Source organism: Pseudomonas sp. MAG002Y (assembly GCF_019400845.1).
GTDB classification, from domain to species: Bacteria; Pseudomonadota; Gammaproteobacteria; order Pseudomonadales; family Pseudomonadaceae; genus Chryseomonas; species Chryseomonas luteola.
Genome location: NZ_WOEJ01000006.1, coordinates 172,132 through 287,474 on the forward strand (window position 1 = coordinate 172,132; position 115,343 = coordinate 287,474).

Consider the following 115,343-nt stretch of genomic DNA (forward strand, 5'->3'; position numbering starts at 1 on the left):
AGCTTAACAAGCCAGCGCCAATCCTGGGCAACCATTATGTCCAATTGCTTCTCAGCCATTCCTGGCCGGGCAATATTCGTGAGCTTAAATCAGCGGCCAAGCGTTTCGTCCTGGGGTTTCCGCTGTTGGGGGCGGAGGGCTGTGATGCTGTGCTTTCTGAAGAGCCAGCTGGGCTCAAATCACAGCTGAAAGTTGTCGAGCGGCTGCTGATTCAAGATGCGCTCAAGCGACATAAGCATCAGCTCGATGCGGTTATTCAAGAGTTGGATATACCTAAACGTACGTTGTATCACCGAATAAAGGAGTTAGGCCTTTAGTTTTCTTCCCAAAGGCGAAAGGAATCTCGCATCGGGATGTCCCCGCGCTCTTGAAGTATTCGAGGTCAAGAATGAGCGAGTATGATTTGCTTGATGAAGCATTGGCGGTCTCACCTGACCTGCCTGATCTAGATGTCATTGCACAGAGCCTTTCCGAATTCGCCGTCGATCTGTTGCTGGCGGGCGAGACTGGCTCTGGTAAAGATACATTGGCTCAACACATACATTTGCTCTCAGGGCGTAAGGGACCCTTTGTCGCAATGAATTGTGCTGCGATTCCGGAATCGCTTTGTGAAAGCGAATTGTTTGGCGTGGTGAGTGGTGCCTATACCGGTGCTGATCGTTCTCGTGTCGGATACATCGAAGCCGCACAAGGAGGAACTCTTTACCTGGACGAACTGGACAGCATGCCGCTGGCCTTGCAGCCCAAACTGTTGCGCGTATTGGAAACGCGTGTGCTGGAGCGGTTGGGATCGACTACACCGATTCCGCTTGATATCTGTGTGATCGCGTCTGCCCAGCGCCCGCTGGACGAATTGGTCGAGCGGGGTGAGTTTCGGCGTGACCTGTATTTTCGACTTAATGTGCTAACGGTGAAGTTGTTACCACTGCGGCTCCAGCGTGAGCGCATTCTTCCACTGTTTTACCGTTTCTTAAAAAGTGCGGCGAGAGAGCTTGGCCTCGAAGCCGGTAAAGTTGATCCGGTTGTGTCCCAGATCCTGTTGAACCACGACTGGCCTGGGAATATTCGCGAGCTAAAGTCTACTGCCAAGCGTTTCGTGCTCGGTTTGCCGCTGTTCGACAGCGAGTTGGTAAGCGAGGGGGAGTCACCTACAGCACTCAAGTTCCAGTTACGGCTTATCGAAAGGGTATTGATTCAGGAATCGCTCAAGCGAAACCAGCACTCTATCGATGCAGTTAGCCGCGAGCTGGACATTCCTCGGCGGACGCTTTACCACCGTATGAAAGAGTTGGATGTCTGAATCACGTCTGGACCGTTCAGCCTGACTTATGCAGGCTGAACGGCTCAAGGAAGGCGAAGCTTTTCGCATTAATGCGCCTTGGGTATCCCGAACTGCTCCAGCGTAGGGTCAACGTTGTGGTCGAATGTTTCCTGTTTCTTATGTTTGTTTACCGCATCGATAATGGCTTTGATACCAAAGCCGATGGCTAGAACGGCATCAATTGCCCAGCCAATCGGTCCGGCCGCGGCGCCAATGGCACTGGCGGCTGCCAATCCCGCTGCTTCGCCCGCAACCATTCCGACTACACGTCCTGCGACGGCACCCGCCATACGTCCAAGTCCGGCAGAGGCATCCTTGCCCAGGCTTTGTGCCACGGCGTTATAACCCAGCTTACCTAACTCAGCTGAGCCTTTGGCTCCATCATAAATAGCCTTGGCTGCGCCAGCGGTGTCTCCGTTATTCAAGCGCTCTGAGACAGATAAAAGGCTAGCTACGCTAACAGCGCCGCTGCCGGCTAACAGGGTCTTACCGCCCTTACCGAGGTCTGACGCAGATGTCTGTTTCTCCACATTGTCTCTTAGTTGAGAATACAGCTGCTGACCTGTCATTTTCTTCTCGTCAGCATCTTTTGGAAGCGTACCCGCATCCTTCAAGTCCTTGATTACGCTTGCCCCCTTGGCTGTGGTAGTTAAGGCTTTCATGGTCGCTTCGGCGTAGCCGCTCTGCGCTGCAGTCGTAGCACTTTGCGGAATAGCGTCTTCATACGCTAACTTCTTCGCATCTACCTGGGACAGAACATCTTTAGGGTCTGATTTCTGGTCCTGTTTAAGTGCACTCTCGGCTGCTTTACCTTGAACAAAGTTCTCCTGATAGGAGCGATCAATTTCCTGTTTAAGGTCCGGACGGCGGTCCAAGACCTGACTGGTAGTGGGTACGTTATCTTTACCCTTCAGGTCTCCTTGTAACTGGAGTTCTGCCGTCATATGCCCAATAGCCTGGCTATAATCCACAGGCTTGCAGTCTTCAGGCTTCTTGCCTTTGTTATCCTTGGCGGCCTGGTCCCGGGCGGCTTGCATGTCTTGCTCAAGTGCCTTACCAGATATCAGATCCTCGTGGCGTTCGTTGACTGCCTCTTTCAGGGCGGGGTCGCTGGCAATCAAGGTCTCTTCCTGCGCAGGAACTGCCTTGTCCAGATAGGTTTTAACGCTTTCATCGGTCTGCAACTGAGCAATTTTTTGCTGTAGCGCCTCGGAGGTCTTGTCTACTTTTCTTAGCTTGCTTCCTCCCTGGACTTGCTCGAGCGTTTCCTGCAACTTGATCATGACGGCGGCTTTTTGCTCACCCGTGTAATTGTCGGGGTGGTTGAAGACATCTTCATTGAGTTTACTGATGTCCACATTAGCCACTGCATTACGGGTAGCGGCGTCGCTCATCATGGATGCGAACTCGCCACCATTCTTGGGAGCTTGTTTTTTGATCCAATCATCTATGTTTTTGGTGCTGATCTTTTTGTCTGCATTGTGTAGTGCAAGACCTTCCCCCTCGAAGCCGCCTTGATCAAGCATGTGCAGAAAACCAGGCTGTGAAAAGGTCTGGGCTGTTTGAGCAAGCTTTGGAGAAAGCCCTGGGTTCCCTGTTTGAAGCCCCTTCAAGGCATCATCGGTAATGTATTTACCAACACTTTTTTCTTTGTCTGGATTGCCTGCTTTGGCTAGCGGTTCGTTAGCACGCAGCATCGCGGCGGAGCGGACCATGGCTAATGATTGTGGATCCGCGCCCGGGTTTTCCTTTTGATACGCCTCGACATCCTTGGATGCCGCCTTTGCAGCGTTCTCCATGTTCTTGATAAAGGACTTGTAATCGTTTTTAGAAATGTTGCCGTCGCACTTTCCGCCGTGCTTGCTGGTATCCAGCGCTTTCTCGAGCGCCGGATTGGCCTTGATGAAATCTTTAGCCTGGGCTGAGCCCTCTTTACCTTCAGCCGCCATCTTGGCGGCGGCAATCGGGCGATTGAGTTCTTTTGCCGCCTGTTCTCGTTCCGCCGGTGGCAGATGAGCCACCAGTGCATCGTATTTCTTTAGCTCCTCCGGAGCGGAGTACTTTGAGTTATCCAGAAAATCCGCATCGGCGGCTTTAGGCGTAGTGGGTGCATCATTGGTTTCAGTACCTCTGATTGTCCCTACAGTACCGGTTTCTCTTACTTGCGTTGGCTGCTCAACAGAAGGTCGTGTACGGCTCATATCTGGCCGTTCCGGCCGGGCCTGCCCTGATGGGGCCTGGGTAGACGGGGTGGTGGGTTGCTCCAGATTCTTCAGCAACTGTACAAGGCGGGAAATTAATCCGTCACGCGTAAGCGACGCGTTACCGGGCAGCGTCTGCCGCGTGGATGGAGCGTTGGTGCCGAACTGAATAATGTTACCGGTATTGCCTCTGCGCTCAGCTGGCGCAGCACTGGGTTCCGTGCCCGTTGGAGAGAGTTCAAAACTGACGTCTGGATTGGCAATAGTTCCCATTCCTGGCGTGGGATTGGATACGCGCATGGATACTTACCTGTGTAGGAAGCCGGAGTGTGGGGGCTGAGTGGCAGGTATCGCTGCGCAGTTCCATTCAGGTAGCGCTGTGTTCCTATACATGAGCGCCAGAGTGAATACGGGGCCGGTAGTAAGAGCAGCCAGAAGAATTTCTTGAAGTGACATGGAACCGATCCCCAAGGCGGTGCCACGCATGTGCACCAAGCAACGATGCTGGTATTCCTCGAATCACTACAAAGGTGCATATGCCATGGTTAATCCTGTCAATAATCCTAATACCGGTTTTACGGGTTTCGTTGGTGACGTGACCAATGCCGGTGGCCAGTTTGTACAAGGCGCTAATCAGGCCGAGGCTAATTTCAGTACTCAACAAGCCATGAATGAAATGACGGGTACTAGCAGCTCGGTTGAGGCCCAACGTGCTGAGATGAAGAAAAACGATGAAAACAACGCAGCATTAATTGGCTTGCAAGGCCAGGAAAACCGCCAGATCGCTATCCAGAACACGCTCAACTCCATCCAGTCGGCGCGAGATGATGCCTCTAACAAGAAGATCAGTTCCGCAGCGCAAAACGCCAAGGGCATCAGCTACTAACACGTGCTGCCCCTCGGTTTGAGGGGCGCAGGCCTTAAGGAGCAGGAACTATGCCAACCGTCATGAACAGTATGATCCCCAATCAACTGCCAAGGATGGATATTGAGTCGCTAATGCTGACCGGATCCAAGGAAACCCAGAGTAAGCCGTCACTGGAAGATGTGATCAAGCAGCTCTTGCAGGAATTGACCAAAAGCGGCTCGCTGGATGAGTCATCCCCATTGGGAAAAATGCTCGCCCAGCACATGCAAGAAAAAGGAATACAGGGATCTGGGCCGGAGGATCTTAAAAAAGGTCTAGAGAGTCTGATCAGCGACAAGCTGGGCCCGAACTTCGGCGCTGCAGATTCCGCAGGCCTTAACGGTGGCAGCCAGCAAGACCTCATGTCCAAAGTGCTCAACGGATTGGGCAAGTCTTACCTGGATGATCTGCTTTCCAAGCAAGGAGAGGGCACTACCTTTTCCCAAAGCGATATGCCCATGCTGGAAAAGATTGCCGAGTTCATGGACAAGTTTCCCAAAGACTTTCCACCCCCAGATTCAGGCTCATGGAAAAATGAGCTCAAGGAAGATAATTACCTGAGCGAGAAAGAAACAGGCGATTTTCGTGCAGCGCTCGATAAGCTTGGCTCGCAGTTGCAGGCTAATGCTTCGGAAGGTAGCCAGGGGCTAGGGCAAGGGGGCGGGGGGGGTGGCCTGGGTGATCCGGCAGGTTTGGGCAACCAGAGCTCACCTGGTGGCGTACAAGGCGGCAGCGTCGATGAGCTTGCCAAACTCTTAAGTGCATTGATCGAGAAAGGGCTAGAGGCGACCCTCGCCGAAGGTGGAAACGGTGGTGTGGGCAATGGTCAGCCACAGGGCGCTGGTCAACACACCTTGAACAACAGTGCAGCGGAAACTGCGAATGCGTTGGTGCAGGCCTTGTTACAGGGCGGCGGCTTACAAACACAGGCATCGAGCTGACCCACCTTTTATCGACACCGTCTGTTGGAGTCTTCAAATGACGATTACATCCGTTAGCAAAGCAAAGCAGCCAAGCGCTGATATAGACCAAGGGCTGATTCAGGAGCCTTCACAGGCGGACGTCGATCTGTTTTCCGCAGCGATGAGTGCTGGGGCCGCCGCCGCGGTGCCAGGGCAACTACCTGCCCTGGTAGCTGGAGCACTGGTGGATCGCGTCCAGAGCACGGACAAGCTCTCACAGCAGGCCATGCGCAATATGAAAGCGGCTGCAAGCGCTGATGACCCTATGGACATGACCATGATGAGCCGCGCGCTGTCAGCGTACTCATTGCAGATGGCAGTCACTACCAAGGTGGTCAACAAGACTGCACAAACGCTCGATAAACTGACCAACCTGCAGTAGGTAAGCCATTGTGAAAGGGTCTGTCGCGACGCTATTGCTCACTATTCTGCTGCTTGCAGGATGCAGTCAGGAAACCGATCTGTTCAGCGGACTTTCCGAGCAGGACTCCAATGATGTCATTGCGTCGCTGGCTGACCAGCACATCGAGGCGCATAAACGCACGGAGAAGACAGGTATCGTCGTCTCCGTGGACAGCGCCCACATTAACCGCGCGGTAAGGATACTTGATGCGGCAGGGTTACCGCGGCGTACTCATACCAGTCTGGGTGAGATCTTCAAGAAAGAAGGTGTCATATCCACCCCTCTGGAGGAGCGCGCCCGCTATATCTACGCATTGTCACAAGAGCTGGAAGCTACGCTGTCCCAGATTGACGGCGTGATCGTGGCCCGCGTCCATGTGGTACTGCCAGAGCGTGTTGCCCCGGGCGAGCCTGTGCAACCCGCCTCGGCGGCGGTGTTTATCAAGCACGCTGTAACCCTTGATCCAGACAGTGTACGGGGCCGTATACAGCAAATGGTTGCAAGCAGTATTCCGGGAATGTCAGGTACTACGACGATGGATTCAAAAAAGTTTTCCATTGTGTTCGTCCCGGCCGCCGAGTTTCGCGATACTCAGCAACTGGTCAGCCTAGGCCCGTTCCTCGTGGATAGCGAAAAGGCGGCTTTCTGGAGTCGCATGGTGTGGGTAGCCCCGGCAGGAATGGTTCTACTTGTGCTCGTACTGATGTTGCTGGTTCGATCCGACTGGCGATCGGCCTTGTTGCAACGTGTCACCTCGCGGCGCGGAGGCGGCTCTAATTTGCCGAGCCGGATCTGATGTCTACAAACGTCAGCGAACGCTGGGTCCAATGGTGGTGTTGCGCCTGGCGCGACGCGCACCCTGAGTGGAGGGCCCGTTTCATTGACCAGTCAGGGCTTCCGCCAGCTATTTGCGAGACACTGGCCATACAGCGTGTTGATGTCTTCCTAAAATTTGCAGGTGTTGTTTTCCTGCAGCCTCCTGAGCCTGAGTCCCACACGCTGAAGTGGCTGTCGCTGGATGACTCACAGAGTCAACTCGCCTTATCGTTGGTAGGCCGCATCTGCTCACCTGAACATCCTGATTCATCGGTAAACGACGAGTACACGCCGTGGTGTCGTAGCGTAGCAAAGGCGCTGCGCCCGGGTCTTTGGCTAGATAGCAAGTCACTGGATCCGCGCCTATTGCTAGGTGTCTGGTTGGGCGTCAGTTACTGGTCGAGGGTTCGCCTCTACTGGTCGCCAAACGCCGTGGAAGAGAGCCCTCTAAAGGTGATAGCCGCCAACACCATGGCCTGCTCCAGACTACAGACACTCTGGCCCGCTGTCTTTTGGCAGGTAACAGAAGGTATGGAGATTCAACATGCTGGCTAGGCGCTCTCTGTCCCTCGGTGCGGCTGTCATTAACGAACCCGTGCTACGCAGGGAAGACCTTGTTGATGCACTACGTGCAAAGGATATTCTCGAGCATGCCCAACAGCAGGCTGAAGCGATTCGAGCGCAGGCTCTGGTAGAAGGACAACAGTTGATCGATCAGGCCGTTGGCGAGTTCTGGTCGGTTGCCAATGACTTTCTTCAGGAGCTCTACGAAGAGCGGGAGGCCTTTCGGCGAGAGGCACTGATTTCGGTAGAGGAGCTGCTTAATCTGAGTCTATCCAGATTGCTGGATGAGACCCAGCTTCCGGAGCGAATCCGGGCACTATTACGCAACCTGGCTGACAGCCAACCCGTTGCGGTCGCTGCAACCCTGAGCTGTCATCCTGATCTTACCGAAATAGTAGGCGAGTGGCTGTCACACAGCCGCTTTGCCAAGCTGTGGCGGCTGGAGAGCAACAGTGCTTTGCCTGTGGGGTCGTTGAGACTTACTCATACAAATGGCTCGTTTGACGTCGACTGGGAAAGCCTGCGCAACGGCCTACTGCTGTAGCCATCTCCAAACGAGATGGAACCACCTACCATACAGGATCCACTCAGGGCCGAACCCCTAAGATGGAGTCCCATCATGCTCAATTTGAAAACCCTGCAGAACCGTCTCGATCACGCTTACAAGAGCGCACAGTCCGAGATGGATGAGGCCAGCATGATCGCCACCGATACATGCGACGTTGAAGACATGCGCCTGTTTAACGAAGCCAGCCGGAAAAGCGCGGTTGCCAGCACGGTCCTGGGTGAGTCGCTACGGGCCAAGCACAGCATGACCAAAGCCATCATCGACGGAATCCAGTGACCGTTCGACGGCGCGGCTCCTGCACCGCGCCGCCTTCTTTTTTGACCAGGGAGCGTGAAATGCGAAAGGCCTTGATGTGGTTGCCTTGGTTGTTGTGTGTCATCAGCCCTCTTGGATGGGCTGCAGTACCTGAAAGCTGGAAACATACGGCCTATGCCTATGACGCCCGGCAAACGGATCTGAACAGGGCGCTTGGTGATTTTGCCAAAGAGTTCGGCATGAGTCTGGACATGCCTTCAATGGATGCTGTCCTAGATGGGCGTATTCGAGCCGCCAGCCCTCAGGCTTTTCTAGACCGTCTGGGGCAAGAAAACCATTTTCAATGGTTCGTTTACAACGAAACGCTGTATGTCAGTCCGACACGGGAGCAGACCTCTACACGTATCGAGGTGTCACCGGATGCAGTTGATGATCTGCAGCAAGCGCTTACTGATGTAGGCCTTTTGGATCCACGCTTTGGGTGGGGCATCCTGCCGGATGAAGGGGTGGTATTGGTTCGTGGCCCGGCTAAGTACGTGCAGTTCATTCGTGACTACAGCCAGAAAGTCGAGGCACCGGAAAAGGCAGAGAAACAGGATATCGTGGTATTGCCGCTGAAGTATGCCAATGCCGCTGACCGAACCATTCGCTACCGTGATCAGCAGCTGAACGTGGCGGGGGTGGCCAGCATTCTTCAGGAGCTGTTGGAGAGCCGCTCTCGGGGCGAATCAATTAATGGTATTAGCCTTGCGCAACGCCCAAGCGGTACCTCGAGTGGATTAGGGGCCGGGAACCCTCTTGGGCTGAGCTATGGCGGCATGGGAAACGACATGGATTTTGGTGCGATAGAGCAGGGGCTGGATCAAGTCCTGGGTCGCTCAGGGCGCAAATCAAAGGGCGAAGAAAGCTCGTCTCGTAGTCGAATCCGTGTAAGTGCGGATGTTCGTAACAACGCCGTCCTTATCTATGACTTGCCCAAGCGCAAGGCAATGTATGAACAGGTCGTCAAGCAGCTAGATGTTCCACGGAATGTTATCGAAATTGATGCAGTAATTCTTGATATTGACCGTAACGAGCTAGCGCAGCTGTCCAGCCGCTGGAACTTTAACGCCGGTAGTGTAAGCGGAGGTGCAAACCTGTTTGAGCCTGGAACGACATCCACGTTGTTTATTCAGGACGCCGGCAAATTTTCTGCTGATCTGCGCGCGCTGGAAGGTAACGGGGCGGCCTCTATTATCGGCAACCCGTCGATTCTGACATTGGAAAACCAGCCTGCCGTTATCGACTTCAGCCGAACGGAATACCTCACCGCGTTGGCCGAGCGGGTCGCCAACATCCAGCCTATTACCGCCGGAACCAGTCTGCAGGTGATTCCACGTTCGCTCGATCATGGAGATAAATCCCAAGTGCAGCTTATTGTTGATATAGAGGACGGGCAGATCGATGTTTCTCAGATTAATGATGAGCAACCGGCTGTTCGCAAGGGAAACGTCAGTACTCAAGCAGTGATTGCGGAGCATGGGTCGCTGGTCATCGGAGGATTTCACGGGCTGGAAGCCAATGATCGTGTCAGAAAGGTACCGCTTCTGGGAGATATACCGGTCCTTGGTAAGCTGCTTTTCCAATCACGCAGCCGCGAACTAAGCCAACGTGAGCGACTGTTCATTCTCACGCCTCGGCTTATAGGCGATCAGGTAGACCCGGCGCGCTATGTGCAAAATGGTAACCCTCATGATGTGGATGATCAGATGAAACGAATTGATACCCGGCGGGATGGCTTTGTCCAGCCTACGCGTGGGGACATCGAGCGGGTCTTTACGCAATTGGTAGACGGTGTTTCGCCCACCGGCCTTTCCTTGTCCTCCGCCTTGCCTTTTGAGCCTGACAGCCTGTGCGATCCGGCCAATGGTCTGGTTCTGGATCGGCAGCGCTCCCAATGGTTTACCCGAAAGGAGTGGGGCGTAGCAGTCGTGGTAGCCCGTAATCAGACCGAAAAGCCCTTGCGTATTGATGAAAGCCGCTGTGGTGGCCGGTGGGTCATGGCGGTAGCGGCCTGGCCTCATGCGTGGCTGGAGCCCGGTGAGGAAAGCGAAATATTCATTGCCTTGCGCCAGCCCCAGCAGTCCTTGAAAAATGCTGCCCAAAGTCGTCCCTCACTGCTACGGAGAGCTATCCCATGATGCGTGGCCGCTATGCAATCACTCTTATCGCACTCGCCTTATTAGGCGGTTGCGCAAGCCGCTCCGGCTGTGTGGGCTATGCGTGTGAGCGTCCCGATTCGACAGATCGCCAACTGGTCATCTGGTGGCCTCAGGATATGCGGCAGGGTTTGAATGACCGGGACCCTGACGTGGACTTCACGGTGGTGCCGCTAAGAGATTGAAGATGGATGATTCGGGTAATGGAAAAGCACGCCTTTTACACCCAGCTGTTGGCAGGGCAGGCGGCAACCTGGTCGATAGCAGAGGGAGTCTGCTTCGCCAGTTGCCGCGAACATCTGGAGTGGGGAATGGCGCTGCGTATCCAGCGTGGTGTACTTACCCGCGAGCAAACCCGCCAGATATTGGCGCGCCGATTTACTGATGCTGAGCGTTACCAGAATTACCTTTTATCCCTGGATCCAAGATGTGGGTTCGCTATTTGGCATGCGCTGCCCACGCTCTCCGAGTCGGTTAAATCCCTGGATGGTATTCAACAGCAGCAGCTAGTTCTTGCTGGGCTTGAATACCTGACTGAATAAATCGCCTCGTTCTAAGCGTGCATGTCACTGGCTGTGACTACCCATTTGATAGAAAAACAGCCGGCCGTAAGGCTCGTTTCTTTTGAAATAAGACGATTGCTCGGTGATGAAAACTCGGGGTGGTGATCCTACTGCACCTTCAATGTAGAAAAGAACGAACAAACGATTGGAACCGATAGAAGCCATCTTCCACATAGAGGGCATTGCTTCTCAGGAGCAATGCCCTGGTGGCGTAGCACTTCTACTGCTACATCAATGGAGAACAATAGTATGGCTTCGCAACACTATCACCGACTGCTGGAAGAAATCAGCCAGCTGACGCTCATTCCTGAAACTGTCTTGTCTCAAGAGTTGACACATCTGTCCATTCGCGGCGTGGACTTTTCGATGTACCCAGTTGGAAACCAGGCACAAGCCCACCTCGTGATTCATTGTGATCTCGGTTCGTTGCCGGACAAACGCCGAGAAGAAGTGCTGTCACGCTTGCTTGATACCAACTTTCACATGGTGAACTCAGCAAAACCCGTAACGTTCTGCCGTAACGAACAGTCCGGGCACATGATGCTCAGTGCGGCGCAACCATTGTCAGGCCTGACTGGTCAGGCGGTTCTGGATCAAATGGGATCACTGGCGGACTACGCTCTCGCATGGCGTCAGAACTTCTTCCTAAGCGATACAACGTCCAAACCTCGAACTCCTGTAGTCGCCAAAGAAACGCAGCTGCCACGTACCTCGTTTTCCAGGAGGGCTTTGTAATGCTCCCAATCCATACCGGGCGCGCCGCTGGCGCCCAGGGCGTGCATACGTCAGAAACTGATGAGATTCAACGGGCCTCGGTGGAGGGTGTAACTACCTCACACCAAGGAGCGATAGAGCAGAGCCAGATGCCCGGCGCGTACCCCCCTTCGCCTACCGCGACTCCTTTTGAAATGTCGCCAGAGCTCAGATCCGAGGCGGCAAAATTCGCAAAGAAGCCTCAAGTCGCTAGCAAAGAGTATTTAAGCGAGCGCATGCAACTTGAAGGTTCCTATCTTGCAGAATTGCAGAAACATGCGGAAAAAACGGATTCGCCTGACAGCGCCTTTGTCAGTTTCCCCCAGATTGCAAGGGATCTTGGCCTTGAGAATCCAGTTGCCGACAATATAGAAAGGCTACAGCAGCAGACGACTCAGGAGTTAAAAGAAATTCTGAAGGGCGCCAAACCCGATCAGGATAGAATGCAAGCGCTAACGATGCAGCTTAAAAAGCTTCTCTCGGAACAAACAGAGTTGTTTGCCCACCAGGCAGCTAAGTACGAAGAAGTGAAGAGGATGGATGGGCTGCCTGAAGAGGCCAAGATAAATATTCAGCGTAGCGAGCTAAGTTTTTCGGCCTATGCGACTAAAACAGCCTGCGATGTCCCAAACATGGTTGCTCAGGCTCATGAGAAAGCTTCATTGATCGAACACTCTCTGAAAGCAATTGGACATGAGGATGAAGCAAAGCCATGGACTGCTACTACAAAAGAACTGGAAGGACTTCAGAAAGATATCTCTTCTGACTTCAAAAAGGCTGTTGATCAGGCAAAACTAACTTTATTGGTAGATGAATACCAAAAAGTCAGTGGTGACTGGAAAAATAAGGGGATGGCATTCATCGGCCAGGGCGCGCGTCAGGGATGGTTGTCCGGATTTGCACTCGGCACGGTAAGGGCCTTCACCTTGGCCGGTTTGGAAGGCAATAAAGCCGCTCAGGTATTTGGTGCTGGAGCTACCACGGGTATTGCACATGAAATCGGAACCCAACTATTGGCACCGGTCGTTCTGGAAATAATGGGGGGGGCGACGCGCCCGATCAATACTGCGGAAGTTTTACCTGCGCCTAATAAGTTTGTCAGTGAAAACGGTGTTGTGCGCGAGCGTAACGAAGATGAAATGAAGGCAGCGCAGAAGGAGGTCGCAGATCTTCGTAAAGAGCATGAACAGAGCAAGAATGCCAATAAAACAGGATCTCTGCCGGGTGAGGCAAAGGCCTGGTCTTTCTTTTCTGGCATTCAAGGAGCAAGTGCAGCCATTACAAGCAATATGGACCTGACAAGTACCCAGCAAGCAGGTGCTATTACGTTAGGCTCCATCATTGCTGGTTTTTTCATGGGTGCCACACATGGCGCCGACGGGCTCAACGCCAAAATGAAAGATCAGTATGGACGTGCGCTTCCTGCCCACACGATGAAAAAACCATCCGATGCTCCGCTTAAAGCCAGGCTGAAGGATACCATCGATGCAGGGTGGGCAAAACTGAACCCAGCGGACACCAGCGCTCGCAAGGTGTATGAGAACAAAATTGCTGCCCTGACGGTGGGGCTGGGCTATCAGAGAGTATTAGACCCAGCCATCAAAGCCGTAGAAAACAGCTCTCCTGCTGTCAAAGCTGGGGTAACAGGATTCGTTACAGGCGTTCAATCCATTATGCTGCTATCTCAGGCGTGGGGTGGTTTTGGGATTGGTGCGCAGACCGCTGCCGATAAGAAGGCCGCGGCGGCAGAGCGTAAGGAGAAGAACCTTCCTGAGCCGGAACAAGGTCGGTTTGATCGTCTCAATACGGCGAGGCTTAATGTGTTCAACCCGGGACGGGACGCCTATACCCATGCTACTAAGGATGGTGTAGCTAGATTGGCGGAAAATGCTTACACGGTACTCCAAGGTATTGGCGAAATACCCGAGACGGCAGTCACCGATATGCTAGAGGCTACACCAAGTCTGCTAGAAGACGCCGGAAGGATGATCGGAAGCGGCGCACAGACGCTATTCAGGCCGAGCCGTGAAGCCCAAGCCAATAGTGCAGACGGTGGATCGGCTGCAGCAGAAGAGCATGAGATGGCGACCCTTAGCTCTAAGGGTAAGACAGTCTCGAGTGCCGAGCGTGGTGAGTCAAGCGGACAGCAAGGACGTGGCGAATCAAGTAAACAGCCACAACGTTAATACCACCTCGCATGGACGCGAACGCGCGAAGTGACCGCTCCAGTTGACTGTTGCTCTTCTTAACAACAAGCAAGAGGCCGGGCATTGACTTCAATGCCCGGTACTCAGTGATTGTCTAACCTACATCCGATACTCAGCACTACCTCGACATATGACGGTTGCCTAGCTTTGCGCCAGCTCAGTCATGAATGGGCCTACGCTTGGGCTGTGAGCCAATCATTACTGTGTACTATCCTGCCAGGCCGTCAAAAAATCACGTTCTACAGACCTATAAATAAGTTTCCTTATCTGTAAGCGTTACGCCATCTCTAGCACGAGTAAATAGTGAATAGTCAGAAATCGCTAATTACTCGACCCGAGCGATACTACCGCACATGCACCCTTGTAGCGCAGTGATGGCGAATCAGCTTAACCGGGACAATAGCACTATAACTATCTTCCCTACGGTGCACTTGTATCAGAAGGAGATGCCGGCAAACCGCTAAAAAGAAGCCATTACAACTGCAGTACAAACGCTGTGGTTCGCCCAATCCGCCAAAACTCCTACTACCTCCCAGTCTAGCTATGTCCACGATAAAGGCATGAGGCATCGCAAAGAGCTATGGGGGCCTGACAAGTCGCCATTACCGAAGTATTAGGCCCAAGTCGAAAACGGTCGGCTTTATTTGGATGACTGGGACAATGAGTGCGCTCTTAGTGGTATTGGATTTGTTCTGCGTATCAGCATGTTAATCCAAGCGCTGAGCTCAGAGGCTCAGGGGCTAGTAGAGGAGTCTATGGGGAACAGGCCGGTATGTATGCCACAAGCTTTTTCTTGCGAGATCAAACGCCTGGTTTGGAACCAACGATGTCCAGCTGCCACTTAGTTCGGCAATCATTTAAAAAGCACTCCCTGTCGATTTGATCGAGGCACCTATTATGCGTATAGATTCATTAGGACCATCTGATGGCGTATTACCAGAGTCTTCCGGTTCTTCTAGGACAGAAATAAGCAAGGAAGATGTCATCGCCTTTAACAGCACGCAGACACAGGAGCCTGTTACGTTTGGTAAGGAGCCCAAGGGTAATCGCACGGTTAAAGACGCTATAGAGAATGCTGGAGAACACCTAAAGTATGTTCCGGGGCTTGGTAAGGTTTTAAAGGGCATTGGGAATAGTGACGAAGGGGCTCTCAACACATTATTCGGTGGGCTTGGAGGAGTTACGAAAACTGCAGCGACTAGTGTAGAGGGTATCGTTACGGGCGGCTCACGGAATCCTGCACAGGCGTTGACTAACGCCTATGTTGCGAATGTGCAGAACTTTGATAAATGAAGAACATCGCTAAAGCGTTAATTTAGACAAGTAGTACTCCTGATCGAATGCTTGCGACCAGGAGTACCTTTAGCAGTGGGATCTCATTAAGCAGAATGCGTATCAGCTAACTATACCAGGCTGGGCGACTGGAAATTTCTAGTCACTATGTACGGTGGTTCGTTGCCAATGCCCACCCTAGGTAGGCTAGGCACTGGCTACCCAGCGCCTAGCGAGCATTTGGTGAGCATAGTCAGTTAGGCTATAGACTAAAGCCGTTTATGGAATCCCGATAACATCACTCTCTGAAAGCAGTATCCTTTTAATCAAAGGAGTGTCAGCGTTTCAGTCGTTCAGGCATATCATTCTGCGGTGCAAGCCTTTATACGTATGTGAGTCTAATTCAGTGACTGTAGCCGCCACCTCATGATTCTAGACACTAAGCCGTCATGATTATGATGCCAATCCGTATTAAGATTTTAGTAGCCGTAAAAGGGTACTTAAGGTTCTGCGGTTTCTATAGCAACAAATAGATGCGGATGAGCATGGTGCTCCCCTACAGTTCATCCTCCACACGAATGACTTCGTCCGTTACCTCATCCAGCTGTTTTATGACCTGATAAAGATGAGCCACCGCCGTTAAGGTAGGTCGTGGGATGTAGTGCCCTGCGTTCACCTTGTAAAGCGTTCGGGCAAGCCAGATGCTTTGTACGACTGGAACCCGTGCGTGCTTGGCACGGGCAATAAGATCCAGTGCGCCATCATCCTCTCCCTTGCAAAGGATGCGTGGCAGCGGCGTTTCACCGGGGCGGTAGAACAGCGCAACCGCATAGTGGGTTGGATTGACGACCAGCATGTCAGCATCCTCAACCGGTTTGGGTGGCGCAGAAGGCGCTTTGTTCAAGAGCTCATGAGCCAACTGCTTACGATGTCCCTTGACGTGTGGGTCGCCCTCGGACTGCTTGTACTCATTCTTGATGTCTTCATGGCTCATGCGCAGTTTCTTGGCATGGAAGTATTTTTGTAGAGCGAAATCCAAAGCGCCAATGACCAACAATAAACCCAGCGTGGTCCGAAGGATGTGGCGAAACAGGTCCAGCAATGCATGCCAATAGGTCGTCAGGTCTGAATTCGCAAGCAATATCAAAGCGCCTAATTCAGGCGTTACGACCATATACAGCGTTATCGCAATAGCGGCTGCCTTGAGTATGCTCAAGAGCAGATTAGTCAGATTCTGGCCTGAAAACATCTGCTTGGCATGGGAGAAGGGATCAATTTTCTTTATATCGAATTCGAGCGCCTTTGGTGCAAATAGAAAACCAATCTGCATCCAGCTGCTTGCCAGCCGCATCAGCATTGCCGCCCCGACACTACAGAGGATAAAGCCAATCAGTACTGTGGCACCTTCGCTGGCCACCTGACCTACTGTGGTAAGAAAGGGGCGACCTGTGGCCACAAGCGCAAGGTCCAACAGGTGCTGCAAACGGCCCATGCTGTCATCGGCCAGCCCCAAGGTGATTTCGCTCACTACCATCAGGACCAGTAATTTACCGAGATCCTGGCTTTGGGCAACCTGACCTTTTTCGCGTGCGTCACGTAACTGTTTAGGCGTGGCTTTTTCTGTTTTCTCGCCCATGACTCAGGGGACCTGTATGAGGTGATTGAACAGGAATTTAAGGTCTTTGAAGTGTTGAATCTGCCCGTTACCCAACTCCAGCAAGGTAGGCAGGTAAATGATCAGAAAGGCGATACCCGCCATGCTTTTAGCGGGCATGGAAAGAATGGAGACGTTCAGCTGCTGTGCATATAGACCAATAATGGCGAGCGCCGCCTCGATAAGCAGCAGAAGGCCGATAAACGGGGCGGCATACAACATCATGTGCTGTAAGGTTTGATTGAGCTGTTCGAGAAAGATGCCTAGCCCATCGGCCGTCATGCCAGGCAGCCAGGCGGTTGGAGGCCATACCAGATAGCTGTCCCAAATCACTTGTGTGATCAGTGACAAACCTCCCGAAAGGATCACCAGCAAGATCAGCGCTTCCTGAAACAGCTCTCCAAGCGGGGTCGCATCCGGGCCTAGCGCTGGGTTGATCTGGCCGCCACTGAGCGCGCCGCGCTGACTGTCGAGCAGGGCACCTACCGACGCGAATAACCAGAACGGCATATAGAGCAAAATGCCAAGCAGCGTACCAAGGACTGCTTCCTTGATCAGTAGCCCTGACATTGCAATAAGGTCCTCTTGCCCACTTAGTGCCTCGCTGATGGAGGGCGCCGGAATCATGGCTACCACAATGACTACGGCATAGCGCAGGGGGCCCTTGAGGTATTTGAAGCAAAAGGCGGGCACCAGGATCATGCAGGGCAAGAGCCGCGCCATACCCAAGCCGAGGCCGAGCATAAGGTCGAAGGCGTGCTGCGCATCGAACGGCATCAGTGTGCGCCGCCGGAGCGGGAGATCAGGTCGAATGCCATGTTAATGAACTGAATCAGCTCCACACCGATCCAGCGGCCGGTCATCGCCAGTGTCAGACCCACTGAGGCCAGCTTGATACCGAAGGGCAGCGTCTGGTCCTGGATCTGCATAAGGGCCTGGAGTAGTGAGATGATGATCCCTACAAGTACCGCTACCGCAAGGGGCGGAGCCGTGAGGATAACGACCAGGATCATGCCCTGTTTGAACAATGCCAACGCTTCCATGGCTGCCTCACATGTAGGAATAAAAGAGACTGTCGAGCAAGCGGGTCCAGCCGTTGACCAGTACAAACAGCAAGAGCTTGAGCGGCAGAGAAATGGTCATGGGAGAAACCATCTGCATGCCCAACGCCAGGAGCAGGTTGGAGACGATTAGATCGATGACGATGAAGGGGAGATAGATAAGAAACCCGATCTGAAATCCTGCCTGAAGCTCGGACAGAACAAACGCCGGGATAGCAAGTAAGAGATCATTCTTTGTAGCCTGATCAGCCATCTCCTTGGGCCACATCCGCTGGGTATTTTCAAGCAGGTGAGCGGAGACGTCCGGGTCAGTATTGCGTGTCATGAAGCGTTGGAGCGGATCAATCACACCGCTAGCGCTGGCTTGTAGCTTCTCAATGGACGACATGTCCAGTGGCTGGGCCTTGACCCTTTGTTGAATTTCATGCGCCACCGGTGCCATGACAAACATCGTTGCCGCGAGTGCGATTCCATACATGGCCATATTGGGTGGAACCTGCTGTACCCCAATAGCATTGCGGGTAATCAGCAGGGTCATGGCAATCTTGAGAAAAGCCGTACAGACAATCAGCAAAAAGGGAATCAGCGACAGCCCACCAAGGAATAGGGCCAGCAGAACGGGGTTCATCCCCTCCATGATCATGAGCGCGACGCCATACGGATAAGTTGCAGACCCAGGCGTCCATCAACATCGACCAACTCACCTTCAGCTACTATATGGTCGCCATGACAAAGGGTAGCGTAGCCGGGAGCGATGCCCTGAACTTCCAGCACGGTACCGTGGCCCAGCCGATGCAATTCATCCAGGCTCAACGTGAGGTGCCCGCAGCGTACGGTAAGCGCCAGCGGCAAATGTGCGGTAGGTTGAAGCGCGTTGGTGTCAGCCAGGGGCTCATCCCGGTCTTCATAATGCTCCTGGCCGTATTCTTCTTGAATAGCAGGGTCTGCTTGCGTGTCCAGTTCTGCTTCTGGGTAATGGTCAATGCTACTCATGAGCGCCGTTGTCCTCATCAATCAAAGTCAGGAAAAGCTGCTGTTCGCGATGCTCGGCATGCCCGATCCAGCGACGATCCGCCAGCTCCAGGCGACCATAACCTTCACTGTTGAACAGGCAGAGGGAGGGCAGCAGTACGTCGCCGATACGCAGCGACTCGAGCTGACTGGCAGAAAGCATCACTTGCCCAAGTATCAGCGGAAACGGAATTTGCAAGGTCTCGGGAAGCGCTGCCCGGTGAGAGGTCCAGCCGGGGATATCGAGCCAACGTAAAAAAGTCTTGGGCGTACCACTCAGGAAGGTATAAAGCGCTTTGTCTCCATGTCTTATGCTCAGACGGCAATGTACAAGCAGCCCTTCAGGTACGTATTCACCCAGAGGACTGATAGGCGCCAGGCCTTGGGCGACCGCTGAGCTCAGGTGCTGGCTGATCAGCTGCCAGTACCAGGGTTGAAGCTCACCACTAGTAGATACAGGCATCTCGCCAACCAGATTTAACACTGCGCAGGCATCATCCAAGTAGAGGGGCCCCGCAGCGGTATTGAACCAACTTCCCGAGTCGAAGGGCTCATACTGAGAGATGAGCTCTAACGAGAGTTCGCCCGTTACGCCGCGGGCACTAAAGTGCAGAGAAACACCGGCACCCAAGGCTCTTGTGGCAGCGGCGAACTCACTCTGGACGGAACGCAGCGCAAGCATTTTCATGTATACGCCTCTTCTAGCATTGACAGCTCTACTGGGTCACCAAGTGCGTTGGTCAGAGCCGATTCGCAGGCGCGTTGATGAGGTCTTAGCCGACTTAAAATCTCGCGACGACTAAAACCCAGCTCGATCCCCCAATGGTCGTTATGTCTGGTGACCTTGACTTGAACCTTCCCAAGGTTGGGCATCAATACGGTGACGGCTAGCGGAGCGACTGAATTTCGGGTCAGTTGCTGTACCAATTCATCAATCAGCTCTGCCGGAGCCTCTTCGGTCTGGATAGGCAGCGCCACGCCTGCGCTGCCACTGAGATCCTGCTGTCCGGCATCGCTGCTGACGGGCTGAATGAGCTGAGAGAAAAACAACCCATCTGCATTTAGAACATGTTCTGTCTCATGTTCAGGACTCAAGCTTCGCAGCCGCTCATTTTCACCTCGGCGGCCGATCAGTAACGGCGCAGAACTCTCCTTGCTAGGCGCACTCACCGGGGAGGAAAGCGGCCGGGGAGGGGCTGATGGTCGAGCTTCAGTTTTCATCGTGCATGGCCTCCGTCAGGCAGGACAGCTTTTCAACGGCACGCTGAGCATTGCGCGCCTCGTCTTGCGCGTGTTCCAGTGTCTCTTGCTGTTGTTCGACGGCCTGAATCTGAAGCTGAATGCCCTGGCGGAGCCGTGAGAGGTGATCAAGCATGCTGCGCTCCTGTTCATGCCAGCGATCCACTTCGTTTAACGTATGCCGCTGATTAAGATGCTCCACCGATAATGCCTGACGTTGCTCACGCTGCTGGACCTGTTCGGCTGTAAAGCTGCTACGCAATTCGCTCAGGTGATCACGGCTGTTCTGCAGGTCTTTTTCAGCCTGCAGGCGCAAGCGTTCGGCTTTGGCTTGTCGATGTTGGCGCAAAGGGGCCAAAATACGAATCACCTCCTCTAGCGCAGCGCGTTGCGGATCGATTTCCAGCTCGTCGTCCATGATTACTCCGGCAGCTGCTCAGTGATTTGTAGGAGACCTGCAAGGGTCTCGTTCAAAGGCACAGGCTCGCGCAAGTCCTGCTGTAGAAAGCTATTGATCGTTCCGTGCAACCTCACCGCGCAATCGGTAACCGGATCACTCCCGGGTTGGTACTCGCCCAGACGCAGCAACATTTCAACCTGACGGTATGCGGCCAGGAGCTGGCGCAACCGGTTGTTGGCCTGCTGATGCTCACGGTCGGTGACGTTGGTCAGGATTCGGCTGATGCTGGCCTGAACGTCGATGGCTGGATAATGCCCTCGCTCGGCCAGCTTGCGAGACAGCACGATATGGCCATCCAGTAGTGACCTGACCTCATCCGCAACAGGATCATTCATGGAGTCCTGCTCGATGAGTACCGTGTACAGCGCAGTGATAGAGCCGACTTCGCTCATCCCGGCACGTTCTACGAGCTTGGGAAGTAGGGTGTACACCGAGGGTGGTAAGCCACCACGGCCTAATGGCTCGCCAGAGGCAATACCGATTTCGCGCTGAGCACGGGCGAATCGGGTCAAGGAATCGATGAGCAACAATACTTTCAGCCCTCTGGCGCGATAAGCCTCGGCAATAGCCGTGGCAGTAAAGGCGGCGCGGGCGCGTTCCATGCTCGAGCGATCCGAGGTGGCACAGACCAGTACCGAGCGCTGCCGTAGGTCATCGTCCAATTCGTGGTCGAGAAACTCGCGCAGTTCCCGACCTCGTTCTCCAATCAGGCCGAAAACGATGACATCGCAGGCCATATTGCGCGCCAGCTCTGCGAGCAATGTCGTCTTGCCACAGCCGGCGCCAGCAAATAAGCCCACGCGCTGGCCTTCCCCCAGCAGGATGGCGCTGTCGATCGCGCGCACGCCTGTAGGCAAGGCACTGGTAATACGTGGTCGCTGGGTCGGCGGCAGGGCGTCAGCAATGACTGGTAGCGTCTGACGAGTATCATGAGGCCCTGCAAAGGCTCCTCTGTGGCCCTCTAACAAAGGGCGACCGAAGCCATCGAGGACGCTGCCCAGCAACTGCTCGTCGACACCTATTCGATGGGCCATACCCAACGGCCAGATGGGAGCGCCAACCTGAATACCCTCCGGTGAGCCCAACGCACTGAGTAGGGTTCGGTCATCGGTAAAGCCGACAATTTCAGCCAGAATCGCGCTGCCGTCTGCTTTGCTTACCTCGCACAGATCACCTACTTTGGCTGCAGGAATCTGACATTCCAATAGAATTCCGCTCACGGCACTCACCCAGCCGCTCACGCGCACGGCAGAGTAACAGGCAAGCCGTAACGTTTGGCTGGATACCCAGTCCTGTAAGGTACTATTCACCAGACCACCTCGTAGCGACGCTCCCCTTGGAACTCCAGACGGCCATCGTCGATCCGGGTCAGCCGAATGCCATCGAGCTCATCTCCCACGTACAAACGCTTTCCTTCTGCCGTCACGATATGGGCGTGGGGGCCTGACATGATCTGGACAATAGCGAAGGGAAGGGAAGCGCCGCCCACCGATACCTCGTCGACCAGCGCTGCCTTGGTTTCATAACGGTCTTTGAAACGTTGCAACATCCGCGCGTAGACTAGATGGGCTTCCTGCTCAAGGCTGCCACGCAGCACTAATCCATCAGGTGTCGACTCGATCGCGATATCAGTTAGCAACCGATCACTTAGCATTGTCTTGAGCTTTGACATGGCTTCCTCATTACTCAATTGAAGGCGCTGAGGCGCGGCATGTGACGACGTAGCTTGAGCAGAGCTGTTCTGTTTAATCGCTTGGTTATCAGCCACGGCAGATGCCGGGCCACTGGAGGAAATACTCCAGGCGCTTCCTACCACTCCCAGCAGAACACCCAGGACTATGGTGGTCATACGGCTGAACAGAAACGTTTTGGGTTTTGAACTGGATCCGTTTGACGTTGGCTCGGTGGTCTGACTACTGATTTGTGCGCGACCAGGATCTGGAATAGGCTGTGCCACAACGGGCCAGGCATCCTGTGCGGCGGATATGGTCAGCCAAACCGAGCCTATGATAAAGAGTCGATTAGGATAAAGAGCGTCCGGTGATAAGGGATGGCCCTCCTCATCAAGTACCACACCATCTTCAGCGTTCAGAACCCATCGCTCGCCTTCTCGTTTCAGGCAGCCATGTCTCTGTTCGACCCCAGCGTCATGCAGCGCGAGATCAAGCTCATCGTTCGCACCGATCAGCCATTGCTCACCTATCAGGGGTAGGGCGGCTCCCTGGTGAAGGCCATTCAGCACACGCAACTCGAACATATCTGCTCTCCTTGGTTCAGGCAGCGTAATCGTTGTCCATGGCCGCGGTGTCGTCTTCGAGTTCGAAGCGACCCATGACCTTTACCTGAGCGGTGGTTCCGATTTCCGCAAATGACATGACAGGCACGTGGTAGAACTCCTCCTGTAACAACGTCCGTAACGGGCTTCGCAGGTCCTGAGCCACCAGCAGAACAGCCTGTTCGCGCACCCGAAGGGGAAACGCGAGGTGAAGTTGCTGCACCAATAACTGACTGGTCTCATTGCTCAAGGCAAAAAAGGTTTCGGTTTGGGTCTGGCGCAGGCCATCTCTCAAAATGCCTTCGCTTTCAGGCGTCAATAGCCAGACCAGCAAGCCTTCTGCACCGGCATATTGGTGATAGAGCTGAGATTTCAGGGCGATCCTGACGTAGTCCGTCAGGGCTGTAGGCTCACGCTCGTACTGCCCATATTCGATCAGCGTTTCGGCAATCACTCGAATAGAGCGCAATGGCACGCATTCGGATGCCAGACGCTGAAGAACCGCTGCGAAACGTGCCAGCGGCACTGCCCGCTGCATCTCCTGAGCCAGCTCCGGCTGTTCCGACTCCAACCAGCCCAGGATAGCCTTGGCCTCTTGTAAGCCAATAAACTGAGGCCCGCATGCCTGCAATGCACGCTCCATGCGTTCTACAATAAGCGTGCTGGCCGTGACCCTCTCAACCTCTTCATGTTGCAGGTCAGGCGTATCAGCCGGCAGCCAGACCCATTCGGCCTCCTGTCGATCCGTACTGCCTTGAACTGCCTGTTGAGGCGCCTGCTCAAAGAGACGCGCCTCTACTGCCACATGGCTATGTGTAAAAGTGGCCCTCAGAACGGGCACTTCATAAACGGTAAACCTGAACTCATCAGGTGCTAGCAGAGGCGATAGCTCAATGATGAACGAGGGCAGCGTCAGGCCATAATGCACTACGAGCCGGTTACGTCGCTGGCGAATTTCACTCACCAGGGACTCGATCAGGGCAACATCCTGCGCGGGATGGAACTGCAGGACAAACTGGCGACTCGGCAAGAACGTACGCAGGTCTTCGTTACCGTTCAGCTCCGGTGCTAGCGCTTCAGACTGATCCTGGGCAACCGGACGGGCCCGCCTCAGTTGCAGGAAGCCGCCACAGCCGCAAACGATGGCGATAACAATGAATACGGTCGTAGGCATGCCGGGAAGCGCGGCGAACCCAAGCATTGCTACAGAGGCAATGATCCATGCTTTAGGTTGGCTGGTAATCTGCTCTGCAATTTCACGACCGATATTGCTCTGGGCTCCCGGATCACCGTTGGGTACACGCGTAATGACGATCCCGCAAGTGACCGAAATCAGTAGTGCCGGTATTTGCGCAATCAGTCCGTCACCGATGGTCAGTACCGTGTACAGCTGCAGGGCGTCACCGGCTGTCATGCCATGTTGTACCACCCCGATCGCGATCCCCCCGATCATGTTGATGGCGACGATGATCAGGCTTGCAATAGCATCGCCGTTCACGAACTTCATCGCACCGTCCATGGCACCGAACAGCTGGCTTTCCTTACCTAGCTCGGCCCGGCGGTTACGGGCTTCCTGAACAGTGATCAGGTTGGCTCGTAGGTCACTGTCAATGGACATCTGCTTGCCTGGCATCGCGTCCAGAGTAAAGCGAGCACCCACTTCAGCCACCCGCTCCGATCCTTTGGTGATCACCAGAAAGTTCACGACGGTAAGAATGAGGAAAATCACCATGCCCACCGCAAGGTTACCGCCTACCACAAATTGGCCGAACGCCTCCACGATATGACCGGCATCCTGATTCAGCAGGATCAGGCGGGTGGTCGAGATCGAGAGGGCCAGGCGAAACATCGTTGTAAGCAGTAATACGGCAGGAAAAGTGGAGAACGCCAAGGGGCGCGGCAAGTGCATGGCCAGCATGATCAGCAGGCAGGAAATACAGATATTGATTGCGATCAGGACGTCTACCAATACCGTAGGCATTGGGGTAATCATCATGAATACGATGGCTATGACCACAAAAGCACCTACTACCTCTGAGCGGCGCATTGCGGCCAGAGCGATAGCATTCAGAACATTAATCAAAGGTTCCATACGATATCGGTCTCCTGGGCGCGTTGTTGCTCTTTATCGGTCAGTTCCGTGCTAAGGGTGAGGAGGTTCTCCTTGGCTTTCTGGAAATCGCTCTTGTTACGCCAAAACCAAAATAGTAATGACATTCGCTGAGTCAGAATGCGCATCAATTCGTTGAGAAACGCCAGTTGGTGTTTGAGCTGCTCACCGCCAATGAGCTGTACCAGGGTTCGTGTTTGTACAGGTTCCATGAGCTTGCTCATTAGCGTGAGGAGATGCCTGAGCAGGGCAATCGCCTCAACCTGAATCTGCGGGTTTTTACCGCGCATACGACCCAGTATGTGCTCACACTCATGTAGCAGGGCGGCTACATGCTTTGTGATGATGAGATTGCTCATCAAGGGAGATGCTTGGTGAAGAACATTAGCTGAGGCTGCGTTTGCAATGTCCTCAGCCATCTCGGAGCGTATTTCACTGAGCGATAATTCATATTGACCTTGCTCTCGCAGCTCATTCAGCAGCGCGTCTACCAGAGCAATGACATTAAGAGGGCCATTAGCCGTTACGCTATGGAGTGTCCGGGATCGGGTACGCCGCTGCGTCTCGGTACTAAAGCGCCCGCGTACTTTTGTCAGAGAGCCGGTCGAGGGCCGAGCAGGTTTGCCGTATTCCTTATACAAGAGCTTGAACTGACGTCTGAACAGGAGCTGTTCGCTATCTTCGCCTTCGTTCCTGGCCTGTCTTGCGGCCACTCGCAACATCTGGTGAGCCAGGACGGCATTGCCACCACAGCTTTCAAGAATATGTTTGAGCGTTTCCTTCGAGTTCTGCAATTGGCGATCTTTGAGCTGCCTTCGCAATGACTGCGCCGCCTCGCCTAGTGCTTTATCCAGTCCCTTGAGGTAAGTGGCGTGCAGCTGTTGAGCTGACAGTTGCAGTCTATATGCCTGTGACTGCAGGCCCGCAGACAGCGCGCTTTGATCGCGTCGGCTCGCTGTCTGACCCTCCTGGGCCAGCGCAGCGTCCTCTTTGGCCAGTGCATGCGTACCTTTCTCGTCGGATGAAGCAACACCCGGGCGTGTCTGAGTAGGTCCGGGATGAGGAGCATGCGGCGGTGTCTGCACCTCGGGGTGTACATGAGAAGGGGTGGGCAGAATCGGCTGGGCAATTTTCATGGCGTACTTCTGGGTAGAGTCATGGACCATGAGTGGTATGCCGAAAGGAACAGTTCCAACGTTACAGAAGAGGTTCTGCTGCATGCTGGCGTTGTGCAATATTTCGTAATGCCCAGCGGTGAGTTATGCAAGAAGTTGCGTTAGGTGATAATTTTAAAATTTAAAAAATATAAATAAATCAGTAACTTAAAGAGAATTCTTCGCGTGGCACGGGTATCGCAATAGAGAACTTGCCAAATCCAATGGAAGGTAAGTCCAATGCATACAAGAATCTCCACCGTCCCTTGCGCATCTACCGGTATTCGCCAGCTTTCAAGTGATCAGATTCAGATGCTGAGAGCCTTTATTCAGAAGCGGGTTATGAATCAGGACGATGTCGACGATATTCTTCAATGCACTTTTCTCGAGGCCCTGCGTAGTGAACACAAGTTCCAGGGAACCAGTAAGCCGCAAACCTGGCTTTGCGGTATTGCATTGAATCTTATCCGGAACCATTTCCGCCGGCTTTACAAGCAGCCTTATCAAGAGAGCTGGGAGGACCATTTGCATTCTGAAGTTGGGCAGGGGAGCGATATTGGTCATCAGGTAGACGGACATCGCCAACTGGTCAAAGTCGTCCATGCGATCGACCGATTGCCTGTCAATATGCAACGTGTAATCAAAGTTAGTCTGGAAATGGATGGTAATTATCAAGACACCGCCTTGTCGCTGGGGGTGCCAATCGGTACGGTTCGGTCGCGGTTATCCAGAGCGCGAGAACAACTAAAACGGCACGTTGAGTCAGCCACCTGATCAAGATGTGGTAACGCTATAAGGCGCTTCTGTATTGATATGCCAGATTAGAAAAGGCTGAAACTGTTGTACCGTTTCGCTCATTCAGAAGTGTTACCCTTTAAGGCTCCAACACGACCCTGAAAATGAGCGCAGGCAGATACCGTTGTACGAAAGTATCCAGCCTGCGCTCAAACTCCATGCGCTACTCATGACCGCTAGCGGCGCTCAGCGAACCACCGGGTGGCGAACCACCGGGTTGTGTCACACCATGTCCTCTGTCCTCGGAGGAGCAGGTGGTGCCAACGTTGAGGTAGCTACTGGTGCTGGGATGGATGTTGGGGCAGTTGGTAAGGGGGAATTCATCAGATTTGCATATCTCTGACTTAAGCCACGTTGACCACGATGATAGAGATCTTGAGACCTTTGAACTCCACTAGAGAATGTACTGACTGTAGAGTTGCCTATTCCGACAGCCTTGTCCTTCGTATATGCCGCTCCGTCGACTATACCTCTCGCTACGGAATTAATAGCGCCTTCCACGCCTTTGGCCACATGTGCGTCCGTTGCCTCAACCGCTTTTTTAGACTCTGACTCCCCCAGGCTTGCGCCTGCTGCCCATAAGCCAAACGCAACCGCACCCAGGATGTTTTTTACCGCCTCGGCGGCAGCGGCTACTTTGCCATCGCTAAGACCATGCTCTGTAGCTAGCGTCCTTGTTGCCGTCGTAGCGCCTCCCATGGCAGCAAATCCGCCGGCCAGGCTCATGTTGCCTACGATACTTGTGGGGGAGAACACGGTTTTGACGGCATTACCGGATACAATCGATTTGATTGCCGAGGCGGTACCTGCGCCGAGCCGTGCAGGAACCATTTTCAACAGCGCAGTAGAATCCAGATTCCTCAGTACAATAAATTCATCCAACCATTCGTGCTCCTCGGCAATCGGCGTTGGTGCTTGGCCTTCCGGGACGGTATCGCGGCGGCCATAGAGCATGGCGGGACCTAGCAGGCTGCGGCTTTTATCACGGCTAAGGTTATAATGCTCGATAGCCATGCCTACGATAACGGCAGTGATTGGCCGCATATAAGCTTCAAGGGCTGCAGCCAGCTCTTGTTTCCCTTGGCTCTCTAGACCTACGCGAATCGGATACAGAGCGGCATTGCGAATGGCAAACCCGACTAGCCATTTGTTGCATTCATCCATAGCATTGCCGAATGAGTTCTTGTCGTGTGTCTCGCGCTTCTCTGACAGCGATGCTTGAAACGATCCGTGCAATTTCTCATCTGGTGGTTTTTGATAATACTCAGGTTTTAATCCAGACAGCATATCGTTAACACTTGCATCCGCAGCCCCGGCGTACCAGGAGGCCAAGGCATTTTGGAGGGCAGCCTCGCCTTCGGGCGTATCTCGACAGTTAAAAACCTCAAGCATGGATGGCCAGGTATTGGTCGCCATCGTGACGGCGGCAAATGGAGATCCCCCAATACCAGACTTGAAAGTGGCAAAGATCCTATCGGCGATATTTGCGTTTCTTTCAACTATGTCCATATCGCTTACGGTATAGCCTGCGTTAAATAATCGTTGAGCCCGATCATTTCGAATAGTATCCAATTCATCGTTATGCTCCCGTGCTGTGGCAGCGGCGGTCTGCTGAATGTCAGGGACGTTGCGGCGATATGGAAGGAAATGGGCATCAAGCCTGTCATATATTTCCTGATGGAAGCGATCCCTATTCCGAGCGCTTCGTGCAGGACCAACAGGTGTAGTGAGTTCGATCTCATCGGCATGGTGACTAATTTGGTGCGTCGTGGCGATACGCTGAGTATCCATAGGGGAAGTATCCTCATCGTGATCGGCAGGTTTTAATAAGGGTGAATCGGGTGGTCTTATAGAAACTCCCGCCAATCGCTGCCACCGCTATTGCGTCTCGATCCGGATACTTTAAGCGGTAGCACCCTGCGACCTTAGTGAACGCTGCGCCTTAAGTGTTCCATAATTTTGAAGATACTTTTAGATGAGATAAGTGGTGGGAAGAGGTGATTTCCAAACCTGGGAAGAGACCTGTAAAGGGGTAAAGCTACTGATCTCGGCGACTCCCTAAGTCGTATGCCAAACACAGCTGACCAATACAAGTTAAGTGCAAGGAGGAGCTTGCATTCCAGCGGTCACAAAAAAGCTCATCTGTTTTACGCCTCTAAGGAGTTCTCTGGATGGCAGAGATCTCTAGCAAGCTGCCCAAGTTGGTAGGTATTAGAAAAGGCATACATGTAGGCACCCACTATCAGCGTGACACGCCATTAGGCTTCGCACTCATAATGTAAGAAGGTGCCAAGCGAAAGGCCTCTACAAACTATTGCCAGAGCGGCAGCTGCACACATCCAAGACGGCAACACCGTATTGACGGCACCACAAGTGCTGCGCTGGCGTTGCATCTCTGCTCACGGCAGGTGACCAATAGCCTACTGGCGGTGATGACGATCGCGAACGCCCGAGACTCCTCTGGCAATGACTGACAGCGATGTATGCGGATTGATCTGGGTACATAGGGGCCATTGGCAGAGCTGACAGTGAGTCGCCTGTAAGCGTTTATCACCTCACAACTAACGCCTTTCGAGCCTCCCCGTTTATCACAGTTGAGAATGCTGCCATTAGCTAACGGGACGCCAAAGAGCTAACCTCTTCTATGCCCTCTTTTCCTCAAAAAATTTGCGCACCCTAAGCGTGCCAGAAGGGGGAGTCCAGGTCGTTAGCTTGGGAGTTGAGTAGCTGATACCACTGCTCAGTAGTTGGTACATCAATATGGTCATTTCTGTCTTTTTCTTCCTCGATATCAGTTACATAGGAATCAAGAAAGTACTGTTTTATATGAGGTGGTATTTGTGGAAGAATCTGTTTCACGGCCTGGTGAAGTAAATTGCTCTCATTAGGAGGTATTAAAATAATATCATGGTCTTGTTGAGCGGTAGTCGGGTTCATGCCGTAACTTGCTGTCCGCAAATCAGGTAACGCATGCAGAAATATCTCATGGAAGACAGTAAATGCAATCATTGCATGCATCTCAAAGTCTTGATTCCAGTCTTCGCTGGCAATTAATCCGATTGAAATCCTTGATCTATTGCCATTCGAGTTAGTAACGCCACGGTCCATATCGCCTTCACGATCATAAAAATCAAAGTCTATTTTATTGAAGTCTTGAGGAAATGATTTGCCGATTACGTTTATAATCAGCATGCACATGTCTGCTACTTCTTTAGGCGGCTGGCGCAGAAAACGTACTTCTGCCTCGGTGCCGTTGGTATGCAAAGCATAAAGGGATGAGGCGCTTATGGCGGGCCGCTCTGTTTCGGTCGAAAGCGCTAACTCCTCATTAGCGCCCGCTACAGAATAAGTGCTGGACGCTGCAGCTGGAGAAATAGGACCGTCGCGAAAGTGGTGAGGATTGCGTAAGCGTATTAATGCTTGCGTCAACTGGCCTCGTGAGCCCTGTGCAGATAGATTGTCTGATATTGGGTGCGGATCTATTCTCCTTATGGGCGGAGCAGGCGCACATAACGTTATAGACTCAGTGCCACCCGTCGACAGCACATCCAATGTAATTCTAACAATATCATATTGCGAATGTTCGTTCAGTTTCGCTTGAATCGTCAAATTAGCAGGGCCTGCGTTAGGAACAGCCACCTGCTGCCTATATTCTGCTTCAGTTAGCTTGCTGGAATGTATATGCAGCGCTCCATCCGCTATGCCGTTATATGCCAACAGCGCAAAAAGTTGATGGTGAGGGTCCGGCTGCGCCTCAACTTGGGTTAATGCTAGTAAAGCATTACGGCTCAACCTGGCTAAGGGCAGAGCAGAAGGGTGAGTTTGCTCAGTCTGCAAAGAGGAGGGCGATAGTGGCTGACTCGCGTCTAATGAGGTGGCTTGATACCTCATCTGAATGCCTGAACCAATAGAGTCCACAGTATTATCTCTTAGCCGTCTGACTTGAATCTAGACGTCTACGTGGTCAACCAGCCTTTTCAGTTCCTGATTTTTTAGCCATGGGAAGAAAAGATTTATACGCAACAATCTACGGATCAAGCCTTACCTTCAAAGGCAGATAGATAACTGAAAACTCAGGATAATATGCAAAGCAATTTCGGGCCGGACCCGGATTATATTAAATTAAGACGAAGCATTGTCCCCCTATAGCCTAGCACTAAAAGTATCTTTCACTTGCTCGAGTGTAATCCTATGTGGAGTAAAGAGATGACTATAGATTTGCATGGGTGCTAGATTTATTTTTGGCCAATTTAGAATAATCTGATTTTTGGAACTCATCCCCAATAAAGACCACTCAAGTAGTCATCTATTTGAGTGAGACCTTTATATACAAAATCATGAGGGGGGAATCAACAATGTTTACAGTACTTCATGCTAGGGCATCAGCGCTATATGACAACAATACTCAGAGCGTTAAGCTGTGGGAGGCGATACCAGGCAATCACAGAGGAGAGACGGTTACCGTTTCAGCTCGTTTAATGACTGAATTGCATACAGCACAAAGCGTGATAGACACCGTAAAAGAAAACCTCAGCTACGGTGCTGGTAATTTAAAGAATGACTTTATGCTGACCTCAGGGGAAAGTTACCAACGATCGATTTCGGCTAGACACATCCGTGATACAGATTTTCGCGGAGATGATAATGGACTCGCGAAATCCGCTTTGGCAGCTCAGGCTGGGACATGCTCCGAATATTCAGCATTAATTATTGCCTATCTTTCAAATATGGATCTACATCGTCCTATCTTTACTTATGCTGCTGCTAATGAGCCGGATCATCAATTTAATGTGATAGGCGATATACGTGAGTCAGCTGACGCTGTAGTGGTTGACGCATGGCCTTCATTCGCGAAAGCCCACTTGCTAAATAATGCGACTTTTCAGCCGTCATCAACAAGCGTTTTAGACGTTCACTATCCGGGGATGAAAATCAAACTAGAGCTTGAGGACATGGCGGAGGTTGCCAAGTTGAGCAAGGAACGTGTAGCGCAGATTAATAGGATCAAAGACACGCCTTCCTATGAGGAAGTATTGAGGCATCGACCGGATATCGGACTCAGAAATAAACTGCATGGGATCAATAATTTAGGTGTTAGATATCAAAATAGAGATGATTCATCTGACATCTTCGAAAATAAGGTAAGCTCTCATAATTACGAACGCCAAGCGCATGGAATATTTCTAGTGCAGCATCATCTTTCTGATGGCGCGTATGATATTAATCCAGAAAGCCTGCACAATGCTGAAGAGGATAGCTGATCGTGAGTAACCAGCAATTTAATAATGTTATCGCACCGTTGTTAAGCTATCTTAGCATACAAACCCCTATGACTAATGATGAGCAGGCTATCCTTATTGACTTTAAAAATTTACAGCTGCAAATCACACCTTTAAACAATCAGGAACTGCTGTTAGTTGCTAGTCTTGGTGTTTTACCTTCGGATAGCCTGGGTACATTGGCTAAAATACTATTAGGAGCAAACAATATTGATCCTATTGCTCCGCCTATATCTGTATCAGTAATAGGCTCTCAGAGCACCTTAATACTGTGGAGTCGTGAAAGGTTTGTTCAGTTAAACTCTGCTGAAATTATTGTTTTGTTTGATCGCCTAGTTTCTAAGGCTAATAGATTGATTGAGGATATTCGAGCCGAGCCTCTGTTAAGCAGAGCTCCGGTTAAAGGTGGGGAAATAAAACCACCTAAGACAGTACTGACAAGCAGCTGCAAATGGTAGAGCTATTATTTAAGGGCTTTTACTTGGATAAGCTTTAGACACTTAAAATTTAAGCATCCTAGCTGCCATACAAACTGAATAATTCAATACGGCTTATATGGGCAGCATGATAGTGAGTTTACTTAGAGGCGAAGCACTTAAAATCTCACTTAGATAATCTATCTGCAATGTCAGGGGCGTAACGCCCATCAAGCTGGACGAACAATAAACGGCAGTTGCTATTGGAGCGGTTTGACCATGCGTGGTTGGTACCGCGTTGCACCACCACACTTCCAGGCTTAAGCAGGACTTCTGCATCGTCGAGTACGATATAGATCTCTCCTTCGATCACGACACAGTAATCAACTGCCTCACTTCGGTGCATCATTGGATGCGGTGAGTCATGTTTAACAGTCAGCCCGTCGACGTAGTTGACTTGCTCAAACAGCTCTGCAATGCGCGCTTCATGCTGATCTAGATAGGTCTCATCTGGGGGAAGATCAACGAAGCGAATACGAGTCCCATTTGGCGGTGGGTTATGCATCACAGGGCCGGTTGTTGGATCAGCGGCATTGTTTATCTCTACAGGCGAACCTGTAGTTTCCCAAACTTCGTGAAAGACAAGGCCCGGGATAGCTTCCATTTCAACGACCGAAGGTAATGCCCCTTCGCTGCAAACCGTGGACTTGCCGTTGGCATCGTGGCCCGTGACGATACGATGAATAGGCGGAAAGGTCATAACAGTATTCCTCCAAAAACTCTCTTTGATTCTGTAATGTGATTGTTACGATAATAGTATTTCTTAAAGATCCAGGAATATTATTTTGGTAGTTATATTTGAATCCTAGGCTAGCCAGGAAATGATCATTTGAAAATTTCTTTGTCTAACTAATAGGATAATGAACTAAGATTCATATGAATATTTTTTGTATAGTGTTCATTTTCAAAAATATCCATGTTTGAAAAGACAGTCTTACGCAAAGCATCCCCACGTCACTGCCTTTTCCTATAAATTTCATTCTTACTCGTTGAGTCAGATTGAAATAGTGCTCTGGTCGAAAGAACGGCTAACCAGCCTACCATCGAGAATGAGCCACACCTTGTGATCCACTCACTTGTTAGGGTTTGTCTGAAAAGTTATGTGTACAATTTCTTACGTATATCCCGTTGATATATCCCGTTATGGTTCTATTATGGGATATACATTAAATATATCCCGCGAGGTGTGCTGTGGAACAAGGCGCAGTTTTTCAGAGCAATCGCAGTCAGGCCGTAAGGCTACCTAAGGCTGTTGCCCTACCAGATGACGTAAAGCGCGTCGATATTGTTGCCCTTGGTCGGGCTCGACTCATCACTCCCGCAGGGGAGTCCTGGGATAGCTGGTTCGATTGTGAGGGGGTTACTGCAGACTTCATGGCGGAGCGTGAGCAGCCGGCAGATCAGGAGCGCGAAACGTTCTGATGCTCAAGTTCATGCTCGACACCAATATTTGCATATTCACTATCAAGAACAGGCCACAGGTGGTTCGAGAAGCCTTCAAACGGCACCACGGTCAAATGTGCATCAGCACTGTGACGCTGATGGAGTTGATCTATGGAGCGGAGAAGTCTTCTAACCCTGAGCGCAATCTGGCGGACGTAGAAGGCTTTGCGGCTCGCCTGGAGGTGCTCAAGTATGATCAGGAGGCTGCTGCCCACACTGGACAACTTCGTGCTGAGCTTGCCCGCCTGGGTAAGCAGATTGGTCCCTATGACCAAATGATTGCCGGGCATGCACGCTCCCAGGGGATGATTGTCGTTACCAATAACCGTCGAAAGCTCGACTGCGTACCTGGCTTGAGAATTGAGGATTGGGTTGTCTCACCCGAATAAACGAGGGTCAAAGTGAGTACTTTAGTTGTGCGCTTGGAGCGCTTAAATTTCAGGATCGTTCATACTGCCGAAACAAATCTGTAGTTTGTCCAGACATCTTCATGCTCAGGCCTTTTACTTGCCTGGATGTCATAACAACAACGTAAAACGAGGCAACCATGGTGAAAAAAAGAGCGTTCAGCGAAGCCATGCAGGGACGAAACCTTCGTTATATGGGTAGCACAAGCCAATCCTCCTCAACCTCTCGCGTCGGCTTTGTACTCCTTGAGCACTTTTCCCTTCCTGCCTTTACCCAAGCGCTCGATACACTTGTGACGGGAAACCTGATCCTGGCAGATACCTTTTCCACCGTAACCCTTAGTTTTGATGGCGAGCCGGTCATGAGTGACCTTGGGCTTGCGATCTGTCCTGACGCGGCGCTTTCTTCAGGGCAATGCAATAGTCTGGATCTGCTCGTCGTGTGTGGAGGGCTGCGTACCGTCCTGTACCCGATCCCCGCGCTCAGCCGCGCGCTCAAGGTTGCTGCAGAGAAGGGGGACGCTGTAGCAGGCCTGTGGAATGGTGCGTGGTTCCTCGCTCAGGCAGGTCTACTTGATGGATACAAGTGTGCTGTCCATCCCGAGCACCGAGTGACCGTTGCTGAACTGGCGAAAGACAGCCAGGTGACCAGCGAGAGCTTTATTGTTGATCGTGATCGGCTAACCGCGGCAAGTCCTGCTGGTGCGCTTAATATGGTGCTTGGCTGGATTGGTAGGCGTCATGGACATCAGCTGTCGGATGCCATCGTAGATATACTGGCCTTTGAGGAGTCGCGTTACCGTCGGGTACGCCCCACCATGCATGAGAAGATGAGCGAGCCTCTGCGCGAGGCTATCAATCTCATGAGCGCAAACATTGAGGAGCCACTGAGCCAGGAGCAAATATCTCAGTGTGTAGGCCGCTCCAAACGGCAGATCGAGCGACTCTTCCAACTGCAACTGGGAACCTCTCCGGTTCGCAATTACCTGGAGCTGCGGATTACGGAAAGCCGTAGGCTGATTCAGCATTCTGACCTTTCTCTGCTTGATGTCGCCATAGCCTGTGGATTTGTCTCTCCGAGCCACTTCAGTAAGTGCTACAAGTCGTTCTATGGATATGGACCATCCAGGGAAACGCGTTATGGATGCGTTAAGGGTAAGCAGCGAGTCATGTAGTAATGGGATAGGAAACTCTAAGAGCCTGTTCACGATCTTTTGAAGAACATGCATAGCCTATGAATGAGAACCAAAATCTATCCCAGCGACATAAGTCGAGAACGATCCGACCGAATAAACGCTCTTCAAATCCGCTCAGCCATATAGAGTGACTTATGGCCCGGTATGATCCTGTCCCAGGATCCAAAGCTTGCGTGGGAAGGCTTCTATGATTGATCAGGGTCCAGATCATATGCGCGCCGCTTTTCAGGGTCTAGCAAAGTTTCATAGGCTTTTTGGAGTTCTTGGAACTCGGCCGTTGCCTCAGGACTTTTGTTATGGTCCGGATGCTTTTCTAAAGCACGCTTTCGATAAGCGCTAGTAATTTCTCTTTCTGTTGCCAATGCGTCAGACAACCCTAAGCGTGCATAATACAGTTTGGGCGCGGGCTTGGCTTTGATGTCCTCGGCCACGTTGGCTGCGCCGTTGGTAGTTGTTTCATCCTCTTGCGAGTGCGTGGATGGTTTATCATTGTCGATCCCGGGTTCCCTCGTTTGACGAGGCGGTGGAGCACTACTCGCACGCGGTTTACCAGCAGATGGCCGCTCGCCATTGAATTCAGGGCCATTGGGTTCAGCGCGAGTTGAGTTCTTTTCAGGCCTGGGTGACTTGGCATTTGCGCCTTCATCCGCTGGGCGCTGACCGTTGAGCTTCGCATGTAACGCCACTTGGCTCAAATGTGACTTCAGATGGGGCTTGGGTGCCTCCTGGCTTGCCTTGTTCTCAGCCGCTTGCGCCTCACTGGGGTCCATTTCGTAGTTTTCATAATTTGCATGCGAAAAGCTGCTGGCCGATGCATGCCCGAAGAAAGGCGCTTCCCCAGATGCTTGTTCCGGGTTGATCTTGGGACCCTGACCTGGACGAGGTGGAGGCGGCGGTGGAGTTTCTTTCGGTGTTCGTCCGGTAGATGGCTTGGATTCTGTACTAAAGCCAGCCTGTGCCTCACGGGCTGTACGTGGAAAACTGTTTGCCCGTGGCCTTTGAGGAAGGGGGGGCGGTCCATAGGTACTATTAGGATTACCGTTCTGGCGGCCAGGACGCGGAGGAAGCGGCGGCGGAGCTTCCCCATTACCAGATAATTGAGCTGCTGGGTTATTGATTGCGGAGACGAACCCTCCCGTGATATTTCGGATTATGCTACCTAAACCAATATTACCTGGTAAGGCACTGCGCGCCTTTGCCATCAGGCCGCCGTTACCAGCTTGTTTGGTGCTGGGTGACAGTGCATTTGCCAGCTTTGTACCTAAAGAGAGTAATGCTTTGCCCTTACCATCACTCATACCGAGAAAGCCTAATACCTCAGACATCGGCTTTTCGAACCCAATACTAATGGTAGTAGCCCCATAGGCAGGGCGATCCAAAAGAATTTCTCGGCCCATACCATTGGCTTGAACAGCTCTGGGCTTTTCGTCCCCACTTAACACTTTCAGGGCAACATCAAACATTTTTTGTTGGAGTGGTCCAAGCGATGCTCGCTGCTGATCCAACCATGAGCCAGGGAAATGCATCTTGGCGCCCATAGCGATGTTTTCTGCGACATGAAGATCCAGATGCACCGAAGGCTTGTCAGCTTTGCCCAGCTCGACCTGCAGTGATGTTAACGATGCATTGGATATATGGATCATCGGGCGCCTCCTAGAGCGGATACCCGACTGAGTGGCTCAGGAGCAGGCTTTGTTCCAATATACGCGACGATAGTTTTTGAGGTGACTTTACCCCTGCGAATATCGCCCAGTCGTGGACATATTCTCTATTACTATCCATAAATGTTGGAGCAGGAGTTAAAGGGTTGGCTGGAAAATCCAACCGGCTGGCCTATATTTTGTGAAAGCATAAGAACACGGTTCTGCCGCATTCATGTTTCAGCCTCAATTAGTGCCCGGCAAAGCGTTCCGGATCAAGGAGGCGAACGCGTTAATCACCTCATCCTTGCTATAGCGCCCTCGTACTAATGCGCCTGAGAGTGCTTCTCCCGCGCCAACAAGGCCCGTACAGCATCGCTCCAATTCGCCAGACGAAAAAGCTGCGTGAGGTTTGAGCACGGCTATGAACATTTGCACGCAGTTATCCAACAGCTCCTGAAAGACTGCTGCTTTCTCTTCGCTGCCTGCCAGAGCTGCGCCTATTGCATAGAATTCGTCGGTTGTGTCTCCTGCGCACTGAATGTAGGCGTTTGCCAGGAGTTGGGCAGTTTCTTCGAGGCTCCGCGGGGTTAAGGACATTGCGTCACGGAAAGCGTTAACCCGCTCGATATCAATGCATCTGTAGAGCTCGATCAACAGGCTCGAGCGGGTATCGAAATGATCATAAACCACCGGTTTGGAGACGCCTGCGCGGACGGAGAGATACCCCAAGGTCAACCGGTCTGCTCCTTCCTCCCGCACGATCAGCAATGCGGTATCCAGCAGTTGTCTACGCCGCTCGGCTTTTGGAAGCCGGCGTGTAGAGGAACGTATAGCGGAGGGCACGGTTTCTTTTTGCACTTGATCATTCCCGAATTAAAAAACCTACCAATGGTAGGTTCATATAAGTGATAGTCGTGATAGTTTACCTACCAGTAGTAGGTTGAAGCCTGGAATTAGGAGATCATGTAATGTCACTTAATCCTATCCTGTTAATGGGCGGTTCTGGCGCAATTGGTCATCAAGCTGCCCGGGCGCTGCGCGCAGCCTATCCTGATGTACCACTGCTGATTGGCGGCCGCGATGCTGCCAAGGCCCAACAGGCCGCAGAACAGATTGGCGGAGCGCAAGGTGTGATCATTGACTGTGGCGCTGAAGACCTGGGTCTTGGAGACCGCACCGTCAGCGGCGTCGTAGTCTTCTACATGGACCATGCTATTGCCGGGCTACGCTACGCCCAAAAGCACGGTGTGCCTCATCTCAGTATTTCATCTGGCATTTTCGAGATCGCACCGGAAATCGCAACCTACATGCACATGCCTAATGCTGCACCCATTGTCCTCGGTTACGAATGGATGGTGGGCGCTACAACAGTATCCACACTGAGCATTGCCAGGGCGTTTAGCCGGGTGCACGACATACGCATCAATGCGCTGGTCGATGAACAGGATACCGGAGGCCCGACTGTTGCTAGCGACTTTGAGCGCCTGAACAGGATGCTGCCAGCCGCGCTGACCCGGCGTGACGGTGTATATGTTTGGCGGGAAGGAGAGGATGCCAAGGTCAGCTTTCGTGCAGTTGATGGTACTGAAATCGAAGCGTCCGGGTTTTCATCCATTGACGTCGTTGGCCTAGGGGCCGCAACAGGCGCAGCCAATATCCAGTTCAATATGGGCATCGGGGTTAGCTCAACCCGACGTCAGGGTAAACCTATGTCGACCGAGATCATCATTGAGCTTGAGGGCGAGGACCTAAATGGCGAACCACTGCACACACGTCATGCCGTCATCCATCCAGAAGGCGCGGCACCGCTAACAGGGCTTAGCGTAGCAATGGTCCTTGAAAGGCTGCTCGGGCTGGACGGTCAACCGCCCACCTCACCGGGCCTTTACTTCCCCTACCAGTTACTGAACTCCGACACGTATTTGAAGCGCCTAAAGCAGGAGGGGGGTGAGCTACGTAAACTTCAGGTGTAATGAGGCTACAACATCCAGCTGATGGCGTCCTATAACATGGCCGTAAACTACTGCAGCCCTGGCGGGCTGCAGTGCATTCTCCGCTAATATAGCCGATCAGATCACCTTTCGGCCTGCTGCACAGGCCAAACTAAAATTTTGGTTGGGCAGGGATAGAGTCTAGACGGCGAAAACACCTGGACGCACCTTGTCCGGGTCAGCAGATTTTGTATGCATCCTCAGCTCGGCCGCAATCAGCGGCAGGGCCTAACGGTCTCTTGTCTGACACTGCTTCGCTGGGTGTCATCAGTTCAGTGATCCATTGGATAAATACACGTAGTTTGGCGCTGACATGCCGGTTTGGCGGAAATGCTACGTACATTGGCATTGGGTCGAGTTGCCAGTCTTCAAACACAGGAACCAGCTCACCTCGAATCAAATAATCTTTGGACATATAGTCTGGTAACCAGAGGAGACCTAGCCCTGCCAGCCCGGCTGCCAAATAGGCATTACCATCGTCCACGGCCAGCGCATAATGACCCGTGACATTGATGCTCTCATTGCCGGAACGCATGGCATAGGGAAAGACCTTTCCAGTGCGCGCCCAGAGAAAGCCTACGATACGGTGGTCAGTACCTTCTAATTCCCGAGGGTGAAGTGGCGTTCCCCGATGCTCCAGATAGCTCGGCGCGGCGTACACCCCAAGCCGTAAATCGCCTATATGGCGAGCAACCAACGATTGATTGGTAATCTTGCCACCACGTACAACGCAATCCACATTGTCGCCAATCAGATCGACCATACGATCACTGACACCCATATCAAGTTGGATATCAGGATACTTTTCGTAAAACGCTGGAAGTGTCGGGATCAGAACTAGACGGGCAAAAGGGCTGGGCACATCCACTCGTAACCGCCCTCTGGGAGCCAAGGAGGCGCTGGATAAGCTCGTTTCGGCATCATCCATATCCGCAAGCAGTCTGACCACGCGCTCATAATAAGCGGCCCCATCGGCCGTCACATTGACACGGCGTGTGGTCCGGTTGAGCAACTTGACGCGTAACCGGGCTTCCAGCTGCTGCACCAGTTGGGTAACACTTGTCTTGCTCATATGAAGTGTTTCGGCTGCTTTAGTAAAGCTGCCTGCCTCCACGACGCGAGCAAACGCCTGCATTGCATCAAAACGATCCATCGCTGTTCCTGCTGTCTCGGAGATTATTTGGATTTTACAAATAGTGATGACTGCGCTTGCTAGTTTATTCAACAGGTAAGCGTTCCCTAAAGTCTCTCTACATCGGCATAACGGGTCGATCCGACCACAGGAGAATAACCATGAGCACGCGCAACGTCGTTTTTCCAGCTGGGCGTCAGGCATTATATGAACGTAATCGGTATTCACCCGCGATTCGCTCCAACGGTTTCTTGTTTGTTTCAGGACAGGTTGGTAGTCGTGAGGATGGCTCACCCGAGCCGGACCTAGACGCCCAGGTGCGGCTTGCTTTTGAAAATCTGAACGCGATTCTGGCTGCAGCAGGCTGCTCGTTCAAAGATGTCATTGACGTAACGGTTTTCATCGTTGATCCCGAAACACACTTCGATACGATCTGGAAAGTACTGCCCGAATACTGGGGAGAAGCACCTTATCCGACGTTAACCGGCATTGGCGTTACATGGCTCTACGGCTTTCAATTTGAAATAAAGGTCATCGCCAAACTTCCAGACGCTATCACTAGCTGAACTGTGCAGTGAAAAAGTACTTTAAGCTCGGCAGTTGAGCTGACGTTCATGAAGCCCAGCTTACTTACTGCCGAACTCTTCAAAAAGCGCCTCATATCATTGAACAAATGGAGAAGGCTACGATTTAACAGGCTGTAACATAGGGTTACAGACTTAATCCCCTTTTGCTCGTAATAAGATCATTTGAGTGATAGGCCCTGATCTTACGTTGCCTGAGAATCGGGCAACCATAATGCTCGCTTTATGGCTGTGGGGTCTTAATTGTAAGCAAAGCACGTTTTATTGTCTCGTCGCTATAGGTTCACACCCTTGCATGTAGAGAAAGTGCCCCGCCTGATTTCATTTTGGCCCTGACCTGTTTACTCACACGCTATCTACTGCGTTATAGGAAAGTCAGGAGCCCTTTATGTCTACCGTCAAACCCTGCTTCATTATTGCTCTGCTCTCATTCAGCATTTCTTGTCTTGCAGACAGCAATACCGCTGATTTAATACAGGACGGTGAAAATAATACAGCGACGATAGAACAGCTTGAGACAACGCTTATTAGTCAAGCGGCTATCAGGCAATCCGGCAGCAACAATATTGGGTATATACAGCAAGGTAGTGAAAACGCCAGCACGGCAAATCTTTACCAAGAGGGAACAGATAACGATGCCCGACTTTACCAAGCGGGTAACGGCACTCAAAGCCATATTGAGCTACAACAGCAAGGACAGGGCAATCAGGCCAATATTGCTTTTGGAGAATCGCATTATTCAAATAATTTTTCGGGTATGCAGCTAGGAAATTACAACGCCATTGAAGTGCAGGGAGGCTATGACGCGTATGGAGCGATCAACCAGAAAGGCGATAGAAATGGTGTTCTGCTCAGCTTGTCAGGCTTGGCAGGCGTTGATCAAACTGGTAATGACAACTATGCCTCAGTTAACGCCTCAAACGAAGGTGAGCTGTCTATCGTTCAGGAAGGCTCAACCAACGAGCTGCTCATATCGCAAATAGCCTACAGTGGCGGAGAGTTGATAGGCACTACCGTTGGTAACAGTAACGTGGTCAATATTGAGCAGCGTGGCGAGTACCAAGTGAGTCTTAGATACGTTCAGCAGGGTGACGGTAATCAGCTTGCTATTCAACAAGGCAGCTGGTTAGGCGGTTACGTAGATGTGACCCAAAATGGTAATAATAACCTGTTATCCGCTAGCCTGGGCGGGGGCGCTGGAGCATTGCAGGGAGAGACTGAAGGTGATTCTAACCGAGTTGAGGCCACCCAATGGGTAGATAGCTCTAGAATTTCTTACATTCAGACCGGAGATGCCAACACACTTCGAGTGTATCAGTCCGGTACGTATAGTTCGGTAGAAAGTATTGCCTTTGGAAATGACAATCGTGTAGATATCAGCCAGAGCGGTGAAGGCTCGATTGACGTTGATCAAAGCGGAGATCTGAACATCGCTCGACTTGATCAAGTTTCCTCCTATGAGAATCCAAGTAGCGCAACGCTGGCACAGGTAGGCATTGCGAATGAGGCCATTATTCAGCAATCCTCAAACTTTGAAGGCAGCAGCCGTGCTGTGCTCAGCCAGACAGGTACTGGCAACAGGGCCAGCGTTAGTCAGTAATGTTTAGGCAGCGCGGCAGCTAAACGGTCGCGCTGCTACGAATGGATGTATCTATGCACACATGGAAGTATTGGCTCGGGAAACTTTTCAATAAAAGAGCAACGGTTATCGATTCTGAGAATCGCCGTTTAAGTGAAGCGTACGCCATTCTCCGGGATTATCCGAAGGATGCAGACTAGGCGTTGTTAAACCAGCAGTATAATGGCTTCGTTCGAGAGTTTGCCGTTAGGGCGCTATCCATCCAAACATGTGTCGACTCGCTAGGGGCTTTGCTTAAGACCTTAAATGATCCGATTCCACAGGTAAGAAGCCTATCTCTTGACGCACTCGAGACTTACCTCGCTATGGATCCAGCGTGCCGGAGACTGGATCAATCAGCAGTGGCTAATGGTTGATTCGGTAAACAGCATGCACCATCGAGAGCGGTTTCTTGAAAGAGAACACGCCTACGAAGCAGCAGGGCTGTTACCCGTCGGAAGCACCAAACGGCTAGCCTAGCTGCGGGTCGCTCAGTTGCTACAATCACTAGAATGAACGTTAAGGGCATACGAAGCACTTTGAAAAAGAGTCAACTTCCAGTCAAAACTTGCCCAGTGTGTGGTTTACCATTTGCCTGGCGCAAAAAGTGGGAGCGCTGCTGGGAGGACGTACGCTACTGCTCAGAGCGTTGTAGGAGGCATAAGCGTTCGGAGCACTAAGCCGCTGAGCCGGACAGTTGAGGTTGTGGTGGTTTAAACACATCTTCAACAGGCACGACAGCCAGACAAATCGCTTTTCATAGAAGCTTAGCAAACTAACGCAGGGGAGAGCGTTTAAGAGCTTAAATCAAAAGACCAGCGCTATTTCGAGCGCTGGCGGTATGGCTTAGCGCTGAATAATGGTAGCCGCGTTATTGTTACCAGACTGGGTCACGACTGCCGATGCACCATTTAGCTCACTACCTTGGGTAATGTTTGCGTGATTGGCGACACCCAACTGGGTCGCGTTTGCAGTGAAATTGTCAACAAAACCTTGCTGCGCGATATTTAGAATATTCTCATCACCAGACTGAGCGAATATAGCGCTTCCGGTTTCAACTGACTGATCGATATCCACAGTATTATTGTTGCCAAGGGTTGAACCCGAGAGGGTAGTTGAGCGCCCACTGGAATAAATATCGGCTTGGTTACCCAAGCCATCCTGTATCAGTGTGATCTTGCCGAACTGACTGCCCATATATGTGTTGGCGTGATTGCCGTCACCGCTTTGCGTCAGCTCAGTACTGTTACTTCCCATCCTGTACGAGGAACCTGAAACACTGGCAGTGTTGTTATTACCTGCCTGATTAACTGAGGCGTACGATGACGATCCAAGGTTGATATCAATACCGTTATTATTACCCACCTGGCTCAACGTGGCGCCAGAAATACCACCGGTTACTTCACCGCGAATTGAGTTGTTGTCACCAACCGAAGACGTCGTTACACCTGCGGCATAGCCAGTCACCGTAAGATCAAGCGTGTTCGCATTACCTTCCTGGTACGCACTGACACTTGAGCCGAATGTATTCCCACCTCCGTTTTCGCCAATACGGACAGTGGCGTTATTGCTATCACCCCGCTGAGTTATATCAGCATTGTTATCGGAACCCTGTAGCTGATAAACCGATCCACTATTGCTAGTGCCGTTCTGAAAGATCTCAGCCTGGCTATTCTCTTGGCTGTCCTGTTGAAGATAGGCGTAATTTCCGCTGCCCTGCTGCTCTAGCGAACCTGTATTGTTAGTACCGACTTGCTGTACTTCGGCAGTATTCATCTCCGCGAAAGCTTGGGAGCTGATTATGATCAGGATGGCAGCAGCAAGAGGTTTGATGGTAAGCATATGTTCAGCCTTTTCCTTGACTTAGCAAGCGTGAGAGGTGCGTTTTTGTGATGATTTAAGGTTATGTTCCACCAAGTAAAAGACTGCCGGCACTCCCAAGCTCTAGACGAACATCCACTAATTTTTTAAAAAAGCAATGGCATATAGAGGTGAGGGTGGGTCTTTAGCCTGCTCTTATTTAGCGGTCTAAGCATTGTTAGACACGCTTGATCGCAGCGCTACTAGCTGAAGGATTGATTCTAGAAAAAATAAAGGATTAATTCTGAGGATATTAAGGATTTTATTAGTAATCAGATTGATCTGAGTGCAACCTAAAACTCTTTTTGCTTAGATGTTACTGCTCCATCAAATCTTAAATTGGCTAAAAAAGGGTTTTAGCCAATTTAATCATTAACCAGATGTTCTCGAACCGTCATAGATGGTCCTGGCGCCACCTTCGGCCTAGCTATCTCGCCAACGCTTCAAACATCAGCACGACATAGGACATACGAGAAAGCCTGTCAGTGTTCCTTAGTAAGGATGTCATGGATGACCGGTATACCTTGATTCATACACCATTGATTAAGGTTATTTGATGCCTCGAATTATCGTTGCAACCACGCCCCAGGTAGGTCATGTACTTCCCGTTTTGTCATTGTTGCCGCGCCTGAAAGAGCAGAGGTACGACATCACTTTTATTACGGGGTCTGCATCAAAAGAACGTGTTGAGCAGGAAGGTATCCGGCATGTTACGTTACAAGGTACAGCGGATTATGATGCGCGGGATGTCAACCAAACCTTTCCTGACCGTAAAAAGCTGCGGCCTGGTCCTCAGCTGCTTGACTTCGATTTCCGCGTCCTATTTATCCAGCCATTGGTCGACCAGACCAAGACAGTTCAAGCTGTACTAGGCGAAAGCGATGAGCCTGCTGTGCTCATAACCAATCATATGTTTGCAGGAGGATGGCCATTCCAGCTGCGATCCTCTGGCGCACGACCTGCCGGCTTGATCTCACTCGGGATAACACCTCTAATGCTTAGTGCAGACCATCTGGCACCCTTTGGTAAAGGACTTCCTCCTGCTACTACCGAACACGAAAGACAACGTTATGTACAGTTAAGTCGTGATTTTGGCAGGGAGATGCGGGGCTCAAAAGCAGCCCTTGATGCCGCCCTGGGCACATTCGGTACAAGGCCTATGCCTTATTCCTTTATGGATGCCACCACGCTACTTCCGGACATATTTCTGCAGATGACTGTTCCAGGACTGGAATATGCCGGAGCCTGTCTTCCTCCCTCTGTAAAATTGATAGGTACTGCGCCAAGCCAAGTACAAGCCTATTCTTTGCCAGCTTGGTGGGGTGAAGTCGATGCAGCGAAAGCAGAGGGTCGGCCTGTTATTTTTGTCACTCAAGGCACCGTAGCTCGTAACCTGGAGAACCTGGTATATCCAACGCTTGATGCTCTTGCAGCTAGTAACGCGCTGGTAATTGCTACAGCCGGTAAACCAGGGGAGCACACCAAGCCATTTGTTACCCAAAATGCCTACATGGCTGACTATTTGCCTTATGAGCAGATGCTTCCGTACGTCGATGTCATGGTTACCAACGGCGGGTACGGTGGCGTACAACAGGCATTGCGACATGGCGTTCCGCTTGTGATTGCAGGCACCTCGGAAGACAAGGCAGAAGTTGCAGCACGGGTAGCGTGGGCAGGTGCAGGTATCAACCTCAAAACAGATCGTCCCGCCACGCAGGATTTATCAGAGGCCGTCGCAACGGTTTTGAGGGAGGCGCGATTCAAAAGGGCCGCGATGACATTGAGTCAACAGTATAGGGAACTCGATCCTGCCTTAGCACTTAAACAGGCGGTTGATTCTTTTTTCCAGTCTGAGTTATCACTTTCAAGCCCATGACTGATCGAGATCTTTAAACCTAAAAGCTTATCGAAAGAGATAAGGTGGTCAGAGCACTAACAGGGAACGTTACCAACCTTATGTCTGCAGTTGTACGAGGCTCAACCAGCTAATCTGTAACGCAGAAATTATCAAAAAACCGTTTCGCTGATGTTTACTGTACAGAGATATCAGGTAGAGACCATGGCGAGGTTGATCAGTCGTGAACCTTGGTGGGCAAAACCACCTGAACAAGAACAAGCGGAAATTGATCGTAAGAGTAAGACGTGAGTAGTTTGTACCACAGGCCATGAATTTCCGATTAGTGCTTTAATCGGAAATGAAAAACTGGGGAAATGTGTCGATCATGCTCCTATGAGACTTATCATTATATTCGCATAATATATCTTATGTTAAATAGAGTATTAAGATTACCAGTAGTACCGGACCTGCTTATAGAGCCCATTTCCGGAACCCCTCTCACGTCTCCTCTGCTAATCACGTATGACTACTCTCAGTCGCCACCATCCGGTTTCGCCCATAACGTTTTGCTTCATATAAAGCACTGTCTGCACATTCAATCAATGTTTGGCCAGTCAGGGCGCCGTCCTCGCCGGGCATATACGTATGAATACCACCGCTGACAGTGACCACGCCGAATGGACTGTTGTGATGCTCAAGCCTTAGCTTACGTATCTGGTCCTGAATACGCTTAGCGACTATCCGGGCGCCTTGGCTGTCGCAGGCTGGCAAGATGGCCGCCATTTCCTCACCACCATACCTTGCCGCAAAATCACCCGATCGAGGGAGACTATGCTTTAGCGCCTGTGCGACCTGTTTCAGGCAATAGTCGCCTGCAGGATGTCCGTAATAGTCGTTGTAGCCCTTGAAAAAGTCGATATCCAGCATGATCAGGCTTAGCGGTTGCCCCGAGCGTTCTGCCCGCTTGAGTTCCTGATGCAATGCCATATCGAAATAGCGACGATTGGCCAATCCGGTCAGCCCATCAGACAAGGCCTGCCGCTCCAGTGCACGATGCGCCTCGATCAGTTCAGCCTTTACCGTATTGGCGTGCCCGATCTGACGCATTAACACCAAGCCGAACAGCGACATTACGATAATGAGGCTGGCGACAATGATGGCTGAGCGTTGCGTATCACCGGTCCAGTCCGACAAGAGCTCTTTCTTGCTCATTGCCACCATTACCAACAAGGAATATTTATCTATCAGCTGATAGCCATACAGGCGCTCCACCCCATCAATTACCGCTTTGATAGTCACGATGCCGGAAGGCGCCTGAGTCAATGCTGTGGTGATAACGTAGCTCTGAGCGAGGTGTTTACCTACCAGATACTCGTCTTTGAAAGGGCGTCGACTTAGAATCGTGCCGTCCGGCATGGCCAGCACAATGGCGCCTGAAGGCCCTAGCTCGATGTGTCTGTAGAAGTCGAGAAAATACTCCATCCTGACTGTAGCCAGCACTACACCCGCAAAACGCCCTTGTTTATCGGTAACACGCCGGGATATCGGAATAATCCAATTGCCTGTAGAACGGGAATGAATGGCACGGCTAATGAAGGGGTCTTCAGTCGTATTCAGGTTGTGAAACCTAAAGTAGCCTCGGTCTGAGTTCTGACCTTTCCATGGCGTTTCACCTAAAGAGGTTGCCCTCCAATTGCCATGCTCGTCAAAAACAAACAGGCCCTCGACCTGCTCTAGGGAGCCCGCATATTTCTCAAGCAGCGTATGCAGCGCGTCTGGTTTAAACGATATCTCATTACCCTGCTCTAGCAAGTGCTGAAGGCTCATGAGCGCTACATCCACTTCCTGGAACGAGTCCTCAGCATGCTGGGCCAACGCACGAGTCAAGTTGAGCGTTGTGCTCTCGGATTGCTGCAGTTGAACGTTTCGCGCATGCCAGCTTTGCCAGAAATCAAACCCAACCAAAGACACGAAGACGAGGCCCAAAAAGGCCATCGTCAACGTTTCCAGTGAGAGGCGTTTGAATTTCTTCGAAACGGTTGAATCAGGATGAAACATGAACCTACCTGAGGGCATGGACTGCAACGAGGCCTTACAAACGCCCTTTCATAAGGGGCGCATTTACTACATTCCGTTGCGTTACCTAGCCGAAACGCAGAGCAGAACGATGCCTGTTAATCAGCATCGCTCTGCCGGTCGGTCACACTCTGAAACGGCGAACCATGCCGCTTAGGTCTCCAGCCAGACGGGAAAGCTCTTGGCTGGCTGTATGAGTCTGTTCTGCGCCCGCTGACGTCTGAATAGACAGATCACGAATACGAACCAGATTACGATCCACCTCTCGGGCCACCTGTGCCTGCTCTTCAGCGGCGCTGGCAATGACTAGGTTACGCTCATCGATACCGTTGACTGCATCGTTGATTGTGCCTAGTGCATGGCTTGCCGCCTCAGCCTGCTCCTGGGTTTGCCTGGCCTGATCCGCACTGGTCAGCAAGGCGTCTACGGTATGAGTAGTCCCCTGCTGAATGCTGCCAATCATGGCCTCGATTTCGCGGGTAGAATCACTGGTCCGGTGTGCCAGTGAGCGTACCTCGTCTGCTACAACAGCAAACCCGCGACCCGCGTCCCCTGCTCTGGCCGCCTCGATTGCAGCGTTTAGCGCCAGCAGGTTGGTCTGCTCCGCTACGGACCGGATGACATCCAGCACCTGGCTAATGTTGCGTGTCTGTTCGGCCAGCTGACGTGCCTGCTCAGAAGCGCTCAGAACGTTGTCCGTCAGGACACCAATAGCACTGAGGGTATCGTTAAGCTGACGCTGCCCTTGGCGCGCGGTTTCGGCTGCTGCCTTGGAGGCGACTGAGGTCGACGTCGCGTTACCCGCTACTTCTTCAACAGCCTGGCTCATCTCGGTGACTGCAGTGGCTGCCATCTCGATTTCGCTATTCTGCTGTTGAAGCCCCTGCGTGCTTTCGCTCATGACTGCGCTCATTTCTTCAGTCGCAGCCGCCAGTTGCTCAGCCGAACGGTTGATCTGCTCAAGCGTATCGCGCAGATTACCCTGCATTTTTCCCATAGCCCTGAGTAGCTGAGCAGCCTCATCTGTACCGGTTGTTTCCAGCCGGTGGGTCAGATCGCCCGACGCGATGGTCTCCGCAGCCTGCACAGCTTCGCGAATAGGCTTGGACAGACTCAAGGTCAGACGCCAGGCGAGCAGGATCGTAAGGCCCAGGGCGCAGCCGATAACTGTCAGGGTAATGGATACGGAGTTGTTATACACTGCCTGTGCATCTTCGCCAAAGGCTTTGGCTGCTTGCTGGTTCAGGGTACGCAATTTCTCGGTCTGTTCGTTCATGCTCAAGCCAAGGCTGGCCATGCCACCCATGACTTGCTTACGGGCATCATCGATCCGGCCGCTGACCATTAACGCTACGAGCTGATCGGTATTAGTCATATAGTCGCGGTAGATAGCCTGCAACTGCTGTAGCGCCTTGCCCTCCTCCGGCGTGCTGATTAAAGGCTCATAGCGTTTGAAGCCAGCTTCAACAAGCTGTCCCAAATCTTTGATTTTCTGCTGAGTCTTTCGAAGCGTTTCAGCATCTGGCAAGGCAATCAGGCGCAACGCCTCTATACGAATGCGGGCCATTTGCAGTGCCAGATTGTCACTTTCGACAATACTGGGCAATGAATTCAGTTCTACCTTTCGGGACTGATTCTGGATATGAGACATCTGAGCCAGGCTGAACACCCCCAGCCCGGTCAGGATAACCGCGATAACGCCAAAGCAAAACAGGCTTCGGTATGCAATTTTCAGGGAGCGCAGGCTCATAGACATAACCTTGATAAGGGGACCAGAGAGGACATGCAAAGTGATACGTATTGAAGCGGCATCAATGCGGAATTCTTGAGGACTCCTGCTGAAAAGTTGCCGGATGGTCTGTTGATCCGTCTGGTTGTGCCTCATGTCGCCTGAATCGGATTATTTATTACAGCGGTCAGGAAGTAGGCCGATATAAAACAACCTGATAGCAGATTATCGAATCGCCTCCCTGACCATGCCTATTTCTCCGCCCCCGCCAGCCATGAAAAAGGACGAGCCGTTTCGTTCACAAAGCCACACAGAGCTCACCCATCGCTCCGTGCTGATGTTTACCGTTCTGATGCTGAGCCTGTTCGCCTTGGCAGGCGCCGTTACGAGCTATATCGCCTGGTCTCTGGATAGTCAGGCCGTTACCAGTGGTGAGCAGGCCTTGCGCAATGCTATCGATGCCCGCAAGAAATCCACGGTGGCGACACTCATGGACTATGCCCGTTGGGACGAGAACTTTACCCATCTCTACCCTGCCGTCGATACGAAATGGGCGCGTGAAGAAGATAAGCTGGCCGGCTCGCTGCTGTCGCAATATGGGCTTGACGCCGTCCTGGTTGTCGACGGCTCGCAAAATACCCGTTATGCCTTTTTAAAGGATACGGTCGACCCCAAGGATGCACTCCAGTGGATCGAGGGCGACTTGCCGGCAATGCTGGAGCGACTCCGAGGCGAGCCTCCGCTTATGCATGTTCAGGGCTTTTTTCAGGTGGAGGGTGCACCGGCGATTGTTTCGGCAGCTCTGGTCCAGCCCGCCCAGACGACGTATCTACCCAGGCGAGACCAGCTTCCCATCCTGCTCTTTGTTGAACGGCTGGATCAGCCGAAGCTGGCGTCGATAGGTGCGGCCTCTAGCATTGTCAATCTGAAGGCCGGGCCGGCAGAAAAGGATAGCGCCAGCCTTATCATAAGCGAGAACTATGGTGTTCCTTTTCTGCTCAGCTGGCACGCAGAGCGTCCTGGCGGTGTACTGCTAAGTGTAATGCTGCCTCTGCTGGTGCTTACGGCATTTGCTCTTTATCTGGTTTTAATCAAGCTCAAGCGCCGATCGCTGCGTGCGGCTGCATTGATCGACAGCAGCCATGAAGCCTTGGCGCATAGCGAGGCCCGTTTTCGGGATGTCGCTGAGGCTTCTTCAAACTGGATATGGGAAACGAATGCCCGACGTGAGCTGACCTATCTTTCTGACCGGTTCGCAATCAGCACCGGCTTTGGTGTTCACGAGTGGCTGGGAAAGCCGCTGCAGGAGCTTATTGATTTCAGCGAAACGGACTTCCAGGCAAGCGCCCAACAAGATCAGGAACCAGCAGGTGTCCCAAAAGCCCTGGAATGCTTTTACATGGACCGCGGAGGACATAAACGTGTGGGGCACCTTTATCTTCGGTCTGTTTGGACGGAGGGCGTCTTATCCGGATTTCGCGGAACTCTCAGCGACATTACAGACGAAATGGAAGCTCAGGCACATTACGAGCATCTGTCCAAGTATGATCCGCTGACGCAGCTTCCCAATCGGACGTACATGTACCGGTATCTCAAGGAGCAATTGGGAAACGGACCTACGCCAGAGAGTCCTTTGACCATCTTTTATCTGGACCTGGATGACTTCAAGCACGTTAACGATACTCAAGGGCACGGCTTTGGTGACAAGGTCCTGATCGAAGTGGCCAACCGGCTCAAACGGTGTATGGATAGCAGCGTATTCATTGCCCGTCAGGGTGGCGATGAGTTTGTCCTCGTGCTTACCGGGCAAAAGCAGCCAAACACTTCTGTATTGGCAGAATGTCTGCTGGCCTGCCTTTCTGCTCCGATCATGATTGACGAACTTGAGGTTCGTGTCAGCGCCAGCATTGGTATTGTGCAGGCGCCTGCCCATGGGGTTATCAAGAGCGAGCTACTTCGGTTTGCGGACATTGCACTTTATGAGGCCAAGGGGGCGGGACGTGATACGTGGCGGCTGTACGACAGCGCGATGAACGAGCGGCTGCTTCAACGCCAGCAAATCGAGGAAGACCTGCGGGCCGCCCTGCAGCGCGATGAGTTACGACTCGTCTTCCAGCCGCGCTTTAGTATCCAGAACGGGAATATCATTGGCGCAGAGGCACTGGTACGCTGGAGCCACCCTACCCGCGGTTTGCTGAGTCCTGCTGTATTCATACCGGTGGCCGAGCAGAGCGGGCTTGTAGTGCCTTTGAGCGACTGGGTTTTGCGCAAGGCATGTCGCGAGGCGCTCGAATGGAAAGACCCCATTTTCGTGTCGGTCAATCTGTCCTGTATCGAATTCCAGCGTAATGACCTAGTAGAGCGTATCCGGCAGGTATTGGAAGAAACGCAACTTGAGCCTGCGCGGCTTGAGTTGGAAATTACCGAAAGCGTGATGTTGGACAACGCTGAAAGCGCACTGGCCCTGATGCATGAACTCAAGGCGCTGGGTGTAAAGCTTTCCATGGATGACTTTGGAACGGGCTACTCCTCGCTTAGCTACTTGAGCCAGTATCCATTCGATGGCATCAAGATTGATCGCAGCTTCGTCATGAGCTTAAGCGAGGGTGACGACAGCAATCAGGCCATCATCAAGGCCATTGTTGCACTGGGCAAGGCGCTCTCGATGTCTGTGACCGCAGAAGGTGTCGAAACAGCCGAGCAGCTTAATGCACTAGGTATCCTGAGCTGTGATCAGGCGCAGGGGTTTCTGTTGGGCAGACCGGTTCCGGTGGAACGCCTGGTTGAGCAGTTGAATGAGCAACTTGCCCCGGAGGGCAAATCTCAAAGCTGATGCGATTCCAGTCGCGCCTCCAGACGGGCGATCTGCCTGATCAGGTCCTTGCCGGTGGCGCGCTCCTGATCGAGTTGACGGGCCAGGTCATCCAGATGCCGGGCCTGTGTGGTATGCAAGGCCTGGAGTCGCTCATTGTCCCGAATCAGCTGGATGTTCTGCTCCCGCAAAGAGGCATTCTCGGCCAGAACCGCTTGATGCTGGTTGCGCAAGTCACTGACGGCGGAGTCCGACTGCACCTGATCCTGCAGCCGCTGGCGCTGCATCGCTTCCTGATAACCTTCCAACGCATCCCGTGCCGTCTTGAGTTCACTGCTTAGCGTTTCGATACGCTGGGCACGGGCAGCCGACTCACGCTGGCTATGAGTCAGGTCTACCGCCTGCCTGGCCAGCTCGTTATTGGCTGCGTTGTATCGGTTTGCGTAATCTGCTGCGAGCGCTTCGGCCTTCGCTAGTCTGGCTTCCAGGTCCTTGATACGCTCTTGCTGGGCGTTCGCACGCTCATCGGCAAGTTTGAGCTTTTCATTTATCGACTTCGCCTGAACCGCGAGCGTTTGCTCGGCCTCGTCTATTTCCAGCTGGGCCCTCTCCAGCAACTTGCGTTCGAGTTGTTCGATCAGTGCCAGCATGTCCGCCCTGATCCGTCCGCTCGGTCCTGAAAGGCTTTGCTCGTCAGCTTCGATTTCTTTTTTATAGCGTTGAATAGTTGTAAACGAGCCTCCTGTCAGCGCCCGGATTTCAGGTACAGAGGCAGACCGGCCCTCTTCCTTTAGCTGCCGAATGGCAGTGGCCACCTTCTCCTTGTCTATACCGTTACGGCTCATGGCTATTCACTTTACGTAAAGAATAAAAATCGTAAGACTAATCGTAGCGCAACTCTGTGCTCATCCCAAGTAGGGGATGGCGTAGCCAGAAAAAGGCACGACTATATTTAACACCTTGATTTACAGCGCTTTTCGCCAGACGGTGCTCTCCTGCGCATTACGATGTCAGCTATGATGGAGTGAAATCAACTCAGGAGTGCCCATGGCTACCAACATTGAACGGTTCGATAATCTGGTCGGTCGGCTTTTTGGTGAGTTGTACGAGGCCTTCCCTATTCCGCGTAATCTCTTTTGTACTGATATGCAAAAGCACATCGAGGCGGCGGGCCTGAATGAAATAGATGACTTTAATCCCTGTGCGGATGAGGCTCGATTCTTTACCGCTTCGGTCAAATGGCTTGGCAATACAGGCTTGATCGAACATGGCGATGTAGTGGCTGGAACCGCTCATGATTGTGTCCTCACTGCCAAGGGGCTCGAGATTTTGAAGGCAACGCCTGCATGCTTTGAAGGTGCTCTGGGTGATCGCCTTGTTCAGGCAGCGAAACACGACGCTGACGAGGAGCTTCGCCAACTGACCGGGCAGGCCTTGAGCCATGGGATATCCCTCGCGCTTCATAAATTCTGAGCCATTACAAACCTTTGCACGCTTGCAGATAAACCGCTTTCGCTGTGGTCCAAGTAGTAGCGCGTTTGATAACTGAGAAGCTTTTTAAAGGCAGTGTTCAGCCGACGAAAGGTTAGGCAGTTCGTGGCTTTCAGCTTGGTTTTAGCCCGCTTGCCCCCATATAGGATGGACTGCCTGAAACACCTCTTTAAACCCTTCTCATCAGTCCTCGACGTTCACCCCTATCCCGTCGGTAAGGGGTATGTTGCCTTGGAGATATCTGTATGAAAATGTCAGAAAACATCGACGCCCTTGCCAAGGCCCTGGCCGCCGCACAGGCTGAGATTGAAAACGCCACGAAGGGAAGCATTAATCCGCACTTCAGAAGCAAGTATGCGGATCTGGCTGAAGTATTGAATACAACCCGACCGATTTTGAGCAAGTTCGGCCTTTCGATCGTCCAAATGCCGGGCTTTGAAGATGGTAAGGTCAGTGTCGAAACGGTACTGATGCACGAGTCGGGTCAATGGATCAGCAATACTCTGCTGGGCCCCTGCATGAAAATGGACCCTCAAGGGGTTGGTAGCGCGATTACGTACTATCGCCGTTATTCCCTGGCAGCCTTTGCAGGTATTGCCCAAGAGGATGACGATGCCAATGATGCTTCTCAGACCAATGCCAACCGCCAGCCTGCTGTTTACATTAACAAGAGTCAGCTCAAGCGTATCGAAAATGCGGTAAGCGAGTGCAGCCCGGCTGTTCAGAAGAAGTTTGAAACGGATTACCCGGACGCCAGCAAGATGACCGTTGACGTCTATGACAGCATTGTCAGCAGTCTCGAGTCAGCCGCCAAGAAGTACCAGGAACGCAAGAGTCAGGACAACGCGGCATGATTTCCCTCACCTATCCATTGGCAAGCCTGCAGGGACGCTTGGCTTAGCTCTAACACTAAAAAATAGCAGACTGATTTTTACTAGCCCGCATCAAATGCCCTTTTGGCTATCCAATGAGCCAGCACCACTTAGATGGTATATGCAGCTTCTACGGTAGCCTGTCCGTTTTCCTTGGTTATAGTGATGCTGTTACGAATCCAATCGCGTAGATCCGTATGGCTGATAACCAGGACCGTTCCCTTGTCATGGGACTTTTCCTCCAGCAAAAACATTAATCGCTCAAGACCGGCCTCATCAAGGGCCTGATCAATCTCGTCTGCCATAAACAACCTGATGGGTTTACTGGCTCGCGATGCGACCAGATCTTGCAGTGCCATGGCGGTTGCTAACCTGACTTTACGCTTTTCTCCTCCTGAGAGACTTTTAAAGGTCTCACCCCCGGTTGCGCTGACCACATCGATAGAGAACTTCTCACGTAACTCTCCCTTGGCCGTCAATGCAATGGTAGACCATACTGCGGTCACGTTTCCGTCTGTCAATGTAGACAAGTAGTGAGCCGTCCGAGCATTCAGGTAGGGGGTCACGTTATCCAGAATATGCGCACGAACGCCTGACGGGCTGAATACCCGGGCGGCTTCTTCCGCCAGTGCAAGCCGTTGCTGCGCTGCGCTCAATGTAGCCGTCAAGGTTTCTTGTCTCACCCTTGCCTGTGCCAACTGCTCACGTGCACGCTGTATGGCTGAGTCGTGCGGATTCTTTGCTAATTCGAGCTGCGCGATGCGGTCCTTCAGCACCTGTAGCTGCCTGGCCTGTTCCTGCCAGGCGTGCTGTTCAGCCTGGGTTTTTCGTCTTTGCTGCTCAAGCGCTTCCAGGGCTGCACTCTGCTCGGAGACATCAGTCATTTGCTGGCGATAATTCCGTAGGCTGTTTTCCAACTGGTCAAGCGCCTCTTTCGCTGTCTTCGCTTGATCTTGTAGCGCAAGTACCTTTTCCTGCTGCGTTTTCACGGATTGCCAGGTCATGTCCCGTGAGGCATCAAGATCCTGTGGTTCGATGACACGACCGCATTGAGAACACGTAGTACCTACTTGATCGTCAATGTGCTCCAACGTGTGAGCGAGCCGCTGGGTCTTGGCTTGTTCACGCTCCAGGGTCTGTTGGACTGCGACATAAGCAAGCTCCGCTTCTCGAAGCGTCTTGGCATGGATACGCTCCTGCCGGCGTTCCTCATCGGACGCGGTGATCCTGCTACGAACGGCCGCGGCCTGCTCGTCCAGGCTTTTCAAGTGTGCCTGAAGATACTCTCCCAAGCTTGCATCAAATGCATCCCGAACGGCATGGTAGTGCTGGGTAGCGGTCTGGACGGCGGCGCTCTGCTGATGTATCCACGCCTCGCGATCCTGCTCGGCCGCCTCGACATTGGCGGTAAAGGTAGTGATGGCTGTTTCCAAGGCCTTGGCCTGAGTGGTGAGCTCTCCTACCTCGACCTTACATTGATTAAGTCGGGCCCGAGCGATCTCATAAGCCTGTTGCAACTGATGGATACCTGCGGCCTCCTCTACCAGGAGCTTGAGGTTTCGGTCTGTCATCCCAGGTAGGTCGGGCATAGCCTCCTGACCCAGATAGATCGCGTTAACGAACACTTCGTGCGAACAGCCCATGACCTTATCGACCAGCACCTGGGTCAGCTTATCCGAGCCCTTGGTCAGGTCCTGCCATTCGCCTCCCATGAAGTGCTCAAGGCGCAACTGATTCTTGTATTGGCGATGCTTGCGATGACGACTGATGCGATAGCGTGCGCCCGTCTCGTCAAGCAGCTCAAGTCTGACTTCTGTACCCTTTCCTGCGGTACGGTTGATCACCGCATCACCAGACTCCTGACGAGCGGTTTCGCCATACAGGGCCCAGCACAGTGCGTCGGCGATTGACGACTTGCCAGCGCCGTTACTCTTTTGGCTCGTATCATCCAGGTTCTCGCCCTGGATCAGTACCAGACCCTTGTCGTTCAGGGGAAGCGACTCGACATGTCCAATCGCCATGAAGTGAGTAATCGAAAGGCTCTGTATCCTCATGGATCGATCGCCTCGGCTTCGCTGAGTATGTCGTTGCACAGTACTACCAGCGCGTCACCATGCGTGCTGTTTTCCTCCACCCACCCGCGGATCGATTCGCGTAGTGTCGGTGCGCTGGAGACCGGCGAGCGACGCTGCATAACAGCAGAGCGTGGCAAGGGGATGGCCTGTACCAGGCTTCCCAGCGCACCCCATGTCTTGAGCTGATCACGAAGGTGGGAAATCTCCTCCTCGGTCGCCTCGCCCAGCCGTGCCCGCACATAATTACCTTTGCACTGCTCCCTGGCTTCGTGCTCATCCCAGCGAATATCCAGATCCATGAAGCGGGGCGCAGAAGAGGTACGAAATACCACGTTGGTATCGCTGACCAAGAGATAGCCTGCCCGGGTCCCTATATCGTTCCAAGTCTGATGGGTGGTGGCGCCTACGCTATAGACCTCACCCTTGAAGCGCTTATGGTTATGGTAGTGCCCACTAAAAACGCGCTTGAACCCGTATCGGGCCAACTCTGCTGCGTTAAAGCCATGGTCTGGCAAGCCGGTTAGAACACCATTGACTGGCGCATGAATCATCAGGGTCCATGCGTTGGGGGCTTCCCCTTTTGCATTCAAATCTGTCAGGCAAGCGTCGATATGCCGGCGGACATCATCGAGTCGGTCATACCAAGGCACCATGACAACATGGTCATTCTCGAACAACGTTGGCGTTGAAATCACTTCAATACCAGGAATGGTACGCAAGCTCTCGCAAGCATTGCCCAGCGCGCTACTGTCACGGGACTCAAGGTCATGATTACCTGGTAACACACGAATGTTCAGGCCCAGGTCTGTCGTAAGCCGTGCGAACAGGTCGATAGTTGGATTAAGGACCGTGGGCGAAACGGAGCCACGTACATGGAACAGATCGCCTGTAATGTAGAGCGTACGTCCTCCTGCCGCACGAAGGTCATGCGCCGCCACCTGAATCTGATCCAGAATATGACCGAGACGGCTATTGAGCCCATTCTTGTCGACACGGGAAAACGCTGACCAATTATGCAAATGTGCATCCGAGCAGATGCCATAGACGAGGCTCATAGGCTGTCAGATCCTGCTGTAGGCGATAATACGTTTGACGTCGAGAAGAGACAGAGGTTGAACACCTCTGCTGTATTACAGCGCCAACGGCGCAACGGCACGCAGCGGTAATGCAATCAAGATGGGGGCAACGGCAAAAAATAAACGATAGCAGGTGATCTAATGAGCCTTTAGCGAGACACCTGCCCCACGGGCGTTCCTACCAGGTCGTCTATTTGCAACTGCGCCTTCTGCTTGTTGTGTTTGAGCAGCTCATGCTCGATATCGTCCAGCAGCGTCTGGAACAGCGCACCATTTTTCAAATACCGGGCGGAAAAACGCCAAGTATAAGGCTCGCCTCCATCAAGAGGCGCTGCGGTAATCGTCAGGCTACCCTCTTGGTCGATGATGCCTTTAAGAGCAAATGAGTCAGCAAAAATGTAGGTAAGGCGAGACAGACACTTCATGATGCAAGCAGAACCAGGCAGTAGTGTTTGTTAGAGGCAGCGTTTTGCTATTTATTCGCCACTACAGCGTGCCGTCTGTCTAAAGGGATAAACGGTTAGCAAAAAATCATCTTTTTTAAAAAGTTGCTCAAGTTATTGATTTGGCAGCCGAAGAAATATGCAGGCAGACAGGATACCCTGCCTAGCTGAGCATGCTGCCCCAGGGACGGGGCCCTTTCTTCCGGCCCAGTCCCTTCATTCCCATGAACATCTTCGGTTTTCGATGTTCAATGTCATCGTGGTGCTATCGCTGCCGTTGCAGTCGATACTGCCTTTTCGGAAAGTCTACCAAGCTAACGCAATGATCTTGGCTACACTTGCCACAAGCCGGAATCGCCCGCTGCGCTGAGGGGCGTCATGGTTGTATCACCTTGTCCCACTGCTACAAGGAAGGCTGTTATGGAATTCAAATGGCTACTCCGTGAGCTACAACGAGATCCCAACGACCAGGACTGGGTCAAAGGCTGGGGAGTTTATCGGAACACTCCATGGCATTTGGCTTGCGTTTACAACAGCGAGGCGGTAGCTGTCTCCGAGGCGGTAAGGCTTGGCCAGGGCTACGCCGTTTCCTGGGGAGCACATAAACTCGGCACCAATCAATTCATTATTACTGAAAAATCCTGATCTGCCTGCCTGGGTGCGATATGGCTCTGCCCAGTCGCACCGATTCATCTGGCAGACACACGCGTCATAAACCTGCCTATAAATTCCAGATCGTTTCGCGGTGTCATATTTCTGCTACCTGCTACCCGTACAAATATGTAACGAGTTGTTCCGGCTAACCACCTCAGCACGTACAGGGAGCGAACGAGTCATGCCTTCTCTCACCCGCAGAAATCTATTGCAGGCAGCGGCCGTCGGGTCGGTCATCGCCATGCTACCCGCCTCGATCCAACGGGCATTGGCCATCCCCGCCCACAACCGTACCGGTACTATTCAGGACGTCGAGCATGTAGTCATCCTGATGCAGGAGAACCGATCATTCGACCATTATTTCGGAACGCTGCCGGGCGTACGCGGCTTTGCTGACCGGCTGACGATTCCATTGCCGGGCGGACGCACTGTCTGGCAGCAGCAAGGTCAAGAGCGCGTTATCCTGCCTTATCACCTCGACAGCCGAAAAGGTAACGCCCAGCGTGTGCATGACACGCCACATTCATGGGCAGACACCCAGGCGGCCTGGGACAGCGGTCGTTTGAGTGCATGGCCAACCTATAAGACGCTGACTTCGATGGGATACTACGAGCGTAACGAGGTGCCCTTTCAGTTTGCCCTGGCCAATACCTTCACGCTGTGTGACGCCTACCATTGCTCGCTGTTAGGTGGAACAGCACCAAATCGCCTGTTTCTTTGGACCGGTACCAACGGCCCCACTGGCTCTAACGTCGCAGCGGTTGTCAACGAGTGGGATGCTCCGGGGCCGCCCGATGAGGGATATGACTGGACGACCTATGCAGAGAGACTTGAGGATGCGGGCGTCTCGTGGAAGGTCTATCAGTACCTGCCGGACAACTTTGGTGATAATGCCTATGCAGGCTTCCGCCAATACCGTGCCGCAAGCGTCAAGGTTGGCAACCCCGCCCAGCCCTCTGCAGACTTTAACGACTTCGTCGTCTATCGCGAAGCGTTGGAGGCCGTCGCCCCGTTGTACAAAGGCAACGGTAATACGATGCCAGCAGCGAACAGCAACGACCTTGAAACCATGTTCGAAAGTTTCAGACGCGACATCCGACAAGGCAAGCTGCCTCAGGTGAGCTGGCTGGTCGCACCAGCGGAGTATTCGGAGCACCCCGGTCCCTCCAGTCCTGTTCAGGGAGGCTGGTATACCCAGGAAGTCCTTAATGCACTGACTGAAAATCCAGAGATCTGGAGCAAGACGGTACTTCTCGTCAACTATGACGAAAACGATGGCTTCTTCGACCATGTGCCGCCACCTGCCGCTCCTTCCCTACGCGCAGATGGAACACTGGCAGGTAAATCAACCATTGCCTTCGATGCCGAAGTGTTCCAGCACAAAGCACCTCCTGGCTCGAAGGACCAGCCGGCCCCCGATGGACGTGTGTACGGACCAGGGCCCCGTGTCCCGATGTTTGTCATTTCGCCGTGGAGCCGAGGCGGCTGGGTGAATTCGCAGGTCTTCGACCATACTTCGGTACTGCAATTCTTGGAAAAGCGCTTCAACGTAAAAGAGGCCAATATCAGTCCTTGGCGGCGAGCGGTATGCGGCGATTTGACGTCTGCCTTTAATTTTGTCGATCCGAATCAGGAGTTGTTGCCGCCCTTGCAGACTACCTCTCGCCGTGCAGCGGATCAGTTGCGGGAAAAACAGGAGCAGCTACCACAGGTCCCTGTTCCGCCTGCTGACCAACAACAAGTCCCTGTGCAGCGACGTCTGGCTCGCCCTTCCCGAGCATTGCCGTATCGGATCGAGGTCGAAGCGGAAGCCAGTCCGGAGACGCGCCAGCTAACCCTGACCATGCGCAACACAGGCGTGCAAGGTCTCGTGCTGCATGTATACGATCGGCTGCATCTTGAGGATATCCCTCGCCGTTATACCATCGAGGCAGGGAAGCTGTTGAGTGATGTCTGGGTCCCCATCACTACAGATGGTGGCGCCTACGACCTGTGGTTGTTGGGGCCTAACGGCTTTCATCGAGCACTGCGTGGCAACCTCAAGGCTCCGCAGCCAGAAGTAAGGCTGCAGCGTGACGGTAAAAGCCACAATCTGGTCATGACAATCACCAATACAAGCCTGCAGGCTATGACCGTTCAGATTGATCGGTGTCCCTATACGTTTGAAAAGCCCCACGAGTTTCAGCTTGGTGCGGGTGCCACACATAAACAGCGTATATCGACGCGCGTGAGTGGTGGATGGTACGACATTACGGTTCGGGCTGATCAGGGCAGCTGGGAACGGCGTCTGGCTGGCAGACTTGAAACTGGCCGCCATTCGATTAGCGATCCCTTGATGGGCAATACCTGACCGTCAGAGGCGTCTCACAGGCATCCTTGAGCTGGATGCCTGCCTTCCAAAACCGGTTACGCCTTAAGCTCGGGAGGAACCGTCCCGTCGTGCTCGGCCAGCTTTTGCATAACGGCCTTGTGTAGCCAGTTGTTCATCTGCTCCGAATCTCCAAGCTTATCGGCAGGACACCCAAGCTCGGCGGCCATTTCCTTGCGTGATTCATAACTGCTGTCCAGGTTAAGTACCTTGAGCAGGTCGACGATAGAGGAGCGCCAGTTCAGCTGATCAGTATGATTAGCAGCCATCGCGTCGAGACGCGCCGAAATATCCATCGAATTTTGCACGCCGGTAGCTGCTGGAGCCTGTAGTTGCTCGGCACGAGCGCTGTAGGCCGCATTGGTTTCTTCAGAATCGGTAACGATACGTGTAGACGTTTTGCTGGCATCGATAACGCCGACATCAGCCTTTCGCTGCTCTTCGTTACTAACACCGTCCAAGCCAAGCTTGTCAAGAATCGAGCTAAACAGTCCCATGATTGACCCTCGTGATTAAACCTAGAGTACTTATGGACCCTCAGAGAGTGCCTGTGATTCAACGCTTTATGTAGCTGTAAGCGAGGCGATCACAAAAAACCATTCATGCAAAATAATCCGTATTAAAATCAATAGCTTGAAAACATAATCTAATGTTGATCACTAATTTTAACGAGAAATCACTTTAACTCTCTGACCTTTTAACGCATTTTCTAAGATGTAGACGGCTTGGCCTCACGATAAATTGAAGGAAGATACCTATCATCTATCAACATAAATATTTATCATGAAAATCAATGTCTTATAAGACTTTGCTAAGATTTTACTTTTAATGTAATGGTTCAGCTGAGGGTATAGCTGCTGTTCAGCAACGCACCATTACCGTACTTTGACATCGTTGAGTAACAGAGCGGCCTGAGAAGCCTTCCGCCATTATTGCCGCGCTCAATCGCCTACTGCTCCGTATCCACTCGGGTGCAGAAGCGCAGCGCGCCTTTCTCGATAATATGGCGCACCCGTTGCGCACCCCGCTTGTCGGCTTGCATACCCAACGCCAATGGTTATGCGAACGATATGTGAGCGCTCTTGATAGTAGTCGCACGTTGAGCCTGCGAGCGGATGATTCACTAGACCAATCAACTACTGACCTTGGCCCGAGCCTCAACCTCCCACTTGCATACGTTCGCCCTCACCCCGCTGCGCCTGGACTAACAGGTTGAAGAGGCGGTTCTTCACTATACTGGGCGGTAGATGCTAGACACCTCGATCTGGAGCTTGAGCTGCAGGCTGCCTCAACACAAGGCAATGCCTTTCTGCTGCGTCAATCTTGTCGACAATGCCATCCGCCATATCCCGCCTGAAGGTTGCACCACAATGCGAGTCAAGCTGTCGGACCAGGCGGTCATCCTAGAAGTAGAAAACAGTGGGCCAGGTATTCCATCAGATGAACGTGAGCGTATCTTCGAGCGATTCTATCGGCTTGAGTGGGGTATGGTACGGGCGTTGGAATTGCCATCATGCGAGACATCGCCCATGCCCGTATTCAGCTGAGGATGGAAAAGGGCTTATGGTTCATCTGATATTTTCCTTCGCTACATATTTCGGATTTCCGTCTACGCTCATAAGGCCGGATAACACCGGCCCTGTAATAGCAAAGCGCGTACAGGTCATTACTAGATCGTAGGGATATCCGTCATGTTCAGGTTGAAACCACTCGCACTGCTTATCGGACTACTCGGCACCACCCATAGTTACGCCGCGTCAAATACGGCCGACTTGACTCAGAGCGGTGCGCAGAATACGGCCGCGCTGACACAAACCGGGCAAGGCAACCACAGCGTTCAGGTCCAACTGGGCACCGACACCCGTCAAACGGTGCTGCAAACGGGCGAACTCAATGCGGCATCGATCTACCAGGGAGAAAGAACTCGCGGGACTATTGATATCGATCAGAGTGGTGAAAGCCACTTGGTGGATATTTATCAGGACACCCGCGGATGGTCTACCGTGGCGGTTACGCAGCGAGGCAGCGTGAACGAGGCGCGTATCGATCAGGGCAGCAATAACGCCGGGCGTGTCACGAGCTACCAGGAGGGTACTCACAACCTGCACGACTTCCGGTTGGAAAACATGAGTGGGACGCCCAGCCTCAGTGCCCGCACCCTGGGCAATGGCAATACCATGAGGGTTGTGCAGGGCGAGGATGCTCAATACTTCATGGATGCAGACCTTGTGCAAAACGGTGACAACAACCTGATCGACCTGCAACAGCAATGGCGTCGTCAGGAGGCCGAGGTCAATCAGCAGGGTAATGGCAATATCGTTCAGGTGCAGCAGAGCGGCTTGGGGCCTATCGAGGGCGAGCTGAGCGGGTCTCTGATGCAGGCCTCCCAGAATGGGAACGACAACGTTATGAACGTCCGTCAGGGAAGTGACGGCAATACTCTCATCTCCAGCCAGAACGGTGACCGTAATACTCTGGATGTGCAGCAATGGGGGTGGTCTGGCTACCTGACCACCAAGATGACCAACCGCCTGGAAGCTACGGTAAACGGCAACGATAACCGCATGACCGTGGTGCAAATGGGGGGTGCGGGTGCCCATGAGATTACGGCCGAGCAGACCGGTAACAACAATGAGATGAACTTAAGTCAACGAAACACGACTGACAGCTCCCTGGATATGGCGCAGCGCGGGGATGGGCTGGTCATGACAGTGACTCAAATGAATACTCAGAATGACCATTTCGCGCTGGTGCAGGAAGGCACCAACCACACCCTAAGCCTTGAGCGCTCAGGCATAGGTAATGAAGCGATCGTTTCTCAACTGGGTACAGCCAATATGGCCTCGATGATTCAGCAATGATCGCCTGAGCCAGGCGGGGTATTCTCCCCGCCTTTTGTTTTACAGACCGGATACAGTAGTACCGTCTTTCAACGGATCACGTGGCCTGTTCAACATGAGTTCCTGGTACGAGCGTCGTGTTTTGCCTTATCTGCTCGATATTGCCTGCGGGATTAAACCCGTACGCCTGCAGCGGCAGTCTCTTATCCCTTTGGCGTATGGTCAGGTGCTGGAAATTGGCATCGGGACCGGGCTCAACCTTGAGCACTATGACAGGTCTCGGGTAGAGCGTATCGTCGGGCTGGACCCTTCCCTGGATATGCACCGGCTGGCTCGGTCTCGTGCTCAACGCGCAGGCCTTGACGTCGAACTGGTTGGCCTGTCGGCCGAGCGGATTCCCTTTGAGAATCGCTCCTTCGACACGGTTGTGGTGACCTATTCGCTGTGCACGATTCCAGATCCGGCCGCTGCACTTAAAGAGATGCATCGCGTACTCAAGCCGGAAGGACAGCTCCTGTTCTGCGAGCATGGACAAGCCCCCGATGAAGCGGTGCGTGTATGGCAAGATCGGATGACGCCACTCTGGTCCCAAGTAGTGGGCGGCTGCCATCTGAACCGGGAAATAAGCAAACTTATCCATGACGCCAAATTCGAAATGATTGAATTCAAAACGTTTTATTTAACGGGCTTACGCCCATTAACGTACCATTATTGGGGCGTTGCCCGTCCCTTAGCCTGAGTCTTACAACGAGAAAACCTGCTGATCGCTACGGCGTTTGAAGAACAGGCCCAAGTAGCCCGGGCCGTTGACTACAATCTGGTCAGCATCCGTGACTTGTCGATACAGACGTCCGCAGGTGCCAACCAGACCACTATGGCCAGCGCGGAACTGTCTCGCCTAGCTGTGGATATGAACCGACTTGTGATGCGGTTTGCGACGCAAAGCCAGATAGAGAAAGCCCCGGAACACCGGGGCTTTTCTTTTTCAGTCCACCAGCACAACCTGAAAATGACGCTTCTTGCCCAGGCTTAATCGGCTGCCCTCCAGCGTGGGAGACAAGGGCTCGTCCGGATTCTGGACCTGCACGTCGTCCAGGCGTAGCCCACCGCCGTCCGCGAGTCGGCGCACGGCACTGCGCGAACCCTGTAGTCCGCTAGCCACCAGAAGATCGGTCAGGGTGAGGCCCGTTTGCAGTGCGGCGCGGCTGGCTTCCACTTTGGGTAGTGTGTCGCTCTGGCTGCCCTCACTGAACAACGCCCGTGCCGCTGTCTCCGCGTCACGCTGGGCCGCTTCGCCATGGCACAAACGGGTCGCCTCGTTGGCCAGAACGATTTTCGCCTCGTTAAGCTCTGCACCCTGCAATGCGCCTAGGCGACGTACTTCGTCCATAGGCAGTTCGGTAAACAGTGCCAGGAAACGCTGTACGTCCCGATCATCGCAGTTGCGCCAGAATTGCCAGAAATCATAGGCAGATAGCTTATCGCCGTTGAGCCATACCGCGCCTTGTGCCGACTTGCCCATCTTCTTGCCGTCACTCGTGGTCAACAGCGGCATCGTAAGCCCGTAGAGCTGCGGGCCATTCTGGCGACGTGACAGCTCAACGCCATTGATAATGTTGGCCCACTGGTCAGCGCCGCCCAACTGCAGAGTGCAGCCATACCGATGGGCCAACTCGACGAAATCATAAGCCTGAAGCAAGGTGTAGCCAAATTCCTCGAAGGACAGAGAGTGCTCACGATCCAGGCGATTACGGATGGCATCGAACGTGAGCAGGCGGTTGATCGAGAAATGCCGTCCTACGGTATTGAGGAAATTCAGGTAACCCAGCCCATCAAGCCACTCGGCATTGTCTACTACCCGGGCTTGCCCGTCCGTATCGCCCACTTCCAGGTAGGTCGTAAATGCCTTGGCAATACCGGACATATTCTGAGCGATCTGGGCGTCGTTCAGCACCGGGCGGCTGCTATCCCGAAAGCTGGGATCGCCAATGCGCGTCGTGGCGCCACCGATCAAAAGCAGGATCGGATGCCCTGCACGCTGCATCCAGCGCATGAGCATGAGACCTTGCAGATGCCCGACGTGTAGGCTATCAGCCGTTGCGTCAAAGCCTAGGTACGCGGTCACTGGTCCGTTATTGAGCGCTTGGCCAAGACCGTCACGGTCGGTGATCTGATGGACGAAACCACGTTCTTCCAACAGGTGAAGCAGGTCTTGCTGGGGCTTGTTCATTGAGTACGTCTCCTTGGCTTTCTGGCCTGCGGAGACTGGGAGAGGTTGCATTCACCGAGCCGCCACAGGCGGTTCGGAATGCAGCGCAGCACCTACCACCCGAAAGAGTTCAGGTAGTAATAATACGCAGCGATGGGTGTGATAAAGGTGTTCATGGGCGACAAAGCTAACCGGTTCAGCAGGAAAGTCAAGCGAAACGGCAAATCACTAGAATTCCTTTCTTTCAACAGCCTATGACTTTTTCTCGTTTGTAGTGAGAGAAGCGGCCGACGCATAGTCTTCGCATCGTGATTAACGGCAAATCTCCCATGCTTACCTTCAACCCTGTCTTCAAATCGCCACAAGGCTCTCCCATACGAGAGTTGTTCAAGTATCTTTCCGTACCCGGCATGATCTCGCTGGCGGGCGGCTACCCTGCCTCCGATCTGTTTGATGAAGCAGGGCTGGCAGAGGCGATGACAGTGGCCTTTCGCAATCCAGTCGCTTGCCTGCAATATTCCAGCAGTGAAGGCTTGCCGGGACTACGCGAGGCACTTGCTCAGTTGAGCCGCCAGCGTGGTATTCCCTGTGAGGCGGACGATCTGATCGTCACGTCTGGCTCGCAACAAGGGTTTGATTTGCTGGTTCGCGTCCTGCTGTCGCCGGGTGACGCCGTTCTGGTCGAACAACCTACCTACCCCGCTACGCTTCAAGCCTTACGGTTGGCTCAGGCCAGAATAGAAACCGTCGCCTCGGATCTGGACGGTATCGATCCTGCGCAACTGGATAGTCAGCTGACCCGCTGTACGCAGGAGCAACGACCGAAGTTTCTCTATCTTTCCCCCACATTTGCCAACCCTACCGGACTTACGCTTGGTCTGGAACGCCGCCGCGCCTTGCTGGAGGTGGCGATGCGTCATGACCTGCTGATTATCGAAGATGATCCATATGGTGATCTACGCTTTACCGGTGTTGCCATTCCCACGCTGGCAGACCTGGCTCGCACGCAGCCGGAAACCCGAGATCAGGTAGTCTATTTGTCCAGCCTTTCAAAAATCGTGGCGCCTGGGGTTCGTATTGGCTGGATGATAGGGCCTGCCGAGGTACTCAAACGCTGTACGATCGCCAAGCAAACCGCTGACTTGTGTACCTCCGGCTGGATGCAATCCATTGCCGAAGCCTACTTGAAGCAGGGTTTTCTAGAGCGCCATCTACCGGTGCTTACGGCGGCTTACCATGCCAAGTGCCAAGCCCTGGTGAACGGTCTACAGACACACCTTGGCCAACGGTTCGAATGCCAGATACCGGCCGGCGGGCTGTTTGTCTGGGGGCGTTGGTCAGAGGGGCTGGATGCCAAGGCGGTCCTTGAGCAGGCTATTGAGCATAAGGTCATGTACGTTCCAGGCAGCGCCTTCTACGCCGAAGCCCCTGACCACTCTACGGTACGGCTGTCGTTTGCTGCGCCATCGCTCGAGCAGATCGGCCACGCGGTAGAGCGGTTGGCCTTGGCCGTTCAGGCATTCGGGCGTAAAGGCTAACCGACTATACCCGCCTGCCTCCAGGCGTTGACTCTGGCATCGCCGTGGCCCAGAAGATACCGCAACACCTGCTCGGTATGCTCACCGAGCAGCGGTGGATGACGTCGGTACTCCACGGGCGTTCTAGAAAGACGTATCGGGCTTGCCACCTGCGGAACGGTTTGTCCCAGCGGATGCGCCATCGTAAAGGCCAGACTGCGTGCCGCTACCTGCTTATCGGCAAAAACCTGGGCCACTGAATTGATCGGACCACAGGGCACCCCCACCGCTTCGAGCAGGGCGATCCATTCTTCAGTACGCCTGAAAACGGTAACCTGCCGAATCAGCGGAACCAGTTCCATACGATGGACGACCCTCGCCTGGTTGGTGGCAAAACGAGGATCATTCACCCAATCCAGCCGGTCTGCCACCTCGCAGAACCGGCGGAACTGAGCATCATTGCCAATCGTGAGGATCATATCGCCATCAGCTGTTGGAAAGGCTTGATACGGTACGATGTTGGGATGGGCATTGCCAAGGCGCGTTGGCGACTCACCGGAGACCAGATAATTCATGGCCTGGTTGGCCAAGCAGGCCACTTCAACATCGAGCAACGCCATGTCGATATGCTGCCCTTCACCGGTCTGAGTCCGATGGTTCAGCGCAGCCAGAACAGCAACCGTGGCATACAGCCCCGTCAGGATATCTACCAGCGCAACCCCTGTCTTGACCGGGCCACCGCCCTCGTCATCATCCGGATGGCCTGTCAGACTCATAAGGCCGCCAAGCCCCTGTATCAAGAAGTCATAGCCTGCCCGCTGTGCATAAGGGCCGCTCTGACCAAAACCGGTAATCGAGCAGTAGATCATTTCCGGGTTAAGAGCACTGAGCGAGGCGTAGTCCAGGCCATAGGCTGACAAGCCTCCAACCTTGAAATTTTCTAGCACCACATCGGATTTAACAGCCAGATCCCGAAGGATCTGCTGACCGTCGGGCTGGGTGAAGTCTACGGCTATCGACTGTTTGTTGCGATTGGCTGACAGAAAATAGGCCGACTCGCCCGTGTTCGCCCCTAGCGGGTCTTTTAAAAAGGGCGGCCCCCAATGACGTGTATCATCTCCTCGCCCGGGGCGCTCGACTTTGATGACTTCTGCCCCCAGGTCCGCCAGGATTTGTCCGGCCCAAGGCCCGGCAAGAACCCGTGACAGGTCTAGGACTCGTAAGCCTGCAAGTGCTCCAGCCATGAGCCAGCCTCCCTGAGAGTGATCAAAAGAAGGCCTGGATACCGGTCTGTGCCCGTCCCAGGATGAGCGCGTGCACATCATGGGTTCCCTCGTAGGTGTTGACCACCTCAAGATTAACCAGATGCCGCGCAATGCCAAATTCGTCAGAGATACCATTGCCTCCAAGCATGTCCCGGGCCATACGGGCAACGTCCAGTGCCTTGCCACAACTGTTGCGTTTCATGATTGAAGTGATCTCCACAGCGGCCGTCCCCTCGTCCTTCATTCGTCCCAGACGCAGGCAGCCTTGCAGGGCCAACGTGATATCGGTTTGCATGTCGGCCAGCTTCTTTTGAATGAGCTGATTTGCAGCAAGAGGTCGACCAAACTGCTTGCGATCAAGGGTGTATTGTCGAGCGGTGTGCCAGCAGAACTCGGCCGCACCCAATGCGCCCCAGCTGATCCCGTACCGGGCGGAATTGAGGCAGGTAAAGGGACCTTTCAGGCCGCGTATTTCTGGAAATCGGTTTTCCTCAGGGACAAAGACGTTATCCATTACGATTTCTCCCGTTACTGAGGCACGCAGTCCCACCTTGCCGTGAATGGCAGGTGCGGTGAGACCTTTCCAGCCTTTTTCCAGAATGAATCCGCGGATATCACCGGCCTCATCCTTGGCCCATACAACAAACACATCGGCAATCGGACTGTTGGTAATCCAGGTCTTGCTACCGGTGAGGCGATAGCCGCCCTCTACCTTTTTTGCCCGGCTAGCCATTGAGCCTGGGTCAGAGCCATGGTCCGGCTCTGTCAGTCCAAAGCAACCAATCCATTCGCCTGAGGCCAACCTTGGCAGGTATTTCTGGCGTTGTGCCTGAGTACCAAATTCATAGATAGGCACCATGACCAGAGACGACTGAACACTCATCATGGAGCGGTATCCTGAGTCGATCCGTTCTACCTCACGGGCGATCAAGCCGTAACACACATAATTAAGTCCACTGCCGCCGTATTCACTAGGGATCGTGGCGCCAAGCAAGCCTGCCTCCCCCATTTCGCGGAAAATCGACGGGTCGGTCTGCTCATGCCGGAACGCCTCCAGGACACGAGGCGCCAGTTGGGCCTGTGCAAATTGCGCGGCGCTGTTGCGTACCATCCGCTCTTCATCGCTGAGCTGTTGCTCAAGCAGGAGAGGATCTTCCCAATTGAACGGTGCATTGGCTGCCATTGCAGGTCACTCCGGTGATCTTGTTGTGAAGCAAGGCTAGAAGACGCCTAACTGTGCTGCAACCGAGCAATGTGCACAGGGTTGTGCGTAAAACTCACTTCACGCCATGATGATTACCGCTGCTGTAGGCATTTGTCTGTGAGCAAGAGGTACATGTGAGAAGAAAAATACCCAGTACGGCTGCGCTGATTGCCTTTGAGGCTGCTGCCAGACACCAGAGTTTTACCCGGGCCGCAGATGAGTTGGCTCTGACACAAAGTGCGGTATGCCGGCAGATTGCAGGTTTGGAGAGCTTTCTGGGCATTGAGCTGTTTCGCCGTACTCGCCGGGGTGTTCTACTTACTGAAGCGGGATTATCCTATAGCCGGCAGGTAGCCCAGCACCTGGATGCAGCCGAGCGGGACGCTCTGGCTGTTATGGGCAAGCATGGCTCAGGCCGGCTCGAACTCGCGGTAGTACCCACCTTTGGGACACAATGGCTCCTGCCACGCCTTAAGCGGTTTCAAGTACTTCATCCAGACATAACGGTCAATCTGACCAACCGTACCCGCCCTTTTCTCTTTGCCGACACCGATTTCGATGCCGCGCTTTACTGTGGAGACGGTGAGTGGTCAGGCACACAAACCCATTTTCTCATGCACGAATACCCAGTGCCGGTGTGCAGTCCGGCACTGGTCGATCACAAGGATGGCATTACCGCTCAGGCTGTTGCAGCGCTTCCGCTGCTGCAACAGACCACACGGCCTTATGCCTGGCGACAATGGTTTAATGCGCAGGGCCTGTCATTCCCTCATGACCTGCATGGTCCGCGTTACGAGCTGTTTTCCATGCTGGCTCAGGCCGCCATCCATGAAATGGGGGTTGCGCTGATTCCACCGTTCCTTATCCAGAACGAGCTGGAGCAGGAGCGGCTTACCATCTTGAATACCTCTAGCTACCGCAGTGACCGTGCGTATTATCTTGCTATCCCCGAGCGTACGACCACATCTCAAGCATTACAGTCCTTTCGCGACTGGCTGCTTGGCGAGGCACAGGAGTACCGCACAGGCAGCTTATTATCAGAACACGGCATGGAAGAGCCAGTACAGCAACCCTGAAAGCATCATCGCGGCGGGTAAGGTAAATACCCAGGCCAGGGCCAGGTTGCGTACCGTAGACATCTGCAGGCCACTGCCATTGGCTGCCATGGTTCCCGCTACACCCGAGGACAAGACATGCGTGGTCGAGACAGGCAGGCCATACAGGTCGGCTGCGCCAATAGTAGCCATAGCGACCAGCTCGGCACTGGCGCCTTGAGCATAGGTCAAGTGCGTCTTACCAATGCGCTCGCCCACGGTAATGACGATCCGTCGCCACCCAACCAGGGTGCCCATACCCAGCGCAATGGCTACCGCCACCTTTACCCAAAGTGGAATGAACCGTGTCGCCTCATCGATCTGGCGTTTGAATTCATTGAGATTGTTGCGCGTGTCGTCGGAAAAGGTATCGAGCTTTTGTTTCTTGAGCAGGCTGATGCTTTCTGAAGTCAGGTACATGTCGTTACGCACGTTCATCATGGCCTGGGCAGGTACGTTGGCCAGCGTGCCGTAACTTTTCACCTCATCGGCGATCAACCCGGTCACTGCACCCAACGCCGGAATGACCTCCTCCGTGGACTTGCGGGTACGTACATATTCCAGAAGTACGCCACGTGGATCGGCCGGTGCAGCGCCAGGTACGTCCTTTACAATTCCTTGTTGAGTCACCTGAGCTACAGCAACGAACTGCGGCGTTTGCGTGGCGGGCACTGCACGGTTCAGCGCATAGGCCATTGGCAAGGTACCTACCAGGATCAGCATGATGAGCCCCATTCCCTTCTGACCGTCATTGGAGCCGTGGGCAAACGACACGCCGGTGCAGGTAAGGATCAACATCCCCCGAATCCAGAACGGGGGCGGCTGAGTGCCTTTGGGCTCCTGATAGAGTGCCTTTTGCTTGACCAGCATACGCAATGTCAGCAGCAGGAGCGCCGCACAGATAAATCCTACCAGGGGTGAGAAAAGAAGCGCATACCCCACCTTCAGCGCCTGACTCCAATCTACCCCGCTGCTGCCGTCTCGCCCTTCCAGCCAGGCATTGGTCAGCCCGACGCCCAGAATCGAACCAATCAAGGTATGGGATGACGACGCTGGCAACCCAAGCCACCATGTTCCCAAATTCCAGACAATGGCGGCAATCAGCAAGGCAAAGATCATTGCAAAGCCATTGCTGGAGCCGACCTGCAAGATGAGGTCAACCGGCAACAGTGCAATGATGCCGAATGCCACGGCGCCGCTGGAAAGCATCACACCCATGAAATTCCAAAAACCGGACCACACGACAGCGACCTGGGCAGGCAGTGAATGCGTATAGATAACGGTAGCAACTGCATTGGCCGTATCGTGGAACCCATTGACGAATTCGAATCCAAGCGCAATGACTAGAGCCAGGCCCAGCAATGCGAACGGCAACCAGGTGGTAGCCACTGATCCGGCTTCACGGACATCACTGACAATACCGTAGGAACTGATGAGAATGCCGGCAAAAAGCAATGAGAAAAATAGGAAAACACTTCGGCGACTGAACGTCTGGTCCAGCCGGGGACGCGTGGCTGCGGGGGCCGCATCATGAGCCTGGATCGTCGACATACGAGGGAACCTTATAGGACTGTTCACCTCACGCTATGCCCTCTTTGTGACATTTTGTATGCAAATATCGACCGTTTGTCCTTAAAGCGTCATCTTGTCATGAATGTTTCTTCTAGACATTTTGGGTACTGCTCAGACCCGCCGCCAATGATCGAAACCTAGTGTCAGGTATTCAGACGCCATTTACTGCAAAAGACGCTAGCCACTTATAAGTCAGGCCTTTCATCAGTAGTGCGTCTGGTAAACCAGGCGGGTCGTTGATCTCAAGCGACCCGCCTTGCCGGCTTATCCAGCCGGCATCTGTTTAGAAGATACTGATTGGGTAGTCGATGAAGATACGCACTTCGTTACCGTCATCGTTGTAGGAGCGGACATTGTTCGACGTGCGCAGGATGGAGTTACGCAGACGTACTGAAAGGTCCTTGGCCGGGCCGTTCTGAACAACATATTTCACCTGATTGAACAGCTCGCGCTCCTTACCACGTCCATCTCCGGCATCGATATGATCACCGCGAACATAAGCCAGCTGATAGCTCAGGCCCGGAACCCCATAGGTGGAGAAATCCAGCCCATAGCCCAACTGCCAGGAACGCTCGTCCTTGGCGTTGAAGTCCGACCAGTAGGAGTTGGCAAGAAAGATCGTCATGCCGCCGTCACCTATGCCGCCCGCGTTCTGATACCAGCCGTAGGGATAGCCAATATCACCCGTGCTGCGCTGGTGCGCCAGAGTGAAGGAGTGAGGCCCTACCGAGTAGGTAGCCGCCAGACTCCAGATCTTGTTGTCGCGGGCATCGGCATCACCTGAATAAGTCTGGGCAAAGCTCTTGTCCAGCCGCGTCTTATAGCCATTGAAGTCAAACGTCAGAGACTGGTCCTTATCGATGGGCAGGACGTAGTTCAGGTTGATGTACTGCTTTTTCAGGACGTCTTTGACATCGGACGCATAAAGCGATGCCATGAACTGATCCGTGAACTTGTAGCTGCCACCGATGACATCGATCTTTTTCAGCCCACCGCTATCACGTCCCTCGGCACTCTTGCGGGACTCCTCGGTGAAACGCCCTACGTTGAAGACAAGCCCATCGATTTCCTTCGAGGTAATCAGCGTACCGGTATAACTTTCCGGCAATAGGCGTGAGGTGTCCGAGTTCAAGACCGGCAGCGCCGGCATCTGATCACCGTAGGTGATGGTCGTGTTGGAAAAACGTGCCTTGATCGAGGCGCCGCCCTTGGCGATATCGCTGGCCGCCTCACCGCTGTCGCCCTGTTTGAAGAAATCGATACCGCCAGCACCCGAGCGGCCTTTGCCACCGTCTAGGCGCAGACCGTACAAAGCAAATGCGTCGACGCCAAACCCTACGGTACCTTGTGTAAATCCAGATGCAAAATTGGCTGTTACGCCCTGCCCCCACTCCGCCTTGTCTTGATTACCGTGCTTATAGTCACGGTTCATGTAGGCGTTGCGCAGGAACAGTTTGAGGCTGCTGTCCTCAATGAACCCGTTGGAGGTCTGGGTTTCAGCTGCCAATGCCTGGGTAGCACTCAATACGCCACAAGCAATCAAGGTAATCCGTTTGTTTAACATCTACTGCCGTTCCTTTCTGACTAATACGGTGTGACGATCAGGCGTGTTTCTATAGGTCTTTCCTGACGGACTGGAAGGATTCCCGCACACGTGAATGACAGGAATGCTCATGGCTTACCGGTTGGGTGCCGCCTCGGCGGGTAAGCCTACGCGAGCGTTCCAAAAGCCTCATAAGGCCTGGCAAATCATGAGCTCTCTCGTGAAAGGGTATGTACGAGAGCAGCCACCTCGCACCCGCAAGAAAACAGGTGCCTGTTCTTCTCTACTGGTGATCGCAAAGCGATAGGCCATTGTACTGCCATATCAGGGGGTTATGTAACTGTAAGAAAAGGTTGCCGAACATGAATAGGTTTCAGGTTAACGCCGACGCCAAACGTGCTTGCCGACGCGTTTGGCCCGGCCATATCAAGCCGTATAAACGGCTCGGTTAGTGCAGCAAGCGTGTAATGTGAATCCTCCTGAGCCAAAAGATGTCTATACCTCATCAAGGGCGCCTGTTCGCGCTTGGAGTTTGGCAATCTGATTATCACGGGAGATACGATGACGGCACATCCAGCACCGGGCATCCTCAATACAATAGAAGGTCAGCGGCTTTCCGGCGTAGATGCCGAGCACTGGCGGAAATGGGGTCCCTACCTGAGTGAACGCCAATGGGCAACGGTGCGTGAGGACTATAGTGCCGATGGCAACGCCTGGAGCTATTTCCCGCACGAACATGCACGCAGCCGTGCCTATCGCTGGGGTGAGGACGGGCTGGCCGGTTTCTCGGATGTAGCCCAGCAGTGGTGCCTGGCGCTGGGGCTCTGGAATGAGCGCGACCCTTTCATCAAGGAACGTCTGTTCGGCCTGACGAACGCCGAAGGCAACCATGGCGAAGACGTCAAGGAACTGTACTTCTATCTGGATGGCGTTCCAAGCCACTCCTACATGCGCATGCTCTACAAGTATCCTCACGCCGAGTTTCCTTACGCTGACCTCGTAGAAGAAAACGGTCGCCGTGGGCTGGGAGATGCAGAGTACGAAATTCTCGATACGGGTGTCTTCAACGACAACCGCTATTTCGATGTAACCGTTGAATACGCCAAGAACACGCCGGACGATGTGCTGATGCGTGTCACGGTGGTAAACCGCTCTACCGAGGCGGCACGCCTACATGTCATGCCCCACCTATGGACACGCAACACCTGGGTATGGACCGGAGCGCCGCAGCGACCGCTGCTATCCATCATGGACGACGGAAAAGTCAAGGCAACTAACTACAACTGGGCGGATTATATCGCTACCGCATGGGGTGACGTCACGCCCGAATGGATCTTCTGCAACAACGAAACCAACAAACCAAAGCTGGAGGGCGTCGAGGCGGCCGGTCCGTTCAAGGATGGCATCAACGATTACGTGGTGAGTGGGGATGAGCAGACGATTCGCCGAGACTCTGGCAGCAAGGTCGCTGCACGGTTCGTACTGGATCTTCAGGGAAATGCCCGGTCGGTTATCTATATGCGATTTGCACCAGAAACCGCTGACCCTCATCTCGATGTAAAAGCGGTCTTCGCCAAACGTCGCGCTGAAGCAGACGCGTTTTACGCAGAGTTGCAACACAACATCATCGATGAGGATGCTCGTAATGTGCAGCGACAGGCCATTGCCGGCCTGCTTTGGTCCAAACAGCTCTACTATTTTGAAGTCAACCGCTGGATTGATGGTGATCCCAATCGTCCTGCCCCGCCCCAGGAGCGCAAGAGCGGTCGCAATACTCAGTGGCGGCATCTCGTCAATTTCGACATCGTATCAATGCCGGACAAGTGGGAATACCCCTGGTATGCCTCATGGGATCTTGCGTTCCAGGCGGTGGCCTATGCCATGATCGATCCGGGCTTTGCCAAACAGCAACTTCTTCTGTTAGTCAAAGACCGCTTCATGCACCCCAACGGGCAGCTACCGGCCTACGAATGGAACTTTGAGGATGCCAATCCTCCCGTACACGCTTGGGCTTGCTGGCATGTTTATCAGCAAGAAAAAGCACTGACGGGACACGGTGATCGCGAGTTTCTGGAGCGCGTTTTCCATAAGCTTTTGCTCAACTTTTCCTGGTGGGTCAATCGCAAGGATGCCGAAGGCCGCAATCTCTTCCAGGGGGGCTTCCTGGGCCTGGATAACATCGGCATTTTCGACCGTTCCGCCGTCTTGCCGCCCGGCTCTCACTTGGATCAGGCCGATGGAACTGCGTGGATGGCTGCCTACGCGCTTGACCTGATGCGCATTGCACTGGAGCTGGCCAAGGAAAACCCGGTATACGTCGACATTGGTGTGAAGTTCTTCGAGCACTTCCTGCATATCGCCGGCGCGATCAACGCGGGTGAAGAGCGCCATGATGGACTCTGGGATGAGCAGGACGAATTCTTCTATGATGTGCTGCACCGTGGCGATGGCACCTGTGAGCCGATGCGGCTGCGCTCGATCGTAGGACTCATCCCGCTGTTCGCCGTGCAGGTATTAGAGTCCAAGGAATATGAAGGCCTGCCTGGCGTGCGGGATCGTCTGAAGGAGTTCGTACGGCAACGTCCTGATTTGGCACGACTGGTTTCCCGTTGGACCGAGCCCGGTCAGGGCAACCGATTCCTGCTGGCGCTGCTGCGTGGCCAGCGGACCAAGAGTCTCCTGGCGCGAATGCTGGATGAGAAGGAGTTTCTGTCACCATTCGGCATCCGCTCACTGTCCAAGGTACATGCCGAAGCCCCCTTCGAGATGCGGCAGGAAGACGGCTCCATGCTTAGCGCACGTTATCAACCCGCCGAATCTGACTCCCGGCTATATGGCGGTAACTCCAATTGGCGGGGACCGCTGTGGATGCCGATCAACTATATGTTGATCGAATCGCTGCATGAGTTCTACCTGTATTACTCGGACAACTTCTCAGTAGAGTATCCGACTGGCTCCGGCTACCTCGCCTCCCTGGAAGAGGTAGCCAGCGGCCTGAGCGAGCGCTTGACACGCATGTTCCTCAAGGATGAAAACGGCCACCGTCCCAGCATGATGGCCTATCCACAGCTCCAGAATGATCCAGACTGTGCAGACCTTGTGCTTTTCCATGAGTATTTCCATGGTGAGAACGGGCGCGGTCTTGGAGCTTCCCACCAGACCGGCTGGAGCGCACTGGTCGCGCTGCTGCTTCAGCCTCGTTGATAGCGGTGCATGAAAGGCCGGACCTCGTCCGGCCTTTTTACAACCGGCATTTCAATGCAACCCAGCAGCCTTTAGTATCCATAGCGATGTGCACGCGCGGTTCCACCGGTTCAATGTGCTACGCCTTATAACAATCCCAACAAGGAGACCTTGATGTTCGCCCGATGGACATTGCCATTTGCTGCAGCGGTATCGCTTTTTACCTGCATGCTTCTGACCCCTGCACCTACGTTTGCGGCCTCAAGCCCTGCCGTGGAGGCCAGGCATGGAATGGTCGTCTCGTCGCAACAGCTGGCTTCCCAGGTAGGCGTGGATATTCTCAAGAAAGGGGGTAACGCCATCGACGCCGCCGTTGCTGTCGGTTATGCGCAGGCCGTGGTCAATCCCTGTTGCGGCAATATCGGTGGCGGTGGCTTCATGACAATCCACTTGGCGGATGGCAAAGATACCTTTATCGACTTTCGCGAAAAGGCGCCTGCTGCCGCCAGTGCAGATATGTATCTCGATAGCAACGGCAAGGTCCGTAAAGACGCCAGCCTATATGGCTATCTGGCCGCTGGCGTGCCCGGTACGGTATTGGGCCTGGACACCGCTCACCAGCGGTACGGCAAGCTGACCCGAGAGCAGGTCATGGCGCCGGCGATCCGGCTGGCACGGGAAGGCTTTGTATTGACCCGGGCGGATACCGATATCCTCGACACTACCGTTGAACGCTTCAAGCATGATCCGGAAGCCGCACGACTTTTCCTGCGCAAGGACGGCTCTCCACTTCAGCCGGGTGACCGTCTGATACAGACCGACCTTGCCAACACCCTCGCTGCCATCGCCAAAGAGGGACCGAACGCCTTCTACCAGGGACGCATTCCCCAGGCTGTCGAAAAGGCGGCCAAGGCAGGGGGCGGCATCCTGACGGCAGAGGATTTTGCGCGTTACACCATCAACGAAACCGCACCGCTTACCTGTACCTACCGAGGCTACACCTTTGTGTCTGCCCCACCGCCCAGCTCGGGAGGTGTGACCTTGTGCGAAACCCTCAATATTCTTGAAGGTTATGACCTGAAAAGCATGGGCTTCAATTCGGCGGATTATATCCATACCCTGACCGAAGCCATGCGGCAGGCCTACATGGACCGCAACACCTCTCTGGGCGATCCGGCCTTTGTCGATAATCCCATCGAGCAGCTCACCAGCAAAGATTACGCCGCCCAGGTCCGCAACCGGATTCTTCCCAACAAGGCCACCCCGTCGGCGCAGGTTATTCCAGGCATGGAAACACGAGAAAAGCCAGAGACCACGCACTACTCCATCATGGATGAACACGGAAATGCCGTTTCCACGACCTATACCATCAATGGCCGATTCGGATCAGTCGTTATTGCGCCCGGAACCGGGTTCTTTTTGAATAATGAGATGGATGATTTTACCGTGAAGGTGGGTGAGCAGAACCTGTATGGTCTTGTTCAAGGCACAGCCAATGCGATAGCTCCTGGCAAGCGGCCGCTGTCGTCGATGACGCCCACCCTGATCAACAAAGATGGCAAAACCTTCATGGTTCTGGGCTCACCCGGTGGTTCGCGCATCATCTCTATCACGTTGCAGACCGCCCTTAACGTCATTGATCATGGGATGCCGCCTCAGGAAGCAGTCGATGCGCCACGAATTCATCATCAATGGATGCCGGATGAGGTGTATTACGAGCAACGCGGCGTATCTGCCGATAGCCTCAAGCTCCTGCAGGAGATGGGCTATACCATGGTGCAGCAGACACCATGGGGAGCAGCCGAGTTGATCATGGTGGGCCTGCCGGGTGCGCCTGGTGTCATGGCAGATGACTCCGGCAACGACTCGGCAGTATCCGGGCGGGTGCGGGAAGGCTTTCTTTACGGCTCCAACGACGTACGCCGTCCCGCAGGCGCCGCAATCGGCTATTGAACCCTCCAGGCGGCGCTACCAGTCGCCGCCTGCCTCCGGCATCTCGTATTCCCGGTACTGGGTCACTGCCATGCCGATCTCCGGATCGTCATGGAGGGTTGGCTCCTGACTCAGTCGTTCGACCAGAAAATCGATAAACACCTTGAGCTTGGGTTGCAGGTGCCTGGTTGCTGGATAGAGTAGCCAGGCTCCTCCGCAGTATTGCGTCTGGAATGACCACTCAGGCAGCACTTGAACAATCAGGCCCTTGCGTAAGGCGTAGCGCGCGGTGAAATAGGGAAGACTGCCGATACCGATATGGTGCAGCACAGCGTCCAATCGCGCGCCGGTATGATTAGCGGCATAACGGCCGCGAACGTTGACGCTCACGCTCTTGTTGCCTTTTCTGAACCGCCAGCGTGAATCGGCCGGCTCCTGCCCCAGGTAAATGCAGCTGTGCGTTGTCAGCTCCCGAGGATGCTCCGGCGTGCCATGCTCTGCCAGATAATGGGGTGTAGCCGCCAGTAGATGGTCGATCTGCACCAGTTCTCGCCCCATCAGACCGGGCGGTGGCTGATCGGTAATGCGGATAGCCAGGTCCACATCACCATCGATGAGATCGACATAGTGGTCGCTCAGATTCATCTGCACATCCACATGCGGGTAGAGCCGCAAAAATTCGGGCAGGTGCGGATGAATCAGAAATCGCCCTACTGCCTTCGGTACACTCAGGCGGATAACACCCTCCGGCGTCTGACTGAACTGCCCGCTGACCTCCATGACGGCGCGCGCAGCGTTCACCATGTCGACACAGCGCCGATAGACCTCTTCTCCGCTTTCGCTCAAACGAAGCTTGCGTGTCGTCCGGTTGAGCAGGCGTGTCGCCAGGGCTTTTTCAAGCCGGGCTACACTTCGGCTGGTGGAAGACGGTGTCGTGCCCAACTGACGTGCAGCCTCGGAAAAGCTTCCGGTTTCGACGACCTTGACGAAAACAACCATCTCGCCCATTAGCATGATCGATAGATTTGTGCTCACCGCGCAAAAGTCCTTTGGAATGCAGGCGGATTATCACAATATCACCCCTTCCCTAGAATGGGGCAGGCATCTGCTTTGCAAAGGGCTTTAGACATGACTCAGCGTCTGTATTATTCGAGTGACATTCTGGTCATGGAGGTTGAAGTTACCGCCTGTGCCCCTTGGGAAGATCTCTATGCGGTGGAGTTGGCCGCCACGCCCTTCCATCCCCAGGGCGGCGGGCAACCCAGCGATACCGGCTGGCTGGGCGACACAGAGGTCGTCATGGTCAAACAGGACGGCGAGCGTATCGTCCACTACACACGAGAGCCTGTAACACTGGGCTCCGTGCAAGCCCGTGTCGATGAGAACCGACGTCGACTGCATACACACTTGCATTCGGCCGGTCATCTGATCGGTCATATCGGAGAGGCGTTTGGCTGGCAACCCGTCAAGGCACACCATTGGCCAGGAGAAGGCCGTATTGAGTTCATGCCCGGTCAGGAGGCTCGGCCTCTGGATGCAGAGCAGCTGGAATCCTATTTCGACCAGTACGTGCAACAGGATCTACCGGTCAGCATCACCCTCGATGGCGAAGGCCAGCGTAGAGTTGGCTTTGGCGATTTTACGCCTTACGGCTGTGGCGGCACGCATGTTCGCTCCTCGCGGGAGCTTAACGGACTGAAGGATCTCCTGCTCAAGGAAAAGAAAGGAAAACTCTCCGTTCATTACGATGTGACTTCCCCATGACGTGATCACACGATGGTCAGGGTCTGCGACGTGTAACGACCATACGAGCACACCAGGAAGTCACCCTATCACCCAAGGAACCTGCTCATGATGCTTGAAAAGCAGCGTCTCGAGACGTCGTCCATCAACGCTCTCGCTAACGAAGAGGTCATGGCGATCCACGTCAGGCAGTTCATTCCTCAGGAACTGGCGTCGAAGATAGCCCAGCAAATTCTCGGACAGGGTTTCGAAAGCTACCTTAACGCACCCAGTATCGGCCGTATCGGCATGGCCTTTTACGAGGCTGAAAATCAGCCGCCCCGGCTGGCGGACTATTTTGAAAGCGTCTACGAAAACATTGAAGAACTGCGACGGCGTTGCCAGCCGTATCTGTCCCCTATCGATCTGCTGCGCTGCACGCTCGATGAAGTCTGGCCTGCGGGCGCCCGGCTGCAAACCCTGTATGGACGCAAGATGTATGTAGGGCTTTCCCGCGTCGTCAAACCGGGCGTTCGCTTCCTTGCCCATCACGACATCTTTGCCAAGGATGCTCCGCAGAGCACCGAGGCCATGAGCCTTGAGGCCCAGATGGCCTGCAACGTTTACCTGAACATGCCAAGCGAGGGCGGCGCCCTGCAGCTCTGGCGAACCGAGCTTACGCCCGATCAGTTCGACGCCCTGCGTGGCACAAGCTATGGGATAGACCCCACCCTGCTGGGACCACCCGATGTTGAAATCCGACCGGAGCCGGGTGACCTCATTCTCTTCAACTCAAGAAAGATGCATGCGGTCACTCCCGGTTCGGACCATTTACGCCTCAGCCTGTCGTGTTTTGTTGGATACCGAGGCGCTGGCAGTCCGTTGACCTTCTGGAGTTGAAATTGACATCCTCTTACTTCACCGAATTTTTAAGCCTTGCCATCATCCATTTTCTGGCGGTGGTCGCACCAGGGCCCGATTTTGCCATCACGGTACGCCAGAGCGTTCGCTACGGACGTCTGGTCGGGCTGTTTACGGCGTTGGGCATCGGAGCAGGCATTTCGGTACATGTGCTCTATACGCTGCTGGGCATCGGTGCCCTGATGCACGCCACTCCCTGGCTGCTCAGTGTTGCAAAAGTCGTTGGGGGCGCCTACATCCTTTATCTAGGCATCAGCCTGCTCAAAAGCAAGCCGACCCAGGCATTGGATGAAGTGCAAGGCGGCACGGTGGCTGTCGATGAGCAAACCATCGGCAAAGCATTCCGTATTGGGTTCCTCACCAATGCTACCAACCCCAAGGCAACCCTGTTTTTTCTGGCGATCTTTACTACCGTGGTGAGCGCACAAACCCCAATGAAAATCCAGGCGCTGTATGGCTTGTGGATGTGTTGTGTGAACGCAGCCTGGTTCATGATCGTCAGCTTTCTGTTTTCGAGCCCTCGTGTGCGACAACTGTTCCTGCGCATGGGGCACTGGTTCGAACGTACGATGGGGCTAGTGCTGGTGTTCTTCGCCGGCCGGTTGTTGCTGTCGATCATCTAAGTGTTTCACGGCTCGATAGCCACAAGCTGCCGGGCCGTGTCGAAACCTGGCTGGAGCGGTTCACTGCACAGCTGTTTGTCCCTACCCCAGCACGGAGCTGAATAGACTCATGCCACAAGCCATTCGATCCTACTCGACCCGTACCGCCGAAAAATTCGTCCTCCGGCTGCCTGAAGGCATGCGTGAGCGTATTGCAGAGGTTGCTCGCAACCACCACCGCAGCATGAACTCCGAAATCATCTCGTACCTGGAGCATAGTCTGGTGCAGGACGGCCTTCTGGAAGCTGATCCCGACATGCGCATGGACAGCCCGACCCTGAGTCTGCACGAACGGGAACTGCTCCAGCGCTTCCGCCAGCTTTCCGGTCGACAGCAGAATGCCCTTATCTCGCTGATTGCCGATGACCTTGAACGCGTAGGCGAGCACTGAACCAAGGTTCTCCCTCCAGGGCTCCCAACTGCTTTACCAGGCTGCCCAGCACCACCGGGCCAGCCAGGGGCACGCGACTATCCGGCCACCCAATCGTGCTCCAGAGGATATGGAGATGCGCCTGGCGACAGCTAAAAAAGCTGTCGCTTTCTTTAACGTAAGGCCCGCACTGGCGGGCTTTGCTCTACGCTCAGAAGCCTTTGCCTGAAAAGCCAGAAACCCATTCAGGCGAAGGCCATGGCCTCATGATGGATTCTCTTTTCCTTCCCGGACAGGCTGGGTACTGTAGCCATGGGTGAGGAATCGCCTGAACCGATCCATACAATTCATGTTACAACCCGCTACGCCCTGATCCGAACATCTGCAAACCTCATGGGGTCGGACCCCAAGGACCGGCCGTAGGCCAGCATGTATCTGGATCATTAGGACGACTTATGCCGTTGTTGAAGCTGCTGCATTTTCTGGGATTGATTGGGTGGTGCGGCAGCCTGCTCTATCTACCGGGCCTGTTGATGGCCCAGGTTCATGACATACACAAGGCCGACAGACCTTATCGGTCTGGTACAGGCGACATTACTTCAGAGCTAGACGCTCCCGTTCCGGCCCTACAGCTGCTAAGGCCTGAGCTGCTGCGCTATGTATTCACGCTCATTGCCACCCCTTGTGCGTTGGTAGCGATTATCAGCGGAACACTTCTGTTCATCCGTCACAGCCTTTTCGATCCCTGGTTGATCCTGAAGCTCAGCCTGGTAGCCGTCATGGTAGTAGGTCACGCCTTATGTGGTGCGCTGATTCTGAAAAGCGATAACCTGGCGCCCAGGACCATACGGGCATGGAGCATAGGCCTGGCGGTTGCGCTCAGTCTGGCTATCGGGGGCACGCTGTATCTTGTCCTGGCCAAGCCAGGTTGGAGCGGCGCATGACCAACCGATCAGCTTTCCACGTCCACCCCAACCGCATGTTCGTAGACCAGACGGCCCCCCAGATAGCTGGCAAGGGAAATCAGTACAGCAGTAACGCCGGTCAGGTAAAAGCTCCAGAGCACGAGCTCTTCACCCCCCTGATACCGCACCATCCAGTTGAGCGAAGCCAGGGACAACATCATTACGGCCAGAATGGCATGGCACCATGCTGTAATACGTCGGCGTATATCCGCCACGGTAGTAATGTCGATCAGTCCGGCGATACTGGCTACCCAACCACCCGTAGCCCCTACACCTGCCAACCACAGTCCGGCTCGTGCCCAGAACTCATCACCCGTCCACCAGAAGCCGAAATCGGCACCCACCAGTGCGATCAGTGCCGCGACGGGAAAGTGAATCAGCATGGGATGAATCGGGTGGCCCGCTACGGCGGCGCGGCTTTCGATGTTATCGGTCGCAGGCATGCAGGACTCTCCAGTCGATGGCAGACCTTTAAATGGACCGCATGGGGACTGACAGTTCCCCTGGTAACCGGCTGTAGCGGTACACAGTCCATGCTCGACCCCTATGGCCCAGCAGCCCGGGCCGTCGCCTGGACCTGGTGGGCCATGTTTGGTTTCTCCGCCGTCGTCCTGGTAGGTGTAGTAGCGCTCTGGTTGATCGGAATGCGTCGCCCGCCGGCAGCTGTACCGGAGGAAAAGGTTGCGCGCTACAACCGCCGCTGGATTGTCTGGGGAGGCATTGTGCTGCCTTGCGTCAGTATCGTGCTATTGCTCAGCTTTGGCATTCCTCAGGGTAAGCGCATGCTGCCGCTGCCAGTGGAAGGCGTACAGCCGCTCAAAGTTGAGGTGATCGGTCATCAGTGGTGGTGGGAAGTGCGCTATCCCGAAAGCGGCGTGGTAACGGCCAACCAGATGAACCTTCCGGCCGGTCGCCCGCTGGATATTCACGTCAGCAGCGCGGACGTGATCCACTCCTTCTGGATTCCGCGCCTGGGCGGAAAGATCGACATGATTCCCGGCCGTACAAACGTCATCCGTCTGGAAGCGGACCGACCAGCGACACACCGCGGGCAATGCAGCGAATTCTGCGGCATGCAGCACACCCACATGATTCTCTACAGCGAGGTCCAGACAGCTGAGGATTTCGCAACCTGGATCCAGGCGCGACAGCAATGGCAGGCGCCTGCGCCAAAGCCCGAAGCCAGAGGCCTCTTTGAGCGCGAGTGTGCCGCCTGTCATCAGGTCAGCGGACTTGAGTCGCCGCTTGGAGGGATCACAGGCGAAACGTTGCTGATAGGGCCGGATCTGGGCGACGTAGGTAGCCGCAGCCACCTGGGCGCCGGAGTGCTCAAAAATGAACCAGGCGCCATTCGCCGCTGGCTTTCAAAGCATCAGACCCTCAAGCCGGAAAACCGCATGCCGCCGCTGGATCACCTGGGGGATACGGAACTCGATGTACTTGCCGACTGGCTGGAGACCCTTACCCCATGAGCGACATGACCGCCCACACCTACGGCGAGCAGGCCGAACAGGATCGTCTTCATCAGGATCTTGATCAGGTCTGGGGTAATCCCCGTGGCTGGCGCGCACTCAGTATCGTCAACCACACCACCATTGGGGTGCGCTTTTTGGTGACGGGCCTGTTTTTCTTTCTGGTTGGACTGCTTCTGGCCATGCTGATTCGCACCCAGCTGGCTATCCCGGGCAATACATTTCTGGGACCGGACGAATACAACCAGGTCTTCACCATGCACGGCACGGTCATGATGTTTCTGTTTGCCGTACCGATTCTGGAAGGTCTCGCCATCTACCTGCTACCCAAGATGCTGGGCGCACGCGATATGCTATTCCCACGCCTTTCATCCCTTGGCTACTGGTGCTACCTGTTCGGTGGATTGATCCTGCTGTCGAGCCTGCTATTGGATGTAGCTCCCAATGCCGGCTGGTTCATGTACACGCCCCTGTCGGACCGGGTGTACTCACCGGGACTCAACTCGGACTTCTGGCTGATCGGAATTACCTTTGTCGAGATCTCCGCTATCTCGGCAGGCGTCGAGATCGTCGTATCCATTCTTCGAGCGCGCGCGCCCGGCATGGGACTACACCAGATGCCGATCTTCGCCTGGTACATGCTCGTAGTAGCCATGATGATCCTGATCGGCTTTCCGCCCATGATACTGGCAAGCCTGATGCTGGAGATTTCCCGTGCTGCCGATCTGCCCTTCTTCGACGTGGCCCGCGGAGGCGACCCTGTGCTGTGGCAGCATCTGTTCTGGCTGTTCGGCCACCCTGAGGTTTACATCATCTTTTTACCGGCCGCCGGTATCGTTTCGACCATTCTCCCGGTGTTCTGCGGGCGTCCGCTGGTGGGTTACCGCTGGGTTGTACTGGGTGTGCTGACGACAGGCTTTATCAGCTTTGGTCTATGGGTACACCATATGTTTACCATCGGCATTCCCCAACTGGCGCAGCTGTTCTTTTCGGCGGCCAGCATGCTGGTGGCGGTGCCAACGGGGATTCAGGTGTTTTCCTGGATTGCGACCCTGTGGCTGGGTAAGCCTCGATTCGAGCTGCCCATGCTCTGGCTGGTAGGGTTTATCGTCATCTTTGTTGCAGGTGGGCTAACAGGCGTGATGCTCTCTCTCGTGCCGTTCGACTGGCAGGTGCACGATACCTACTTTGTCGTCGCCCACTTCCATTATGTGCTGGTAGGCGGCATGTTCTTCCCGCTAATGGCCGGCATCTACTACTGGCTACCGCATTTCTCAGGCCGGATGCCCTCCATGACGCTTGGGCGGTGGGGCTTCTGGCTGACCTTCATCGGCTTCAACATGACCTTTCTGATCATGCATTGGACGGGCCTTATGGGCATGCCACGGCGGGTCTATACCTATGAAAGCGGCCTGGGCTGGGATTTGCCCAACCTGATCTCCTCGATTGGCGGCTTCATCATGGCCTTTGGCGTTGCGACGTTTCTGCTCGACCTGTTCCTGCATTTTCGCTTTGGCGAGAAGGCCGGTAAGAATCCATGGAAGGCGGATACGCTGGAATGGGCAACGCAATTGCCACCCACTGCCTATAACTTCATCAGCCTGCCGGAAGTGACGACCCGCCATCCCTTGTGGGACCAGCCGCATCTGCCGGAAGCGATCGCCAATGGCGAATATGGCCTTTCGGTCAGTAGTCATGGTCGCCGGGAAACTTGGGGTGTCGATCCGGTTACCGGACGGGTACGCCATGTGATTCACCTACCCGGCAATTCGATGTGGCCCTTTGTGCTTTCGGCTGTACTAGCTGTGATGTGCATCTGCCTGTTAGCCAGTGCCTATACGTTAGCGGGTCTGGGTGCGCTGGCGGCGTTGATCATCTGTCTGCGCTGGAGCTGGGAAAACGGCGCTCATCCCAAGGCAGCGCCTGATGCGCATACCCAGCCGGATGAGCCTCCCTTGCACTCCCGTACGTTTGACGGTCCGGGCCTCTGGGGCATGGGAACCACATTGATTTCCAACGGCTCCCTTTACCTCTCGCTATTGTTCGGCTGGTTCTACCTGTGGAGCGTGTCGCCCAATTGGCAGATTCCTTCGCAGAACCCGCTCAACCATGGACTTATGTTGGCCGCGTTGCTGCCGGCATTCATCGTCACCGGCTGGCTGCGCCGTGTCGTGAGTCAGCTCAGGGAGAAGCACATTACGCACCTAGGGTCTCAACTGGCAGGTATCACTGTGCTTGGCCTGGTGCATACGCTGCTGCTGGTCTTGGTAATCATTGAAGCGCCTTTGAAGCCTACCGAAACAACCCACGATGCCGTGCTGCTGACCATGCTGGGTTACAGCCTGCTCCACGCCGTGGTAGGTGTCCTGGCTACTGCGCTTCAGGCCTTGCGGGTGTATTGGGGGTATGTAGGGATCAATGCACCTTATGAGCCCAAGATCGTGCTGCAGTGGTGGGTTTACACCACAACGGTAGTTGCCATCAGCTACATCGCCACGGTGCTGTTTCCTCTGACCTGGAATCCTTACTGATGCGTCCAGCCCATCCCTTACAGTTGGTTGCAGGCCTTGTCGTCTGGAGCTTGTGGTTTATCTCTATCTACGGGGGGCTTACAGTAGCCTGCCAGATCGCGCCGCCCGCTGCAGAAGCTGGTGCCCTCAATCGTATAAACCTCATGCTGGGTTTGCTTACACTCGCCACATTGGTCTTTTTGCTGTGGAATGCACGGCGCTGCTGGCAGGCTATTGGCCTCGGCGATTCCGAGGAGGCACGTCGGCAACGCTTCCTGGCAACGCTGGGCGCCGGACTGCACCTGGTCAGCGCAATCGCCACGCTGTTTGTGAGTATTCCCATTCTGTTGATGCCGCCATGCCTCTAGCCCTGATAATCCTGCTGGGTATTGCGCCTTCGGCCTATGGTCATGGGTTACTAGAGGGTCATCTGACCGAACGTCTACCTATATGGGGCTGCGCTGTACTGCTGGCTGCCATGTGGGGGCTCTATTACATAGGGCAGCGCCGGGTTCCGCCTCATCGAGGCGAGGCGCTCTGGTTTCATGCCGGCATGGTCGTCGTAGTCCTGGCAACGTTTGGCCCGTTCGATGGCTGGGCGGAAACCAGTACAGCAATGCATATGGTCCAGCATATGCTCTATATGATTATCGTTGCGCCCCTGTGGGCGCTCGCCAGACCGCTGCCCCAGTGGCAGGCTGCGTTACGTGGACGCGGCCGACGCGTCTGGCATCCCATCCTGAAGGCCGGTCGCTATCCAACAGCTGCAGCCCTGCTCCATGCGCTGGCGATCTGGGGCTGGCATGCCCCTAAACCTTACCAGCTCGCCCTGGATAACCTCTGGTGGCATGTCACCGAACACATCTGCTTTCTTTTTACCGGTTGGTTATTGTGGTGGTCGTGCCTGCATGCCAGTCATGCGCGTGTTCCTCAGGCGTTGCTTGCGCTTCTGCTCACACTCATGCATACCGGATTACTGGGCGCGCTTCTCACCTTCAGTACCCAAACGCTTTACCACGAATCAGGCGACCTGTCTGACCAACAGTTGGCAGGCCTCATCATGTGGGTGCCTGGCAGCCTCGCCTATATGCTGGGTCTGGGCTGGATTGCCTGGCGATGGCTGAGCCGTCAATGGCGACGGACGTCGGAGCGGGCCACTTGAGAGCCTGCCGTCAAGATTGACAGGCTTTCAGGTGCTCACGGCAAGGCGAGCCGTACGGAATGCCGCTTGTTTCCTGAGTAGTGTTGACAATAACCATGGGCGGAGGCGGGCTCGCCATGTCTCACATCAACGATGCGGGCTACTGGATCTTCACTAAACTGGCTGGGCTGAACGTGGGCGACGGCCTGCGAACCTGGACCGTACTGACCACACTGCTGGGCTCCCTGGGGTTTATCTTGACCCTGTTGCTCTGGCCCTTTGTCTGAACACTCGAAGGAGAGACCATGCCCCGCTTCGCTGCAAACCTGAGCATGCTATATCCCGAACACGACTTTCTCGACCGCTTTGCTGCGGCCGCGGCCGATGGCTTCAAGGCAGTCGAGTACCTGTTGCCTTACGACTACCCAGCTGCCGAGCTCAAGGCACGGCTCGACGACTACGGACTTGTCCAGGTGCTGTTCAACGCACCGCCTGGGAATTGGGCGACCGGGGAGCGCGGTCTCGCCTCCCTCCCCGGCCGCGAAGCTGAATTTCGGGATAGCATCGCCCGTGCGCTGGACTATGCTGCCGCTCTGGGTAATGACCGCTTTCATGTTATGGCCGGGCTGCTGCCGGCAGGCGCAGATCGCGCAACACACCGTGAGGTATACCTGCAAAACCTCACCTATGCGACACAGGAAGCGGCCAAGAGTGGCCTGACGGTAGTCATTGAGCCTATCAATACGCGTGATATGCCCGGTTTCTTCCTGAACCGGCAGGATGAGGCTCAGGCCATCTGTTCAGAAGTGGGTGCTGCCAACCTCAAGGTCCAATTTGATTGCTACCACTGCCAAATCGTAGAAGGAGATATCTCTGCAAAACTACGTCGTTACATAGCAGGTATTGGGCATATCCAGATTGCTGGCGTACCGGACCGCCACGAACCAGACAGCGGCGAAATCAATTATCTCTATCTGTTCCAGCTGATTGATGAATTGGGATACACCGGTTGGATCGGTTGTGAATACCGTCCCCGTGGAAATACATCTGAAGGCTTGGCATGGATGCGTCATCTGAGCGCTTAGGTCCTTTCTTCATGTCGGTGGGCGTTTCTGCGTCCGCCTCCTCTCATTACCTCCTTTAACAGCGTTACGCTTGCTCGGTTGCATTGGGCCGACTCCTACAGACCGCTTACGTTCCTGTAAATCTTCTGGTTTTAGACACAGCTCTCAAGCAGTCTAGAACCGGCCCTACCGCTCGTAAGTTTCTCTGAACGAACCGTTCATGACTCACTCCATTTTCACGAAGGGCATGAAAACACCGAGCGAAATCAACAGCAGGATAGACGGATGAACAACGACCAGTCTGATAGGCAAGCAACCGAAACGATACCTATCGTTGAAGAGCGTGCTGAGCTTCATAAAGAGACTGTCGAATCCGGCCGCGTCCGGATCAACAAGACCGTCGAGTCCAAGGAATACACCGTTTCTGACGCCTTGCGGTATGAGGAAACAGTTATCGAACGGGTCAAATTCGACACGCCAGTCGACCCCGCTCACCTTCCACAGGTGCGGCAGGACGGTGATGTCACCATCATCCCTGTTTTCGAAGAAGTTCTGGTTGTTGAAAAACGCTTGATGTTGAAGGAAGAACTTCATGTCCAACGCGTCACTCGTGAAGCACAACGTACCGTGCCGGTCACATTGAAACGCGAAAACGTGACTGTGGAACGCAGCCACTCTCATCCGGAGTCAGATCACTCCGGTTCCGCGCGGTAATCGCAGTCTGCACCGCCCAATCGAATCGCAGCACAGCTGCCGAAGAGAACGAAAGGTGACTTTATGAAACAGCACATTCTAGTTGCAGCATTTGACCACGTTAACGAAGCAGAACAGGTTAAGCGTGAGCTTTTGTCCAAAGGCGTATCCCAAACGAACATCCGCATGGCCGCCTCTAACGAATCCCCCGTGCTCGACGGCACGACAGATACTTCCATGCGGTCCGACACCCGTACTCACGACGATGAATCGATGACCGACAAGATCGGCGGCTTCTTCCGCTCAATCTTCAGCGACAGCGACACCCATAATAGCCGCTACGCCGATACCTATCCTGAAGCGGTACGCCGTGGATCCACTGTAGTGACTGTTACCGTCAATGACGACGCACAAGTAGGTGTCGTTGAAGAAATCATGGAGCGCAATGGCGCAATTGATATCGACGAGCGCAGCGCCAATTGGAGCAACCAGGGTGCGATTGGCTCTTCAGCGACCACCATGGGCACCAGCGCCGCTACCGGGCCGGTATCGAGTGACTACCCCAACACAGCTTCTACACTGGGTGCAGGGTCCACTACCCTCGCTGACCAGACGTCTACTGAAGCGACTGACCGCACGGCCATTCCAGTCATGGAAGAAGAGCTGAAGGTCGGCAAACGTGAAAACAGCCTGGGCCGCGTACGAGTGGTATCACGTATGAGTGAGCGTCCCGTTGAAGAAACGGTCAACCTCAGCGAACAGCATGCCGTTATCGAACGTCGCCCTGTCGACCGCCCAGTCTCCACTGACGATCTTTCTGCCTTCAAATCTGGAACGGTAGAGATCCAGGAAACGGCAGAAGAAGCCGTTGTTGAGAAGACCGCTCGAGTCGTGGAAGAAGTCGTGGTAGGTAAGGAAACGACTCATCATAACGAAACGGTTCGTGACACAGTACGCCGTACCGATGTAGACATCGAAAATGACGATGTCGCAACCCGGGCTGGCATGCGTGGCACCGATCATATGGACGATGTTGATCCTACCACCCGCACCAAACGCTAATCGTCTGTTTAGCGAAAAGGCCACCTAATGGTGGCCTTTTTGTTTTTACGTTTCTGATTACTTGGTTATATGTATGGGTTTGGTGGCTTTTTTAAACCATTAGTAGGGCTGGTATTATTCTGTGATTCCGTTATTTGTTTTAAGGAGCAACAACAACCGCGTCCCATTTATGAGTGATAGCCGTCACAATTTATGGGCAATCTGGTAAAGACTCATTAACAGAACATTAATAAACAGTGCTTTTCTTTCCATACAAAGCAAACTAGATCACATAAATAAGCAAATCTGCCGCTTGAAGCGGCGAGCTTTTTTGGCAGGCGCTAAGCATAGGTGCTACACGGGGATATAGGATTTTTCTGTGGCCGAGCGCACAAACGTTTTGGATCAAAATCCCCGTACGCGACGGTGAAAGGCACTTATGCGCGGTCGGTAGTAGATGGCCGCGGTGGATATCAGTGATAGCCATTCATGATGCAGTGCCAAGGAAACCACCCCGCTCTGGCTTGTCGCCGGGCGAGCCCTTGGCCATGGAACGGCGTTGTTAAGAGGATCAGGACGATGCTTTTTAACTCGTTTGCGTTTATAGCCGGATTTCTTCCAGTCGTACTGTTAGGCTTTTTTGTATTGGGTGGGACGGGTCGACAACGCCTGGCGATCGTCTGGCTGACACTCGCCTCCCTGGTATTTTATGGTTGGTGGAACCCAGCCAACGTTCCGCTGTTGGCCGCAAGCATGATCTTTAATTACCTGCTGGGTGGCTATCTACTTCGCAACCCTTCCCGCTGGGCCCTGACACTAGGTATTGCCGCCAACCTGGCACTGCTGGGGTACTACAAATACACCGGTTTTCTGCTCGGTACGCTTGATGATGTGCTCGATACAGGCTGGACGGTCAGTGACATCATTCTACCCCTGGCCATTTCATTCTTCACGTTCCAGCAAATTGCCTATTTGGTCGATGCACACGATGGTGAAGTTGTTGAACATGATTTTCTCAACTACTGCCTTTTCATTACCTTCTTTCCGCACCTGATCGCCGGACCGATTACCCATCACCGTGAGATGCTGGAGCAGTTTCGCGAACGCAACAACTTCAAACCCCGCCTGGATAATCTCACTGTTGGCACCACTATCTTCCTGCTGGGGCTATTCAAGAAGGTTGTTATCGCCGACCCGCTGGGTGAAAAAGCTTCGCCGGTGTTTGCATTGGCAGCCGACGGCGTGACGCCCTCTTTCTTCGACGCATGGACCGGCGCGCTTACCTACACCCTCCAGATCTATTTTGATTTTTCCGGCTATAGCGACATGGCGATCGGCCTGGGGCTTCTTTTTGGAATAAGCCTACCGGCCAACTTCAACAGCCCGTTCAAGGCACGCAACGTGATCGACTACTGGTCTCGCTGGCACATGACGCTGACACGCTTTCTGACCGCCTATATCTACAATCCCATCGTCATGCGGATTACCCGTGCACGGCTGGCTGCCGGTAAGCCCCTGCCCAAGCGCGGAAAAATGTCGCTTGGTACCTTTGTAGCGCTGGTGGCCTACCCTACCCTTTTCACCATGTTCATTTCCGGCGTCTGGCATGGGGCCGGCTGGCAATTCGTAGCGTTCGGGCTACTGCACGGTTTTTACCTTATGGTCGCCCATGGCTGGCGTGCCTATAAGGTCAGTAAAGGCTGGAAGCTCGACAGTGATAACCGAATCCATCAGGTCGCTGCGTTGCTGCTCACCTTCACCTGTGTGGTGGTGGCCATGGTGTTCTTCCGAGCCGAAAGCGTGTCCGCTGCAATGGCCATCCTCACCGGCATGGTGGGCCTGAGCGACGTCTCGACCAAGCTCGACAAGTCCGATTTCCTGGCCATCGCTATGTTGCTGGCCTTTGTCTGGACCATGCCCAATATCGGCCAGTGGATGCATCACTTCCGCACTGCCCTGAACTTTCGGCCAAAGGAAAACTGGATCGAACACTGGTTCCCCTTCGTGGCGTGGCGGCCTACGCCAGTGCTAGGCGCTGCCTTGGGTGTACTGGGCTTTTTTGCCTTGGCCTCTGCGTTCTCTGCGGCCCCGACCGAGTTTCTTTACTTCCAGTTCTAAGTGTCGAAACAGGAGCATTCCATGATGGACCTATTACCCTGGCTTCCCCCTCATCCAGATCTCGGCGCAGCAATCAGCGAGGCCAAGCGAGAGGCAGACCCTGCCAAGCGGCTCAGTCAGGCGGCTTATTTATCCGGATTTCGACGCGACTTCACCCTTACCATCCGACTGGATAAGCTTGCCGCAGAAGGACTGAGTGATCTCACCACAGCAGGAGATCTGGCAGCACTGGGTTTGCGTCCCTTGCGCATCGCCCTGCTTTCCTCCCATACCGTGGACCATCTCGTTCCTGCCATTCGGGTCGCAGGTCTCTCCCGGCGTCTGGCCTTGTCCGTGTATGTTGCCCCGTATGGCATGTATCGACAGGCCTTACTGATGGACGACCCTGCGCTATCGTCCTTTGCCCCTCAGGTGATTCTGTTGGCCGTGGATGCAAAAGACACTTCCCTGCAGCTGCCCCTGGATGCATCAGAGGCGCAGGTTTCAAGCGCCGTTGAGACGCGTATCGAGGAGTTACGCCACCTCTGGCGCCTCGCCCGGGAACGTTACGCAGCGCAGGTTATTCAGCAAACGCTTGTCACTGCAGAACCCTTGCTGTTCGGCTCATTCGAAGCCCATGTTCCAGCCGCGCCCTTTGCCGTAATCGAGCGGCTCAATACCGCCATCCGTGCAGCGGCAAAGGAAGAAGGTGTACTGCTGATGGACCTGGCGTGGCAAGCTGCACAAGGGATGTATGGCACCGGTCTGGCTGAGCCTGTGCGGTGGCACCAAGCCAAACAGCTGGTCAGCCCAACGCTGGCCCCCCTTTATGGCGATCAGCTGGCAAGGGTTGCTGCTGCCGGGGTCGGTCTCTCACGCAAGTGCCTGGTCCTGGACCTTGATAACACTCTGTGGGGCGGCGTGATTGGCGACGATGGTGTTCATGGCATCCAGATAGGCCAGGGATCACCGGCCGGTGAAGCGTTTCTGGCATTCCAGCATTACGCAGGGAAGCTGGCCAAACGAGGCATCATTCTCGCGGTCTGTAGCAAGAACGATCTGGCAGTAGCTGAAGCGGCGTTCGACCACCCGGAAATGGGTCTCAAGCGCTCCGATATCGCCGCCTTTGTCGCCAACTGGGAAGATAAGGCCAGCAACCTGCGGCGTATTGCCTCCATGCTCAATATCGGCCTCGACAGCCTGGTCTTTGTCGACGACAACCCGGCTGAGCGTGACATTGTTCGCCGTGAGCTACCCGAGGTGGCGGTGCCGGAACTTCCCGAGGATGTAGCCGACTACCCTGCTCGTGTAGCGGCTGCCGGTTATTTCGAGACAGTCTCGTTCACCACAGACGACACTGCACGCAGCCGTCACTACGCCCTTAACGCCGAACGCAAGGTTGCCATGAGCCAGGCAACCGACATGGAAGGTTACCTGCGCGGTCTGCAGATGGTTCTTACCGCTACCACCATCGGCCCGGCAGAGTTGATCCGTACCACGCAGCTGATTAACAAGACCAATCAGTTCAACCTTACGACGCGCCGCTACAGCGAAGCGGAGGTCGAGCGCCTTGCAGCGGATGATCGTGCCATTACCCTTGCGGTGCGCCTGAGTGACAAGTTTGGTGATAACGGTCTGATCAGTGTGGTCCTTGCACGTGCAGATACCGCATGGGCTCAGGATGAACTTCTTATCGATACCTGGCTGATGAGCTGCCGCGTTCTGGGCCGTCAGGTAGAAGAGGCCGTACTCGACGTGTTGATCAAACGCGCGACGGCAGCTGGCTGGGCAGCGCTCATCGGCGAATATCGCCCTACCGACCGGAACGGCATGGTTGCCGAACATTATGCAGCTCTGGGCTTCGACCATTGCCCAGCACCTGAAGGCGCTATCCCCAACGCCAGCTTCTGGCGTTATGACCTGCTCTCACCCCGTACTTCCCGCCACTTCATCGAGGTTACTGACGTATGAACGATAAGGACATTCTCAACGCACTGACCCAGGTCTTCCGCGACGTGTTCGATGACGACGACATTGTGCTTGCCCCAGATATGACCGCTGACAACATCGACGGCTGGGACAGCCAGACGCATGTCATCCTGATCGTGGCGGCAGAGCAGCGTTTTGGTATCAAGTTCAGGACCGCAGAGCTTGAGTCACTTAAGAATGTGGGCCATTTCGCTCAGCTGATCCAATCCAAACTCGAAGGAGCGGCGGTGTCATGAAGACTTCAGCAGCGGATGACAAGCCCACCTCCAGTTCCGGCAGCAGGATTTCTGCCGGCTACCTGCTTGCACTATTTGGCGGAATGGCGGGTGCCCTCGCGGCGTTCTGGATGCTGCTGCTCGGCCTGCGCGGCACAGATAACCTGCCCCCACCGGCATTTTCCAATAGCCTGTGCGTTGATGAAAAACTCAGCTTTCTACGTGAAAATCCCATCGAATCGCCAGACCTCCTGGTAATAGGGTCATCTGTAGCCTGGAGGCATATCGATGGTGATGCCATCGTCAGGCATTCCCCAGGTACGCGCCCGCTGAACGGCGCCTTCTGTGGTCTGCATGCCAATCAGTCGGTATACGTTGCCAACTGGCTACTTGACCGGGAACCTACCGTCAGGCATGTCCTGATGGTGGTCGACCCCCAGGACTTTGCGGGTTGCTGGCGTGTTTCGGCTGCCGTATTCAATCGCAACGATGTTGATCAGTACGTGTATGAGAAAACGTCACCCTGGCTTTACTACATGCACTATTTCTCCCCCGGCTCGCTGATGCGCAATGCCTTGAAGGTAAAAGATCAGCGCGCCAACCGTATCGAGTTCGATCCCTTAGTGTTCAATCGCTACGGGGACGGCCCGCTCAATACGGTGAACAGTCGTGAATTGCTTTATGGCCGCCCGGAAGCGCTGGATTCAACCTGTTTCAATGCCCTGCAAACCCTGGCTACCCGTTTGTACCAGGAGGGACGGCAATTAACGGTCGTATCCACGCCATTACATCCTGACTGGAAAGCCCAGCAAGATCCAACAGGTGTCTTTCTGGCTAATTTCGACCAGCAGCTTGCTACCGCCCTGGCGCCAACCAAGGCCCAGTATTGGAATGGCGACAAGGAATGGATTACCGCCAAAACATCCTTCATAGATGCAATCCACCTGCGCTGGTCAGCCGCCCAGAAGTTTTCCGAGGCCATGGTGCAAGAGATCCGAATCGCCAGAAATGACGTCGCGCCTGGAACCTGAGCGTTCTGAAATACGCCGACACGGAGGTCGGCAAGTCTCATGCTCACCACCTTGCAGCCATCTGCGATATACACTATGTCTTGATACTGGTGCGGCACCGATAAATAGAGGCATTTGTGGATTTACTATTTCTGGGCACGTCCGCCGGCGTACCGACCAAGAAACGCAACGTGACCGGGCTTGCCCTACAGGAAGAGATGGGCAGTGACTGGTTTCTGATTGATTGCGGCGAGGCCACTCAGCACCGGCTACTGCGTACACGTCTGTCGCTGCATGATCTGCAGGCCATCTTCATTACACATGTCCATGGTGACCACTGTTATGGCTTGCCAGGCCTCCTTGCCAGCGCAGGCATGTCAGGCCGAAAGAAGCCACTTCCCATCATTGCCCCGGCGGGCATTGCCGAATGGTTTAACGCGACTCGACAATTCACCCAGCTGTACCTGCCCTTTGACGTAGAGTTTCTGCCGGCTGAGGCGCCGGGGCAGTGGGCATTTCCACGGTGGACGGTCGATGCTACGCCCCTATCCCATCGCGTGCCCTCTTTCGGCTATCGGTTTACCGAAACAGCCCGTGAACCTCATCTAAACACTGAAAAATTGAATGCCGAAGGTATTGCGCGCGGCCCAATCTGGGGACAGCTGCGTAAAGGCAATGATGTGTTACATGAAGGCCAAACGTTTAAAAGTGCCGATTATGTGTACTACCCCCATGCGGCTCGCTGCCTGGTCGTCTGCGGTGACAACGATCAGCCCGAGCTGCTGCGGACCTTTTGCCAGCCAGCTCAGGTGCTTGTTCATGAGTCGACATATACACAAGATGTTGCAGACAGGGCTGGCGATACATTCGGACATAGCTCAGCGGCCGGGATTGCGAGCTTTGCCCAATCCTGCGGGCTGCCCAATCTTGTCCTGACGCACTTTAGCGCCCGCTATCAAGCCAATCCGGAGCAGTCTCCCTCCATTGAGGATATCCGTAGTGAGGCTGCATATCATTACCAGGGCTCGCTGTTTCTGGCAGAAGACCTTGCTCGATATCGACTAGCCAAAACAGGGGTACTAAGCCTTGTTTCTGTGTGATCACTGGGTAGATGAGACCGGTAGCATCGTATGCCCTTGAACGCTCACGCCATTGACTCACTGCTTACGTCCAACGTCGACGGCGAGTAGCAGCTGTGATCCGGGACTAAAGCTTACCTGTTTCAGCTGCGTGGTCGTATATAAAGATTGATGAGTGTTTCAAGATATTACAGGATTAAGACGTAACAGATAGGTCCATGGTTATACACGTACAATTTTCATGTAGAAGATTAAAAAGCAAATCTGCACAATTGCGCCGTTCCAACGAAGCGCTATCTTAATCAGCGTCTGGTATCTACTTAGCAAAACTTGTATTTGAATAAAGTTCAAAGAATTTAATAACTTAGCAATTCTGCAACTTATCTTTCACCCAGCTTTCCATTGAATACAGGTTGTATTTGAACCTGTTCTGTAGTGATGTCATAGCTCATGAAGTGTGCTCCTCTGTATCGCCGCGTTTAGTGTGTTGGCGAAGTTGTTGTACTCGCGGCGATACAGTTTTTTATTCCCGTTGTTTTTCCGTCTGTACGCAGCCGCATACGGAGCGTGAGGGCAGTAAGCCGGAGTTACCTTTTCATCAGGACATGCTTTCACAGCGTTTTGCATGAGAAGTTTAAGATGAGCTCAATCAACAACATTGTAGTTATTACCTCCCCCCTTCCTGGTCTTAGAGCCTTATGCCAGCTCGCCAGCACGTTTCCTTCTCGCCTGGAAACCTGTGTCGTTGTGATGCTTCGTGTAGCAACCGACAGTCCTGTAGAGGCGCTCGTAACGCTTATGGGACGCTATACCTTCCTTCCCGTAAAAGTATGCACACCCGGCGAGCTACTCGTGGCGGGCTGCGTCTATCTCACTCCGCCTGGGTATCAAGTCACTATAGAGCCCAAGGGCATGATCAGGCTTAAACAGCTTGATTCCGCAAGGCATGAGCATGCCTCAGCAGATGAACTGTTCACCTCTGCAGCCAAGGTATTTGGGCCGCGTACAATAGGCGCGGTGTTATCAGCATCGGGACGAGACGGCGTCGAGGGCTTGCGCGCTATCAAAGGCGCCGGGGGGATCTGCATCGTAGAGGATCAAAGACAGGCTATTAGCTCGACCACGGCTATTCATGAACTTAGCGCCTGTAACCCGAACTACTGCGTGCCGGTAAAAGAAATGGGGCTTTTGCTTGCCCAACTAACGACTCAGCACTAACCCGCTTCATGTGACATCGCGACGGATCGTATTTAACCGTTTTTGCTTAATGATCAATGCTGCAAGAGGTGTCTTATGTCCGTGCCTGAGTTTTCTGACAAGGAAATCCTCACCTACACACTGGATGTCTTAAGAGAGCAGATTTGCCTGTATCGCGAACAGGTACCTGCCCCGCTGCTTAACAATATCGAACAGGTTCTGGGTGGGCCGGTATGCAAGCCAGCCGAAGAACTCGAACAGCTGCGTTTCAACCAGTGGCTAGCATTGCACGCGTTCGATGCTCCTCTGGATGTTCATGAGAGAAAATGGTTATGGAAGGGCTGGCTGGCTCGAGCCAAATATCCTGAAAGTACTACATGAAGACAGCCATAGTTAGGCCAAGCAGCTGTCTGGCCTAACTATGGGACAAACATCAAAGCAGGCTCAGCCAAGCCGATCCCAATAACAGCAGGCCCATGAGACGGTTGAAGTATCTGACACGGGTGGCAGAATCGAGCCAGCGCGAAACGCTTGAGCCCAGCACCGCCCATGCCGTCAGACATGGAATCGATATCACAAAGAATACAGATGTCAGCTGTACCACCTGCGCGGCCTTGTCTGACCCGGCTTGCGTAAACACGCTGATAACAGCGATGGCCATCATCCAGGTCTTTGGATTTATCAGCTGCAACCCGGCCGCTCCGCCAAACCCGACGCGCTTGTCATTGGCCATGGACTCACTCATCTCATTCAATGGCGTGGCTGGGCTGCTAAAGATCTGCCAGGCCAGATAACTCAACCACAGCACGCCGGCAGTGCTCATCACGAGCTGGATCAACGGGTAGCTCGTCAGGCTTTCGCCAATCCCCACGCCTGTTACCAGCACGATACCGGCCGCGCCCGCACACCCGCCCAGCACAATAGGTAATGCCTTCCAGAATCCATAGCGGGCACTGTGACTTAGCACCAGGATGTTGGTAGGCCCTGGAGTGATGGAGGCTACCAGAGAGAACAGAATGAACGGCACAGAAATCATCATATCGACTCCACAGTTATACGGCTGAAGTCGATTGTGGTGTTAGCTGCGTGAGGCGTCTGGAAGATTTGAGCAGCGCTTGCGGTAGCTGGCTGGAGTCAGCCCATAGGCGCGGCGGAACCAACGGCCCATGTGGCTCTGATCCGCAAAACCGAGTCTCATGGCAACCTCGGCCGGTTGATCGCCTTTCGCCAACATAAAACGAGCCTTGGCGAGTCGCAGCTGGATGAGGTAAGCATGCGGTGCCAAACCAAAGGCAGCCTTGAAGGCTCGGGTCAAGCGAAATCGATCCACACCTACGGTATTAGCAAGCTCATCCAGGCCTACATCGTCCTGCATGTGAGCGTGAAGATAATCTCGAACGCGATAAGCCACCAACGGAAGTCTGGGATCATAAGCTCCCCGCATTCGCCATTTCACATGGTCGGTCAGCTTGATCAGCAATTGATCCAGCGCGGTCTGCCTTACTATTCTCAACTCACTGTATTCGAGCGCCTTGAACGCATCGGCAATAGCGATCATGAGTTCGGTCTGATCGGTCAGTGTCGCGCCAAAACTGGGAAGGCATTGTACAGGCGCATCCTCATGCAACATCCTCAGCTCACGCTCGATCCACTGCGGCTCCAGATAAAGCATGGAGTAGGTAAACCCACCCTCTGCCGGCGCATGGCCATCGTGAATCTCACCCGGCTCAAGCATGAAGACCTTACCAGGGGTGCTGACGTGCAGCGCATTGCGGCAGCTGAACTGCTGCACGCCTTGCTCGGTAAACCCTACAAGATAGCTGTCATGCCAATGGGGATCATAGGCATGACCCTCAAAATGAGCACGAATGGTCTCGATGCCGGTTTCAGCGTCCTGGCTCAGGTGAACCCAGCTTTTCCTGTCGTCTGTCATAGTTAGGACTTTCGCCTTGATATCATGGACGGCAACAAACAGATCGTCTTGGGATCGTATCAGCCTCTTTCCGATTGAATCTGGAACATTTGTGCAATCATATTGAGCGTTGACTTAATTGGCGCAGCCAGGACCAGCCCAGGAATATGTTCAAACGACATGCGTGCAGACCAACATCCCGCTTGTTTCTTGGAACAGTAACGGTTAGATCTCGAAGCGATTTAACCCGGTTTCTCGAGCCAGACTTTCCGTCTGAAAAGAGCACCATTGAAGAACACCTTGCCAGATGCTTACGGGACGTACTGGTACTTACACCTATACAACAGATCACTGATCCTGGGGAAAACGATCTAATTATAGATGTCTGCGTCAAGGATTTTCGCTGGGGAACAGTCTTGTTACCTAATATGGGAGCGATTGACTGTCTGCTTCTCTGGCCTCCCAAAATTGCATTGGAGGCAACGCTATATAGCGTAATACCAGGCGCCCCCAGGACTGTCTTTTTTGCGGAAGAAATAATGACGTGGAGATCATACTTGCGTCTGCGGCTTTCCTGGAAAGCTGTTTTAAATCTTAAGCCAGCGGTAGGACGACAAGAGCTTGAGGGCCTATTGTATCTAGCCTGTAACCGACTTTTGCTTCAGGTTAGACCGTATCTGTAGTCCATAGACACACCTCATTATCGATGTCTCAAATAGGGCCGCGCTCAAACCGGTACACATCCATCGCCAATATCTGATGGTTTATCTCGCTGAACCATACGTGTGCCTCGCTCTGCTCACCCGCTGCACCCAATGCAACGAAAAGAGGTAACAAGTGCTCATCACTCGGGTGAGCCTGAACGCCCTCCAGTGACTGCCCACGGTAGTCCAGCAGAGCGGCTATATCTCGAGCCTTCAAGCGGTCTTGCATCCACGCCTGAAAGTCTGTGACGTAGCGGGGAACGGACCGGTGCGGCCTGCGAAAATCGCCCAGGTTATGTGTCAGACTGCCTGACGCGATAAGAAGTACGTCGTCAGCCAATGATGACGCTAATGCCTGACCGAGCTGGTAGTGATAGGCAGGACCCTTGTTTTCATCAATGGACAGGTTGACGACTGGAACATCGGCATCAGGATACATGTAACGCAGTGGCACCCACGCGCCATGATCCAGCCCGCGATTAGCATCAATACGTACCGGCAACCCTTGAGCCTGCAACGCCTCTGCCAGCTGAAAAGCCAGGTCAGGTTCACCCGGCGCGTTGTAGCGCAGCGCATAAAGCGCCTGAGGAAATCCATAAAAGTCATGGATAGTGTCATGCTGCGCGGTCGTTCCGAGCACTGGATATGGCGCCGAAAAATGAGCGGATACCATCACAATGGCTCGCGGACGTGGTAACGCCGCGGCAAGCTCCGTCCAGGCCTGCCCTGCCCGCCCTGCATCCAATGCCTCCATTGGCGAACCGTGGGATATGAAAATCGTGGGAAGTCGGCTCATGGTGTTCTCCTCAAGGATGCAGCGCGGTTTAGAACATTAATCCTTACGAAGCGATGGCTTCAGAGCCAAGGCACCGGGCCCCAGGAGTGCCAACGCAGCGGCCGTGACCGCCAGAAAAACAGGATATTCCCAGCCGCCATCAGCTGCGGTAAATGACCAGCCGTTTCCAAAGTGTACGGAAGAGGCTGCCAGTAATTGTACCGCGGCAACGGCTGCAACCCAGCGAGGCAGGATGCCCAGTATCAGCATTGCACCCGCCAGAATTTCGAAGAACGTAACCGGATAGGCCAGCACGCCTGGAAAACCAACCGATTCAAAGAACTGTGCGGTACCCGGCAAGGTAAAAACGAACAGCTTTGTAAGGCCGTGGGCCAGAGAAACATGATACCTAGCGCTAAGCGCAACAGGAGCGCGGCATAGGAAGCGGTACGAGTATCCATCGTTAAATCCTTAGAAAAAGGTGCGATCGGTCAGATACCGCTATTCTTTGTATTTCCCTTTTAGAGATAAATAGGGTAAATAAAAATGAATTATTTACATTTTGGAAATCGATATGGATACGCTTTCTGCGCTATCTGCCTTCGTCAAAGTAGTGGAACTAGGATCATTCGCTGCGGCCGCTGATCGACTTGAACTGTCCCGCTCGGGACTTACGAAACTGATCGCCTTTCTTGAGCGTAAATACGATGCGAGACTGCTTAACCGGACGACACGCAAGCTAAGCCTTACCGATGCGGGTCGTGCACTCTATGAGCGCATTCTTCCGTTGCTGGCCGAGTTTGATGACCTGGAAACAGCCCTGCAGTCTGATGTCCAGCATCCGCGGGGGCGGCTACGGGTCAATGCCCCGTTCTCCTTTGGTATCCTGCAGCTGGCCCCGGTAATTGCCCGATACATGGAGCAATACCCAGAGGTATATGTTGATCTTGAACTGAATGACCGAGTCGTTGACCTTGTAGAGGAAGGTTTCGATCTGGCAGTACGTATTGGCCAGCTCGACGACTCCAGCTTAGTCGCACGTCAACTGGCCGTACTCGACGTAGTGGTGTGTGCCTCACCGCTCTACCTGAACCAGCATGGAACGCCAGCGCATCCACTGGAGCTCAGACAACACCGCTGCCTCAACTATACGTACGCGCGCCAGGGTAATGAATGGCTCTTTCAACGCGACGAAGAAGAAGTACGAGTCAAGGTATCCGGGATGTTTCGGGCCAATAACGGCGATGTTTTGCGAACTGCAGCCTTGGCAGGTCATGGAATTATTCTGCAGCCAAGCTTCATCATTGGCGATGACATAAAAGCTGGCCGCCTGGTACCGCTACTGCAAGCGTGGAAGACCAGCTACACCCCCATTCTCTATGCTGTTTACCCTCACCGCCGCTTCCTTTCAGCCAAAGTGAGGACATTTATCGAGCATCTGCAACATAGTCTAGGAGGCGGTTTGCCTACAGGTTAGCGATGGATTTCACGACACTGGTCTCTGCAGGTGCAGCGGGTTCTACACGCACTGTTCGGATAGCCTCTACCAGATCCTCCTCCGCTACATGCGCCGCCGTTTCCTGGAGCAAAGAACGCAGATTCTTTTCAATCGTTGTGCACAGACTATCCATGGCGATCTGGTGCTGGCTGTCGGCAAAAGGTGCCTGAAGCTCGGTTCCTATTCGCTCTAATGCGAGCAGCATGAAACCTACCACAGAGGAAACAACAGGGGTGTACCAGCCTAGTGTACTGACTAGCCCCATGGGCATGATGATGCAAAAGAGCGTTGTAAAAAGTCTTGGAAAATAGACATAGGGATAAGGTAATGGCGTGTTGTTAATGCGTTCCATGCCGCCCTGGCAGTTGGACATATCCACGAGAGTCGATTCAATTCGTGCCAACCGGATACTATCGAGGCGACCCTGGTTTAGCTCTTTAACCAATAGTTGTGCGGTACCGTTGAGTACGTCATTGGGGAAATTGCTGCTGCCTTTAGCCATTGATAACTCGTGCCGGGCCAGGTAGGGTCCCGCAGCCTCTGCGCATGAGGTACCCTTCAGATGTGCGCGCAGTGCATTGATATAGGCCATATGACGTAGCAGAAGAACCATCTTTACTCGATTACGCCCTACGCCCACATCATCAATAAGTGTCATAACCTGCCGGCCGAAACTGCGAGAGCTATTGACCATTGCGCCCCACAAGGTACGCGCTTCCCACCAGCGGTTATAGGCACTGCTATTACGAAAGCTGATCAGCACTACCAATGCTGAACAAAGCAATGTCAGGGGCGTGAGTGGCAAGTCAATCGGGTCTTTTACGTACAGCATAGCCTCTGCTGTGACGGCTATGTCCCACACAAGCAGCCAGAACAAAGACCAACCTACATAAAAGAAAGTCTTGCGTAACAAGGCGACTTTCTTATGGATCGATCTGGACATCGGAACACCTTTAGCAGCGCAATGAATGGTTGCCTATCTCTACTGGCTCGCCGCGGACTTGCCGTAAAAGAGTTTTCGAATCAGCAACCTGTTCTATTCAGAACGTGTCGGCCATCTGATTCATAACCTTTGGCAAGGCTCGACGGGTGGTTAGGCTAACTAGCGCGCTAAAAGCGTTTTATAAGGTCTAGCCAGGGCAACGGACCGCCTATCGATATCTCTCAGCTTTCTGATTCACCAGTAATATTCAACCGATAAAACTCATGCAGCTTTTCCTGCAGTAGTTTCTTGTCGGGCAAATGGGTCTGGTATTCCGCCACAAGCGCAGGCGACAAAGATCGATTCAACGCGTACTCAACGACTTCATCATCCTTGCTGGCACAGAGCAGAACACCAATTGCCGGATTTTCATGCGCCTTGCGTACGGTGCGGTCCAGCGCCTCAAGGTAGAACTCGAGTTTACCCAGATATTCCGGCTCGAATCGGCCTACCTTGAGCTCGATGGCCACCAAGCAGTTCAGGCCCCGATGGAAGAACAGCAGGTCCAACGCGAAATCCCGTCCACCCACCTGTAAGGGATACTCGGAGCCGACGAAGCAGAAATCCCGCCCGAGTTCGATCAGAAAATCTTTAAGTCGCTGCAGCAGTCCGTGGTGCAAATCAGCCTCTGCATGTCCCTCCGGAAGCCCAAGAAATTCGACCATATAGGCATCCCTGAACACACTCAGCGCCTCAGGATGACTTTGTCTCAGCGCTGCCGAGACTTTTGCAGGTTGCGTAACGGAGCGCTCAAAAAGTGCAGACTTGAACTGCCGCTCCAACTCACGGCTGGGCCACCGTTCCTGCATGGCCAGCCGTAAATAGAACTCACGCTCTTCGGGGCGCTTGCTCTGACTGAGAATAATGAGGTTGTGGGTCCATGGTAACTGCCGTACCAGAGCGGCTAGTGATGGTTCGTTACGGTACGCTTCATAGAACTGGCGCATTCTGAACAGATTGGCGCGAGTGAAACCCCGCAAGCCGGGTTGAGTCTGTGCAAGATAGCGCGCCAACTGATCGACGACCCCGTCTCCCCACTCCGCGGTTTCAAGCTTGGCGCTGATATACGCCCCTACCCGCCAATACAAATCGATCAACTCGATGTTGACGGCCTGAACCGCTCGCTGGCGAGCGGTTGAAATAAGACTGGCTACCTCAGCAAAACGCTTGTCATCCAGAGGCAGATTAGGCGTGGTCTGATCAGACATACCGTGGAGAACGTCCAGGATAGTTATTGGAAACGGCCGATTTTAAAGTGACTCTTTAGGTTATCTCGACCTGGTAACGAAAGCCTTCTGCCGCACCCCGAGACACTCTGTACTCGATGGGAAGCCGGTCATAGCCCAGCGCGATACGCTCGATCACGACAACCGGTTTGCCCTCCTCGATTTCCAGAATCCGAGCCGTTTCAGCCGAAGCCGATTCCACCGTCAGCGTTTCCTGCGCTGATGCGACATGCTGGCCGCATTGCTGCTCGTAAAAGGGATAAAGCAGATTGCCGAACCTGCCCGGGTCTACGTCTAGAAGCCTGGAAAACTTCGAGCCGGGAAGCCAGATATCCTCATAGAATTTCCGCTGCCCCTCGATGACACGGACGCGCTCCAGATGTACTACCTGCTCATGCTTCTTGAGGATTAGTGCATGGATCACGGCCTGAGGAGGCTGCTCGAGCGTGCGGCTGAGTACCTGACTGGTCGGCACAGCCTGGCTACCGGACGAATCTATCTGGCGAAAAAAACGAAAGAATGAGGCATTGAAGCTTGGCCGACGAACAAACGTCCCCCTGCCCTGGCTTCGTTCGAGCAAGCCCTCGCTCACCAGCGTATCCACTGCCTTTCTCACCGTCCCGATGGCAACGCCATAGAGCTTGGTCAGTTCAGCCTCGGTGGGGATCGACTGGCCTGGCAACCATTCACCTGACGCAATCCTGGCCAGTATTTCATCACTCAACCGTTGATAGAGCGGTAAACGCTCATCCTGTCCCAGCTTTGCGTTGTTCATATCGTCATCCAAACGACTGGTAGACCTACTTTACCACGAGCACCGCCGGGCGATGCATTGACAGCCAACACGCATCGCTATACGTTCCTCTATTCATATAGATGAATATATGTTTATGGGCAAGGGCGGTGGTGACCTTTGCCAAAAACACAACAAGGGTAGTGTCCATGTCTCAGCCATATATGCCTATCACGGGTATCGATACACATGCACATATTTTTTCCCGTGACCTTCCCCTGACCGAAAACCGCCGCTACAGCCCTGACTACGATGCCCTTGTGGAAAGCTATCTGGCTCATCTGGAGCATTGCGGGCTTTCCCATGGCGTGTTGGTACAGCCCAGCTTCCTGGGGACCAACAATAACTTCATGGTAGGTGCGCTGCGGGTTTATCCGGAACGGTTACGTGGGACAGCGGTAGTCAATCCCGAAGTCAGTGACGCCGAACTCAATGAATTGGAAAAGGCAGGAGTAGTGGGTGTAAGACTGAACCTGGTCGGGCTTCCGCTGGAGGATTACTCACAGCCACGGTGGCAAACCTTTTTCAAGAAGATGGCCGACCGAAACTGGTCGGTCGAAATCCAGCGTGCCATGGAAGACCTCTGCCTTATCGTTCCAACGCTATTGGATGCAGGGGTCAATGTTGTCATCGACCACTTCGGCTTGCCCGCCGGCTGTATAGATCCTGAAACGCCAGAGCATCAGGCCTTCCTGTCGCTCCTGCCTGACTCGGCTATATGGGTCAAGCTGTCCGCCACCTATCGAAGCAAGGCCAGTCTAGAGCAAGCCACCCAGATGGTTGATATATTGCGCAACGCCTATGGGCACTCTGATCAACTGTTATGGGGTAGCGATTGGCCTCATACCCGCTTCGAGGACCAGACCGATTATGATGCCCAGTTTTCAATAATGACCTCCCTCCTCCCGGATGCGCTGGAAAGAAGGAAAGTGCTGGTGGACAACCCGGCCAGACTGTTCAAGTTCAAGCCCTGAAAACCAGACAATAACAACAAGGAAAGACAATTATGATGAGTCTGCTCGTCGTGACGGCGATTGCCGTTGCCATTGTTCTCGGGTACAAGACCCGGATCAATATCGGCCTGTTTGCTATCGCCTTCGCTTACCTGATCGGCTCGTTTGTGATGGGTATGAGTCCGTCGGAGGTCATCAACCTCTGGCCACTCAAAATCTTCTTTATCATTTTCTCGGTATGCCTGTTCTACAGTTTTGCCATCGTTAACGGCACCTTGGAAAAACTGTCGGAGCATTTGCTGTACAGCTGCAGAAAAGTACCCTATCTGCTGCCCTACGCCGTCTTTGTTACTGCCGCCCTGATTGCTGCCTTAGGCGCGGGTTACTATACCGTACTGGCCTTCATGGCGCCGATCACGTTGCTGTTGTGTGAACGTACGGGCATGAGTCTCATCGTGGGCGCGATGGCGGTGAACTACGGAGCCCTCGGAGGGGCCAATTTTGTTTCCAGCCAAAGCGGGATCATTTTCCGCAGCCTGATGGTGAATGCGGGAATTCCGGAAGAAACCGCCTTTATAAACAGTTTTGGTATTTTCGCCAGTACGATCGTGATTCCTTTGCTGGTCATCACCGGGTTTCTCTTGTTCAGCGGGCACAAACAATCCATGCGGGAGGCTGCGTTCAACATCAGTGCACCTACGCCGTTCACGAAAGATCAGAAAACCACGCTGTGGCTGACCCTTCTAATGATGGGGCTTGTCTTGCTAGCTCCTATCGCCCACCTTGTCTTCCCGCAGAATGACACGATCAGCTTTATCAACTCGAAGATGGATATTGGTCTGATCGCCAGTGTTTTCTCCGTGATTGCACTGCTGCTCAAGCTGGGCGATGAGCGCAAGGTCATGGCTACGCTCCCCTGGTCCACCATCATCATGATCTGTGGCGTGGGTATGCTGATCTCGGTTGCGATCAAGGCCGGCACGGTTGATCTCCTGGCATCCTGGATCAGCGCCAATATACCGGCCGTCCTGGTACCTGTTGCTTTTGGTGTAGTCGCAGCGCTGATGTCCTTGTTCTCAAGTACATTGGGCGTGGTAACACCTGCGCTCTTCCCGATCGTGCCCGCAATTGCCGCTAACCTGTCCATTGATCCGATGATCATTTTCATCTGCATCGTGGCGGGGGCACAGGCAACCTCTATTTCGCCTTTCTCTTCCGGTGGAAGCCTGCTGCTGGGCTCATGCCCCACTGAACAAAGCCGCTCTGCTCTCTTTCCCAAGCTCCTGTTCAAGGCAGCGCCACTCGGCTTCATCGCCGCCCTGGTGTTCAACTTTGTTTTAACATTCTGCTTGTAACATTGGCGTGTTCGCCAAGCCCCGGGTTAAACACCCGGGGCTTTTTCGCCTTGATTACAGAAGTGTCATAGTAGTTTGGTTGCTTTATAACGGGCTGGTATTACTAAGAAAAAATAAGCATTTAATGCAAAACGAAGGCACCAGGGTTGATTCAGTGGTTTAGACGCTTCACTCTAACGTCGAGCCTGTACTCGAGCGGTGAGTCCACTGTCTAACGTCAATTCTTCTCGCGCCCTACGCTGGTTTCGGCGTTTAGGCTGGGCCAGTGTAGTTTTCCTGTTATTGCTGGCATCCGGTTCGCTCGGCTTTGCGTTGTTGATTCGCTCGCTGGGTATTACACACTGGAATCTACAAGGGCTGTATCTGAATACTCACTCGATAGGGTTACAGAGCCTATCGCTTGTCCAAGCCGATAAAGATGGTACAGAGCAGTCACTCAACACCGGGCCACTGATGTTTGAGTGGACCGGGCGTCATCTCAGGATCGATCACTTTGAGCTCGCGCTGGCTGCTATTCCAAACGGTACCAGCGGTGAGCCTATTGACCCTCTGCACCTTGACGCTCCTCTCGCCATACCGACATGGCTACCCGATCGTCTGGATGCACCTGATTTCACGTTGTCTCTGCCCTGCGCACAAGGCCAGTGCAGGTTGGAAGGCTCCTTGAGTGCAAGCCAGGCAAACAACCAGGCCTTGCCCCTCAGCCTGGAGCTCACGCTTCGTCATGAGGGGCGCACATTACAAACCCTGGCCTTGCTTGAGGGCACACCAGAGGCACCGCGCCTGACAGCCAACCTTGCCATTGATGATCAGCCAAGGCTTGTGCTACGGACTGCGCTAACGCCCCACGGCGACGGAGTGGCTTGGGGCGGTGACCTCCTGATTCCTGCCTTTAATGAAGGCCCCTGGGTTCTGGACTGGATCAACCAGTGGTGGCCAATGCCTGCCGTGAACGCTGAATCCCTGCCGGGTGCTCTTCGAGTACAAGGTAACTGGCAGTTGTCCCTACCTAACACAATTGACGACCTCCAGTCCCTGCTTAATGCACAAGGCAGTATTCGGCTTGATGCGCATTTACCCCAAGCCTGGCCGGTGCCAGGACTGGGATCACTTCAAGGCGATGCCAGCGTGGATGCTACAGTGGATCACGGCTATGTAATGCCTCGAGCCCTGCAAGCCGATCTGCAACTTGCAGTAAGGAACCAACCTTGGCAGCTCCAACTCCCGCAGGGTATACGACCCGACCAACTCCATATCCGGGCGCAGACACCGGCATCTATTGATCAGCCGGACGTGCTGCTCCCCCTCGACTTTACCCTAACCTCCCGTGGCGAAGCGGCTCTGGACCTGAAGGGACGCCTTAAGGTTGCTACTCAGGCCCCCTGGCGTCTCCAGGTGGATGGGCTTGATCTGCATGGAACCGTTCCAAACTTTAAGCAATCCGGCGTTGCCGTTCACACTCTCGACGTCAAACTAAAGGCGCAAGGGAAGATGGATCAGCGCAATGCTGAGCTGACCTTATCCAATATCATGCTAGGTGCGCGCCAGCTGGACATCGGTAGCGGTACTTCGGGGACACGCCTGGACAACGTATCTGCAACTTCGCCTGAGCTCAACCTGATGGGGCGGCTGGACGATCAGCAGGACGTGCATTTCACATTGAAGGGCAACACTCAGCTCGAGACCAAGCGCATTGCTCACCCGCAGCTCAAAGCTGCCAAATGGAACTGGGATGGACAGCTTGAGTTGACGGATCGGGCGCTAGGTCTAAATGGTACACTTAAGACCGATACAGGCCTCAGCCTCAAGACCCGGCTTCGTCAGTCTCCTGGTCAGTCGTTCGTCCTAGAAGGCACACTGGACACATTATTCATGCGGGCTGGAAATCCCTTTGCAGCCACATTTACCGCCTGGCCGGCCTTGCTGGAATTCAATACGGGACGTCTTGACGGTCAGCTTTCCCTTCGTATCCCTCAACAAGGCGACATGAACCTGCATATTGATCTGGATGCTCAAGGTCTGGGCGGCATTTACGATCGTCTGGAAATGAATGGCGTTGTTGCAAAGGTTGCGCTTGATTTGAATAACGATCAGCTGAGCGTAGCGTTGCCTGCGTTCAGAGCCGATAGCCTTAACCCAGGGTTTACTCTAGGTCCTCTTGAATTGAGCGGCGCCTATCGCGCTCGGCTGGATGATCCACTGGCCGGCACGCTGTCCTGGCAACAGGCTCAAACGGCCATATTGGGAGGTCGCCTGTGGATACCGCCAGGCCAAGGCAACCTGGGCGACTTCACACTTGCGCTGCCGGTGCATCTCTCAGGTCTGCAAGTCGCTTCACTATTGGAAGCCTACCCGACCGAGGGGCTCAGCGGCGAAGGTATAATTGACGGGCAGTTACCCCTGCACTGGACGCGCCAGGGTATTCGCGTCGAGCAAGGCGTTGTCGGCGCACGTGGAGCAGGCGTGCTACGCTTCCGCTCGGATCGAATCAAAGCGCTGGGGCGGAGCAATCCCGGGATGAAACTGGTAGCCGATGCGCTCGACGATTTCCATTACGAGGTACTGCGTAGCGGCGTTGATTACCGTGAAGACGGTACACTGATGCTTTCACTCCGCCTGGAGGGCCGCAACCCTGATATTGAAAAGGGACGAGCGTTCAACTTTGGAATCAACCTTGAAGAAAACATTCCGCAACTACTGACCAGTCTGCAACTGACTGACCGAGTCAGCGACACCATTCAACGTCGTGTGCAGGAACGCCTGCGTCGTGATCAAACTGGCCCCAAAACCGAGGAGAAGCCCTGATGGGGTTGCGCCCACTATTCGGCATATTGCTTTTATGCCTTCTGACAGCAGCCTGTACACCTACCGTACAGGTCGCGGTTCCAAACGAGCCGATCAACATCAACCTGAACGTAAAAATCCAGCATGAAATCTACATCAAAGTAGACAAGGCACTGGATAACGTTCTCAGCGAAAACAGCGGTCTATTCTAAGGAGCCAGCCATGCGAATCCGTGTTGCCAGTTTGATGCTGGCCTTGCTTTTCACCAGTCCCGCCTGGGCCATGAGCCTCAACGAGGCGATGGCCACCCTGAGCCATGCCAAGGCAAGTGGCCAGGTGGGCGAACAACCCAATGGCTACTTGGGCGCGGTTGACGGGAGCAGCCAAGGCACCGAAATTGCCAATCTGATCAATCAGGCCCGCCGCGATGAGTACCAGCGTCTGGCTCAGCAAAATGGCATCCAGCTGGGTGATGTAGAAGCCATCGCCGGCAAGAAGGCGATCGAGAAGACACCCGCGGGGCAATACATCCAGCTCAATGGAAAGTGGGTCAGAAAATAAACGGTACCTGCATGAAAAGCCAGCATCTTGCTGGCTTTTCTACATCTGCTTACTTGTAAGCTACTCGTCCAGATCCAGGCCTAACGCTTTGGCCAAGCCTGTACGGATACAACAAATTCGCCAATATCATGACTCCGGCTGGCACTTAATCACTCTCTTTATGTCCATTTCTTCGAACCACATAGGGAATACGCCGAGTCCTCCGAGTACATCCGTTTGACGACGGCTTCTGGCAGATATCTGGAAAAGCACTGACATATGTATAGTCAACAATCGACACAAGGTACCAACCGCACCCCCTCCACTGTTCTCGTTGTAGAAGATGAGGAAGTGATTCGGGAATTCGTCCGTGAGCTTCTGGATGGCGAGGGCTTCAACGTCATGACCGCAGAGTCGGCCGACGCGGCTCATGCCCTTCTGCAGGACAAGGCGGCAGATATCGACCTGCTGATCACCGACATCCGTATGCCAGGCTCGATGGACGGTGCCCAACTTGCCAATCATGTAGGCGCTACATGGCCTCATATCCCGATCATCGTAATGTCCGGTTATGACACGCCAGCCACCGCCAGCATCAAGTACAAGGTCAGGTTTCTGCCCAAACCGTGGTCGATCGGCCAGCTAATCGATATGGTTACGGGTGTTGCGTACTCTGCGACTCCCAGCACCTGACCCTTCTTGAACGGGTTGAACAACACCTCTAGTTGATCAACCCGCTGCGGCACACGATTAAACCACTATCCATGAAGCATGCTCCGTGTTCGCCATAGGTCAGCTTGCGCTGCTGTTTTCCTAGCGCCTTTCGGGCAAATACGCCTGCTCGCTCAACGCTCTAAACAATCTTCACGGGCATATATGCGGACCTATGAGTATTGATACGCCTCCCTACCCCGTTACGCCTGATGGCCGCTATTTCGTGGTACGTGGTCAACTCTGGCGATGCACCAATCCTGCACTTCCAGAGGCGCAACGCAAGGTGCTTACCCACGAGCTGATGACGGCGCGCAGAGAGGTGGGCCAAGCGAAGCGCAACCACGACAAAGCGGCTGAACAGCAGGCTCGCCACCGGGTCGATGAAGCCAAGCGCGCTTTAGGTGAGCGTGGGCCTGTGTGGTGGACAGACGGAGCGCCCGACTATAACCGCCGACAAGTTGCCAACACGCCCTATGCAGGCTGGTTTGAAACATTGACGTCCTGAGAAATACCCAACCATTTCAGGCAATGGGTAGAATCAGCAGTAACCTCTAAAGGGGAATACTATGCTGACGGTTCTGGGAAAGGCGACATCGATCAATGTTCGCAAGGTCATGTGGACGTGCGAAGAGCTTGGCATTCCCTTCATTCTTGAAGAGTGGGGCACAGGGTTCAGGCCAACGGATGATCCGAACTTTCTAACTCTGAATCCCAACGCCATGGTCCCGGTTATCCAGGACAATGGGTTCGTCTTGTGGGAATCGAATTCAATCATTCGCTATCTGGCGA

General features: G+C 53.8%; 105 protein-coding genes and 4 pseudogenes (2 of these 109 only partly in view). 68 read left to right on the forward strand and 41 right to left on the reverse strand.

Annotated features, from left to right (window positions below; genetic code table 11):
* On the forward strand, positions 1 to 317 hold the 3' portion of the coding sequence (locus tag GM154_RS10720; protein WP_342767916.1) for a sigma-54 dependent transcriptional regulator. The gene continues 529 nt to the left of window position 1, outside the view; only the last 317 of its 846 coding nucleotides appear in the window; the start codon falls outside the window, past its left edge; it ends in the stop codon at positions 315 to 317.
* A gap of 71 nt (positions 318 to 388) precedes the next feature.
* The gene (locus GM154_RS10725; protein WP_074825840.1) at positions 389 to 1,300 is read left to right on the forward strand and encodes a sigma 54-interacting transcriptional regulator; all 912 of its coding nucleotides are present in this window, start codon (positions 389 to 391) and stop codon (positions 1,298 to 1,300) included.
* Between the two features lie 68 nt (positions 1,301 to 1,368).
* Here the strand turns inward: GM154_RS10725 and GM154_RS10730 are convergent, their stop codons facing one another.
* Complete coding sequence (locus GM154_RS10730; RefSeq protein WP_219652218.1) at positions 1,369 to 3,822, reverse strand: type III effector HrpK domain-containing protein; 2,454 nt, start codon at positions 3,820 to 3,822, stop codon at positions 1,369 to 1,371.
* 241 nt (positions 3,823 to 4,063) lie between these two features.
* Between GM154_RS10730 and GM154_RS10735 the strand changes: the two genes are divergently transcribed.
* The 13 genes from GM154_RS10735 (at position 4,064) to GM154_RS10795 (ending at position 15,011) form a co-directional block, all read left to right on the forward strand.
* Positions 4,064 to 4,408, forward strand: coding sequence for a hypothetical protein (locus GM154_RS10735; protein WP_159435100.1), 345 nt, complete (start codon positions 4,064 to 4,066; stop codon positions 4,406 to 4,408).
* Positions 4,409 to 4,470: 62 nt separating this feature from the next.
* Positions 4,471 to 5,370 carry a harpin HrpZ family protein gene (locus GM154_RS10740; protein WP_219652219.1) on the forward strand — a complete coding sequence of 300 codons (900 nt, stop codon included), beginning with the start codon at positions 4,471 to 4,473 and terminating at the stop codon, positions 5,368 to 5,370.
* A 37-nt stretch (positions 5,371 to 5,407) separates the two neighbouring features.
* Positions 5,408 to 5,773 (forward strand): type III secretion system inner rod subunit SctI, encoded by a 366-nt coding sequence (sctI, locus tag GM154_RS10745; RefSeq protein ID WP_074825839.1) that lies wholly within the window; start codon positions 5,408 to 5,410, stop codon positions 5,771 to 5,773.
* A gap of 10 nt (positions 5,774 to 5,783) precedes the next feature.
* A complete protein-coding gene (gene sctJ / locus GM154_RS10750; protein ID WP_219652220.1) occupies positions 5,784 to 6,590 on the forward strand; it encodes a type III secretion system inner membrane ring lipoprotein SctJ in 807 nt (268 codons plus the stop codon).
* Complete coding sequence (locus GM154_RS10755) at positions 6,590 to 7,165, forward strand: hypothetical protein (RefSeq protein ID WP_074825835.1); 576 nt, start codon at positions 6,590 to 6,592, stop codon at positions 7,163 to 7,165. The genes sctJ and GM154_RS10755 overlap by 1 nt, the downstream gene beginning before the upstream one ends.
* On the forward strand, positions 7,155 to 7,718 hold the full coding sequence (gene sctL, locus GM154_RS10760) for a type III secretion system stator protein SctL (RefSeq protein WP_074825833.1): 564 nt from the start codon (positions 7,155 to 7,157) through the stop codon (positions 7,716 to 7,718). The genes GM154_RS10755 and sctL overlap by 11 nt, the downstream gene beginning before the upstream one ends.
* 75 nt (positions 7,719 to 7,793) lie before the next feature.
* Positions 7,794 to 8,018, forward strand: coding sequence for a type III secretion protein (locus tag GM154_RS10765; protein WP_074825831.1), 225 nt, complete (start codon positions 7,794 to 7,796; stop codon positions 8,016 to 8,018).
* Positions 8,019 to 8,077: 59 nt separating this feature from the next.
* Entirely contained in the window at positions 8,078 to 10,177 is a 2,100-nt protein-coding gene (sctC, locus tag GM154_RS10770; RefSeq protein ID WP_219652221.1) for a type III secretion system outer membrane ring subunit SctC, read from the forward strand.
* Positions 10,174 to 10,380 (forward strand): HrpT family type III secretion system protein, encoded by a 207-nt coding sequence (gene hrpT, locus GM154_RS10775; protein WP_258019806.1) that lies wholly within the window; start codon positions 10,174 to 10,176, stop codon positions 10,378 to 10,380. The genes sctC and hrpT overlap by 4 nt, the downstream gene beginning before the upstream one ends.
* Before the next feature lie 18 nt (positions 10,381 to 10,398).
* Positions 10,399 to 10,737: a type III secretion protein HrpV gene (locus GM154_RS10780; protein WP_150346060.1), complete on the forward strand. Its 339-nt coding sequence runs from the start codon at positions 10,399 to 10,401 to the stop codon at positions 10,735 to 10,737.
* Between the two features lie 270 nt (positions 10,738 to 11,007).
* On the forward strand, positions 11,008 to 11,493 hold the full coding sequence (locus GM154_RS10785) for a CesT family type III secretion system chaperone (protein WP_162997697.1): 486 nt from the start codon (positions 11,008 to 11,010) through the stop codon (positions 11,491 to 11,493).
* A gap of 41 nt (positions 11,494 to 11,534) precedes the next feature.
* A complete protein-coding gene (locus GM154_RS10790) occupies positions 11,535 to 13,697 on the forward strand; it encodes a coiled-coil domain-containing protein 22 (protein WP_162997696.1) in 2,163 nt (720 codons plus the stop codon).
* A gap of 918 nt (positions 13,698 to 14,615) precedes the next feature.
* Positions 14,616 to 15,011, forward strand: coding sequence for a hypothetical protein (locus GM154_RS10795; protein ID WP_219652222.1), 396 nt, complete (start codon positions 14,616 to 14,618; stop codon positions 15,009 to 15,011).
* Between the two features lie 535 nt (positions 15,012 to 15,546).
* Here the strand turns inward: GM154_RS10795 and sctU are convergent.
* Genes sctU through GM154_RS10855 form a run of 12 tightly spaced genes read right to left on the reverse strand, consistent with a single transcriptional unit; the run spans position 15,547 to position 25,936 of the window.
* Entirely contained in the window at positions 15,547 to 16,626 is a 1,080-nt protein-coding gene (gene sctU, locus GM154_RS10800) for a type III secretion system export apparatus subunit SctU (protein WP_219652223.1), read from the reverse strand.
* Positions 16,627 to 16,629: 3 nt separating this feature from the next.
* Positions 16,630 to 17,421 carry a type III secretion system export apparatus subunit SctT gene (gene sctT, locus GM154_RS10805; protein WP_219652224.1) on the reverse strand — a complete coding sequence of 264 codons (792 nt, stop codon included), beginning with the start codon at positions 17,419 to 17,421 and terminating at the stop codon, positions 16,630 to 16,632.
* Positions 17,421 to 17,687, reverse strand: a complete 267-nt coding sequence (sctS, locus tag GM154_RS10810; RefSeq protein WP_219652225.1) for a type III secretion system export apparatus subunit SctS — start codon at positions 17,685 to 17,687, stop codon at positions 17,421 to 17,423. Before sctS ends, sctT begins: the two co-directional genes overlap by 1 nt.
* A gap of 7 nt (positions 17,688 to 17,694) precedes the next feature.
* Entirely contained in the window at positions 17,695 to 18,348 is a 654-nt protein-coding gene (gene sctR, locus GM154_RS10815) for a type III secretion system export apparatus subunit SctR (protein WP_074825803.1), read from the reverse strand.
* Complete coding sequence (locus tag GM154_RS10820) at positions 18,345 to 18,698, reverse strand: FliM/FliN family flagellar motor switch protein (protein WP_139208784.1); 354 nt, start codon at positions 18,696 to 18,698, stop codon at positions 18,345 to 18,347. Before GM154_RS10820 ends, sctR begins: the two co-directional genes overlap by 4 nt.
* Entirely contained in the window at positions 18,691 to 19,404 is a 714-nt protein-coding gene (locus GM154_RS10825) for a type III secretion protein (protein ID WP_219652226.1), read from the reverse strand. Before GM154_RS10825 ends, GM154_RS10820 begins: the two co-directional genes overlap by 8 nt.
* Positions 19,401 to 19,937, reverse strand: a complete 537-nt coding sequence (locus GM154_RS10830) for a type III secretion system HrpP C-terminal domain-containing protein (RefSeq protein ID WP_219652227.1) — start codon at positions 19,935 to 19,937, stop codon at positions 19,401 to 19,403. Before GM154_RS10830 ends, GM154_RS10825 begins: the two co-directional genes overlap by 4 nt.
* Positions 19,927 to 20,373 (reverse strand): type III secretion protein, encoded by a 447-nt coding sequence (locus GM154_RS10835; protein WP_219652228.1) that lies wholly within the window; start codon positions 20,371 to 20,373, stop codon positions 19,927 to 19,929. The genes GM154_RS10830 and GM154_RS10835 overlap by 11 nt, the downstream gene beginning before the upstream one ends.
* Before the next feature lie 2 nt (positions 20,374 to 20,375).
* Positions 20,376 to 21,725, reverse strand: a complete 1,350-nt coding sequence (locus GM154_RS10840; protein WP_219652229.1) for a FliI/YscN family ATPase — start codon at positions 21,723 to 21,725, stop codon at positions 20,376 to 20,378.
* A complete protein-coding gene (locus tag GM154_RS10845) occupies positions 21,722 to 22,672 on the reverse strand; it encodes an FHA domain-containing protein (protein ID WP_219652230.1) in 951 nt (316 codons plus the stop codon). The genes GM154_RS10840 and GM154_RS10845 overlap by 4 nt, the downstream gene beginning before the upstream one ends.
* Positions 22,673 to 22,688: 16 nt before the next feature.
* Complete coding sequence (gene sctV / locus GM154_RS10850; protein ID WP_219652231.1) at positions 22,689 to 24,782, reverse strand: type III secretion system export apparatus subunit SctV; 2,094 nt, start codon at positions 24,780 to 24,782, stop codon at positions 22,689 to 22,691.
* Positions 24,770 to 25,936: a hypothetical protein gene (locus GM154_RS10855; protein WP_219652232.1), complete on the reverse strand. Its 1,167-nt coding sequence runs from the start codon at positions 25,934 to 25,936 to the stop codon at positions 24,770 to 24,772. The genes sctV and GM154_RS10855 overlap by 13 nt, the downstream gene beginning before the upstream one ends.
* 258 nt (positions 25,937 to 26,194) lie before the next feature.
* Here GM154_RS10855 and GM154_RS10860 point away from each other — a divergent pair, with 258 nt between their 5' ends.
* The gene (locus GM154_RS10860) at positions 26,195 to 26,728 is read left to right on the forward strand and encodes an RNA polymerase sigma factor (RefSeq protein ID WP_219652233.1); all 534 of its coding nucleotides are present in this window, start codon (positions 26,195 to 26,197) and stop codon (positions 26,726 to 26,728) included.
* 243 nt (positions 26,729 to 26,971) lie between these two features.
* On the opposite strand, the gene GM154_RS10865 is transcribed toward GM154_RS10860, so the two are convergent.
* Positions 26,972 to 28,540 (reverse strand): RopAA-2, encoded by a 1,569-nt coding sequence (locus GM154_RS10865; RefSeq protein WP_219652234.1) that lies wholly within the window; start codon positions 28,538 to 28,540, stop codon positions 26,972 to 26,974.
* Between the two features lie 885 nt (positions 28,541 to 29,425).
* Positions 29,426 to 30,667: a hypothetical protein gene (locus tag GM154_RS10870; protein ID WP_219652235.1), complete on the reverse strand. Its 1,242-nt coding sequence runs from the start codon at positions 30,665 to 30,667 to the stop codon at positions 29,426 to 29,428.
* 437 nt (positions 30,668 to 31,104) lie between these two features.
* On the opposite strand from GM154_RS10870, the gene GM154_RS10875 reads away from it, so the two are divergent.
* Both GM154_RS10875 and GM154_RS10880 read left to right on the forward strand, forming a co-directional pair.
* Positions 31,105 to 32,010: a hypothetical protein gene (locus tag GM154_RS10875; protein ID WP_219652236.1), complete on the forward strand. Its 906-nt coding sequence runs from the start codon at positions 31,105 to 31,107 to the stop codon at positions 32,008 to 32,010.
* 2 nt (positions 32,011 to 32,012) lie between these two features.
* On the forward strand, positions 32,013 to 32,486 hold the full coding sequence (locus GM154_RS10880) for a hypothetical protein (protein ID WP_219652237.1): 474 nt from the start codon (positions 32,013 to 32,015) through the stop codon (positions 32,484 to 32,486).
* A gap of 145 nt (positions 32,487 to 32,631) precedes the next feature.
* Here the strand turns inward: GM154_RS10880 and GM154_RS10885 are convergent, their stop codons facing one another.
* Entirely contained in the window at positions 32,632 to 33,204 is a 573-nt protein-coding gene (locus GM154_RS10885) for a cupin domain-containing protein (RefSeq protein WP_219652238.1), read from the reverse strand.
* Between the two features lie 491 nt (positions 33,205 to 33,695).
* Between GM154_RS10885 and vapB the strand changes: the two genes are divergently transcribed.
* The 3 genes from vapB (at position 33,696) to GM154_RS10900 (ending at position 35,529) form a co-directional block, all read left to right on the forward strand.
* Positions 33,696 to 33,926: a type II toxin-antitoxin system VapB family antitoxin gene (gene vapB, locus GM154_RS10890; protein WP_122044179.1), complete on the forward strand. Its 231-nt coding sequence runs from the start codon at positions 33,696 to 33,698 to the stop codon at positions 33,924 to 33,926.
* Positions 33,926 to 34,336: a tRNA(fMet)-specific endonuclease VapC gene (gene vapC / locus GM154_RS10895; protein WP_219652239.1), complete on the forward strand. Its 411-nt coding sequence runs from the start codon at positions 33,926 to 33,928 to the stop codon at positions 34,334 to 34,336. Before vapB ends, vapC begins: the two co-directional genes overlap by 1 nt.
* Positions 34,337 to 34,494: 158 nt before the next feature.
* On the forward strand, positions 34,495 to 35,529 hold the full coding sequence (locus GM154_RS10900; protein ID WP_219652240.1) for a GlxA family transcriptional regulator: 1,035 nt from the start codon (positions 34,495 to 34,497) through the stop codon (positions 35,527 to 35,529).
* A gap of 206 nt (positions 35,530 to 35,735) precedes the next feature.
* Here GM154_RS10900 and GM154_RS10905 read toward each other — a convergent pair whose 3' ends face one another.
* On the reverse strand, positions 35,736 to 37,193 hold the full coding sequence (locus GM154_RS10905) for a J domain-containing protein (protein ID WP_219652241.1): 1,458 nt from the start codon (positions 37,191 to 37,193) through the stop codon (positions 35,736 to 35,738).
* Positions 37,194 to 37,436: 243 nt separating this feature from the next.
* On the reverse strand, positions 37,437 to 38,051 hold the full coding sequence (locus GM154_RS10910) for a TetR/AcrR family transcriptional regulator (RefSeq protein ID WP_256680660.1): 615 nt from the start codon (positions 38,049 to 38,051) through the stop codon (positions 37,437 to 37,439).
* A 110-nt stretch (positions 38,052 to 38,161) separates the two neighbouring features.
* Between GM154_RS10910 and GM154_RS10915 the strand changes: the two genes are divergently transcribed.
* Positions 38,162 to 39,166, forward strand: a complete 1,005-nt coding sequence (locus GM154_RS10915; RefSeq protein ID WP_219652242.1) for an NAD(P)-dependent oxidoreductase — start codon at positions 38,162 to 38,164, stop codon at positions 39,164 to 39,166.
* Between the two features lie 196 nt (positions 39,167 to 39,362).
* Here GM154_RS10915 and GM154_RS10920 read toward each other — a convergent pair whose 3' ends face one another.
* Positions 39,363 to 40,337, reverse strand: a complete 975-nt coding sequence (locus GM154_RS10920; protein WP_219652243.1) for a LysR family transcriptional regulator — start codon at positions 40,335 to 40,337, stop codon at positions 39,363 to 39,365.
* A gap of 140 nt (positions 40,338 to 40,477) precedes the next feature.
* Between GM154_RS10920 and GM154_RS10925 the strand changes: the two genes are divergently transcribed.
* The 3 genes from GM154_RS10925 to GM154_RS10935 all read left to right on the forward strand — a co-directional run bounded on the left by GM154_RS10925 (position 40,478) and on the right by GM154_RS10935 (position 43,198).
* Positions 40,478 to 40,882 carry a RidA family protein gene (locus GM154_RS10925; protein WP_219652244.1) on the forward strand — a complete coding sequence of 135 codons (405 nt, stop codon included), beginning with the start codon at positions 40,478 to 40,480 and terminating at the stop codon, positions 40,880 to 40,882.
* Positions 40,883 to 41,288: 406 nt separating this feature from the next.
* Positions 41,289 to 42,500, forward strand: a complete 1,212-nt coding sequence (locus tag GM154_RS10930; RefSeq protein ID WP_219652245.1) for a hypothetical protein — start codon at positions 41,289 to 41,291, stop codon at positions 42,498 to 42,500.
* A 557-nt stretch (positions 42,501 to 43,057) separates the two neighbouring features.
* Positions 43,058 to 43,198: a DUF2256 domain-containing protein gene (locus GM154_RS10935; RefSeq protein ID WP_074826164.1), complete on the forward strand. Its 141-nt coding sequence runs from the start codon at positions 43,058 to 43,060 to the stop codon at positions 43,196 to 43,198.
* Positions 43,199 to 43,364: 166 nt separating this feature from the next.
* On the opposite strand, the gene GM154_RS10940 is transcribed toward GM154_RS10935, so the two are convergent.
* A complete protein-coding gene (locus GM154_RS10940; RefSeq protein ID WP_219652246.1) occupies positions 43,365 to 44,360 on the reverse strand; it encodes a hypothetical protein in 996 nt (331 codons plus the stop codon).
* 574 nt (positions 44,361 to 44,934) lie between these two features.
* Here GM154_RS10940 and GM154_RS10945 point away from each other — a divergent pair.
* Positions 44,935 to 46,254 (forward strand): nucleotide disphospho-sugar-binding domain-containing protein, encoded by a 1,320-nt coding sequence (locus GM154_RS10945; RefSeq protein WP_219652247.1) that lies wholly within the window; start codon positions 44,935 to 44,937, stop codon positions 46,252 to 46,254.
* Between the two features lie 477 nt (positions 46,255 to 46,731).
* Here the strand turns inward: GM154_RS10945 and GM154_RS10950 are convergent, their stop codons facing one another.
* Complete coding sequence (locus GM154_RS10950) at positions 46,732 to 48,273, reverse strand: sensor domain-containing diguanylate cyclase (protein ID WP_219652248.1); 1,542 nt, start codon at positions 48,271 to 48,273, stop codon at positions 46,732 to 46,734.
* A gap of 142 nt (positions 48,274 to 48,415) precedes the next feature.
* The gene (locus GM154_RS10955) at positions 48,416 to 50,041 is read right to left on the reverse strand and encodes a methyl-accepting chemotaxis protein (protein ID WP_219652249.1); all 1,626 of its coding nucleotides are present in this window, start codon (positions 50,039 to 50,041) and stop codon (positions 48,416 to 48,418) included.
* Between the two features lie 226 nt (positions 50,042 to 50,267).
* On the opposite strand from GM154_RS10955, the gene GM154_RS10960 reads away from it, so the two are divergent.
* On the forward strand, positions 50,268 to 52,853 hold the full coding sequence (locus GM154_RS10960) for an EAL domain-containing protein (RefSeq protein WP_219652250.1): 2,586 nt from the start codon (positions 50,268 to 50,270) through the stop codon (positions 52,851 to 52,853).
* Here GM154_RS10960 and GM154_RS10965 read toward each other — a convergent pair.
* Positions 52,844 to 53,677 carry a DNA-binding protein gene (locus GM154_RS10965; protein ID WP_219652251.1) on the reverse strand — a complete coding sequence of 278 codons (834 nt, stop codon included), beginning with the start codon at positions 53,675 to 53,677 and terminating at the stop codon, positions 52,844 to 52,846. The genes GM154_RS10960 and GM154_RS10965 overlap by 10 nt on opposite strands.
* Positions 53,678 to 53,879: 202 nt before the next feature.
* On the opposite strand from GM154_RS10965, the gene GM154_RS10970 reads away from it, so the two are divergent.
* Together GM154_RS10970 and GM154_RS10975 are read left to right on the forward strand one after the other, a co-directional pair.
* Positions 53,880 to 54,305, forward strand: a complete 426-nt coding sequence (locus GM154_RS10970; protein ID WP_219652252.1) for a hypothetical protein — start codon at positions 53,880 to 53,882, stop codon at positions 54,303 to 54,305.
* A gap of 263 nt (positions 54,306 to 54,568) precedes the next feature.
* Positions 54,569 to 55,177, forward strand: coding sequence for an ERF family protein (locus GM154_RS10975; RefSeq protein WP_010798482.1), 609 nt, complete (start codon positions 54,569 to 54,571; stop codon positions 55,175 to 55,177).
* Between the two features lie 128 nt (positions 55,178 to 55,305).
* Here GM154_RS10975 and GM154_RS10980 read toward each other — a convergent pair whose 3' ends face one another.
* From GM154_RS10980 to GM154_RS10990, 3 genes are all read right to left on the reverse strand, one after another.
* Positions 55,306 to 57,249, reverse strand: coding sequence for an AAA family ATPase (locus GM154_RS10980; protein ID WP_219652253.1), 1,944 nt, complete (start codon positions 57,247 to 57,249; stop codon positions 55,306 to 55,308).
* Positions 57,246 to 58,325: a metallophosphoesterase gene (locus GM154_RS10985; RefSeq protein WP_219652254.1), complete on the reverse strand. Its 1,080-nt coding sequence runs from the start codon at positions 58,323 to 58,325 to the stop codon at positions 57,246 to 57,248. The genes GM154_RS10980 and GM154_RS10985 overlap by 4 nt, the downstream gene beginning before the upstream one ends.
* A gap of 170 nt (positions 58,326 to 58,495) precedes the next feature.
* Positions 58,496 to 58,771 (reverse strand): hypothetical protein, encoded by a 276-nt coding sequence (locus tag GM154_RS10990; protein WP_010798485.1) that lies wholly within the window; start codon positions 58,769 to 58,771, stop codon positions 58,496 to 58,498.
* Between the two features lie 438 nt (positions 58,772 to 59,209).
* Between GM154_RS10990 and GM154_RS10995 the strand changes: the two genes are divergently transcribed.
* Together GM154_RS10995 and GM154_RS11000 are read left to right on the forward strand one after the other, a co-directional pair.
* Positions 59,210 to 59,434, forward strand: a complete 225-nt coding sequence (locus tag GM154_RS10995) for a hypothetical protein (protein ID WP_010798486.1) — start codon at positions 59,210 to 59,212, stop codon at positions 59,432 to 59,434.
* Between the two features lie 190 nt (positions 59,435 to 59,624).
* Complete coding sequence (locus tag GM154_RS11000; RefSeq protein ID WP_219652255.1) at positions 59,625 to 61,793, forward strand: phosphocholine-specific phospholipase C; 2,169 nt, start codon at positions 59,625 to 59,627, stop codon at positions 61,791 to 61,793.
* 56 nt (positions 61,794 to 61,849) lie between these two features.
* Here the strand turns inward: GM154_RS11000 and GM154_RS11005 are convergent, their stop codons facing one another.
* Positions 61,850 to 62,308 carry a DUF3597 domain-containing protein gene (locus GM154_RS11005; RefSeq protein WP_219652256.1) on the reverse strand — a complete coding sequence of 153 codons (459 nt, stop codon included), beginning with the start codon at positions 62,306 to 62,308 and terminating at the stop codon, positions 61,850 to 61,852.
* Positions 62,309 to 63,112: 804 nt separating this feature from the next.
* Here GM154_RS11005 and GM154_RS11010 point away from each other — a divergent pair.
* The 4 genes and pseudogenes from GM154_RS11010 to GM154_RS25635 form a co-directional block, all read left to right on the forward strand.
* Positions 63,113 to 63,358, forward strand: a complete 246-nt coding sequence (locus GM154_RS11010) for an ATP-binding protein (protein WP_125889344.1) — start codon at positions 63,113 to 63,115, stop codon at positions 63,356 to 63,358.
* A 144-nt stretch (positions 63,359 to 63,502) separates the two neighbouring features.
* Positions 63,503 to 64,672 (forward strand): hypothetical protein, encoded by a 1,170-nt coding sequence (locus GM154_RS11015; RefSeq protein ID WP_219652257.1) that lies wholly within the window; start codon positions 63,503 to 63,505, stop codon positions 64,670 to 64,672.
* A gap of 94 nt (positions 64,673 to 64,766) precedes the next feature.
* Complete coding sequence (locus tag GM154_RS11020; RefSeq protein WP_219652258.1) at positions 64,767 to 65,390, forward strand: class I SAM-dependent methyltransferase; 624 nt, start codon at positions 64,767 to 64,769, stop codon at positions 65,388 to 65,390.
* A 15-nt stretch (positions 65,391 to 65,405) separates the two neighbouring features.
* Positions 65,406 to 65,585 (forward strand): annotated as a pseudogene (locus GM154_RS25635) (methyl-accepting chemotaxis protein); the annotation flags it as partial.
* A 51-nt stretch (positions 65,586 to 65,636) separates the two neighbouring features.
* Here GM154_RS25635 and tyrS read toward each other — a convergent pair.
* On the reverse strand, positions 65,637 to 66,881 hold the full coding sequence (tyrS, locus tag GM154_RS11025; protein ID WP_019367097.1) for a tyrosine--tRNA ligase: 1,245 nt from the start codon (positions 66,879 to 66,881) through the stop codon (positions 65,637 to 65,639).
* A 308-nt stretch (positions 66,882 to 67,189) separates the two neighbouring features.
* Here tyrS and GM154_RS11030 point away from each other — a divergent pair, with 308 nt between their 5' ends.
* Positions 67,190 to 68,398 (forward strand): PLP-dependent aminotransferase family protein, encoded by a 1,209-nt coding sequence (locus tag GM154_RS11030; protein ID WP_219652259.1) that lies wholly within the window; start codon positions 67,190 to 67,192, stop codon positions 68,396 to 68,398.
* Here GM154_RS11030 and GM154_RS11035 read toward each other — a convergent pair.
* Together GM154_RS11035 and GM154_RS11040 are read right to left on the reverse strand one after the other, a co-directional pair.
* Positions 68,395 to 69,621 carry a CaiB/BaiF CoA-transferase family protein gene (locus GM154_RS11035; RefSeq protein WP_219652260.1) on the reverse strand — a complete coding sequence of 409 codons (1,227 nt, stop codon included), beginning with the start codon at positions 69,619 to 69,621 and terminating at the stop codon, positions 68,395 to 68,397. The two genes, GM154_RS11030 and GM154_RS11035, sit on opposite strands and share 4 nt — an antisense overlap.
* A 22-nt stretch (positions 69,622 to 69,643) precedes the next feature.
* Entirely contained in the window at positions 69,644 to 70,825 is a 1,182-nt protein-coding gene (locus GM154_RS11040; RefSeq protein ID WP_074825723.1) for an acyl-CoA dehydrogenase, read from the reverse strand.
* A gap of 155 nt (positions 70,826 to 70,980) precedes the next feature.
* On the opposite strand from GM154_RS11040, the gene GM154_RS11045 reads away from it, so the two are divergent.
* A complete protein-coding gene (locus GM154_RS11045) occupies positions 70,981 to 71,922 on the forward strand; it encodes a LysR substrate-binding domain-containing protein (protein ID WP_219652261.1) in 942 nt (313 codons plus the stop codon).
* Here the strand turns inward: GM154_RS11045 and GM154_RS11050 are convergent.
* Together GM154_RS11050 and GM154_RS11055 are read right to left on the reverse strand one after the other, a co-directional pair.
* Positions 71,884 to 73,491: an inorganic phosphate transporter gene (locus GM154_RS11050; RefSeq protein WP_010798497.1), complete on the reverse strand. Its 1,608-nt coding sequence runs from the start codon at positions 73,489 to 73,491 to the stop codon at positions 71,884 to 71,886. The two genes, GM154_RS11045 and GM154_RS11050, sit on opposite strands and share 39 nt — an antisense overlap.
* A 304-nt stretch (positions 73,492 to 73,795) precedes the next feature.
* Positions 73,796 to 75,076: an OprD family porin gene (locus tag GM154_RS11055; protein WP_219652262.1), complete on the reverse strand. Its 1,281-nt coding sequence runs from the start codon at positions 75,074 to 75,076 to the stop codon at positions 73,796 to 73,798.
* Positions 75,077 to 75,616: 540 nt separating this feature from the next.
* On the opposite strand from GM154_RS11055, the gene GM154_RS11060 reads away from it, so the two are divergent.
* Positions 75,617 to 78,259 carry a glucosidase gene (locus GM154_RS11060; protein ID WP_219652263.1) on the forward strand — a complete coding sequence of 881 codons (2,643 nt, stop codon included), beginning with the start codon at positions 75,617 to 75,619 and terminating at the stop codon, positions 78,257 to 78,259.
* Positions 78,260 to 78,412: 153 nt separating this feature from the next.
* Positions 78,413 to 80,191, forward strand: coding sequence for a gamma-glutamyltransferase (gene ggt, locus GM154_RS11065; RefSeq protein ID WP_258019808.1), 1,779 nt, complete (start codon positions 78,413 to 78,415; stop codon positions 80,189 to 80,191).
* A 15-nt stretch (positions 80,192 to 80,206) separates the two neighbouring features.
* Here ggt and GM154_RS11070 read toward each other — a convergent pair whose 3' ends face one another.
* The gene (locus GM154_RS11070) at positions 80,207 to 81,205 is read right to left on the reverse strand and encodes a LysR family transcriptional regulator (protein ID WP_026004127.1); all 999 of its coding nucleotides are present in this window, start codon (positions 81,203 to 81,205) and stop codon (positions 80,207 to 80,209) included.
* A 93-nt stretch (positions 81,206 to 81,298) separates the two neighbouring features.
* Here GM154_RS11070 and GM154_RS11075 point away from each other — a divergent pair, with 93 nt between their 5' ends.
* The 5 genes from GM154_RS11075 to GM154_RS11095 all read left to right on the forward strand — a co-directional run bounded on the left by GM154_RS11075 (position 81,299) and on the right by GM154_RS11095 (position 84,789).
* Positions 81,299 to 81,934, forward strand: a complete 636-nt coding sequence (locus GM154_RS11075; RefSeq protein ID WP_074825713.1) for a hypothetical protein — start codon at positions 81,299 to 81,301, stop codon at positions 81,932 to 81,934.
* Between the two features lie 87 nt (positions 81,935 to 82,021).
* Positions 82,022 to 82,792 carry a 2OG-Fe(II) oxygenase gene (locus GM154_RS11080; protein WP_010798504.1) on the forward strand — a complete coding sequence of 257 codons (771 nt, stop codon included), beginning with the start codon at positions 82,022 to 82,024 and terminating at the stop codon, positions 82,790 to 82,792.
* A 2-nt stretch (positions 82,793 to 82,794) separates the two neighbouring features.
* Positions 82,795 to 83,436, forward strand: a complete 642-nt coding sequence (locus GM154_RS11085; RefSeq protein ID WP_010798505.1) for a LysE family translocator — start codon at positions 82,795 to 82,797, stop codon at positions 83,434 to 83,436.
* 109 nt (positions 83,437 to 83,545) lie between these two features.
* A complete protein-coding gene (locus GM154_RS11090) occupies positions 83,546 to 83,866 on the forward strand; it encodes an Arc family DNA-binding protein (RefSeq protein ID WP_010798506.1) in 321 nt (106 codons plus the stop codon).
* Positions 83,867 to 84,300: 434 nt separating this feature from the next.
* Positions 84,301 to 84,789: a hypothetical protein gene (locus GM154_RS11095; RefSeq protein ID WP_010798507.1), complete on the forward strand. Its 489-nt coding sequence runs from the start codon at positions 84,301 to 84,303 to the stop codon at positions 84,787 to 84,789.
* An 8-nt stretch (positions 84,790 to 84,797) separates the two neighbouring features.
* Here GM154_RS11095 and GM154_RS11100 read toward each other — a convergent pair whose 3' ends face one another.
* The gene (locus GM154_RS11100) at positions 84,798 to 85,253 is read right to left on the reverse strand and encodes a DUF2231 domain-containing protein (protein ID WP_074825705.1); all 456 of its coding nucleotides are present in this window, start codon (positions 85,251 to 85,253) and stop codon (positions 84,798 to 84,800) included.
* Positions 85,254 to 85,343: 90 nt separating this feature from the next.
* On the opposite strand from GM154_RS11100, the gene coxB reads away from it, so the two are divergent.
* From coxB to GM154_RS11175, 15 genes and pseudogenes are all read left to right on the forward strand, one after another.
* A complete protein-coding gene (coxB, locus tag GM154_RS11105; RefSeq protein WP_125889330.1) occupies positions 85,344 to 86,282 on the forward strand; it encodes a cytochrome c oxidase subunit II in 939 nt (312 codons plus the stop codon).
* Positions 86,283 to 86,287: 5 nt separating this feature from the next.
* Positions 86,288 to 88,813: a cytochrome c oxidase subunit I gene (gene ctaD / locus GM154_RS11110; RefSeq protein WP_219652308.1), complete on the forward strand. Its 2,526-nt coding sequence runs from the start codon at positions 86,288 to 86,290 to the stop codon at positions 88,811 to 88,813.
* The gene (locus GM154_RS11115) at positions 88,813 to 89,160 is read left to right on the forward strand and encodes a hypothetical protein (protein WP_219652264.1); all 348 of its coding nucleotides are present in this window, start codon (positions 88,813 to 88,815) and stop codon (positions 89,158 to 89,160) included. The genes ctaD and GM154_RS11115 overlap by 1 nt, the downstream gene beginning before the upstream one ends.
* Positions 89,151 to 89,954: a cytochrome c oxidase assembly protein gene (locus GM154_RS11120; RefSeq protein ID WP_219652265.1), complete on the forward strand. Its 804-nt coding sequence runs from the start codon at positions 89,151 to 89,153 to the stop codon at positions 89,952 to 89,954. The genes GM154_RS11115 and GM154_RS11120 overlap by 10 nt, the downstream gene beginning before the upstream one ends.
* 80 nt (positions 89,955 to 90,034) lie before the next feature.
* Positions 90,035 to 90,220 (forward strand): annotated as a pseudogene (locus tag GM154_RS11125) (transporter); the annotation flags it as partial.
* 18 nt (positions 90,221 to 90,238) lie between these two features.
* On the forward strand, positions 90,239 to 91,018 hold the full coding sequence (gene otnI / locus GM154_RS11130) for a 2-oxo-tetronate isomerase (protein WP_219652266.1): 780 nt from the start codon (positions 90,239 to 90,241) through the stop codon (positions 91,016 to 91,018).
* A gap of 249 nt (positions 91,019 to 91,267) precedes the next feature.
* Positions 91,268 to 91,711, forward strand: a pseudogene (locus GM154_RS11135) (YsnF/AvaK domain-containing protein); the annotation flags it as partial.
* Positions 91,712 to 91,774: 63 nt separating this feature from the next.
* On the forward strand, positions 91,775 to 92,752 hold the full coding sequence (locus GM154_RS11140) for a YsnF/AvaK domain-containing protein (protein WP_219652267.1): 978 nt from the start codon (positions 91,775 to 91,777) through the stop codon (positions 92,750 to 92,752).
* A 558-nt stretch (positions 92,753 to 93,310) separates the two neighbouring features.
* Positions 93,311 to 94,849 (forward strand): MBOAT family protein, encoded by a 1,539-nt coding sequence (locus tag GM154_RS11145; protein ID WP_150345924.1) that lies wholly within the window; start codon positions 93,311 to 93,313, stop codon positions 94,847 to 94,849.
* A gap of 24 nt (positions 94,850 to 94,873) precedes the next feature.
* Positions 94,874 to 96,799, forward strand: coding sequence for an HAD-IIIC family phosphatase (locus GM154_RS11150; protein WP_150346434.1), 1,926 nt, complete (start codon positions 94,874 to 94,876; stop codon positions 96,797 to 96,799).
* Positions 96,796 to 97,053, forward strand: coding sequence for an acyl carrier protein (locus GM154_RS11155; protein WP_019363858.1), 258 nt, complete (start codon positions 96,796 to 96,798; stop codon positions 97,051 to 97,053). Before GM154_RS11150 ends, GM154_RS11155 begins: the two co-directional genes overlap by 4 nt.
* Positions 97,050 to 98,063: a hypothetical protein gene (locus tag GM154_RS11160; protein ID WP_019363859.1), complete on the forward strand. Its 1,014-nt coding sequence runs from the start codon at positions 97,050 to 97,052 to the stop codon at positions 98,061 to 98,063. The genes GM154_RS11155 and GM154_RS11160 overlap by 4 nt, the downstream gene beginning before the upstream one ends.
* A gap of 116 nt (positions 98,064 to 98,179) precedes the next feature.
* A complete protein-coding gene (locus tag GM154_RS11165; protein WP_219652268.1) occupies positions 98,180 to 99,142 on the forward strand; it encodes a ribonuclease Z in 963 nt (320 codons plus the stop codon).
* 618 nt (positions 99,143 to 99,760) lie between these two features.
* Positions 99,761 to 100,339, forward strand: a complete 579-nt coding sequence (locus GM154_RS11170; RefSeq protein ID WP_219652269.1) for a chemotaxis protein CheB — start codon at positions 99,761 to 99,763, stop codon at positions 100,337 to 100,339.
* Between the two features lie 75 nt (positions 100,340 to 100,414).
* Positions 100,415 to 100,699, forward strand: coding sequence for a hypothetical protein (locus GM154_RS11175; RefSeq protein WP_019363862.1), 285 nt, complete (start codon positions 100,415 to 100,417; stop codon positions 100,697 to 100,699).
* A 52-nt stretch (positions 100,700 to 100,751) separates the two neighbouring features.
* Here the strand turns inward: GM154_RS11175 and GM154_RS11180 are convergent, their stop codons facing one another.
* From GM154_RS11180 to GM154_RS11195, 4 genes and pseudogenes are all read right to left on the reverse strand, one after another.
* On the reverse strand, positions 100,752 to 101,357 hold the full coding sequence (locus GM154_RS11180) for a LysE family translocator (protein ID WP_374940316.1): 606 nt from the start codon (positions 101,355 to 101,357) through the stop codon (positions 100,752 to 100,754).
* A 39-nt stretch (positions 101,358 to 101,396) separates the two neighbouring features.
* The gene (locus tag GM154_RS11185; protein ID WP_219652270.1) at positions 101,397 to 102,251 is read right to left on the reverse strand and encodes an AraC family transcriptional regulator; all 855 of its coding nucleotides are present in this window, start codon (positions 102,249 to 102,251) and stop codon (positions 101,397 to 101,399) included.
* Positions 102,252 to 102,941: 690 nt separating this feature from the next.
* The gene (locus tag GM154_RS11190) at positions 102,942 to 103,730 is read right to left on the reverse strand and encodes a dioxygenase (protein WP_125889320.1); all 789 of its coding nucleotides are present in this window, start codon (positions 103,728 to 103,730) and stop codon (positions 102,942 to 102,944) included.
* Between the two features lie 36 nt (positions 103,731 to 103,766).
* A pseudogene (locus GM154_RS11195) lies at positions 103,767 to 104,170 on the reverse strand (DoxX family protein).
* A gap of 113 nt (positions 104,171 to 104,283) precedes the next feature.
* Here GM154_RS11195 and GM154_RS11200 point away from each other — a divergent pair.
* Positions 104,284 to 105,186: a LysR family transcriptional regulator gene (locus GM154_RS11200; protein ID WP_219652271.1), complete on the forward strand. Its 903-nt coding sequence runs from the start codon at positions 104,284 to 104,286 to the stop codon at positions 105,184 to 105,186.
* Here GM154_RS11200 and GM154_RS11205 read toward each other — a convergent pair.
* The 3 genes from GM154_RS11205 to GM154_RS11215 all read right to left on the reverse strand — a co-directional run bounded on the left by GM154_RS11205 (position 105,176) and on the right by GM154_RS11215 (position 108,190).
* On the reverse strand, positions 105,176 to 106,150 hold the full coding sequence (locus GM154_RS11205) for a bestrophin family protein (RefSeq protein ID WP_125889317.1): 975 nt from the start codon (positions 106,148 to 106,150) through the stop codon (positions 105,176 to 105,178). The two genes, GM154_RS11200 and GM154_RS11205, sit on opposite strands and share 11 nt — an antisense overlap.
* 221 nt (positions 106,151 to 106,371) lie before the next feature.
* The gene (locus tag GM154_RS11210) at positions 106,372 to 107,397 is read right to left on the reverse strand and encodes a YhcG family protein (protein WP_219652272.1); all 1,026 of its coding nucleotides are present in this window, start codon (positions 107,395 to 107,397) and stop codon (positions 106,372 to 106,374) included.
* Positions 107,398 to 107,452: 55 nt separating this feature from the next.
* Positions 107,453 to 108,190 (reverse strand): GntR family transcriptional regulator, encoded by a 738-nt coding sequence (locus GM154_RS11215; protein ID WP_074825680.1) that lies wholly within the window; start codon positions 108,188 to 108,190, stop codon positions 107,453 to 107,455.
* 167 nt (positions 108,191 to 108,357) lie between these two features.
* Between GM154_RS11215 and GM154_RS11220 the strand changes: the two genes are divergently transcribed.
* From GM154_RS11220 to GM154_RS11255, 8 genes are all read left to right on the forward strand, one after another.
* Positions 108,358 to 109,182 (forward strand): amidohydrolase, encoded by an 825-nt coding sequence (locus GM154_RS11220; RefSeq protein ID WP_074825678.1) that lies wholly within the window; start codon positions 108,358 to 108,360, stop codon positions 109,180 to 109,182.
* Positions 109,183 to 109,214: 32 nt separating this feature from the next.
* On the forward strand, positions 109,215 to 110,516 hold the full coding sequence (locus GM154_RS11225; RefSeq protein ID WP_073450705.1) for an SLC13 family permease: 1,302 nt from the start codon (positions 109,215 to 109,217) through the stop codon (positions 110,514 to 110,516).
* A 198-nt stretch (positions 110,517 to 110,714) separates the two neighbouring features.
* Positions 110,715 to 113,321, forward strand: a complete 2,607-nt coding sequence (locus tag GM154_RS11230) for a YdbH domain-containing protein (RefSeq protein WP_219652273.1) — start codon at positions 110,715 to 110,717, stop codon at positions 113,319 to 113,321.
* Positions 113,321 to 113,512 carry a YnbE family lipoprotein gene (locus GM154_RS11235; RefSeq protein ID WP_010798549.1) on the forward strand — a complete coding sequence of 64 codons (192 nt, stop codon included), beginning with the start codon at positions 113,321 to 113,323 and terminating at the stop codon, positions 113,510 to 113,512. Before GM154_RS11230 ends, GM154_RS11235 begins: the two co-directional genes overlap by 1 nt.
* Before the next feature lie 10 nt (positions 113,513 to 113,522).
* Positions 113,523 to 113,861 (forward strand): YdbL family protein, encoded by a 339-nt coding sequence (locus tag GM154_RS11240; protein ID WP_219652274.1) that lies wholly within the window; start codon positions 113,523 to 113,525, stop codon positions 113,859 to 113,861.
* A 258-nt stretch (positions 113,862 to 114,119) separates the two neighbouring features.
* Entirely contained in the window at positions 114,120 to 114,533 is a 414-nt protein-coding gene (locus GM154_RS11245; RefSeq protein WP_219652275.1) for a response regulator, read from the forward strand.
* 193 nt (positions 114,534 to 114,726) lie between these two features.
* Complete coding sequence (locus GM154_RS11250; RefSeq protein ID WP_074825673.1) at positions 114,727 to 115,059, forward strand: hypothetical protein; 333 nt, start codon at positions 114,727 to 114,729, stop codon at positions 115,057 to 115,059.
* Between the two features lie 61 nt (positions 115,060 to 115,120).
* A protein-coding gene (locus GM154_RS11255; RefSeq protein WP_219652276.1) for a glutathione S-transferase family protein crosses the window boundary here: on the forward strand, positions 115,121 to 115,343 show its beginning. 401 nt of this gene lie beyond the right edge of the window; only the first 223 of its 624 coding nucleotides appear in the window; its start codon is at positions 115,121 to 115,123; its stop codon lies beyond the right edge, outside the window.

What these genes read in the sequence shown, in the direction of transcription:
- GM154_RS10900 (WP_219652240.1), top strand. Translation starts at nt 34,495, where the DNA reads ATGGTGAAAAAAAGAGCGTTCAGCGAAGCCATGCAGGGACGAAACCTT.
- GM154_RS10995 (WP_010798486.1), top strand. Translation starts at nt 59,210, where the DNA reads ATGGAATTCAAATGGCTACTCCGTGAGCTACAACGAGATCCCAACGAC.
- GM154_RS11145 (WP_150345924.1), top strand. Translation starts at nt 93,311, where the DNA reads ATGCTTTTTAACTCGTTTGCGTTTATAGCCGGATTTCTTCCAGTCGTA.
- GM154_RS11030 (WP_219652259.1), top strand. Translation starts at nt 67,190, where the DNA reads ATGCTTACCTTCAACCCTGTCTTCAAATCGCCACAAGGCTCTCCCATA.
- GM154_RS11220 (WP_074825678.1), top strand. Translation starts at nt 108,358, where the DNA reads ATGTCTCAGCCATATATGCCTATCACGGGTATCGATACACATGCACAT.
- GM154_RS11205 (WP_125889317.1), bottom strand. Translation starts at nt 106,150, where the DNA reads ATGTCCAGATCGATCCATAAGAAAGTCGCCTTGTTACGCAAGACTTTC.
- GM154_RS10960 (WP_219652250.1), top strand. Translation starts at nt 50,268, where the DNA reads ATGCCTATTTCTCCGCCCCCGCCAGCCATGAAAAAGGACGAGCCGTTT.
- GM154_RS11005 (WP_219652256.1), bottom strand. Translation starts at nt 62,308, where the DNA reads ATGGGACTGTTTAGCTCGATTCTTGACAAGCTTGGCTTGGACGGTGTT.
- sctS (WP_219652225.1), bottom strand. Translation starts at nt 17,687, where the DNA reads ATGGAAGCGTTGGCATTGTTCAAACAGGGCATGATCCTGGTCGTTATC.
- GM154_RS10735 (WP_159435100.1), top strand. Translation starts at nt 4,064, where the DNA reads ATGGTTAATCCTGTCAATAATCCTAATACCGGTTTTACGGGTTTCGTT.
- GM154_RS10885 (WP_219652238.1), bottom strand. Translation starts at nt 33,204, where the DNA reads ATGACCTTTCCGCCTATTCATCGTATCGTCACGGGCCACGATGCCAAC.
- sctR (WP_074825803.1), bottom strand. Translation starts at nt 18,348, where the DNA reads ATGATCATGGAGGGGATGAACCCCGTTCTGCTGGCCCTATTCCTTGGT.
- GM154_RS10825 (WP_219652226.1), bottom strand. Translation starts at nt 19,404, where the DNA reads ATGAAAATGCTTGCGCTGCGTTCCGTCCAGAGTGAGTTCGCCGCTGCC.
- GM154_RS10930 (WP_219652245.1), top strand. Translation starts at nt 41,289, where the DNA reads ATGTCTACCGTCAAACCCTGCTTCATTATTGCTCTGCTCTCATTCAGC.
- GM154_RS10985 (WP_219652254.1), bottom strand. Translation starts at nt 58,325, where the DNA reads ATGAGCCTCGTCTATGGCATCTGCTCGGATGCACATTTGCATAATTGG.
- otnI (WP_219652266.1), top strand. Translation starts at nt 90,239, where the DNA reads ATGCCCCGCTTCGCTGCAAACCTGAGCATGCTATATCCCGAACACGAC.
- GM154_RS10945 (WP_219652247.1), top strand. Translation starts at nt 44,935, where the DNA reads ATGCCTCGAATTATCGTTGCAACCACGCCCCAGGTAGGTCATGTACTT.
- GM154_RS11200 (WP_219652271.1), top strand. Translation starts at nt 104,284, where the DNA reads ATGGATACGCTTTCTGCGCTATCTGCCTTCGTCAAAGTAGTGGAACTA.
- tyrS (WP_019367097.1), bottom strand. Translation starts at nt 66,881, where the DNA reads ATGAACAAGCCCCAGCAAGACCTGCTTCACCTGTTGGAAGAACGTGGT.
- GM154_RS10785 (WP_162997697.1), top strand. Translation starts at nt 11,008, where the DNA reads ATGGCTTCGCAACACTATCACCGACTGCTGGAAGAAATCAGCCAGCTG.
- GM154_RS11215 (WP_074825680.1), bottom strand. Translation starts at nt 108,190, where the DNA reads ATGAACAACGCAAAGCTGGGACAGGATGAGCGTTTACCGCTCTATCAA.
- sctI (WP_074825839.1), top strand. Translation starts at nt 5,408, where the DNA reads ATGACGATTACATCCGTTAGCAAAGCAAAGCAGCCAAGCGCTGATATA.
- GM154_RS10990 (WP_010798485.1), bottom strand. Translation starts at nt 58,771, where the DNA reads ATGAAGTGTCTGTCTCGCCTTACCTACATTTTTGCTGACTCATTTGCT.
- GM154_RS10875 (WP_219652236.1), top strand. Translation starts at nt 31,105, where the DNA reads ATGTTTACAGTACTTCATGCTAGGGCATCAGCGCTATATGACAACAAT.
- GM154_RS10865 (WP_219652234.1), bottom strand. Translation starts at nt 28,540, where the DNA reads ATGGATACTCAGCGTATCGCCACGACGCACCAAATTAGTCACCATGCC.
- sctT (WP_219652224.1), bottom strand. Translation starts at nt 17,421, where the DNA reads ATGCCGTTCGATGCGCAGCACGCCTTCGACCTTATGCTCGGCCTCGGC.
- GM154_RS11100 (WP_074825705.1), bottom strand. Translation starts at nt 85,253, where the DNA reads ATGCCTGCGACCGATAACATCGAAAGCCGCGCCGCCGTAGCGGGCCAC.
- GM154_RS11035 (WP_219652260.1), bottom strand. Translation starts at nt 69,621, where the DNA reads ATGGCTGGAGCACTTGCAGGCTTACGAGTCCTAGACCTGTCACGGGTT.
- GM154_RS11250 (WP_074825673.1), top strand. Translation starts at nt 114,727, where the DNA reads ATGAGTATTGATACGCCTCCCTACCCCGTTACGCCTGATGGCCGCTAT.
- vapC (WP_219652239.1), top strand. Translation starts at nt 33,926, where the DNA reads ATGCTCAAGTTCATGCTCGACACCAATATTTGCATATTCACTATCAAG.
- GM154_RS11000 (WP_219652255.1), top strand. Translation starts at nt 59,625, where the DNA reads ATGCCTTCTCTCACCCGCAGAAATCTATTGCAGGCAGCGGCCGTCGGG.
- GM154_RS11175 (WP_019363862.1), top strand. Translation starts at nt 100,415, where the DNA reads ATGTCCGTGCCTGAGTTTTCTGACAAGGAAATCCTCACCTACACACTG.
- sctC (WP_219652221.1), top strand. Translation starts at nt 8,078, where the DNA reads ATGCGAAAGGCCTTGATGTGGTTGCCTTGGTTGTTGTGTGTCATCAGC.
- GM154_RS11115 (WP_219652264.1), top strand. Translation starts at nt 88,813, where the DNA reads ATGCGTCCAGCCCATCCCTTACAGTTGGTTGCAGGCCTTGTCGTCTGG.
- ctaD (WP_219652308.1), top strand. Translation starts at nt 86,288, where the DNA reads ATGACCGCCCACACCTACGGCGAGCAGGCCGAACAGGATCGTCTTCAT.
- GM154_RS10950 (WP_219652248.1), bottom strand. Translation starts at nt 48,273, where the DNA reads ATGTTTCATCCTGATTCAACCGTTTCGAAGAAATTCAAACGCCTCTCA.
- sctL (WP_074825833.1), top strand. Translation starts at nt 7,155, where the DNA reads ATGCTGGCTAGGCGCTCTCTGTCCCTCGGTGCGGCTGTCATTAACGAA.
- GM154_RS10820 (WP_139208784.1), bottom strand. Translation starts at nt 18,698, where the DNA reads ATGAGTAGCATTGACCATTACCCAGAAGCAGAACTGGACACGCAAGCA.
- GM154_RS11015 (WP_219652257.1), top strand. Translation starts at nt 63,503, where the DNA reads ATGTTCAGGTTGAAACCACTCGCACTGCTTATCGGACTACTCGGCACC.
- GM154_RS11090 (WP_010798506.1), top strand. Translation starts at nt 83,546, where the DNA reads ATGCCACAAGCCATTCGATCCTACTCGACCCGTACCGCCGAAAAATTC.
- GM154_RS10920 (WP_219652243.1), bottom strand. Translation starts at nt 40,337, where the DNA reads ATGGATCGTTTTGATGCAATGCAGGCGTTTGCTCGCGTCGTGGAGGCA.
- GM154_RS10980 (WP_219652253.1), bottom strand. Translation starts at nt 57,249, where the DNA reads ATGAGGATACAGAGCCTTTCGATTACTCACTTCATGGCGATTGGACAT.
- ggt (WP_258019808.1), top strand. Translation starts at nt 78,413, where the DNA reads ATGTTCGCCCGATGGACATTGCCATTTGCTGCAGCGGTATCGCTTTTT.
- GM154_RS10915 (WP_219652242.1), top strand. Translation starts at nt 38,162, where the DNA reads ATGTCACTTAATCCTATCCTGTTAATGGGCGGTTCTGGCGCAATTGGT.
- GM154_RS11140 (WP_219652267.1), top strand. Translation starts at nt 91,775, where the DNA reads ATGAAACAGCACATTCTAGTTGCAGCATTTGACCACGTTAACGAAGCA.
- GM154_RS11240 (WP_219652274.1), top strand. Translation starts at nt 113,523, where the DNA reads ATGCGAATCCGTGTTGCCAGTTTGATGCTGGCCTTGCTTTTCACCAGT.
- GM154_RS10830 (WP_219652227.1), bottom strand. Translation starts at nt 19,937, where the DNA reads ATGAAAACTGAAGCTCGACCATCAGCCCCTCCCCGGCCGCTTTCCTCC.
- GM154_RS10845 (WP_219652230.1), bottom strand. Translation starts at nt 22,672, where the DNA reads ATGTTCGAGTTGCGTGTGCTGAATGGCCTTCACCAGGGAGCCGCCCTA.
- hrpT (WP_258019806.1), top strand. Translation starts at nt 10,174, where the DNA reads ATGATGCGTGGCCGCTATGCAATCACTCTTATCGCACTCGCCTTATTA.
- GM154_RS11060 (WP_219652263.1), top strand. Translation starts at nt 75,617, where the DNA reads ATGACGGCACATCCAGCACCGGGCATCCTCAATACAATAGAAGGTCAG.
- GM154_RS11010 (WP_125889344.1), top strand. Translation starts at nt 63,113, where the DNA reads ATGCCTTTCTGCTGCGTCAATCTTGTCGACAATGCCATCCGCCATATC.
- GM154_RS11120 (WP_219652265.1), top strand. Translation starts at nt 89,151, where the DNA reads ATGCCTCTAGCCCTGATAATCCTGCTGGGTATTGCGCCTTCGGCCTAT.
- GM154_RS11225 (WP_073450705.1), top strand. Translation starts at nt 109,215, where the DNA reads ATGATGAGTCTGCTCGTCGTGACGGCGATTGCCGTTGCCATTGTTCTC.
- GM154_RS11245 (WP_219652275.1), top strand. Translation starts at nt 114,120, where the DNA reads ATGTATAGTCAACAATCGACACAAGGTACCAACCGCACCCCCTCCACT.
- GM154_RS10725 (WP_074825840.1), top strand. Translation starts at nt 389, where the DNA reads ATGAGCGAGTATGATTTGCTTGATGAAGCATTGGCGGTCTCACCTGAC.
- GM154_RS10860 (WP_219652233.1), top strand. Translation starts at nt 26,195, where the DNA reads ATGCATACAAGAATCTCCACCGTCCCTTGCGCATCTACCGGTATTCGC.
- GM154_RS11155 (WP_019363858.1), top strand. Translation starts at nt 96,796, where the DNA reads ATGAACGATAAGGACATTCTCAACGCACTGACCCAGGTCTTCCGCGAC.
- GM154_RS10970 (WP_219652252.1), top strand. Translation starts at nt 53,880, where the DNA reads ATGGCTACCAACATTGAACGGTTCGATAATCTGGTCGGTCGGCTTTTT.
- GM154_RS11150 (WP_150346434.1), top strand. Translation starts at nt 94,874, where the DNA reads ATGGACCTATTACCCTGGCTTCCCCCTCATCCAGATCTCGGCGCAGCA.
- GM154_RS11170 (WP_219652269.1), top strand. Translation starts at nt 99,761, where the DNA reads ATGAGCTCAATCAACAACATTGTAGTTATTACCTCCCCCCTTCCTGGT.
- GM154_RS10925 (WP_219652244.1), top strand. Translation starts at nt 40,478, where the DNA reads ATGAGCACGCGCAACGTCGTTTTTCCAGCTGGGCGTCAGGCATTATAT.
- GM154_RS11050 (WP_010798497.1), bottom strand. Translation starts at nt 73,491, where the DNA reads ATGTCGACGATCCAGGCTCATGATGCGGCCCCCGCAGCCACGCGTCCC.
- GM154_RS10795 (WP_219652222.1), top strand. Translation starts at nt 14,616, where the DNA reads ATGCGTATAGATTCATTAGGACCATCTGATGGCGTATTACCAGAGTCT.
- GM154_RS11020 (WP_219652258.1), top strand. Translation starts at nt 64,767, where the DNA reads ATGAGTTCCTGGTACGAGCGTCGTGTTTTGCCTTATCTGCTCGATATT.
- GM154_RS10730 (WP_219652218.1), bottom strand. Translation starts at nt 3,822, where the DNA reads ATGCGCGTATCCAATCCCACGCCAGGAATGGGAACTATTGCCAATCCA.
- coxB (WP_125889330.1), top strand. Translation starts at nt 85,344, where the DNA reads ATGCTCGACCCCTATGGCCCAGCAGCCCGGGCCGTCGCCTGGACCTGG.
- GM154_RS10940 (WP_219652246.1), bottom strand. Translation starts at nt 44,360, where the DNA reads ATGCTTACCATCAAACCTCTTGCTGCTGCCATCCTGATCATAATCAGC.
- GM154_RS10905 (WP_219652241.1), bottom strand. Translation starts at nt 37,193, where the DNA reads ATGATCCATATATCCAATGCATCGTTAACATCACTGCAGGTCGAGCTG.
- GM154_RS10855 (WP_219652232.1), bottom strand. Translation starts at nt 25,936, where the DNA reads ATGAAAATTGCCCAGCCGATTCTGCCCACCCCTTCTCATGTACACCCC.
- GM154_RS11080 (WP_010798504.1), top strand. Translation starts at nt 82,022, where the DNA reads ATGATGCTTGAAAAGCAGCGTCTCGAGACGTCGTCCATCAACGCTCTC.
- GM154_RS10955 (WP_219652249.1), bottom strand. Translation starts at nt 50,041, where the DNA reads ATGAGCCTGCGCTCCCTGAAAATTGCATACCGAAGCCTGTTTTGCTTT.
- sctU (WP_219652223.1), bottom strand. Translation starts at nt 16,626, where the DNA reads ATGGGCGAGAAAACAGAAAAAGCCACGCCTAAACAGTTACGTGACGCA.
- GM154_RS11235 (WP_010798549.1), top strand. Translation starts at nt 113,321, where the DNA reads ATGGGGTTGCGCCCACTATTCGGCATATTGCTTTTATGCCTTCTGACA.
- GM154_RS10780 (WP_150346060.1), top strand. Translation starts at nt 10,399, where the DNA reads ATGGAAAAGCACGCCTTTTACACCCAGCTGTTGGCAGGGCAGGCGGCA.
- GM154_RS11095 (WP_010798507.1), top strand. Translation starts at nt 84,301, where the DNA reads ATGCCGTTGTTGAAGCTGCTGCATTTTCTGGGATTGATTGGGTGGTGC.
- GM154_RS10965 (WP_219652251.1), bottom strand. Translation starts at nt 53,677, where the DNA reads ATGAGCCGTAACGGTATAGACAAGGAGAAGGTGGCCACTGCCATTCGG.
- GM154_RS11185 (WP_219652270.1), bottom strand. Translation starts at nt 102,251, where the DNA reads ATGACAGACGACAGGAAAAGCTGGGTTCACCTGAGCCAGGACGCTGAA.
- GM154_RS11160 (WP_019363859.1), top strand. Translation starts at nt 97,050, where the DNA reads ATGAAGACTTCAGCAGCGGATGACAAGCCCACCTCCAGTTCCGGCAGC.
- GM154_RS10975 (WP_010798482.1), top strand. Translation starts at nt 54,569, where the DNA reads ATGAAAATGTCAGAAAACATCGACGCCCTTGCCAAGGCCCTGGCCGCC.
- GM154_RS10835 (WP_219652228.1), bottom strand. Translation starts at nt 20,373, where the DNA reads ATGGACGACGAGCTGGAAATCGATCCGCAACGCGCTGCGCTAGAGGAG.
- GM154_RS10740 (WP_219652219.1), top strand. Translation starts at nt 4,471, where the DNA reads ATGAACAGTATGATCCCCAATCAACTGCCAAGGATGGATATTGAGTCG.
- GM154_RS11075 (WP_074825713.1), top strand. Translation starts at nt 81,299, where the DNA reads ATGACTCAGCGTCTGTATTATTCGAGTGACATTCTGGTCATGGAGGTT.
- GM154_RS11040 (WP_074825723.1), bottom strand. Translation starts at nt 70,825, where the DNA reads ATGGCAGCCAATGCACCGTTCAATTGGGAAGATCCTCTCCTGCTTGAG.
- GM154_RS10765 (WP_074825831.1), top strand. Translation starts at nt 7,794, where the DNA reads ATGCTCAATTTGAAAACCCTGCAGAACCGTCTCGATCACGCTTACAAG.
- GM154_RS11180 (WP_374940316.1), bottom strand. Translation starts at nt 101,357, where the DNA reads ATGATGATTTCTGTGCCGTTCATTCTGTTCTCTCTGGTAGCCTCCATC.
- GM154_RS11190 (WP_125889320.1), bottom strand. Translation starts at nt 103,730, where the DNA reads ATGAGCCGACTTCCCACGATTTTCATATCCCACGGTTCGCCAATGGAG.
- sctV (WP_219652231.1), bottom strand. Translation starts at nt 24,782, where the DNA reads ATGGAACCTTTGATTAATGTTCTGAATGCTATCGCTCTGGCCGCAATG.
- GM154_RS11210 (WP_219652272.1), bottom strand. Translation starts at nt 107,397, where the DNA reads ATGTCTGATCAGACCACGCCTAATCTGCCTCTGGATGACAAGCGTTTT.
- GM154_RS10755 (WP_074825835.1), top strand. Translation starts at nt 6,590, where the DNA reads ATGTCTACAAACGTCAGCGAACGCTGGGTCCAATGGTGGTGTTGCGCC.
- GM154_RS11055 (WP_219652262.1), bottom strand. Translation starts at nt 75,076, where the DNA reads ATGTTAAACAAACGGATTACCTTGATTGCTTGTGGCGTATTGAGTGCT.